Raw genomic sequence first — 115,343 nt, forward strand, 5'->3', positions numbered from 1 at the left:
CGCCAGTAGCCGTTAAGTTGCCCGTGCCATCACTACTGATGTTGTAGCCGAGGGATTGAACTGAAGCTCCCGTACCACTATTGGATACATTAATGGTATTGCCTGCAAAAATACTGTTGCTGTATTGAGCAACTGCTTCAGTAGCCCCATTTTGAGAAACGTTGACTAAGCCAATACCAAGAGGGCTGCTTCCAGCATTATTTACAATGGTTGTATTGGTTAGGCTTAAAAAACTGCTACTGCCAGAACCATCTGCAAAGTGAGCAATCCCCCCTATCTGACCTGCACTATTTCCACTAACTGTAACATTAGAAAAATTGGCATTGACATTGTAAAGAGCTCCTCCACCAAAAAAGTTAGAGTTATTATTACTTATAGTGCTATTCGTCCAGTTGACTGTAACTCCACCTTGAGTGTCAAACCCTCGAATGTAAAACCCTCCTCCAGTGGAGGCATTATTGCCAGTCACATGGACTTGATTGATATTGAAGATGTCATCGTTGTCATCGTCACCCATGTAAATTCCCGCACCAATACCTGCTGAGCCACCAGTAATGGTTAACCCCGACAGATTATAGGTATTAGCCCCCGCCGGACCTTGAAACACGAAAACACGGGAGCTACCATTTCCACTAACTGTTAATAAGTTTGCCCCAGGGCCTGTGATAGTCACACTATCCGTAATCGTTAGTTCTCCAGAGGTCAGATTAATCGTGTCGGCAATTCCATCAGTGAAGACGCTGCCAGTGAAGGTAATGATGTCGGCTACTCCAACAGTGGCATTAGCGTCGAGAATAGCTTGACGTAAACTGCCTGTACCACTGTCGTTAGTATTGGTAACGTTTATGGTTGCCGCTTCCACTTGTAAAGATTGCCCATCGACGAGGATCGTAAAATTATCATCTTGGGTTTTCAGACTTTCTATACCTAATTCGCTTAGTTGAACACCCAATACTAAGTTTGCAAATATCTCCCCTTCATCACCCGGACTATCTTGACTATTGACCAGTGCATCCACGGCATGGCCAATTTCTTCGAGGATAACGGCAACTAGTTGGACTTCGGTGGCGGTGGCTACAAATCGATCAGAGAGATAAATTTTATTGATGCTTTGGGCATAGGCCCCTACCGCAGAACCCAAAACTTCGGCACTGAGCATTTCAATGGCAGGCACATCACTAAAGTCCTCACTGGCCCAACGACTTCGCAGGGCTTCCGCGGCGACAACATCATAATTTTGTCCATAGATAATCTCGAAACTCTGCCAAAAATTTTCTAAGCCGGCAAAAGCAGATAGTTTCTCATAGACTAAGGACAAATCAGGATTGTAAGCGCTCATAGAAAATTTCTAAATAAATAAAGCGGATGTATTGTTAAAATAAAAACTTAACATTTAGATCTGTTGTAGATAGTATTCTTTTGCTATCAACCAAGCTGTAAGTATAAACAAGCACAAAAAAATCGAGCAGGATAGATTTTTTCTATGTACAGCCTCTAGTCTAAGTAAATTTACGCACAGGGGTTAATTCTAGCTGAAAAATAACAAGAGTGGCAAAGGGGCTAGTTTTAGATACTTTTCTTCATAATTCACCACAGGACATTACCCCACCAACGACGCTCACTTTAAATTTTTTTTCAATCGCCAGACAAAGCAGCATTATTTATGTAACCAGATCAAGACAAATCTAACCTCAACTAAGACAACGACCGGAGATTAGTAAACACCCAAAATGACCTTTAGACAAGCTGCCGTCACTTTTTTCTTACTTATTTTCGGTATCATGTCCTAGCCTACACGATCTTTGCCATATCTACTATGGTAATTTTATAAGAAATAACCAAGGCTAAGAAAACTGAAAATATTCTAGATGCCCAACATAGACTCCATTCTTTCCCAGCGAAGATAAAAAGATCCAAACAGGGATTGATCAACATTTAGCCAAAATTTAAGTCAAAATTTCTCCGCCCACCAGCTTTTCATACCTCTGGGATAATTCTTTTTGTAAATCAGGATGGGCTTCTAAACTAGGATACTCCGCCATCATGGTTTCCGCCGCTTCCCTCGCCAAAAGTAGAACCTCTTGATCTTCCACCAAACTAGCCAAAGCAAAATCTGGCAGTCCCGATTGTTTAGTGCCTAAAAATTCCCCTGGCCCCCGCAAACGTAAGTCCATTTCTGCAATAAAAAAACCGTCCTGGGACTGTTCCATTACTCCCAGTCTTTGCCGAGCATCGTTACTTTTACTGTTAGTCACTAACAAACAATAGGACTGGTGACTACCTCGACCGACTCGGCCTCGCAATTGATGCAGTTGGGAAAGACCAAAACGTTCTGCATTTTCAATCACCATCACTGTGGCATTGGGTACATCTACCCCCACTTCAATTACGGTAGTGGAAACAATAATTTCTGTTTCTTTTTCCCGAAAGGCTGTTAGGGCAGCCTCTTTTTCTGCACTTTTTAATCGGCCATGTAAAAGACCAATTTTAAAATTGGGAAAGATTTTTTCACTTAAATGTTTATGCTCTTCCACCGCCGCTTTAATGTCTAATTTTTCTGATTCTTTGATCGCCGGAAAAATGATGTAGACTTGACGACCCTGGGCCACTTCCCGACGGATCAGTTCGTACATTTGGGGTCGTTCCTTGGTGGTGATGACACTGGTGTGAATGGGCTGACGACCGGGGGGCAATTCATCGATTTGGCTCACTTCTAAGTCCCCATGGAGGGTTAAAGCGAGGGTACGGGGAATGGGGGTGGCGGTCATGCTTAAAACATGGGGGGCGTTACCTTTAGCCAAGAGCTTAGCCCGTTGTTGTACTCCAAAACGGTGCTGTTCATCGATGACTACCAAACCTAGGCGTTGAAAGTTGACCGGCTCTTGAATGAGAGCATGGGTTCCCACCAGTAATGGTAATTGACCTGTAGATAATTGGGCATGAATTTCTCTCCTTTTAGCAGTTTTGGTAGACCCTGTTAACAATTCCACCGGCAGATAGAGCAAATTAAACCAACTAACCAATTTTTGATAATGCTGTTCGGCCAACACTTCCGTAGGGGCCATCAATGCAGCTTGGTAACCTCCCTGGAGGGCGGCTAAAATGGCAAAGACCCCCACCACCGTTTTTCCTGATCCCACATCCCCTTGGACGAGACGATTCATGGGGCTAGATTGATTTAAATCCTGCAAAATTTCATTTACTACCCGCTGTTGCGCTTGGGTTAACCGGAAAGGTAATAAATCACTAAACTTTTCTAATAATTCACCATGGGGAGTAAAAATAGCACTCTGTCGCTGTTGTTTTTGCTCGTAACGTCTTTGCAAAAATCCTAACTGTAAATAGAAAAATTCATCAAATACTAGTCTTCTCCTCGCTAAACTTAACTTTTCCTTATTTTCAGGGAAATGAATTTGGGCAATGGCGGTTTGCAAATCAATTAACTCGTATTTTTCCCTAATCTCTTTGGGCAGAGGATCGGACAACTTGGCGATCGCCGGTTGACTGGCTAGGACTAATTTCCGCAACAGATCCGCCGTTATGCCTTCGGTGAGGGGATAAACGGGCAATACTCGACCCACTTTAAAAGAATCAATGCTGAGACTATGGCGATCTAGCACCTCAATCTCGGGATTATCCAGGGTTAAGCCGTATTTATTGGCTTTGACCAAACCGGAAGCGGCCACAATGGCCTGGGGAGGATAAAGCTTTTTGATACTTTCCTGCCAGGCTCGATGGGCAAAGCGTTTGCCGGCATAAAAACGGGATAGTTTGATGCGCCCCGTTTGATCCCGCAACTGGATTTGCAAAATATTTAAATTCTGATTTTTCGGGCTGGTAAAGCAAGTACAATTCACCACTTGCCCCACAATGGTCACCGTTTTGCCTGCTTCCAACTGAGCAATGGTTACCTGTTGGGCATAGTCCAAATAATCCCTGGGGAAATAGAACAACAAATCTTCCACCGTTGTTAAACCCAGGCCTTTGAGTAATTTAGTTTGATGTTGACTCTGGGAAACTACCCTTGCTAAAGGGGTATGGAGTTCAATTTGACCCAATTTGGGATGACGGGATTCAGAAACTTGCGGAGGACTAACCTGGGCTAGTAAATCCTGTTTTGATACAGAATCCACAGGGGGAGATTCCAAACTGCGGCGTAATTGATGCAAAAATCGACGGGCACTGGCTACTAAACTTTTTCGTTCAGCCTGCTCCAGTTGATCGTATTGGGCAAACCGTTGGGCAAATTCCCGCCATTTTTGGCGATCAACCGGGGGAGTACCAGCGGGGGGAGGACTGCCAAAACTCAAACAAAGGAAGTCTCCAAAGCGATGCTGTTTACCCTGTAAATTCTGAAAGCCCCGTTCCACTTCCACGGTCAAAGCCTTCTGTAAACGAGGCCAATCAACGGACACAGACACCTCAACCAAACAAAGTTGCGCCAGCTAAAGACGGTTTTCCCCATCCTAACCCAGGTAGCCAGGGCTAACCCATTGTCGTTAGAATGCCACTGGAAGCCCATGGTTGGCAACATTTGTCCACGCATTAACGGGGTAATCCCCAACCCTTGCCAATGTTGGCTCTCGCCGAACCAGCTAGCAAAATTAAGTAACTATTAAAACCATTAATATGCCTCCAGTCCCCATGCCCGTTGCCACCGCCGAACAAGATCGCGATGTAGTGGTGATCGACGCAGTGGTGGAAGAAATTCGTCCCCCCCGTTTACCAAAAAGCCATTTAGAAGATTTGGGACCAGTCAGCGATATGTTCCCAGAAAGTTGGGAGTATCACCCAGATTTGATTATGGAATTTTATCGTAAGCGACCGTTGCAGGTATTAGGACGTTTAATTAATATTCTTTTTCCTTTACTCTGGTTTGCGGTGGGCATTTGGTGGGAAAAATTATGGGGGAAAGATCCCACTGTTTCCAGGGCAAAAGCAATTCAACTGCGGGAGCTATTAACTAATCTCGGCCCAACCTATATTAAAGTTGGCCAAGCCCTTTCCACCCGTCCTGATTTGGTTCCGCCTACTTTTTTAGATGAATTGACTAGTTTGCAGGATCAATTACCATCTTTTCCTAATGAAGTGGCATACCGTTTTATCGAAGAAGAATTAGGTGCCCCTGCTAACGAAATTTATGCAGAATTATCTCCAGAACCCATCGCCGCCGCTTCCCTAGGCCAGGTTTATAAAGGTAAGTTAAAAACCGGCGAATCTGTAGCCGTTAAAGTTCAAAGGCCAGATTTAGTCAAGCGCATCACCCTTGATATTTACATCATGCGTTCCCTTTCCCTTTGGGCTAGGCGATCGGTAAAAAGATTACGCTCGGATCTAGTGGCTATTACCGATGAGTTGGCCAGTCGGGTATTCGAGGAAATGAACTATTTTCAAGAAGCAATTAATGCCGAGAAATTTGCTCAACTTTATGGTGCATTACCGGAAATTTATGTGCCTAGCATCTATTGGCAATATACAGGACGACGGGTTTTAACTATGGAGTGGGTGCAGGGCACCAAACTAACCAATATCAAAGCCATCCAAGCCCAAGGCATCGACGCCACCCATTTAGTGGAAGTGGGGGTACAGTGTTCCCTGCGGCAATTATTGGAGCACGGTTTTTTCCATGCCGATCCCCATCCCGGCAATTTACTAGCCATGGCCGACGGTCGTTTAGCCTACCTGGACTTCGGTATGATGAGTACCATTCAGCCCTATCAAAGATATGGTTTGATCGAAGCAGTGGTGCATTTAGTGAATCGGGATTTTGATTCCCTAGCTAAGGATTATGTCAAGCTAGATTTTCTCAAACCCGATACGGATTTAAAACCGATTATTCCCGCCCTCAGTCAAGTTTTTGGCAATGCGTTGGGGGCCAGTGTGGCGGAGTTGAATTTTAAGAGCATCACCGATCAAATGTCGGCCATGATGTATGAGTTTCCTTTCCGGGTGCCGGCTTATTACGCCTTAATTATTCGTTCTATGGTGACTTTGGAGGGCATTGCCATTGGCATTGATCCTAATTTTAAGGTGTTGAGTAAAGCCTATCCCTACATTGCGAAAAGATTGTTAACGGATCAATCAGAAGAACTACGCACTTCTCTGAAGGAATTATTGTTTAAAGATGGGAGCTTCCGTTGGAATCGTTTGGAAAATTTATTGCGTAACGCAAAGAATTCCCCTGGATTTGATTTTGATTATGTGCTTAATGAAGCGACAGATTTCCTGCTCTCGGAACGGGGCAAATTTATCCGCGATCGCCTGGTGGCGGAATTGGTGAACAACATTGATCAATTGGGGCGTAATACTTGGCAACAGGTTAGCCACAATATCCAGGAAAGGATTGGTTTTTTGAGCGACATCGGTGGTAGCAACGGCAAAACCCCAAAGCCGGCGGTGGTTAAAGTTGATCCCCAATCGGCCATGGCTCAACAGGGGGAAACCTGGCAACATTTACAGAATATTTGGCAAATTCTCAAAGATACGCCCGGTTTTGACCCGGTTAAATTTGTCCCTGTACTAAACCAAATCATCGTTAACCCCACTTCCCGACAAATGGGGCAACAGGTGGCCGAAGGATTATTGCAAAAGGCGATCGCCCGGGTGATCCGGCAATGGGCCCTCGCTTTGGAAAGTCAACCTAACCCGGCTATGAAAATCCGCAATGCGGCTTAGGCCATGGCACCCATAGAGCTAAACCAAAATTTTGCGGGGGTAGCATAAAGCCAGTGCCGGTCAATGCGACAATGGGAGGTTACGTCCCCAAATTGCCTTGGTAATGAGTCTGAATTGGATTAGTCGCGCCGATCGCCTACAAGCCTTACCCCCCTATGTTTTTGCCCGTCTGGATGAATTGAAAGCCAAGGCCAGGGAACAGGGCCTGGATTTGATTGACCTGGGCATGGGCAACCCCGATGGCAAAGCCCCCCAACCGATTATTGAAGCGGCGATCGCCGAGTTGGAAAACCCAGAATCCCACGGTTATCCTCCCTTTGAGGGCACCCAAAGTTTTCGTCAGAGCATCACTCGCTGGTACGCCCGTCAGTACGGGGTAGATTTAGACCCCGATTCCGAAGCCTTACCCTTGATTGGATCCAAAGAGGGTCTGGGTCATTTAGCCCTAGCCTACGTTAACCCAGGGGATTTGGTCTTAGTGCCTACCCCTTCCTACCCGGCCCATTTTCGGGGGCCCCTAATTGCCGGGGCAAAAATTTACCCCATTATGCTATCGGCAAAGGATAACTGGTTAATTCAACTGGATCAAATTCCCGAGGCGATCGCCCGACAAGCGAAGATACTCTACTTTAACTATCCCAATAACCCCACCACCGCCACTGCCCCCAGGGAATTTTACGAAGCCATCACCGATTGGGCCCGCCATTACCAAATCATGTTGGTCCATGACCTCTGCTATGCAGAGTTAGCCTTTGATGGTTATCAGCCCACCAGTTTATTGGAAATACCTGGAGCTAAGGACTTTAGTGTGGAATTCCATACCCTTTCTAAAACCTATAACATGGCCGGTTGGCGGGTAGGATTTGTGGTGGGTAACCAAGAAATTATCCAAGGTCTAAGAACTTTAAAAACTAACCTAGATTACGGTATTTTCCGGGTGGTACAAAAAGCGGCGGAAACAGCCCTGAGCTTGCCAGAAAGTTACATTGAAATAGTTAGAAAACGTTACCAAGAACGGCGAGATTTTGTCATCAATGGTTTAAGTAAATTGGGCTGGTCCATTACCCCGTCCCAAGCCACCATGTACCTTTGGGTTCCCTGTCCGGTGGGTATGGGTTCCACGGATTTTGCCCTAACAGTTTTGGAAAAAACCGGTGTGGTGATGACCCCCGGTAATGCCTTTGGAGAAGCAGGGGAAGGTTACGTCCGCTTAAGTTTAATTGCCGATGGCGATCGCCTGGGGCAAGCATTACAGCGCATTGAGCAGGCGGGCATTCGTTATAGTTAGTGGATTACTAGTCAATTCTCCCTGGGGAGTCAAGTAGATGGTTTTAGCCCCCCCCAAAGTGTCAACCCTTTCCTTGGAATCCTTCTTGGCCCTGCCGGAAACAAAACCCGCCCAGGAATATTGCCGGGGCATTGTTACCCAGAAACCCATGCCCAAAGGTAAACACAGCACTATCCAGTTCGAGTTAGCAGCGGCCGTCAATGCCCAAGTTAAACCCAGCAAAATTGCTTATGCTTTGCCAGAACTGCGTTGTACCTTTGGTGATCGTTCCATTGTGCCGGACATTGCCGTGATCCGTTGGCAAAATTTACCCCTAGATAGCGATGGTGAAATAGCAGACCGATTTGATCGTGCCCCGGATTGGCTCATAGAAATTCTTTCTCCGGATCAGTCGGTCACTCTGGTGATGGAAAAAATCATTTTTTCTCTCAAGGCCGGCACGGAATTAGCGTGGTTAGTGGATCCCATGGCCAAATCGATTACCGTTTTTACCGCTGGTTTGCCCCAGGTTTATCTAGCCCAGAGTGAAATTCAAGAATCACTGACGGTGTTTGCCGACCTTGAAAATTGGTCTATTACCGCCGCTGAAGTTTTTGAATGGTTAAAAATCTAACTTATTCAGTTCCAAAAGCTGTAACGATGTCGTCACTGTTTTATCCATTGTTTAAAACCTTTTTGGTTCTTATAATTACCCTTATCTCGATTATTGCCTTAGATGGAAAGGCGATCGCCGGAGAGATGGTGGTGCAATGGCAAGGGAATACCGGCTATCAGGTCCAAGCCAAAGCTACCTATCCAGATAATTTGCATGAAGAGCCAGGGACAATGGTGGAAGTCATGGGCAGGCAAAAAGCTAAAAACCTGAGCAAGCTTGAGGTGACAGTAAGCGATGCCCAAGGGAAAATCCTAGCTGCTTACAATAACATCAACCAGGATAATCAGGGTGAAAATAACTTCCTACAATTCCATTTTGATCTCGTCAATCAACGGTTAAAAGGTTGGCTTGATATCGGTGGAGTTGGGCCCAGTGATTATTTTTTAAAGGGACAGCCAGGGGCAAGTTTAGCTCTTTTCCGTCTGGACGAATATGGTAATGAATCTAAGCTTGACCATAACAGTGGTGCCATTATTGTTAGCTTGCTAGGGTCAAGTTAACCCAGGCGGCAAAGTTTCTCCGCAAATTAAATGAATCTCCTTAATACGCTCAAATAACCAGGGTACGGATTGTTGATATTCAGGTAAAAGCGCCAAGGGACTGAGCAAAGCAGCTGCCGTCAGATCAGCCACCGTTAAATGATTGCCACAAAGATATTCTTCGTCTTGCCAAATGCCAAGTACTTGGAAGGCCAGTTCTAGTCTTTGCTTAGCTAATGCAACGGTGGTCGGATTTATGTTGTACTGACGACGAACAATTTTAATCACCAGCTGACTAGTGAATGATGGATCGATGGCCTTGCCCTCCCCCGCCCGGTAATCATAGTACACAAACCGGGTAGCTGTGCCAATACTTTCATCTAACCAATCTTCCAACCACTCCGCCTTCAATCTCTGCTCAGGATCGAGGGGAAATAAACGGCGATCTGGGGAAATTTTTTCTAGAAAACGAAAAATTGCACTGGAATCGCTGATATATTCAGGCTTTCCAGGCATTTCTGGACAGAGCACCGGCACAGTAGTTGTGCCCGTTAAAGGCCGGAGTTGCAGGGCATGAAGACCAGGGGTTAAATTTTTCACCCGATAATCAATACCCTGATAACCCAAAGCCAGTCTTGCTTTGCGGCAATAGTGGGAAGTACTAAATTGAAGCAACAACATCCTAGGTGGCCAACGTCCGACGCTTCATGGTCATTTCGTAGGCTTCGATGATATCTCCCTCCTTCCACTCATTGAATTTACTACAGCCAATACCGCATTCATAGCCAGCATTGACTTCCCGTGCATCCTCCTTGATCCGCTTGAGGGAATCGATGTTGCCTTCAAAGACCACTTGATCGCCCCGGCGTACCCGTAGATTGCGGTTCCGGATAATTTTGCCCGACTGGACATAACAACCGGCAATGTTGCCCCGACCAACGGGGAATACCGCGCGCACTTCTGCTGTACCGAGGGAAGACTCAATTTCTTCGGGATCCAAGAGACCTTCCATGGCCCCCTGGATATCATCCAAGAGTTTGTAGATGATGTCGTATTCCCGAATATCTACCCCTTCCCGGTCTGCTGCTTGGCGAGCTCCCGTGGCCAAGGTCGTGTTGAAGCCGATAATAATTGCTCCACTGGCGGCGGCCAAATCCACATCGGTTTCCGTGACTTCCCCAGGGGAAGCAAGAAGTACCCGGATCTGTACCTCGCCTTGGGGTAACTGTTCCAAAGCCCCCAAAATTGCCCCCACGGAACCTTGCACATCTGCTTTGAGGATGATGTTGAGTTCCTTGAGTTCCCCTTCCTGGGCCTGGGCGGAAATACTGCTGAGGGTAACTTTACGGGAGGACATGGCCTGTTGCAGACGGGTTTGACGGTCCTCCATGGCCCGGGCTTCCGCCTGGAGACGGGCATCCTTTTCGTTGGTGAACACTTCAAATTCATCCCCGGCGGCGGGCACATCCCCTAAACCGAGAATTTCGACTGCGAAGGAAGGACTGGCTTCCTCTACCTTGTCGCCGCGGTCGTCAATCATGGCCCGGATTTTACCGTACACAGCCCCCACCACAATGGCATCCCCAACCCGTAGGGTACCGTTCTGGATTAGTAGAGTGGCCACAGGGCCCCGGGTCCGGTCTAGGTTGGCCTCAATCACGGTGCCTTTGGCCTGACGGTTGGGATTAGCAACCAGTTCTTCCACTTCCGATACGAGCAGAATCATTTCCAGCAAGCCGTCTAAGTTATCACCGTTGAGGGCACTAACGGGCACCATAATGGTGTCTCCACCCCATTCCTCGGCTAATAAACCGAGTTCTGACAACTCCTGTTTAATGCGATCGGGATTAGCTTCAGGTTTATCGACCTTGTTAATAGCTACAATTAGCGGCACCCCAGCGGCCTTAGCATGGCTGATGGCTTCCCTCGTTTGGGGTTGAACACCATCGTCGGCGGCCACAACTAAAATGGCAATATCCGTAACTTTGGCTCCCCGGGCCCGCATGGCGGTAAAGGCTTCGTGGCCAGGGGTGTCAAGGAAGACAATTTGTTCCGTTTTACCGTTGTGCTCCACTTCCACATGGTAAGCACCGATATGCTGGGTAATGCCCCCCGCTTCCCCTTGGGCGACCTTGGTTTTGCGGATGGAGTCCAGCAAAGTAGTTTTACCGTGGTCTACGTGGCCCATGATGGTGACCACAGGGGGACGACGTACTAGGTTATCTAGATCTGCTTCATCGAGCATTTCTGTGGTTTTGGCGGCCGCAGCCACTTTTTCGGGGGTTTCCACCGCCACCTCAAAGGACTCGGCCACCATACGGGCCGTTTCTTCGTCCAGGGTTTGGGTAATTTGTACCGCCACCCCTTTGAGGAAGAGCCGTTTGATAATGTCCGTTTCCGAAACTTTTAGGAGATCCGCCAGATCCCGAACAGTCAAGCTCCGGTTTAACATGATCACTTCTGGTTTTTGCACCACTTCCTTCCGGTCCCGGCGATCGCCACGGCTACGGGAATTACCACCAGGACTACTACCTGCTTCCGACTTGAGGGTGGGTTTTTTAACCTTGGCAACGGTGGGAGCGCTGGGTTTGGCCAAGGATTTTGGTTTGGGGGGACGGGCAATGGAAAGACTGACCAAGGTGGGTTTAGGACCGTTATCTCCTTCCATATCAAGGTCATCGTCATCTTCATCCATTTTAGGACGACGCTTGCCCTTATTCGCTGCCTTGGCCTTATTGGCTTTTTCGTCTTCATCGTCTTCCCATTGATCCGGTTTACCCAGCCGGGGTGGGGTGGGGCGTTTTAACTTCGGCTTGGGTTTTTCGGTGGAGAGTAAGTCACCATCGTCAGTATCACTGTCTCCATCTCCCCCTTTACCTCGACTGAGGGGCGGAAACTCTAGCAATTCAGGTAGATTCTCATCTTCCTCGGGCCTAGGGGGCTTGGGACGGCGCAATTCCACCTTGGGTTTGGGGGGCTCTGGAGCAGCGATCACCACTTTTTCCTCCCGTTCGGCGGAACGGGTTTGGCCCCGATTATCCTTGAGACTGACAATTTCCGGACGATTAGTTTTGGGTTTAGCTGGGGCCGGAGGGGCCGGCTTACTGGGAGCAGGAGTACGACTGGGGGGACCGGCCAAACGAGGGGCTGGAGCCGTTTTCTTGGCCGGCGGAGTGGGGGCCGCAACTTTACTAGGAGGAGCCTGGAGGCTAGGCACCGGGGGAGGAGCTAGAGGGGGAGCAGGGACAGCTTTGGTCGTTTCGTTCAGAGGCTCTTCCTGTTTTGAAGCTTTGGGGGCTGGTGCCTTGGCCACGACGGCTTGGGGAGGAGTGGGGGCCTTGGGAGCCTGCAGTTTGGGTCGGGGAGGAGGGGTGGGACGGGCTGGGACAGAAGCGCCGGGTTTTTCCTGCTTGTGGTGAATAGCCAAAATCTTCTGTTGCTTGGGATCGGATTTATCCTGTTTCGACTCTGACCGGTTGGCCACCCTGGGTTTTTTAGGTTGTTGTGGGGTAAACTTTTGGGCCGCGGCCTTGATCCGATCGGCATCGGATTCACTGATGGTACTGCTATGACTTTTGGCGGCCACATTGAGCCGTTCGCAGATGTCTAAAATATCTCGATTCTCCAGATTTAATTCTTTTGATAGGTCATAAATTCTAACTTTGGCGTTGTTCATCCACTGTCCCCCTGACTAATGATCCATAGATTTAATAAGTGACAAATTGGTTTAGGTGAGTGCAAAGACTAGGTGCACAGGCGGAGCACTAACTCTTTCCAGGGGGCTCGTCCCCGGGAACGCTTTGCCGAGTTGCTGATGTTAAGCCGAGATTGTAAATGGTCTTACTCCTAATGCTAACTAACGGTCATGGGTGGGGAAAAGGTTGATGGCATGGCCTCAGGGAGTGGCGAGAAGACGGGCTTCTAGTTGCTCAAAGAGATGGTCGGGCACCGGGGCTCGGAGGGCACGCCCCAAGGTGTTTTTTTGGCGGGCCTTACGCAGACAATCATGGGTCGGACATAAATAAGCCGATCGCCCCATACCGTGATCTAATTGTACAGTTCGGGATGGATAGACTCGGACAATTCGCCAAAATTGTCGGCGATCGCCTACCTTTCGACAACTGAGGCAACGACGGTATCCAGGGGCCATGGTCAAAGGTGGGGAAGAAATGGTTAGAATCAGCACAGAGCTGTCAATGGCAATCCTTCCTAGCTTAACTCTTCTTCCTCCTCCAACTCCGGTTCTGTCCCATGTTCTTCTTGATCAAGCTCATCGGGTTCTTCTTCCATCAAGGCGATCGCCTCTGGGGCTAACTCCAGATCTTCAGCTTCCTCGGTTGCTAAAGCGGCCATTTCTGCTTCTAACTTAGCCTGGGCCTGCTGTTCCGCAGCCTCCCGTTCCGCCCTAGCCTGGGCCGAAGCCGCCGCCCGTTCAAGAATGGACTGTTCGATGGCTTCCCTATCCCGGGCGTAGGTTTCCGGATCTTTGATGTCGATTTTCCAGCCGGTTAAGCGGGCGGCCAAACGAACGTTTTGACCCTCCTTACCAATGGCCAAACTGAGTTGATCCTCCGCCACAATTACCAGGGCATGGCGTTCTTCCGCATGGATGAGGTAAACCTGATCCACCCTGGCCGGACTGAGGGCCTGGGCAATGTAGGTAGCTGGATCGGGAGACCAACGGATCACATCAATTTTTTCCCCCCGCAACTCATTAACCACCGCATGGATGCGGGAACCCCGGGCCCCAATGCAGGCCCCCACCGGATCCACATCCCGCTCCAGGGTATCCACTGCAATTTTTGTCCGGGGCCCCACCGAAGGGGAAGGGGGTTTTGCTTCCCGGGCCACGGCCACAATGCGAACAATTTCCTCTTCAATTTCCGGCACTTCCACACTGAATAAATCCACCACTAAGCCCGCCGCCGCCCGGGAGACCACCAACTGGGGCCCCCGTTGGGAACCTTCCCGTACCCGTTTGAGATAAACCCGAAAGGTGGAGTTGGCCCGGTAATTATCGTTGGGGAGCTGTTCCCGCTTGGGTAATTCTGCTTCCACCTCCGGTTGGCCAAAACTACTCTGCACCGCCACAATGATGGACTGCCGTTCAAACCTTAGGGCCCGGGCATTGAGCACGGTGCCTTCTAGGTCTTGGAATTCTTCTTGGATGATTTTCCGCTGTTGATCCCGCAGTTTTTGCAGCAGCACCTGTTTAGTTTGAATGGCGGCCATGCGACCGAAGTCCTTCTGCTCTGGAGTCACATCCAGTACCACTTCGTCCCCCAGCTGAGCTTCCTGGGCCACTTCCAGCACTTCTTTGAGAGAAATCTGTTGGTCGGAATTTTCCACTTCTTCAACAATACGCTTGGTGGAAAGCACCCGAAAACCTTCCTCTTCGGTGTCTAATTCCACTTCAAAATTGTTGAAATACTCTTCGGGGAATTGGTGACCCATTAACTGCGATCGCCGAAAACGTTCATAGCCCTTTAATAAAGCTTCCCGTAGGGCTTCCTCCACCGCCGTGGTGGGGAGATTATTACGCTTACTAATTTCGGTAATCATGGCCGGGAGCCCCGGTAAACTGACAAGAGACATGGAAAATCCTCCAAAATATTTGCGATAAAGCTCTACATCATCCCCTGGGTTAGGTTGGCTTGATGTGGAGCCCCAATCCCTAGGGCAATCGCACCGTCAACCCCACGGTCACAGGAATGGTTACAGTCCTTCCCTTAATGCTCAGATAGACTGCTTCTCCATCTCGTCCCTGTAAACTTCCCTGCCACTGACTCTGACCCTGGTGGGGTTCATCACTGCTCACCACCACTTCAAACCCTTTGAAAGCAATAAAATCTCGCTCCGTCACGAGGTATGGAGAAACACCTGGGCTAGAAACTTCCAGCACATAGGCGCTGGTAATCAAGGTGCTTTGCTCCAACCGAGCGTCAAAGCTCCGACTAAAGGCTTCGCAGTCGTTTAAGCTTGTGTCCTGCCGGAGATTACGGACATCAATCCGCAACACCGGTGGACGTTTATTGGTTTGAAACACCGCATCCATCACCTCCAGCCCAAGATCCTCAGCAATGGGCTGTGCTAATGCAAGAATTTCGGGAATTACGGGATGGGTCATTGAATACAATTGGGCATAAAAAAAGCGGGGGACACCCACTTCTGGAAAAAAGTCCAAGATTGGGGCAGACCGCACCGTTGCGTATCTACTCGGATCTAGTCTAGCAAATCTTCGTGGCCATCAGAGTGAATCTCCGCAACCACTTGCTTGGCCCCCTAGTCCCTTTTGCCGGTGACGATGTAAGAAACCCTTTGGGCAATATTGGTGGCATGGTCGGCCATTCTTTCCAGATGGCGAATCACCAGGGCCATGAGCAAAATTGGTTCCACTACGCCTTTGATGTCCCGCTGAAAGGCGAGGGTTTTGTAAAGACGATCGTAGGCATCGTCCACCACGTCGTCCATTTTTTTGACAATTTCCCCGGCGTTGGGGTCTAGTTGGGTCAGGCAAACGAGGCTTTGATCGAGCATATGTTGGGCCTGCCAGGCCATGGCGGCAATTTCGTCCATACAGGGATGGGGGGGGTAACGGGTTAATTTCATCGCTATTTCCCCTAAGTCCTGGGCATAGTCGCCAATTCTCTCTAAATCCCGCACCAGTTGCATAATGGCACTGAGTAGGCGTAAATCCTGGGCTACAGGAGCCTGGAGGGTGAGAAAACTGGCACATTCCTGCTCGATATGGCGGTATAGGCGATCGATTTCCTTTTCTAGCTCAGCAATTTTGAGGGGGGTTTCTAGCCTATTCTCAAACAGGGCCTGGTGGCTCATGCGAAAAGATTCTTCCACTAAAGCGCCCATGCGGAGTACGTCTTGTTCTACCCGCTTGAGGGCTTGCTCAAAATAACTACGTTCGGGGTTGTTAATCTGTTGGGATAAGCTGGCGGCCATGGTGTTGGGGTAATGGGGAAAGGAATCGACTGAGCAGACCATTTGGGACTATTTACGGGTATGGGAAAAGACTGGAATGCCAAAATCAACCGTTAATTTCAAATTCAATTACCAAGCCATTGCTGGACTAGCTCCTCCGTTGAGAATTGGTGTGTTTATTTTACTGTTGGCCATTGCTTGGTTGCCGTTCTTGGTTTCCCTTTCTCTGGCGATCGCCGACGCCAATTTGCGTTCCATTGTGGTGATGGGGGTTTTATTTTTAATTTTCCTCATCCTGCTAATTTTTTGGAGCCACTGGTGTTATCGAACGCCATTGTCTTTAAAAGCCTATGCAGTTTACGGTCTGGTCTGGAACCGCCGTCAGGGAGTGGAGTTACTGCGAGGACTGGTGCTTGGTTTTAGTTTTACCTTCGGTTTATTCATCATCCAGGGGTTGTTGGGCTGGGCGGTGCTGGAACCCTCGGGCGATCGCCTTTGGCTAATTATTTGGCAGGGGAGCCTAACGGGGTTGGGGGTGGCCCTGGCGGAAGAACTATTTTTCCGGGGTTGGTTGCTGAAGGAGTTGGAACAGGGTTACGGCAACAAAATTTCCCTAGCCAGTAATGCCGTTATTTTTGCTGGGCTTCATTTCCTTAAGCCTCTGGGGGAAGTAATTCGTACTCTGCCCCAATTTCCGGCCCTGGTGTTGTTGGGTTTGAGTCTGGTAGTTACTAAACGCCGCCACGGCGATCGCCTGGGCCATTGCATCGGCCTCCATGGGGGCATGGTCTGGGCTTATTACATTGTCAATGTGGGGCAATTGGTCAGTTATACGGAAAAAGTGCCGGCTTGGGTAACGGGCATTGATCGCAATCCCCTTTCCGGAGTGATGGGCATAGCTGGTTTATGCCTCTTACTTTGGCTAGTAAACCAAGGGGAAAAGCCCCGGCTTAAACGGCTGGGCTTCTAACACTGGTAACAAATTGCCTTAGCTTCAGTAAGCTCAGGGTCTGGCCCAAATTTAAGGGCAATGGGGAAATGCCTTCCAAACGGGATTGTATCCAACCGTCCCCCCAGTACCACTCATGGAAGCCGTCGATAGCTCCACTGAGTAGTAAGCGCAAATGATCTTCCCCTACCCGATCCACCGTTTGGGTCAGCTTGGCATAACCAATGCCCGTGTGGAGTATAACATCGGGGGCTAAGCGTTCTGGTAAACCTTCCCCCAGGGGCAGGGGCGCCAACCATTGCCGCAGTTGGGGAATTTTGATCAAGCTATCTCGAATTATCGGTGCCGTTGCTTCCACTTCAATGCGGAGTTGGCTTTGTTGGAAATTTCCCAGCATGGCGAGTGTGAGTTCAGTGCAATGAAAGGACAAAACTGTCCCTAGCTTAACGGGAAATTCTCTTGAGGCAAGGGATCAATGCTTTCTAGCCACAATATATTCGGCGATCGCCTGGAGGGGTTGGGCCGATGTGCCAAAGGATTCAAGATTGGCAATGGCTTCGTCGATCAGACTTTGGGCTTGGGTCCGGGAAGCATCTAAACCAAGCAGGCTGGGATAGGTGGCCTTTTGAGATCTCAGATCTTTACCAGCGGTTTTGCCTAATTCCTCCTTGGTAGCGGTGATGTCGAGGATGTCATCCACCACCTGGAAAGCTAAACCGATATTTTGGGCGTAACGGGACAATTTTTGCTGTTGTTCTCCACTGGCCCTGGCCAAAATAGCTCCAGTCAGTACAGATGCTTCTAGTAATGCTCCGGTTTTATGGGTATGGATAAAAGTTAAGGTTTCCGGGGTGATGTCAGTGCGCCCTTCGGATTCTAAATCCAACACTTGCCCCCCCACTAAACCGGCGGCCCCCACGGTGCGGCCCAGACGGGCAATGACCTGCAGTAAAGCTTGGGGATCGGCTTGGGGGGTATGGGTCACCACGTATTCAAATGCATAAGCCAGTAGTCCATCTCCGGCCAAAATGGCAATATCTTCCCCATAAACTTTGTGATTGGTGGGTTTCCCCCGGCGGAAATCGTCGTTATCCATGGAGGGCAAATCATCATGGATAAGGGACATGGTGTGGATCATCTCCAGAGCACAGGCCGTGGGCAGGGCCAGGGCTTCATCCCCACCACAGAGTTCACAGGCCGCAATACATAAAATAGGGCGTAATCGTTTTCCCCCCGCTAAAAGGGAATAGCGCATGGCTTCGTAAATCTTTTCCGGTCTGGCGATCGCCAGGGAACTATCCAGGGCTGCCTCGACCACCGCTTTTTTAACTTGTAAATATTGGGCTAAATCAAAGTCGGTTCGGGTTTGTTGGGCAACCATACTGTCACTGAATACTGAATAACGGTGTTGAAAACTAGCCGGGGGTAACGGCTATGGGCCATTTTACAGGGCAGGGTGATGGAAAAACCTAGGATAGGGAACGAATCGCCTCCAAAAGGCCCCGGGCTTTATTAAGGGTTTCTTCATACTCCTTTTGAGGGTCAGAGTCCGCCACAATACCCGCTCCAGCCTGCACTGATACCCGATGGAAACCGTCCGCCTGCTCCTGCACCACCATGGTACGAATGGCGATCGCCGTATTTAACTGGCCTTCAAAATCATAGTACCCATAGACCCCAGAGTAGGGGCCCCGCCGCTCTGGTTCCAGTTCGTTGATAATTTCCATGGCCCGGATTTTGGGCGCGCCACTGACGGTGCCGGCGGGAAAACAGGCTTTAAGCAAATCCCAGGCGGTTTTATCCGGTGCCAATTCCCCAATGACGTTGCTGACTATGTGCATGACGTGGGAATAACGTTCAATCACCATCAACTCGTTCACCTTAACCGAGCCTTGGATGCAAACCCGCCCCAAATCATTGCGACCCAAATCTACCAACATGACGTGTTCGGCAATTTCTTTGGGATCGTTGAGCAATTCTTTGGCTAACTGTTCATCCTCTTGGTGGGTTTTGCCCCTGGGTCTGGTGCCGGCAATGGGGCGTACCGTGGCCATTAATTTGCCATCCGGTTGGCGATCGGCCTTGACCATCACCTCTGGGCTAGAGCCAATAATTTGCCAATGGCCAAAGTTGTAGTAGGCCATGTAGGGGGAAGGATTAATCAGTCGTAGAGAACGGTAGAGCTTGAAAGGATCATCCTGGTAAATGGTGGAAAGTCTTTGGGAGAGCACCACCTGGAAAATATCCCCCGCTGTGATGTAATCCTTGGCGATCGCCACTTCTTCTAAAAATTTTTCTTGCTCGGTATTACTGCTATAGTTCAGTTCCTTATTCTCAAGTTGGGTTTTAGTCAGCAGTTCTAGGGGGGTAGCTTCCGGGGGTAAAGGCAATTGTAGTTGCAGGACCAATTTAGTTACCTGTTGGCAAGCATTGCGATAGGCCGCCTCCAAATCCACATCTTCCCCCCGCAAATCCGCAAAGGCGATCGCCCAAATTTTGCGTTTGACCTGGTCAAAAATAAGAAGATGATCCACCTGCATCCAAATGCCATCGGGTAGATCCGGATCTTTAGGTTCATAGACTGGCACCCGATTTTCCATCCAACGGATCAACTCATAGCCCCAAACCCCAAACAAACCACCAATGCCCGGAGGTAGTTCCGGTAAATTCACCGGGCGGATCGACTCCAAGCACTGGGCCAAAGTATCGAGGGGATTACCCCGAAAGGTTTCCGTTTGCCCATTGCGTAAAACTTGAGTAGTTTCCTCACCCCTGGCTTCTAGTACCCACATGGGGTCACAACCAAGAAAACTATAGCGGCCAATACTTTCCCCCCCTTCCACCGACTCCAGGAGAAAATTGTAGGGTTGGGCAGAGCAAACCTTATACCAGGCGGACACCGGCGTTTCTAAATCCGCCACCCATTCTTGATACACCGGAATAAAATTACCGTGTTGGGCGAGTTCAGTGAAGTGAGAAAACCCAGGGGAGATCATAAAACCTTTGCCAACAGTGAAAGAGCGAACTGTCAAAGGTGTCGTGGTGCCTTCAACAAATTCGCCCGTTAGTTAAACTTCTGCCAATTGTGCAAGTTCCGCAAGCAAGTATCGCCAGGAACTAAACCTCGTAGGGGGCCTTACCGGAGAACTTGATGGTTACAGGTTCTGGGTTTTGACCAATACGGCGGGATTTCGTACCTTGGGCTTCCCGACCTTCGTTGACTTTTTCAGGGAAAACGCCATCGGCGGGGTGGAGGTATTGCACTTCACCACTGGGATAGACCCGGTAAATTTTGTAATCTTGAATTTTGGGTTTAAATTTTGTCCGTAACTGGGTCCCCAGGGCCAAACACTGTTCTTTGCGGGCTAGATAAAGGAGATTTTCCCCTTGGTTCATAATTGCCGCGCCGCCGGTGGGCATTTCAAACACTTGTTCAGAGGCGCTGGTCCAGGTGATGGCATATTTTTCTTCCCGGTCGGCTTTGGAGAGAAGACCACCAGTGCTGCCACCGAATTTAGGCGGTTGTCCAGAGAGTTCTGTCATAGGGATGAAAATGGAATTTCATAAGGTATTTTAGGGAATCCTACCACTGACCTACGGTTACCATCTGGGTTTGTCAAGAACTGTAACATTTCATCAAGCTTTATGCCGTGGCCCATCCGGTGGCAAAGTCTCGGGAAAATCTCCCAGGGGGTTGGTGCAATCAAGATAGAATCATAGGAGTTTTGGCAAGGAGATTATGGGGACTTCTGCGTCCAATCCGACAGCAATACTACAAACTCTGCAGGATTTTCTGCGTAAATTGTGGTCTGAATTTAACCTGCAAACCCGGTTGATGGCGGCGGCCACCCTGGTGGTTTCCCTGTTGATGACTGGGCTAACTTTTTGGGCGGTGAATACCATTCAAGAGGATGCCCAATTGGTGGATACTCGCTTTGGCCGGGATGTGGGTCTGCTTTTAGCGGCCAACGTTGCCCCCATGATTGCGGACAAAAATTTGACGGAGGTGGCCCGGTTTTCCAGCCGCTTTTATGAAAATACCTCCAATATCCGTTACATGATCTATGCCGACCCTTCCGGCAAGATCTTTTTTGGCATTCCCTACTCTGAAGAAACTGTCCAAAATTCCCTTACCCTAGAGCGTCGCATCGAATTACCCCAGATTGATCCCCACAATTTTGACCAGCCCTTTGTGCGGCAACACCACACCCCCAACGGTGACGTTACCGATGTGTTTATTCCCTTGCAATATCAGGGCAATTCCCTCGGTGTATTGGCGATCGGCATTAACCCTAACCCCGCCGCTGTTAATTCTTCTAACCTAACCAGGGATGTCACCATTGCCGTTTTCATTTCCATCTGGGTGATGGTAATTCTCGGAGCGGTATTCAATGCTTTGACCATCACGCAACCGATTAAAGAATTGTTATTGGGGGTAAAAAACATTGCCGCCGGTAACTTTAAGCAAAGGATTAACTTACCCTTTGGGGGGGAACTGGGGGAATTAATTGTCAACTTCAACGAAATGGCGGAGCGGTTGGAACGATACGAAGCCCAAAATATTGAGGAATTAACCGCCGAAAAAGCTAAGCTGGATACCCTCGTTTCCACGATCGCCGACGGGGCCATGCTGGTGGATACCAATTTACAGTTATTGCTGGTCAATCCCACGGCCCGGCGCCTATTTGCCTGGGAAAATAAGCCTATTATTGGGGAAAATTTACTGGAAAATTTGCCACCGGAAATCACCGCTCAACTTACCCAACCCCTACGGGAACTAGCCTCTGACCAGGGTAGTTTGCTGTTTGGCCCGCACCATCAACCCCAGGAACCAGATCAAGATAACACCTACGCTCCAGAAGAATTTCGCATTAGCCTAACCCAACCAGTTCCCCGCACCATTCGGCTAATGTTGACCCAGGTGTTGGATCAAACCAGGGAAAATTTGCGGGGCATTGTCATGACGGTGCAGGACATCACCAGGGAAGTGGAATTAAACGAGGCTAAAAGTCAGTTTATTAGTAATGTTTCCCATGAATTGAGAACACCTTTGTTCAATATTAAATCCTTCATTGAAACCCTAAGTGAGTTTGGGGAAGATTTGAGTGAAGTGGAGCGCAAAGAGTTTTTAGAAACCGCCAACCATGAGACCGATCGCCTTAGCCGTTTGGTCAATGACGTACTGGATTTGTCCAGGCTAGAGTCGTCAAAAATTTATCAATTGGATGCGGTGGATTTACATCAATTAATTGAGCAAAGTTTACGGACCTACCAACTCAATGCCAAGGATAAACAATTACAATTGGAGAAAATTTTAGATCCGGATTTGCCCCTGGCCCTGGGGAACTATGATTTACTACTCCAGGTAATGACCAATTTAATTGGCAATTCCCTTAAATTTACTAAAGCGGGAGGAAAAATCATTGTCCGGGCCTACCCCCTCCACCGCAGTAACCTCAGACCAGAGGAGGGAGCGGGGCTAGTACGGGTGGAAATTGCCGACACTGGCATTGGCATCGACCAGGAGGATCAAAGTGCTATTTTTGAGCGTTTCTTTCGCGTGGAAAACCGTGTCCACACTTTGGAGGGCACTGGCCTGGGGCTTTCCATTGTGAAAAATATTATTGCTAAGCACCAAAGCCAAATCCACTTGGTCAGCGAAGTGGGGGTGGGTACGACTTTTTGGTTTGACTTGGCGGTGTACCAATCCATGGTGATGGTGGTGGGCTAGATGCCAATGGCCTCTATGGCTAATCACTAAATTTTCCTATTTGTCTGATTCCCTCTTCCCCCATTAAATAATCCACAAATTGCCTGGCGGTGCGGCCCGATCGCCCGTTATGGCGGGTGGCCCATTGTTTTGCCCGGAAATCTAATTCCGTCGTCGATAAATTAACACCAGCCTGTGTAGCTAAATGGTGGACTATTTCTAAATAAACATCTTGGTTGGCAGGCAGAAACGTCAGGGTCAAACCAAAACGATCACTAAAAGATAATTTTTCCTGCACCGTGTCCCAAGCCTGTACTTCATCGGCATCCTGGGGCGAAGGGCGATCGCCAAAGAATTCCCGGATTAAATGGCGGCGGTTACTGGTGGCATAGATGACCACATTGGCGGGCCGGGCGACTAAATCCCCTTCCAAAACTACTTTGAGATTTTTAAAACGCTCATCTTCCTCTTCAAAGGACAAATCATCGACAAAAATAATAAATTTCTGGGGATAATGGCGTAGTTTTTCCACCAGAACAGGCAAAGATTCTAAATCCGCCAGGGAAACTTCCACCAACCGCAAACCCCGATCGCCATAGTGATTCAGTAGCGCCTTAACTAGGGAAGATTTACCACTGCCCCGACTGCCGTAGAGCAACACATTCAAGGCCGGTAGTCCCCGCAATAAACATTCCGTATTTTGGCAGAGGGCCTTCTGGGGTTCATCGTAGCCCACCAAATCGCTCAATTTAACGGCATCAGCATGGACAATACCCCGCAATTCCCCTTGCTGCCAACGGAAAGCCCGGTAATGGGCCACTGCTCCCACCCCATGGTCACGGTAATGGTCCACCACATAGCTAAGGTTTTCCCCCCAGCTTTGGCCGTTGTCCCCAGGAAAACTAATCTGGTTAGGCATTTGCCAAGCACTCAAGCCCACATGGGTTTGGGAAGCAATAATTAACCACTGTAAAATCTGCTCCGTTGGGCATTGGTAAACCATTTGGATCAAATTCAGATCATGGCGGGCCGCCTCCAGCAAACTTTCCGGCAGTTCGGTCAAATCTTCCCCCTGCACCCGCACACTAAAGGGATTCTCATCCGTTAACAGGCGATCGAGCAAAAAATCCTGCCAACTTTTGCCAGAAGCGGCCAAACGACGAAACCAATGGCCATAGGCCTGCAAACAAACCGTGGCCTCAGGCCTTTGATTGGTACCGTTATGGTGTAAATATCGCAGTAAGTCTAAAAATGCTTCCCCAATGGGATGGTGAAAAATGCCCTGGTACAGCAACAGACTAGAAACTTGATGGTATAAAGCTTTGCTGGATGTGGCGAGCACAGGAGCCGGGTAGGAATCCGTCATAGGGTTAGAGAAAACAAATCTCAACAAGTCTAGGGTAAAATCTCCTGACCCACTGCCTTGTAGCGTCCCCAGGCCAGGTGGGAACGGGGATCAGCGTAATCACGAATAATCACCCCCGATTGGGAAGCCCGCTCAAAGGCCACCAGCAGAGGAATTTCCGTTGCAAATAGGGGTAAGTTTTCCGATTCCAATAACTGCCGGGCCTCCCGGCCACTGCGGGTGCGGGCATCCACTTTGGTCAACAAAATTTTGTAATTAACCTTCAGGGAAGCCAACTGCTCCGCCGCCTTTAAGGTGGCATCCAAATCCAGATGGTTGGGGGTAGTGGGAATAATTAACAGATCGCTCCCCTCCGCCAAATCCCGAAACTCATCTAGCTCCGGCATCGCCCTGGTGTCCACCACAATGTGGGGATATTTACGGATCAAGGCAGTGGAACCGGCCTGGGAAGCCACATAAAAAGGTAGTTTTTCCTCCCTGGCCCAAATTAAGGCCGAACGGTTACGGTCTGCATCAATGAGCAAAGTTTGATCTTTTTGTTGCAGATAGGCCGCCAGGTGAACAGCGGTGGTGGTTTTCCCAACGCCCCCTTTGAGGGCAGTGATGGCAATAATCATCGGCTACGGCAAAAGAAAAGGAGAGCGGTGACACTCTCCCAACTTTAGCTAATTGCTGATATTTTTCTCAATTAGTTTTGATTTTTAGTCATTTTTCAACGAAATGAGCACTTTCCAAAACCTAGAGAGCATTACCCCGGGGAAGGACTTCCTCAGGGAAGATAAAGTTTTCATGGGGTTGATCTTGGGGAGCCATCCAAGCGCGCATCCCTTCGTTCAACAAAATGTTTTTCGTATAAAACGTTTCAAATTCCGGGTCTTCAGCGGCCCGCAGTTCCTGGGATACGAAGTCGTAGGCCCGCAGGTTCAGAGCCAAACCAACAATACCCACGGAGCTCATCCATAACCCCGTTACCGGTACAAACAGCATGAAGAAGTGCAACCACCGTTTGTTGGAGAACGCAATGCCGAAAATCTGAGACCAGAAACGGTTAGCGGTCACCATGGAGTAGGTTTCTTCCGCTTGGGTGGGTTCAAAGGCCCGGAAAGTGTTGGAATCTTCCCCATCTTCAAACAGGGTATTCTCCACCGTGGCACCGTGGATAGCACATAACAGTGCACCGCCCAAAATCCCCGCAACCCCCATCATGTGGAAGGGGTTCAACGTCCAGTTGTGGAAACCTTGCAGGAACAAAATGAACCGGAAGATTCCCGCTACCCCAAAGCTGGGGGCAAAGAACCAACTGGATTGTCCCAAGGGATACATCAAAAAGACACTGACAAACACCGCAATGGGGCCAGAAAAGGCAATGGCGTTGTAGGGACGAATACCCACCAGCCGGGAAATTTCAAACTGACGGAGCATAAAGCCAATCAGACCAAAGGCACCGTGGAGGGCAACGAAGGGCCACAAACCACCGATTTGAAACCAACGGGTCAGGTTACCCTGGGCTTCGGGACCCCAGAGGAACAGCAGGGAATGGCCGAAGGCATCGGCGGGGGAAGATACCGCCACAGTGAGGAAGTTAGCCCCTTCCAAGTAGGAACTAGCCAGACCGTGGGTGTACCAGGAAGTAACGAAGGTGGTGCCGGTTAGCCATCCCCCCAGGGCCATGAAAGCGCAGGGGAAGAGTAGCAAACCAGACCAACCAATAAATACGAAACGATCACGCTTTAACCAATCGTCGAGGACATCAAACCATCCTCTTTCGACTGGGGCGCGTCCGACTGCAATGGTCATGGCGCAAAATCTCCAGAATAATAATTACGAAGGAAAATTTTCCTTCCCGATCGCCTCTCGCCGCTCATTCCCTAGGGGATTGGGACAAAAATGAGAAAGAACCGGGAAATCTTAATTTTTCTTAATGTTCGCCATTGTAAAGCAAATTTTGGCAATCTGCCAGGGGCTAAGGGGTTGGGAACTCGTTAGAGTACAATTCACCCCATTGAAACTCCTTTTCCCCCTAAGTTTTCATTAACGCCGATACCAGGCGATCGCCAGCCATTCTTCCCCCCGCCAAGTTCCGGGCCACAGGGCCCAATTGAAGGGCGGCGGCCCCTCCCAGAATATGCAGATTGGAACCGGCCCAACTCAGGTCATGGTTTAACACGGGCAAGCCATTCACCGTCGGTATGGGCTGGGTTGATCGAATCCCCGCCAGGAGCGACCATTGGTCAACATTGATGGTACTGCCAGTACAAAGCCAAAGGCGATTAATGTCCAAATGAGCAACGCAGTCATGGATACCGGCATAGTTGCAACTCACCTGCCAGTGATTGTCCTGCCATTGGACCCCGGTAATTTGGCAATGCTCGTAAAAAATTAGTTGTCCCTCTTTTTCCAAACGGCGCAGATGGGCCAGGACAGGGGGGGTGAGGGAACCACCATTGCGGGCATTTTGAATTAATTGCCAACGTTTTTCCCAGTTGGGTTCTGCGGCAAAACCCTTTAGGTATTTCGGGCCCAGCCAACCAGGTTCCGCATCAAAAAGTTTGCTGTAGAATTTCCGTCGGGCCATCAAAATCACCTGGGCCCCCCGCTTGATGGCTCCGATCGCCAAATGGCCACTGGTTAGTCCACTGCCAACAATGAGAATTTTTTCCCCAGCGGGGTTTATGGTCCTCAAATCTATTTTTTCTGAATGCAATAGGGCATGGGATGGATAGGGGCCACGAATTTGATCAACCCAAGCAGGAATTTGGGCTTTTCCCCCGGCGATCGCCAACACCACCCGACGGGCCAGGATGGATTCTCCGGTGCTTAACCAAAGACAAAATCGTTGACGACCTCGATGGGTCAAGGGTTCTATTTCCCTCACCAGGGCAGGGTAAACCAAATTTTGCAACTGCCAACATCGGATGACATCTTGGCAAAATTCCCAAAACAGAGACGTACTCGGTAAATCATAGGGGGGAAATAATTCCTGGGGCCGCTGTTCAGCAAAAGTCCGCAGGGCATGGGGGTTGGGGTCGGGATGGTGCACCGCTGGAGATCGCAGATGGGCAATTTCCGCCGCCGCAAATTGAGAATGCCAACGTTGCAGCCAATCGCCACTGGGATCGAACACTATAAATCTTCCCCGTAAGCGCTTTCTTTTTTGCAACAAATGGGTCACTAGGGTCAACGCCTGGGGACCGGCTCCGGCGATCGCCAGATCAATGGACTTGGGCAAGGCTCTGGGCTGGGGTACCATAAATAATGATAATGATTATCGTTAGGTTCAACAAAACGACATCCTAGGGGCCAACCTGAAAGAAAATCAAGCTCATCCATGGCCCTGCCCATCTGCCAAGCTGTCCCTTCGAGCTAGCCTATTTTCCGAGCTTTTGCCCTACAACTTGAAAATGATTGTGCTCGACCTCAACCGTATTTGGTAGTTGCTAAGTTACTAGTTTTTAGAAATATTCAACTTTGGGATTTACTGCCCCATTGCTAGAACCAGAAAAACGATGGGGCCGTAGGAGTAGTTGTTGTAAAGAGCGTTGCAACCGCAGACGAGCTTGGTGCTTAGATTGTTGGGCAATGGTGAGGGACTGTTGGGGCAAAGTGGTAATTTCACTGGGAATGTTACCCGAGACAGCCAGGGCCACCGCAAAAGCAATGAATGTAGCGAAAACTCCCAATTGTTTAAACATAGCTTGCCCTCCTTTCTCACAGACTGGACTTGAGCTAATATTCTAGGAACTATCCAGAATGGCTCACTCGCAAATATGACAATATCCCAGGCTCAAAAGGATCCAGGCATTTTGCAGACAGTTTCGCTTTTGACTGCCTACTGTTTCGACCTGCGGGGACTGGCCCCAAAGCAGGTAATTAATAGTTGGCTCAAGGATTTTTCGGCCCTGTGGATTCGTCTGGCGGTGATCGAAGCCCTTTACCTAGGCCGTTATAAGGCGGTTTCGGTAGAACATTTGCTGAAATTCTGGCACAAAAAAGGGCAACCTAATCTTCACTTTTCTGCTGAGTTTGAACGCTTGGTTTCCCGAAATTTGCCCAGATCTCTGGCGATCGCCACGGACGAATCAATGGAGGAGTTGACTAAGCTGTGCGACCAGTCATGGCCGTTAAAGGTTCCTGCTTTGGCACAGGAAAAATCGCCCCCATCATCAGAGCGAAAATTTTCCTTGGCTGACCCAGAGGGTCTGCCACCCCTGCCCTGGCATCACCGTGACCCTAAAAATATCCAGCCCCAGAGTAAAGACAATTTCACAACCCCCGATATGTTTGGGGAAGCACCAACAAATCGAGTCCCGGGGCCAGCCCCTTCCATTGAACAATTCATTCCCATTACCCAGGAATCGGATCTGCTCCATCGGCTCCAGTTAGTGCTCAGTCAGGAAAGCGAAAATGTTTAAAGCAAAAATTTCCTCCGGCAAACGATGGAGTTCAATGGTCGGCTTAGCGGCAGTCTTAACTTTGTTCTCTGCTAATCCAGGCTACGGACAAAGTAACCAAAACAGTTTTTACAATCCCATCATCATCAGTCCCAATGCAACAATTAACGATCGCCTAACGGTGGAGGATATGCCCACCGGGGAAGGGGGTTTTGCAAGGGATTATCGCATCAGTCTCCGGGCGGGAGATCAAGTATCCATTGACCTGCGCTCCGATGAGTTCGACACCATGGTGATGTTGATCGGTGATGACGGCACCACCATTGTGGCCAACGATGACAGTACGGAGGGAGGAACCAATTCCCTTGCCTTTGCCCGCATTACTGAATCGGGGGATTACGTTGTCCGAGTCAAAACCTACGCCGCCACTGGGGGAGGAGCATTTTCCCTAGAAGTGACGAAATTACAGCCTGCTCCCTAGGGGATTAAGGCGATAATATTTCTGCAAAAGTTGATAGAGTTGCCCATGGTTCCGTTGTAGCTCTTGCCCTTTTTCAAAAAAAGTTTCCGTCACCACCGCAAAAAATTCACAGGGGTTGGTGGCTCCATAGGGGTCGATGACAGTGGGTAAATTATTTTCCAACTGGCTGAGCAGTTGTTGGTATTCCTCGGTAAAGACCGATCGCCAGCGTTGATAGTCATTGTTGCGAGATAATTTGGGCACTCCATTCATAGCTCCGTCCCCCATATCCAACTGGTGGGCAAACTCATGGAAAATAACATTATGACCGTCCTGCCACCGTTCCAAATCCCAGGCGATGGTACCCCAGGCAAGGATTAATTGCCCTGCCCTATCCCAGGATTCCCCGGCTCGAATGGTATCTTCTTCTTCTACCACGTAACCGTCGGGGGAGGTAATTTGCCGAACTTGAAAAGCATCGGGGTAAACAAGGATTGTATCTAGCCGGGGGTAGGGATTACTGCCTAATTCCAACGCTAGATAGCAAGCTTGGGCGGCAATGACCAACCGCACTTCATCGGTTAAAACAAAATCATTACAACCAATAAATTGTTTTTGCTGCAGAAATAACTGAATTTTCGCCTCTAGTTTCTGCCTTTGCTGGGGGGAAAATTGGGAATAAAAAGGTAGGCGATCGCCTAAAATTGCTTGCCAATGGGGGGGCAGGGGACGATGGAAAAGTTGTTTTTCTCGCCAATCGAGCCAATGGGGGTAGCCCCAAATGTAGGCAATAATGCCCAAAAGGATGGTGAGAACAATGGCAGTGGGCAACATGAAAAAAAACGGGTAAATCTCTAGGCTAAGAGCAGGTTTCAAAAGCCCCCCACCCCCCAAGTTTGGGGGAAAATTAGATGGAAGTCCCCCAGTGTTGGGAGATTTAGGGGGCACATCAAAACTTCGTAAATAAGCTCTAAGGGGTTAAACTGCCCGGTCGCCTCCAGCGATGGTTTGAATTTGTTGAACAAAAGCTTGGTGATCCACCACCGGTTTGGCAATGTAACCTTCTGCGCCACTTTCCGCCAATAAAGACTCCCGATCGCCGGCCATGGCATGGGCTGTGACCAAAATCACCGGTAGGCTGGCCGTAGCAGGGTCTTGTTTGAGCAATTGGGTAATTTGAATGCCGTTATAGGCCTTGCCTTGGTAATGACTGCGGGACAGGGATACGTCCATCAAAATCACGTCCACCGCCTTTTGACGAGCTAATGCCAATACCTCCGCCACATCCTCGCTGCCCTTGACGGTGAAGCCCCCCCGCTTGGTAAGAATTTTGGAAAAAACCCGGAAGTTCATGGGGTCGTCTTCGACGATGAGAACCGTTGTCATAAAACTGTACTCGGCAAAGTGGGCAGGAGAATCAGCCTTTCCAATGCTAACATTGGCCGCGAATTGACGAGCGCACAGGTTCCCAGCGGCATGGCCAGAAAATCTTTCCCCAGCGGTCAAATTATCCCCACCGATCTCCACGAAGAAATGGAACGTTCCTATCTGGAATACGCCATGAGTGTGATTGTGGGGCGGGCGTTACCCGATGTGCGGGATGGCTTAAAACCAGTGCATCGCCGCATTCTCTACGCCATGTACGAGTTGGGTTTAACCCCCGATCGCCCCTTTAGGAAATGTGCCCGGGTGGTGGGGGACGTGTTGGGCAAATACCATCCCCACGGTGACCAGTCCGTGTACGATGCCCTGGTGCGGATGGTGCAGGATTTTTCCAGTCGTTATCCTCTGTTGGCCGGCCATGGCAACTTCGGTTCGGTGGACAATGATCCCCCCGCTGCCATGCGTTACACCGAAACCCGCTTAGCACCCATTGCCATGGGGGCCATGTTGGACGGCATCAGCGAGGCGATCGTTGATTTTACCGGCAACTTCGACAATTCCCAGGAAGAACCCACCGTGGTTCCCGCCCAGTTACCTTTGTTGCTCTTGAATGGTTGCTCCGGCATTGCAGTGGGCATGGCCACTAGTATTCCGCCCCACAACTTAGGGGAAGTGGTGGATGGTTTGATTGGTTTAATCAATAAGCCCGACCTGTCGGATCAAGAGCTATTTAAGTTAATTCCGGGGCCTGATTTTCCCACCGGCGGCCATATCCTCGACAGTGGAGGCATTTTGCAGGCTTACCAAACGGGGCGGGGACTAATTCCGGTGCGGGGGGTTAGCCATACCGAAATAATCCGGGGGGAGAAAAAACGCAGTCATAATCGCACGGCGATCGTCATTACAGAGTTACCGTTCCAAGTCAATAAAGCGGCTTGGATTGAGAAAATTGCCAGCTTGGTCAACGACGGCAAACTGGACGGTATTTCCGATCTGAGGGATGAAAGCGATCGCACCGGTATGCGGGTGGTAATTGAGCTCAAGCGGGATGCTGACCCCAATGCCATTTTGCAAAAGCTCTACCGTATGACCCCTTTGCAGAGTAATTTTGGCGTGATTTTCCTGGCGCTGGTGGATAATCAGCCCCGGCAAATGTCCCTGCGGCAAATTCTCGAAGAATTTTTACAATTCCGAGAAGATACCCTCCTGCGACAGTACGAAAACGAGTTGGGGGAAAACCGTCGTCGGCTAGAATTATTAACTGGTTTGCTAATTGGTTTAGAGAATTTAGATACGCTGATTGAAATTCTCCGTTTTGCCCCCGATGGCACCACCGCCAAAATTCAACTCCAGGAACGGTTGGGCATTTCCCCCCAACAAGGGGACGCCATTTTGGGTATGCCCATGCGCCGTATCACTGGCCTCGAAAGGGAAAAGTTACAACAGGAACACACCGATCTAGCCCAACGCATTGAACAGTTGGAAACCCTCATTGGCGATCGCCAGGAAAGATTAAAGGCGCTCAAGAAGGAGTTGCGGGGCTTAAAGAAAAAGTTTGCCGATGAGCGACGCACCAAAATTTTGCAGGGTATGCCAGCCAAAATTGAGCCTCTACCTGTGGATGAAAACCAATCACTTGAACCGACAATCCCCTTGGTGGAAAGCCAGTTAGCCACAGAAAAGGAAAATGGGTCCCATATCCCCGGGGAATCAGAGCAAGAACAGTTGGTGTTAGAAAAATTTCCCTCCCCAACGCTAGATTCCGCTCCAGAAGTAAAACAGGATAATCTAAACCTAGCTGTAAAACCAACCCCCAAAAGCGTCAAACAAGAAGCCCAACCAAGCCCGGAAATAATAGCCGCCCATAGCAAACTCGTTTCTGTCGCTGAGAAAAGTCCCCTCACCCTCTTCACGCCCCAAACACCCCCAGCGGAGGCCTTTCTGAGTATTAATTTGCAGGGGGAAATCGCCTGGCACCCGGAAGAGCTGACCTCCGCCAACAGTTTTGAACCCTTGGATCAGCAATTCTCCATTCAAGGGCGGGAAAATCTCATTGTCATTGGCGACCATGGCAAAACTTTTCCAGTCGCCATTGCGGATATTCCCCCTTTGGCTGTTACCCGCATTCCCTTGTTACAAATTCTGCCTAAATCAGCCCAGCGGGATGCCACCGCCGTAGCTTTCCAGGGATTTTTACCGCCCCCAGAACAGCCCCAGGATTTACTCTTAGTTAGTCAGCAGGGTCGGGTCAAACTGCTAGCTGGTCAGGAGTTGCAAGAGTTGGGCCAGCGGGGTTTAAGTTTAATCAAGTTAAAAAATGGCGATCATCTTCAGTTTGCCCAATGGGTTACGCCAGTTAATTCGGACTCTGCCCAAAATCCAGGTAAAAATTTGGTTATTGCAACTAGCAATGGACGTTTACTACGGTTTGATCCAGCCCAAGTTGGTTTAACCTGTTCTAGTCCCAGCGCCCAGGGCCAGGAAGCAATGCCGCTTCGTCCAACGGAAAGTTTAGTGGGAGTACTGATGACGTCGCCGGGGGATAGGGTTTTGCTCTTGACTCAGGCAGGCTATGGCAAACGTTTAGATTTAACTGCCGTGCGCCTGGTTAATTTCGGCGAATTAGGCACAACAGTGATGCAGTTTACCAGTAAAGAAGATCGTTTGTTGACCATGGTGGCGGAACATAATGCCCCCGGTGCCCTGGATAATGGCTACGATTTTTACAGTAATCAACAACGACTCCATTCTGTCCGGGCTGATCAGTTCCGACTCTGGGGTAAGGATGGCTTTGGCGATCGCCTAGTAGACCTTAACGGAGGGGAATATTTAACTGCCCAAGTAGCTCACCTTGGTTAGCGTCGGGGAAATTTTGGGCTAGAATGGGCAACATCTTTTTTCCGTGGGTGGGGACAATGGACAAATATGAAGGATTGGGCAGATCAGCCAAACCCTGGTGGCTAAAAAATATTGACAAAATTTTCCTGGGGGGAGGCATTTTATATCTGCTTTTGGTTAGCTCTTGGCTGCTGTTTCAATCCCGCCAGTCCACTGACTCTGTGGCATCTACGACGGAAACGGTGACCGTGGATCAAGCGGATGAAGAGTTTATTGTTTATTTGCAACAATCCCTGGAAACCCTAAAGCAACCCCAAACACTCCCAGCTTCCCCCCCGGCCAATGGCGTGGTTTCTCCGGTAACTCCCCATCCACAAACGGTGGCGATCGCCCCTGCTAACCAAAGCATTCCTCTACCTCCTCCGCCCCCCGGCGCCATAGCCCAAAATGGGCAAGGTAATGGTGCCCCCATGGCAGCCCCCGGCAGCACCACTGTAGTGGAAAGGTATTATTACCCTGTTTATCCCAATGGCCAGGCAGCTCCAACCACGGCAGCTCCCCCCCAACCCGTAGCCGTGGCTCCCCCGGCAGTGCCCATGGTGCCCAGCAGCACTAAACACGATTTAGTGGGTGTATTGGAATCCGGCGAGCTTTCTTCAGCTTTGTTCCGCTGGAATGGCATGACCCAACGCATTCAAATTGGTGAGGCGATCGGTAGTAGCGGTTGGCAATTGGCGGCGGTTAATAGTCAGCAGGCAATTCTGTCCCGTCAAGGAAAAACTCGCTATCTGGAAGTGGGGCAAAGTTTTTAGGGCCTTATTTGTTTTGTAAGGTTCACGGTCATAGTCAATTTCAACTAAGAGGGTATCAGATCGCCCAATTGCTGCAAGGTTTTGGCATAACTTTCTAAGCTGTGACGTTGGCGGTAGGTTTGGCCCATGGCAGCCAACCTCCGACGGATGATGGGATCAGCTAACTTTGGGGCAACGTCTGCCCATACTTGGGAAGGTTCCTGCCAGTTCACCACTAAATTGCTAAGACCGTACTGCTCCAGTTCCCTAGCCATCCAAGTTGCTGGGGATACCAAAGGTAAGCGCTCTGCAATGATGGCCTCGGTGAAAATCCCCGAAGTTCTCTCTGCATAGGCTTCTCGGTCGTAGGGTAGCAAAATGACCTGGACTTGATTGAGCCAGGCGGCATACTCCTCCCTTGTCAGGCGATCGCCAATTAAATGAACTTCTATTCCCTTGCCATCGTTTTTTAACCCAGAAGCCTCCGCTGCAATCACCTTAAGTTTGGGCAGGTTAGGCAGATTGTCCGTGGGAAATGAAACCAAATTTCCCATCACCGACCAACCTTTTTCTTCCCTGGGGGAGCCGGGCCACCAGCAAAGGATTGGATCAGCCTTTACAGATAGAGGTACAACCTCGGCAAAATCCGTGTGGGGAATGGGCATAACCGTGAATGGTTGCCGAAAATAATCCTGGAGAGATCGCCCGAGGGATTCACTGTCCGTTAAAAATTGGCATTGGGGCGGGGGTAATAATTTCCGCAAACTTTGATGGAGCCAGTGGTAAACAGAACGGGTTTGGTCTAAATGAACATCCCGACGGTACAGTAGCCAAAAATGTAATCGTTGCCGAGCTTGGGGGGAAAGTTGCCGCAGACCCCACCAGATAGCAAAAAGTTGAAGATGGATAAAGCGCTCTAAAAAAAGAATAACTGGTCCATTTTCGCCATTGGCCAACAACGATTGTAGTTGTTGAGCTAACACATCACCACATTGCATGGCCTGGGGAAGACGGGTTATTTTTGCCACCATGCTCCCCTCCGCTTCCAAGTCTTCCGGCAGAAGAATGTTCCACTGGCGATCGCCAATTTCCTCTAGATTAGCCTCCGCATCCTGGGGCACCCAAGCTTGGTACTGCCAGCCCAAAGACTCCACCGATCTCCGTACCGCCCCGTGGTAGGGCAAAATATGGCCTTCACCGCCCATTAAATGGGGAATCAGGGAAATAAATAAAGGTTGACCGGTAGAATTGCCAGAGTTCATTGGGTTGAGGAAGAAGTCAGCAGAGTAACAGTTTGCCCCAAATTGGCAAAGACGGGAATCGGCCTAGCTAATTGCGCCGTAAATTGCTCCAACTGCTGACAGGTTTCCTTGCCCCTCCCTGTCATTACTACCACTGGCTGACAATCAGCGGCAATGGCCGCCCCAACGTCACTGGGGGCATCACCGATGAAGTAGGAGTGCTCGAGGGAAATTTGGTATTGCGCCGCCGCCCGCAAGAGCATTTCAGGGGAAGGTTTACGGCAATCACAGCCCTCCTCTGGATGGTGGGGGCAAAGGAAAAAATCAGTGAACTGCACTCCTTCCTTCCCATATTCCTCCTGAATTTTGGCGTGCACCGCCGCCACGTCGCTATGGCCGAAATAACCCCGGCCAATGCCCGCTTGGTTAGTGATCACAATTAACAAATAACCTGCTTTTTGCCACTGGATTAACGCTTGTCCCGCACCGGGCGGTAACTGCACTTGCTCCGGCCTACCAAGGTAGGGAATATAGTCAATAATTACGCCGTCACGGTCGAGGAATAGAGCTTTGCGGAGGACAGTCAAGGTTATCGTTGATGGATTTTTGTGGTGGGAAAATGTTTGCCATGAATCAGAACTGGGGAAGTCTTCTCACCCAATTGCTTAATCTCGGCTTTTTTTGACTAAACCTTAACCCCAACGGATTTTTGGGCAAAGAGACGGGATTCCACCTGTTCACAGATGTGGTGATAGGTCATCAGGTGTACTTCTTGGATGCAAGGGGTGTTTTTGTCAGCGATAAAGAGGGGATAGTCGGCAAACTCTTGGAACAAACCACCGTTATTACCGGCCATGCCGATGGTGTGTAAACCCTTATCCTTAGCACATTTCAGCGCATGGAGCACATTGGCAGATTTGCCAGAAGTGGACAAACCCCAAAGAATGTCCCCCGGTTGCCCCAATGCTTCCACCTGACGGGAAAACACAATATCGTAGGTGTAGTCGTTGCTGACGGAAGTGAGGATGGAACTGTTGGCCGTTAGGGCGATCGCCGGCAGAGCTTGGCGGTTGAAATAAAAACGTCCGACAAATTCAGCAGCCAGGTGTTGGGCGTCGGCGGCGGACCCCCCGTTGCCACAGACTAACAATTTGTTGCCCGCCTGGAATCTCTGGCAAATCAGATCAACCACGGCCTCGATGGCCCTGCAATAGGACTGGTCAAAAGCCTTCGCAAAGGACTGTAAACGCTGTTCAACCCACTCAGACATAGTAAATCCTCATTTTCAAAGCCTGAAGCAACAAGCAAGATCTAGCCTCGACTTTTAGGGACTCCCATTACCGCAAAAAAGTGGCAGGGGCAAAATTATAGTTCCTAATCTTAATCGAGGGAGGCAAAAATTGGCTAATGTTAAAAGGGTTGACGTTTGGCCACTGGCAACGGTTTTTCCCAATCTTTGGGATAGGCGGATAGTGGTTTGGGATTTTTATGTGGATTATTTATAAGGAGTTTTCCTTTGAGGCGGCCCACCAACTGCCCCACCACGAAGGAAAATGTCGACGATTACATGGCCATAGTTTTCGGGGGCGAGTTTACGTGGCCAGCGATCACCTGAAAACCAGTGGTTCAGAAACGGGCATGGTGATGGATTTTAGCGTACTCAAGGCCCACTTAGACCCCTTGATCAAAAATTACCTTGACCATTATTACCTTAACGATAGTTTGGGCTTAGAAAGTCCCACCAGTGAGGCGATCGCCGCTTGGATTTTTGCCAAATTGGCGGAGGCGGGGGTACCGGGTTTACATTCCGTGGAAGTGCTGGAAACCTGCACATCCGCCGCCCGTTACTTTTCTCCCCGTCTATCTAGCTTGTTGTAGGGAAAACTTCCAACAAGTCCGATAAGATTTGAATCAAAATAGACTAGCCTGGGTCAACCATTGTCTAAGCTAGGGAAAAGTACTAAGTCCAATGGGAGAAACTAAACCGCCAATTTGGGTATTTAGGACAATTTTGATAGGATTTCGCTCCCCTGAGGCATTCTCAAACTAGGACTAGTTTCTGCCGTTGTTGTTTGCTGAACCGTTATTTTTTCCGCCCCTGCCATGGTTTTTTCCTCCGACTCCTCCGAATTTAGCCTTTCTCCCTTTGAACAAGCTTTAATCGAAGCGGGCTACCTTTCCCTGTCCCAAATTCACCAAGCCTTAATGGAGGCTCGCCGCACTGGCACTGCTCTGCCAACTTTGGTGGAAGCTATGTTGGGGGAATCGTTACCCGAGGAACTGCACCGCCAGTACCAGGCCCAACAGCGGTTTGCCCTTTCCGTAATCCATGGGGTGAAATTCTTTGACCATAATCAGTTAATGGCCGTGGCCAACACCGAGGCGATCGCCAGTCTACTGAACCGATATTTTCCCCTACCCATCTGTCGTCAATATGGCTTTTTGCCCCTCCATTATCGCGAAGATCCGGGGGCTTTGTTGGTGGTCATGGTAGACCCCAGTGATCGGGAAGCAAGCCAATTTTTGCAGCGGCAACTGGCGCCCCATCGGCTTACCCTGCGGCGGCGGGGGGTAACCCAGGAGGATTTCGACCATTTAATTGACCAGCTTTACCAAGACCCCGGAGTTCAGGCCGCCCTCAACACCCATGGGCCAATGGAAATTAGCGACGACCCCTACGATGGCAAAGCGACGGTGGTGGAAGTCACGGAAATCATTGAGGATTTACCTCAACAAATTGCCGCTCTGCACAATGTCAGCCCTGCATCATCGACTTCTTCTGTCTCCACCAGTCCAACGACAGCCGATGTTTCCGTCACGACCCCGGAGATAAAAGCAGAAGGACCGGAAGTTAAATTGGCAAATAAAATCTTGATCCTTGGCTTACGGGAGGGGGCCAGCGAAATTCACATTGATCCCCAGGATACCAAGGTATTAGTGAGGATCCGCCAAGGGGGCAATTTACGGATGTTGTTGGAACCGTTGCCCAAGGAGTTGGGACCAAAGTTGGTTGCCCGACTAAAAACCATGACCCATTTGGACACCAGTCAGACCAAAGTGCTCCAAAAAGCCCGCATTCGCAAGAGCTATAACGGCCAATCGGTCTTTTTCTACGTCAACATTCTCCCCAGTTTTTACGGTGAAAAAGTGCTGGTGCGGGTGGTGCCTTCCCTAGAAAAGTTGCCGAATTTCACCGAACTATGCGGCGATCGCCAGGGACAGGAAAGCCTGCAAACATTGGCCCAGCAAACTAAGGGATTAGTGGTGGTCATTGGGGCGGCCTATGGGGGAAAAACCAGCACCATGGAAGCTTTTTTGGGGGAACAGTTGGGGCAAAATCGCTCCGTTGCCCTAGTGTCCGATCCCCTCGTCCATATGTACAAAGGCATTAATCAACTAGAAGTTAATCTAGAAAAAGAGTTTACCGGAGAAAGGGCAGTGCAATCCCTGGAGGAACAGAGTCTCAACGTGGTGGCGGTGGACCCCCTGGAGGACGAAGAAACAGCCCAGGCTCTCACCCAGGCCCTCAATCAAGGTCGTTTGGTATTTGTTTCCGTCATTGCCAAAGACATTCCCTCAGCGATGATGCAATTGCAGCAATGGTTTGAGCCAGCGGTGCTGGGGCAACATCTCAAGGGCATTGTTTCCCAACGGTTAGTGCGCCAGGTTTGTCCCGCCTGTCGTTTGAGGGTGGATGTCACACCGGAAGAGCAGCAGCGTTTTGGTCTACCCCAGGGTCCCATTTACCGGGCTAATAGTTTGAGCGTGGAATTAATGGCCCAACCCATGATCAAAAGTCGTCTCTGTCGCCAATGCCACGGCCTGGGTTATGCAGGTATGACAGGGGTTTTTGAGGTGGTGCCCATCACCCCGGAGTTACAACAGTTGGTCAGTGCCCCCTGTTCCCATGGGGAAATTATTAGCGGTCTCAACCAAGCTGGCATTGCTAGCCCAGCCCGCACGGCGATCGCCTTAGTGAGCCAAGGTGTCACCACCCTCGAAGAGGTGAACCGACTTTTTCCCCAATTGCCCCGGCAACTATCCCCCCAGAATGCTCCCACGGGAGCGGTTGCCCCAGCCCTAGTTCAAAGTCAGGGAGCAGAAGATTCAGCCCCCAATGACCAGTGGTGGCAACGTCTACAACAACTGGAAAACTCCGTACAGGAACTCAATCAAGCCCTGGCGGATCTTAAAAAAATGGCCGGCGATCGTCCTTCGAGAACCCGTCCAGCGCCGGCGCCCCATTTAAACCTAGATCTAATGGCGGAACTAAGGGCCCTAGAAGATTTATCAGCCCATAAAAAGCCCAAACCAAAAGAAGACCAGGATGCAACCCTATTGGGGGATTTCAATGACATTGAAGAACTATTGATTGATGAACTGAACCCTCTGCCCCCGGCCCTAGATGCCAAAGAAGCAACTTTCATCAGCGAAGAGCCATTAGATAACCCTGGGCAGGACAAATTCAATCCGTTTAAGTCGGTGATCGATCCTTGGTAACTACGAATCGTTTGTCAGGGGCGACCAATGGCTGAAAAAAAATCCTACCCATCCAAATCAAACAGACCACAAAATAACCACTGGTAATTAAGCCGTTGAGATACATTAGGCGAAAAGCGGCCAATTCACCGACCCCTTGCCCTGCCCCCCAAAGTAATAAGTACAATCCCAACCAGCCTAGGGTGAACTGTAGTGACCGACGGCTGACATGACGGCGTTGCCGAAAAACTTGACCATTGCCCTGCTCCGGCTGGCGCAACTGCCACAGGGACGGTAATATGCCCACTACGGGAAGCAGATATAAACAAAGCTGTAGGCGTATCAGTTTCGTGTCGGCAAAACGATCTTCGCTCACTTTAAATTTCCCATCCTGCTTGGCGTCCTAGCTTTGCGTTTCTCCTTTCTCCCATTCTCCCATTAACCTTGTTGAATTTTTCCATGGCTCCCACTGCAAACTCTGTAACCCTCTACACCGATGGTGCCTGCTCGAGAAACCCTGGCCCTGGAGGCTATGGGGCAGTGATTCTTTACGGTGATGGTCGCCGAGAGGAGTTGTCTGCCGGTTATAAAATGACCACCAATAACCGCATGGAAATGATGGGGGCGATCGCCGCTTTAAGTTATTTGGAAGAACCCTCCCAGGTGTTGCTCTACAGCGATTCCCGCTATGTGGTGGATGCAATGACTAAGGGCTGGGCCAAGAAATGGCAAGCGCAAGGATGGCAAAGAAACGCCAAGGAAAAGGCTAAAAATCCGGATCTCTGGGAAATAATGTTAGCCCTATGCAAAAAACACCAGGTCACCTTTCAGTGGGTCAAAGCCCATGCTGGCAATAAAGAAAATGAACGGTGCGATCGCCTAGCGGTGGCGGCCTACCAAAACAATCCCAGCTTAGTGGATAAGGGCTTTGGCAAGTTCTGAGCCGAACAAAAATAATCCCTCCCCCAATGCTAGGGAAGGGAAACTTAGCTGAGTGCTTCAAAGGGAAAGAAAAAATAGATGGTTTAATGACCTGGGGTCAAAGGATTAGTTTTAATCCTCGTCATCAAAATCATCGTCATCCATGTCGTCCATTTCAAAATCATCCTCGTCAGTGTCGTAGGTTTCGGTAAATTCCTCCTCATCCTGACCAAGCTGGTTCCCTGCGTAGGCTCGGGCCCTGGTGTCATCCAAGAGATCATCATCGGCTTCAACTTTTTTAGTTTTCACCTTAGTGGCGCTGGCCTTTTTCTTCGCCGTTGGCAATTCCATTGGCTCAATCATATAGCCCTGGATATCATCCTGGGTTTCAATTAATCCCAACACCTCCTCATGGCTACTGAAGCCAGTACCCGCAGGAATTAGACGACCAATAATGACGTTTTCCTTTAGTCCCCGTAGCCAGTCTGACTTGCCTTCGATCGCCGCTTCAGTGAGTACCCGGGTGGTTTCTTGGAAAGAAGCCGCACTGATGAAACTATCCGTGTTTAAAGAAGCCTTAGTGATACCGAGCAATACGGGGGTATAGCGGGCCGGAGCACTGCCGGTGATGCCCATGGCTTCGTTAACCTGTTCCACTTGGCGTAATTCCACCAGTTCCCCTGGGAGCATGGTAGTATCTCCCCCATCGTCGATGCGGACCTTAGCGGTCATCTGCCGCACAATTACCTCAATATGTTTGTCGGAAATATCCACCCCTTGGGATTGATAAACCGTTTGCACTTCGTTGACGAGGAATTTTTGCGCTGCTTGGAGACCTTTCAGGGCTGCTTGGTAACAACCATCCTTATCCACGTAGTAGTTGAAGAACACATCTAAAATTTCGTGGGGATTGTTGTAACCATCGGTGAGGGCATGGCCCACATCAATGCGTTGACCATCGGTGACCATGGCGTTTTGCCCCGGTAGGAGGGGATATTCGCTCACGGTGCCGTCATCTTCCAGCACTTTAATGTCCACGCTTTCATCTTCCAGGTATTCCACCTGACAGACCCCAGGGGCCCGGGCTAGAACGCAGGCTTCTTTGGGTTTACGGGCTTCCAAAAGTTCTTCAATCCGGGGTAAACCCTGAACAATATCCCCGGTCTTGGCCCGCTCAAACACCAGCAGTACAAGGTTATCGCCCCGTTGCACCAGGTCTCCGTCTTCGATGTGGAGCACTGCCCCAGGGGAAACTCGATAGGGCCGAGCCCGCCGTAGCACTAACTGATATTTGTCCCCTTTGCCATTGATTTCCAGCACTTTGCCGGACTCTTCCAGTTTGACACCGGGTAGCAATTCCTGACCTGCCACCAGTAGTTGCCCTGGTTTGACATCGGGGGCACCGGGTAAATCCATCACCAGGCGATCGGCTTCCCGCTCCAGCAGTACCCGACGAATGGATTCTTGCCCTTCTTTAATACCCCGGACAATACCGGCCTCCTTACATTGGATTTCAGTGCGGGCCACCACCGCCCCTGGGGGAATTTGATCCCCATCCTGCACCAGTAGGCGGGTTTTGGACGCTCCACCGAGGGGATCAGATTCTTGATCCCGGCGCAGTACCAAGGATTCCAAAATCACCAACTGTAGACGCTGGCAATCTTCCTCTTCATCGTCCTGGAGTTCAATGTCGGCGGAAAGGTGGGAAATACCTTCACTACCGCTACCGTAAATCTCAAGTACTAGTTGAGTGCTGAGCAGGGGGGCCCCTTCCACGGATTTCACCCGATCGCCATCTTTGTAGAACAGACGCTGAACGGAACGTAACTCAATGTGGCGACCCCCTTCTTCGTTTTGGGAACCCTGGGAGGGAGCGGCGGGTTCATCAAACACCTTGTACTCTTCCACTGGCCGGAGGAGCAAACCATTGCCTTCGGGACTTTCAATCCATTCCGCTTGGCTGAGGGTGCTAACGGTGACACCGGGAAATACATCTTGTCCTGGCTGGAGCAATTGGCCGCTTTCGATTTTCACCGAACCGGGGTCCACATCTTGGTAGAAATCCCCTGGCTTGATGATAATTTCCCGCAGAATATCATTTTTCTGTACCACTTCGACGATGCCGCTGGATTGGCAGAAAATGTCCTTGACCACCTCCGTGCCTGCTTCCACATACTGGCCGTCTTCCACAATTAACAGGGAAATGTCTTTGTTAATTTCGTGGGTTTCTTCTGGAATCCAGAGCAGGGTGCCTCCCTTGGTGACTTCGTAGCCCTGTTTGCGGCCCCCCTTGGCCACTTCCACTCCGGCGTAGCGAATCATGCCTCCGGTGGTGGTGCGGTATCGGTCATCAATCAATTCCGCCACAATGCTGTGGTTCTGCACCTTGGTACCGGGAGCGGCCTTGAGCAGGAACCGTTGCTTATCGGCAGTGTAGATGACGTATTGTTCCCGGCCACCACTGCTTTCTAGCTTGACCTGGGCCTGGTCTAGCAAGACGGAAGCGGTGATGATTTCAATTTCTCGGTTACTCACTAGGCGTACCACCCCACCATCGTTGGTGACCAGCTTGGTTTCGGCCATGATGCTACCGACTTCCACCTGCTCGTCATTTTTAACCACTGGCTCCGCCCCAGGAGGTAGGTTATACACTTCCCCGGATAGAATCCACACCAGTCCCCCCCGTTGGGCAATGCGGGTGGTATTACCCTGGCGATCGGTTTTTTCCTCCGGCACTAGGCGATCAAATAACACTTCCCCAGCCAAGTCCCCGGCCACGTCTTTGGTAGCCCGCTCCGTGGAACGTTGGGTTTTAGAAAGGGAAATTTCCGTCATTAATTGTCCCGCGGTCACTGTCTGCCCATCCTGTACAAACAGTAGGGAACCGGGGGTAAGGGAATAGGTTTGGGTGGCGGCTTTTTTACCTTCCCCTTTCCAAATTAGATCCCCAGCAATTTCCACCTGCTCCGCATCTTCACCGTGGCGGGTACGGACTTTGCGGGTGTTGAGTCCTTTACCCCATTTGACGGTGCCATTGTCCGGAGCTTTTTCCTGGCGAGCCACTTCCCCGGTGAATACCCCCCCAGTGTGGAAGGTCCGCATGGTTAACTGAGTGCCGGGCTCCCCAATGGATTGGGCGGCAATGATACCCACCGCTTCTCCTAAATCAACTTTGTGACCGTGGGCTAAGCTCCAGCCGTAGCAGTTCTGGCAAACGGACCGGGCCGCTTCACAGGTCAACGGCGATCGGACATAAACCTCATCGGTAACGGCGGCAATACGGTTAGCCAACGCTTCATCAATTTCATCATTGCGTTTGGCAATGATTTCCCCATCAGGACTCACCACATCCTTGGCCAGCAAACGACCAAACAGGCGATCGGCCAGGCTAATTTTTACCTGGTCCCCGTCGGTCATCGCTGTGACCCGCAGACTGCGTTCCGTACCACAGTCCTGTTCCCGCACAATCACATCCTGGGAAACATCTACCAAACGACGGGTAAGGTAACCGGAGTCCGCCGTCCGCAGAGCCGTATCCACCAGACCCTTACGGGCACCGTAGGAAGAAATTACGTATTCGGTAACGGTCAGCCCCTCCCGAAAATTGGTTTTAATGGGTAAGTCAATAATCTCCCCTTGGGGATCCGCCATCAACCCCCGCATCCCCACCAATTGCCTCACCTGGCTCATGTTCCCCCGGGCACCGGAGAAAGCCATCATATACACGGAGTTGAGGGGATCGGTTTTGCGGAAGTTAACCACCACCTGGTCTTTCAACTCTTCCGAAGTGCTATTCCAGGTATCAATTACCTTTTGGAATCGTTCCACCTCGGTGATTTCCCCCCGGGCATACCGCTCTTCGGTGATACGAATTTCCTTTTCCGCCGCCTCCAGCATCTGTTTCTTTTCCGGAGGGATGGTCAGGTCATCGACGCTGATGGAAACCCCTGCCTTAGTGGCAAAGCGAAAACCTAATTCCTTCAGTTCATCGGCCAACTGCGAACACCGGGCGGAACCGTAACGACGATAGGCAAGGGCAATGAGTTTTTTAAGACGGCCTTTGTCGATGGTGTAGTTATAAAACGTCATAACGCTCCAAGATTGAGATTAGGGGGCAAGGCAATTAAGAGGGCAGGAGGATTAGACCCTAGGCGATCGCCATCCTCCAGGGAAACGAAGCTAAGGCACCGGGAAAACTACACTTCCTCCTCTTCCAAATCCTCCTCAGTGTGGAGGGATTCATAGGTGGGGCGGTTAGGGGCCCGGCGCTGGCTATCAATCATCAAATCCACCTCTGCGTCGGCACTTTCCCCGTCTTCGGACAACTGCACCTTGTGAGCTGCAATGTCCAAACCAAGGGACTGGAGTTCCCGCATTAGCACCTTGAAGGATTCCGGGGTGCCGGGGCGGGGAATACTCTTACCTTTGACAATGGCATTGAGGGCTTCATTGCGGCCTTGCATATCATCGGATTTAACGGTGAGTAATTCCTGCAAAATGTACGCGGCGCCATAGGCTTCCAAGGCCCACACTTCCATTTCTCCAAACCGTTGCCCCCCCTGTTGGGCTTTACCCCCCAAAGGCTGTTGGGTAACAAGGGAATAGGGCCCAGTGGAGCGGGCATGGATCTTATCGTCCACCAAATGTACTAGTTTGAGCATGTAAGCTTGGCCCACCGTAATGGGTCGGTCAAAGGGCTCTCCAGTACGACCATCAAACACCTGGATTTTGCCGGGATGGTCTTGGTTAAATACCCAGTCTTTGTTGGGGCGTTGGGATGCTTCCTCTAGCAAGCCATGGACTGTGTCCCGAGATGCTTCTTCCCCGTACATCTCATCAAAGGGGGTAATTTTGAAGCGCACACCCAGGTTTTCCCCAGCCCAACCCAGCAAACATTCAAACACCTGGCCCACGTTCATCCGGGAAGGAACCCCCAGGGGATTGAGGGCAATGTCAATGGGGCGACCATCTGGGAGATAGGGCATATCTTCAATGGGCAAAATGCGGGAAATAATCCCTTTATTCCCGTGGCGACCGGCCATTTTGTCTCCCACTTGGATTTTGCGTTTCTGAGCAACGTAGATCCGCACAACCATATTAGCGCCGGGGGGCAGTTCATCCCCTTTCTCCCGGGTGAAGACCCGTACATCCACCACCCGACCTTTTTCACCGTTGGGCACCCGCAGGGAATTATCCCGCACATCTCGGGCTTTCTCGCCGAAAATGGCCCGCAGGAGTTTTTCCTCTGGGGGCTGGTCTGCTTCCCCTTTGGGAGTTACTTTGCCCACCAGAATGTCACCGGATTCCACCCAAGCACCGATGCGGATGATACCGTTTTCGTCCAAATTACGCAGGGCATCTTCCCCGACATTGGGAATTTCCCGGGTGATTTCTTCGGGCCCTAGTTTGGTCTGGCGAGCCTCAATTTCAAACTTTTCGATGTGGATACTAGTGTAAACGTCGTCATAGACTAGCCGTTCACTGATGAGAATGGCGTCCTCGTAGTTATAGCCTTCCCAGGGCATATAGGCCACAAGGATGTTTTGTCCCAGGGCTAACTCTCCCCCTTCCGTAGCAGAACCGTCCGCCAGCACCTGTCCTGGCACCACATCTTCCCCGGCATAGACTAGGGGACGCTGATTTAAACAGGTGTCTTGGTTAGAGCGCTGATATTTCTGGATCGGGTAAACGATTTCTTCCCCTTTTTCCTCTGGATTGTCGGGGGAGTGGGGTTGCACCCGAATTTCCGTGGCATCCACATAGGTGACAATGCCATGGGTGCGGGAAACAATCACCATACCTGAGTCGCGAGCAGCCTGGGCTTCCAAACCTGTACCCACCAACGGCCTTTCGGGGCGCAACAGGGGCACCGCTTGGCGTTGCATGTTGGATCCCATCAGGGCCCGGTTAGCATCATCGTGCTCCAGGAAGGGAATCATGGAGGTGGCAACGGAAATAATTTGCACCGGAGACACGGCAACATAGTCTACCTGTTCTGGGCTGGTAGTGGAAAATTCCTGGCGGTAGCGAATAGGTACTGATTCGCCAATGATGTTCCCCTCTTCGTCGGTGGGAATGTCCCCGGGGGCTACCCGCATGTCATCTTCTTCATCGGCGGTGAGGTAAACAGGGTCTAAATCCTTCCTGACTCGACCACTTTCCACTCGAAAATAGGGAGTTTCAATGAAACCGTAATCATTGACCCGGGCACAGGTGGCCAAGGAGCCGATTAAACCGGCGTTGGGGCCTTCTGGCGTTTCCACTGGGCAAATGCGGCCGTGGTGGGAAGGGTGAATATCCCGCACCGCAAAGCCAGCCCGCTCCCGAGTTAGACCTCCAGGGCCGAGGGCAGAAATACGACGTTTATGGGTCAACTCCGCCAGGGGATTGGTTTGGTCCATGAACTGGGAAAGTTGAGAGGAACCAAAGAACTCCTTAATAGCTGCCACCAGAGGCTTGGGGTTCACCAGGGAGGCGGGGGTAAGAGCATCGGACTCACTAACGGTCATGCGCTCCCGAATAATCCGCTCCAGGCGGTTCAAGCCTACCCGGATTTGGTTCTGCAACAGTTCCCCTACGGACCGTACCCTACGATTACCCAAGTGGTCGATGTCGTCGGTGGTACCTACATCGAATTCCAAATTGATTAGATAGTTAATGGCGGCGAGGATATCTTGGGGGGTCAGTACCCGGGTGGTATCCGCTTCGTTGAGCCGTAGTTTTTTGTTAAGTTTGTAGCGCCCGACCCGACCGAGGTCATAACGTTCGGGGTCAAAGAAACGGGATTCGAGTAACTGTTGGCCGCCACTAACAGTGGGGGGTTCACCGGGACGGAGTTTTTTGTATAGTTCCACCAAGGCTTCTTCTTCTGTGGGATTCCCTTCCTTGTCTAGGGTTTTTTGGTAAAACTCCGGATGGCTGAGGGAGTCGAGAATTTCGTTATCGCTCAGACCGATCGCCTTGAGGAGGACCTGGGCGGATAGCTTACGGGTTTTATCAATGCGGACGTAGACCAAGCCGTTTTTGTCGGTTTCAAACTTGAGCCAGGCTCCCCGGTTGGGAATGAGGGAAGCGGAGTAGGTACGACGGCCGTTTTTGTCTAATTCTTTTTTGTAGTAAACCCCCGGTGATCGCACAATTTGGTTGACGATGACCCGCTCGGCACCGTTGATAATAAAGGTTCCCCGTTCCGTCATCAGGGGGAGATCGCCGATGAAGACTTCCTGCTCCTTAATTTCTCCAGTTTCCTTGTTGATTAAACGGGTGGGCACATACATTTGCACCGAGTAGCTTGCATCCCGTCGTTTCGATTCGTCAACGTCGTACTTGGGTTGTTTGAGCTTGTAATCTTTGCCCAAAAAATGGAGTTCTAACTTGCCTGTGTAGTCAGAAATGGGGGAAAAACTATTCAATTCCTCGATTAAACCTTCCTCCAAAAACCAGTGGAAACTAGCGTGTTGGATTTCGATTAAATCGGGCAACATCGTGGTGGCAAGGTTAGTCATGGTGGCTCAGAAGTCTCCGAAAAATTGCGATGGTTGGAATCAAGGGGCCAGGGGAAGTTCACTGGAGAGGAGATGCCCTCAGCCTAGGCGGGAACCGGCAGTTTAAACAGGTTACGGGCATTGGCGGTGGTTTGCTCGGCAAGGGTTTCTAGGGATATATGGCGCAGGGCCGCGATCGCCTCGGCCACGTGGCGCACAAAGGCGGGTTCGTTGCGCTTACCCCGTTTAGGCACCGGGGCCAAAAAGGGACAATCGGTTTCCACCAATAGGCGATCAAGGGGAACCATCTGGGCACTGGCTTGGATGCCCTCGGCCTTTTTGAAGGTGACTGTGCCGCTAAAACTGATGTAAAACCCTAGGTCTAAAAACCATTGGGTTTCCTCTGGATTGCCCCCCCAGCAGTGCATCACGCCGCCCACGGGGCCCTGTTCCTGTTGAAATTCCGTTAGCACCTGGCGCATGGTGTCAGCGGCATCCCGGCAATGGATAATCACCGGTTTGGCCAATTCCCTGGCGATCGCCAATTGGGCCTGGAAAACTTCAATCTGGTGGCCACGGTTATCAGCTTTGAAAAAATCTAAGCCCATCTCACCAATGGCCACCACCCGGGGGTCAGCCTTGGCGTAGGCGAGAATTTGTTCCGCCGTATTCCCTTGCCAGTCGGCAGCATCCAGGGGATGGAGTCCCACTGCGAAAAATAGTTCCGGGAAACGATCGGCTAGGGCTTGAATTTGGCCAAACTCCTCGGGTTTAACACAGGAATGAACCAACTGCACCACCCCCGCCTGCTGCCAGCGATGTTGTAATTGGTCTAAGTCCGCCGCAAAAACGTCAAAGTTAATGTGGACGTGGGTATCAACTAGGTGCATGGTTTCTCCCAATGCCGCGGGCGATCGCGCAAATAACCAAAAGTCAAAGGTTGTCCCCAGCTAAAACCGTGGTTTGTCAATCAATTTGCTAAATGCTAAATCTATCTACCAAGTACCATCAAACTCCTCTAGGGAGAAGATGATTATGGTTTAGGCCGCGGCGGGTAGGGCCTTCTGGAGGGCTTTGGCCAGGCGAGCCTTTTTGCGGGCAGCATTGTTTTTGTGGATTACTTTACACTTCACCGCCTTATCAATTTTGCTAAAAGCGGCGGCCATGCTGGTGTTAATGGTCTCTAGACTTTCGGGATTGGGGTCCTGGGCGTAGGCCTCCACCGATTGAAAAGTTTTTTTCATCAGGGTTTTGATGGCCGACTTATAGCTTTTGTTTTGGAGTCGGTTGCGTTCAGCAATTTCGATTCGCTTTAGGGCAGACTTAATATTAGCCACGGTTGCTCTCTAGGTACGTAACTGTAAAAGAAGGTTAGATTCACAAAGATCAGAATTGTCATTCTAACAGTTTGGGGACACCGCGACAACGCTGGGTCAATCGTGCCAGAGGGGTAAATCCACCTCAAAGCAACTGCCTTGGCCTAGCTCACTGGTGATGGCGATCGCCCCACCGTGGAGTTCCACTGATTTTTTAACAATGGACAGCCCCAGACCCGTGCCGGGAATACTACCAACATTTTTTGCCCGGAAAAAACTATCAAACAAGTTAGGCATTTCTTCAGCATCAATGCCAATACCATAGTCCCGGACGGAAAAAACACCACTATTACCCCGGCGTTGGCAATGGAATTCCACCGGGGCACCATGGGGAGAATATTTGATGGCATTGCTGAGTAGGTTGGTCAGAATTCGCCTTAATAGTTTGGGGTCAAAAGCGACGATTTCCTCGGCACTAAAGCCATCATAGCTGAATTGGAGATGGTGATGTTCGGTGCTACTTTGCAGTTCATCCGTGATATTGCGACAGAATTGGATCAAATTTTGGGGGTGGGGAGCAAATTCAAGGTAGTTGGCTTCGGCCCGGTTGATGGTAAGCACGTCATCCAACAGTTGCACCATATGTTTGACACTTTCTTCGATGCGCCCTAGGTGTTCATCGAGTTTCCGGTTCTCCAGCCTTGGCCAATATTTTTTCAGAATGCCGGTGGATGAGCTGATAATGGCTAAGGGAGTGCGAAATTCATGGGAAGTCGTGGAAATAAAGCGAGAACGTAACTCTCCCAAGTCTTTTTCCGCTTCTAGGGCAGACAAAATACGTTTCTCGGCATTTTTGATATGGGTAATGTCGTGGGCAATGGCCACTAAGCTAGAGGAATGTTGGCCATCGGCGTCCTGTAGAAGAAAAACGGAAGCGGTAACGGGAATTTCTCGACCAGTTTGGCAATCTTGGAAGCTAAATTCCCCTTCCCAAGCACCGGAACGGAATACCTGGGGGATAATTTCTTCTTGCCAAAAATTGAGATATTCAGGGCTGAGATAGGTTGTCAGAAGGGTTGATGGGGCAGTCTCCAGATTTTCTAGGCCGATCAGGGATTGTCCCGCTTGGTTGAGAAAAGTAATTTTTTGCTTCAGGTCAGTGATCACGATTAGCTCAGTACTATTTTTGACCACAAAATCCAGGTTTTCCTTTTCCTGTTCGATTTGTTTTTGCCGTCGCAAATCACTGATTACCCCCACTAAACCATCTAAGTTACCTTGGTCATCCCTCAGGGCCGTAATGGAGATATGTACCGGTAGCCGATCGCCACTTTTGGTGATGTAGGTCCATTCCTTTTCATAGACGCCCCATTGGATGGCGGGAAGGGCAAACATGTCGATGGAATTGGGTTCTAGGGATTGCCCTAGCTGTTGGGAAAGTTGGGAGGCTTGCCTTGCCATTTCTTCAAAATCGTGGAAAATTAACGGGGTTTGTTTACCGATGAGCTCCGACGCTGCATAACCTAAAATTTCCTCTGCCGTGCGGTTGAAAGTGCTGATTAACCCCCTACTGTCTGTGGAAATAATCATGTAGTTGGCCACATCAAAAATTCCCTTCTGCAGTTGGTTAACTTCCAAAAGTTTTTGCTCCGCCCTTTGCCTTTCTGATAGTTCTTCCTGTAGGCGCTCGTACAGTAATGATTGTTGAATGGCGATCGCCAACTGGTTGCCGAGGCTTTGCATTAACTGGATTTCCGCTGCTTGCCAGGGGCGGGGAGCAGAGCATTGGTGCACAATTAAGAGACCCCAGAGGCGATGGTCAAAGACAATGGGAGCCACTATTCTGGACTTGGATTCCGCCACGGTGAAACAGTTGGTCGCACAGGTGGCGGCGCAGTCTGGTAAGCGCTCAGTGGAAGCGTAGATGTAACCATTGAGGTAGCGTTGGTAGCACTCCACCGGGAAACTTTCTGGGTCTAGATCCATGGCCATCACCGAAGGATGGCCGCCAGTGACGGATTCGGCGACGGTGGTACCTAGGCCATTTTCCTGGATGCGATAAATCAAAACTCGGTCAGCTCGGATGGTGCGGCGTACTTCCGTCACAGTGGTGCGGAGAATCGTCTCTAGCTTGAGAGATTCGCGGATCCTTTGGCTGATCAGGGATAAAAGTTTTTCCTGTTGGGCCTGACTACGCAGGGTTTTTTCCGCCCGTTTGAGGTCTTCAATGTCCGTACTACTAGCTAGCCAGCCACTGATGCCGCCGAAATTATCTTCGAGGGGCAAGACCTGAAATAATTGCCAACGGTATTCTCCATCATTCCTCCGCAGACGGCATTCCAGTTGAAAAAATTTTCCCCCAGCCAGCCCATCCTGCCATTGTTTTTGCGCCATCTCCCGTTGTTCCGGTGCGAGGAACTGTTGCCAAGTATTGCCCAAAATTTGTTTACCCCGCCGGCCGAAATAGGTCAGGGTCCGCTTATTGCACTCCCACACCTGACCCTCCGGAGATAGTCGCCAGACTAAATTAGGCAAAGCTTCTAGCAAGCCGCGGTATCCCCGTTCACTTTCCCGCAACTGTCTCAATACCCGTTGGCGATCGGTCACATCCCGCACCGTTACCAGGCGGCAATCTTCCCCCTGCCAGTGGATAGGCACCGCCTTAATTTCCCCTACCCCTTCCTCTTCTGGGGAAACATTAATGCCAATTTCCGCCTGACTCTGGCTAGATAAACCCAATTGGGAATGCAAAAACTCTTCCTTACTCAGACCAAACATCCGGCAGGCCATGGGATTGGCATAGATTACCTTATCATCATGGTCCAGAATAACAATGCCATCAGCAATGGTATTGACCAAGGTTTGTAGTTGTTTTTCCCTTGCCTGGAGTGCCGCTTCGGCCCTTTTGCCATGGCTGATGTCTTGGGCAATGCATAGAATCTTACTAGTTTTGCCGGTGCCATCGATTTCAAAAGCAGAAATTTCCACTGTGAAATAATGCACCGATCGCCTAGTATCGGTAAATTCAAAATGAAATTCCTTTTTCTCATGGGCCTGGAGTTCCACCAGGTTTTGCTTAGAAAAGTGGCCCACAGGCAGGAGAAAATTCTGCCATGGCTCAGAATTTAGTAGGGGATTGGGAATTAGATTGCCGTCGGAGGCCTCATCCGTTGGGGAAGCATTATCTACTAAACTTGCCGGTAGATTCAGGTAAATAATTTCATTGCGGATCAGGTCGTATAGGTAAATGAGATTAGGATTATGACTGAGTAATTTCTGGATTAAATGTTGATTGCGTTGTTGCTGTTGCTGTTGCCAAACTATGCGGGCCTCTAAATGCTGGATAATGCGGGGAATTTCCATTTCCCTCTGCAAAGCTTCCAGCAATACATCGGGTTGGAGGGTGGCAAGCCATTGCTCGGGGCCCACCCAACCGGCAAAACCACCACTGATGTAGGTGACAATCACATGGTCGTTATCTTGTTTGCGGAGTAGTTCCCTGGCATGGCAATAGGTTTGGTCAATGGTGCAGAGAGGAAAGGTGGCACTGAGATCGGGGCCAATGGCATTATCCAAGACCAGGGAGCCATAATTGTTAGCCCGGAAGTAATAGCTGAGACTGACGTTCCCCAGGGGAATTTGGAGAGCAGCGGCGGGTAATAGGGGGGAAGAATAAACAATTGGAAAGGTGGAAATTTGTTGCTCAAAGCTGTGGCGGGCAAATTCCCTGAGGGTGGTTTCCGGTGCTAAAACAAGAGGGGGCGGGGCAATGCCCTGGAGGGAAAGATTTTGCCACAGTTGACAAAGATTCACTTGGCGAATGAGATTGCCGATGCTCAGCAAACCCCAGGTTTGATGCTGACGGTCAGCGATGGGCAACACGTCCCAGCCACGGCCCCAGGTACTAAAAATCTCCACAATTTCCCCTAGGCTAGGCAAATTAGCTAGGTCTAAGCTCAGGGGACAGGGTAAACATAATTTACCCAAGGCGATCGCCGGAGAGAAATGTTCGGTCCAGAGGGCGGCTGTCAGTTGCCAATCCGGCAATAAACCCACCAATTGACCCGTATTATCCAGCACCAAGGCCCAGGGGGGAAAGGTTGTTGCGTCCCCCTGTTGTTCCCGAGGCCGTTGGACATAATGGTGCCAATGGGCCAGGGCCGCTGTGGCATCCAAATGCTCGGACAGACAAAGACAAGACCATTGAATAGCTTTGGCAATGACCTCCCTCGGGGTGATGGCAAAATTCATGGTTCTGGCACAGCTTCTAGGGTAAGTTCATAGCGGTAGAGGGCAATGGGACGATGGCGGGCGACAAAATAATCGGGGTCGGTGGGGGAAAGGTAAACAGCGGTAATTTGGCTGGCGGTAATTTTACCTGGGCCGACGTGGTGGTAAGCAGTGGTGGTTTCCACTTGGTTGAGGTATTGACTAGTGCCGGCAATGAATTGTTGATTAGTCAGTTCACTAGCAAGAAATTCTTCTGGGTCGGGGCTGGCTTGGCTGTGGCCAAGGACAGTGGAAACTAGCCGTTGGTGTTGGGGAAAAACGGTAATTAGGCGGGGACTAGGTTGTTCTTTCACCTGCACTGTAATGTTCACATCTTGCCCCAAATAAGCTTGGGTGATGGCTTCGGCATTAAAACGGCGATCGGGTACAATCACCGTGGCATTTTTGACCAAGTCAGACAGGGCCCAGTTGAATTCCGGCAAAGGGGTTTGGTCAACGAATTTGACTAGAAATTGCACCGGTTGTTGCAGATAGGTACTGTTTTTGGTGAAACCCGGGCTAACAATTTGGGGAGCCAAGGGAGCACTTTGTTCGAGCAAGGTACTGGTAACCTGCCAGGTACCTGCCAACCATGGGGGGTAATGGATTTCCCCTTTTCTTTGCTCCAAGCTGGGCAAATTAGACCATTGGGGATAGGCTTCCAAACGGTCGGGCAGTGATTCCGCCAGACTTGGGTTTTTTACTCCCCCCAGCCACAGCAAACTCAAAAAAAGCAACACCGTTAAGCGAACTAGCAATCTAGACAAAAATTTACACAAAACTGACCATAGGGCATAAGTTTGGCCCGATCGCCACCGCCGCCAATGCCCCTGAATCCGATTATAGTCTTTCCCCTAGGAACCAAAACGCTTTTGCAAAGCGAGTAGAGCTGGGCTGGGCTGTTTTGTCTGTAATTTAACCGATTTCCGCGCTTGGATTTGGTTCCAGGCAAAGGGGCCTTGCTGGCCAGCGGATAACCACAGTAGGCGTTTGGCTCTGGTCATAGCCACGTAGAGCAAACGATATTCCTCCGCTTCCTTGAGCTGACGGGCTTCCTGCCAGGCCATTGTCGTTGTTGGCAAAACCACGGCATCGGAATTTTGTTGCTGTTGATGGTGTACCACAGTGCGAATTTGGGCCCGGGCCACTTCTGCTAGGGTAAATTGTCCCAAAAATTGTCCCCCTTTGGGTACCCATAGATCCCCTGGGAGGGTGTCCTGGTGTAAAAAAGGGAGAAAAACATAGTCCCAATCCAACCCCTTGGCTTTATGCATGGTAATAATCGTTATTTGCCCTGGTTTGGTGTATTTTTCGTCACTATCGCTGGCGATCGCCTCGAATTGTTCATCATTGACAATGGTATAGAGTGCGCTAAGCAAATTTTTTAAGGACCGCTCCGGCTGAATTTGCACTTGCAACCGTTCCGATAGTTTTTGGAGAGTGGCTAAATCTGAACCATCGTAATTGAGGGTCAGACCCAAAAAGGCGGTCAGTTGATAGGCCGGTAGTTCCAGGCGGGCCTTGAGCAAACTGCGGCAGATGCCCTGGGCGGGGATGGCACTGGGGGACAGGGGAGCCATGAGTGGAGTGGGGTAAAGAAATTGTTCCGGCACCGCCGCCAAGGCGTTTAAATCCTGGGTGGGAATTAATTGCCGTTCCTGCAACACCGTCAATGCGCCCTTGAGCAGATCTGGAGAATGGGGGCGGTCAATGAATTGCAATAAGTCGAAAATTTCCCTTGGTATGCGGGAATTGCGGTCTTGATCCCCCACATCTAGAACCCTCAACGGGCTATCTTTTTCAATTTCCCTCAGATGATCAGCAACAAAACGGCCCTGACGATTTTCCCGCACCAGAATGGCCGCATTATGTTGGGGATTAGCTAACAACAGCGGCACTAATTTGCGACGAATTTGCTCCACCTCCTCATTGATATCTTTGGGAAAATGAATTTCTACCCCCTTGTCCGTGGCCGGGGGATTGGGTTGGGGATCACCAGGCTCCACCGGACGAATAGCTTGGACCCGAAAGGGCAAGAAACTATTGTTTTTAGAACTAGTGTTCGACCGAGTTTGCCAGTCTTGGTTAACCCATTCCAGCAAAAAATTGGCTGCTGCAATAACTTTTACATTACTGCGCCCCGCCTGGTCCATGGTGGCAAAACGCCCCAAATCCTGGCACCGTTGGCAAAATCGGTTGAAATACACGGGGTCAGCGGGGGTAAAGCTGGAGTTAATAGCTTGGTTGGGGTCCCCCACCCGAATCAAACGGATGGTGCCGTCTACATTTTGGGACAACTTGGTTAATAATTTTTCTTGGAGGGGGCTAGAGTCCTGGGCCTCATCTTCAAAAACGCCGAAGAATTGTTCCTGCCATTGACGACAAAGTTGGGGTTCCTCTAGTACCCGTAGGGCCGCGAGAATCATGTCGTTGTAGTCAATCCAATTTTTGGCTTCCATTAGGGCCTGGTACTGTTTAAACAATCCAGCCCCCATCAGCAACAGTTCACTGCCCGGAGCAATGCGACCCATGGCGCCCACATCCTGGGGGGAAAGGCCAGAACTTTTAGCCTCCGTAACCACAATTTTGGTTAATTCCGGCAAAACTTCCGTGCTCAGCACTGCCTGCCGCCGCAGAGTTTCGGTGGTTTCTCCGTCGAAATTGCCCACTTCCACCAAGGCTTGGTAAGTTTTACTGTTTTCCCGTCGCCACCGCTCCACCGTCTCTTTGATTAGACCGTGGCCCCGGTTAGGGGAAATTAAAGTTTGTTGCTCCGGATCTAACCCGGACACTTCCGGATGTCTCAGGGCAATGCTCAGGGCTAAACCATGGAGAGTTTGCACGGTAAAACCTAGGCTTGGTAAACCCAAAGAACGTAAACGTTGGTTAACCTTGCCCCTGATGGCCGCCGCCGCTGAGCGGGTGTAGGTAACAATTAATAATCTTTCTTGGTTATGTAAACCATGTTGGGCGATGGCGATCGCCGCCGCTACGGAAAGGCTATGGGACTTGCCGGCCCCAGGCACAGCGGAAACGGCCATTTCTCCCCCCTGCCAGTCTGCTAATGGTCGTTGACTACTGCGTAAGCTTTGGCGTAGTTGCTCTAAGTTAGGGGAAAGCTGATGCATGGCGATCGCCGTCGTTGGGGATAGTGAGTCAATGGCCGAGTATTTAGAACCCCATGGTAATTGGTCTAGCCCTTACAATGTCATTCCTGACGTGGCTAGTTAAGCTTGGATGTATTGATTGCCAATTGCTTGGATTAATAAATCCCCAAAACCGGCATCCATGCCCATTGTTGCCCAAATCGAATTCACAACAGCCATGGACGGCATAGCGGAACCTTTATATTATAATCTCTAAGGACGATGATCAAAGTAAACCAATAATTTTTTCTATGGCAATCAATTATGTCCCTATGACCATTGAGGAAGTTCAATTCTGTGTATATGTATAGCAAAAAGTGGGCTATTTAGGACATCTTTAATTTTATAGTTAATTTAATTGAAAGTAAGACACTGACCAAAGCTAAAAGCGTCTTTGGTAAAGACTTTAGTCATCTGAATCTTATTTGGATTAACTATAAACATCTTATTTGGAAAGGTTTCCAGTGACTGTTCATCCTAACCGTCCTGATCTTTGCTCTAATAGAGATTTAGTTATGAAAACTAAAATTTCTGTGAAAAATTCAAGCTTGATTACTCCATCCATTGGCGAAGCAAATTAACGTAGGTCTTATTCAGTAAATCAAACTCAAGGGTTTTACCAGATTTCCGAAAAACAGACTTTTGTACTGTGTCCAAATCAAATAATATTTCCCTCTGTTGGGCCGATCGCACCCAGCTTTCCACCCATGTCACTGCGGCCAATCTCTCACCGGCAGTAACAGTTGTGACACGATGCAAAAATGTAGCGGGGTAGGCTACCAGTGAGCCAGCCTGAAGCTTGAATGATTGTTCTCCAAAACCAGTGTCAATAACTAATTCTCCCCCTCCATAGGATTCTGGATCACTTAAAAATAACGTCAATGAAACATCAGAGCGACTACCATGGTCCCCCTGCCCCATCAAGGCATTGTCCGTATGCCAACCGTAGGCCATGCCAGGCAGATAACGGCTAAGCAAACAGGGACGCATTTTCTTCGGACGAATTGCCGCATTGAATAGGGTATTATTTTGAATCGCTGGAGTAATGATCTCGTCGATAAGAGCCGCTAAGGACAGGTCAATCACTGCTTGCTCATTGTCTTTAACCTCCTGGGCGAAAGTCCCCGCGGTCAACCGTCCCTCCTTAAAAGTTGCAGTTTGTAACTGCTGTTGAATTGTTGTGACTTGAGGTTTTGTGAGAACCCGGTCGATGCAAATAATCATCAAGAATTCAGAATCTTTCTCTGGTTATTGCTTATTAAAACCAAGCCGGGCCATCTTTGCGGAAAATTCCATCAAAAACCTACACCTGGTTTGGACTGGAAATCCCCCTTGCTTTTGGAAAATCGGCAGTACACCAGCTTGGCTTTTAATTAACCTTTTGTTTGGTTTTCATTACCACCTAAAGGTTCTAAATGTACTATAGAAATTCGGTCGGAATTGGGAACTACTCTACTTTCTCCACTTTCCCCTCCTTCTCCACCATCGTCACTGCCACAGGCGCCTAACCCAATGGTCACCCCTAAGCTTAAAAAAAGTGCAATAGTTTTGTTTTTCATTGAAAAATATTAGGTTCGAAATCCCGCCCTTCAGGACGGCTTTATAGTGGCATTCTAGCATCGATATCGGACAGAGAAAAAATTGCTCTGGTCCCTTTTCCGATCAACATTGTCGACCCCGACGGGGGGATTGTACTTGATCGGGAGGAGCTTGGGGCCATCTAGGGTGGTCCCCTGAGAATGTAATCGTTGAGGTTACCCCCAGCATTCAACCATTAATCACGATCGCCGACCAAGGTAATTATGGTAAATAGTAGACCTCTTTTGGAAATAATTAAATTTGATGTCGATAAATTATTCATGATTAAAATACCTACAAACGGTTATGGAAACTTTTTAAAGTTCAATCCGATTAGTGCATAATTGCTTAGCAATATCCTTGGCAAAATAGGTCAAAATTAGGTCTGCCCCTGCTCGTTTCATGCTGATGAGGGTTTCCTGCATCACCTTGTCCCCGTCGATCCATCCCCGGGCCGCCGCCGCCTTGACCATGGCATATTCTCCGCTGACGTTGTAGGCCACCACTGGTAATTTAGTATGAGATTTAATCCGACAAATAATATCTAGATAGGCCAGAGCAGGTTTGACCATCACCATATCCGCCCCTTCAAAAATATCGAGATCCACTTCCTTGAGGGCTTCCCGGGCATTGCCCCCGTCCATTTGGTAGGTTTTCTTGTCCCCAAACTTGGGGGCAGAATCTAACGCATCCCGAAATGGACCATAGTAAGCAGAAGCGTATTTGGCGGAGTAGGCAAGGATACCCACATTGATCCAGCCCTCTTTATCTAGGGCTTTACGAATAGCCCCAATGCGGCCATCCATCATGTCCGAGGGGGCTACAAAATCAGCCCCGGCCTCAGCCTGGACTAGGGCCTGTTTCACCAACACCGCCACTGTTTCATCGTTGAGAATTTGTCCATCTTTCACAATGCCATCATGGCCTTCACTACTGTAGGGATCCAGGGCAATATCCGTAATGACCACCAGTTGAGGAAACTTTTGTTTGATGGCCCGCACCGCCCGGGGAATTAGCCCCTGGGGATTGTAGCTTTCAGTGCCCGCATTATCTTTCTGGTCATCGGCAATGAGGGGAAAAAGGGCGATCGCCTTAATACCCAAACTGGTTATCTGCTCCAGCTCGGTTAGCAAAAGGTCTAGGGAATAGCGAAAACATCCTGGCATAGCATTTACCTGCTGTTTTCTATTCTCCCCTTCCATGACAAACATAGGATAAATCAGGTCATCGACCGTCAACACGGTTTCCCGGACCATTCTCCTCAGTCCTTCTGTTCTTCGTAACCGTCGAGGCCTAGGGACAAGTTGCATAGCCTCCCCATTGGGCAAGGGGTGTTGCGATGCAGAATCAACGATGGTTCTAGTTGGTCCGGAGGCAGAAGATAAAACCATGGCCTATGTCTTGATAATGATTATCATTTTAGTATACAGTCCTATCTTGTCTATCAACGGGAACTCTTTAGACATTTTTTTGCACTTTAATTCAATTTACCTCAAAATTTATCGTCCATGGCGCTAATTCATGGCGTTAATTTTTACCGTTGTTGCCAACTCTGACTGCACCACTGAGCCTGTTTCTTGAAAAGTTTTGACCGGGGCCACTTCCCCCTCCACTGGGCTGCAATAGGCTGGAATGGCACTGGCCACTAAAGCAATGTGGCGATCGCCAACGGCCAAACCATGGGTGGGATCATAGCCCCGCCACCCGGCCCCTGGTAAGTACACTTCTGCCCAGGCATGCAGTTCCCATTGATTAATTTCTGGATCCCCCACTTCATAGCCACTGACAAACCGAGCAGCCAAACCCATAGCCCGACAGATTTCCATAAACAACACGGTCAAATCTCGACAGGAGCCTTCCCGACTGCGCCAAGTGACCCCCGCTTCCCAAGGTTCCCCCATTGCCCGTACTGTATAGGTACAATGTTCGTATAACTTTTGGGTTAAATTTTGCAAAAAGGTAATCGGTTGCCGTTGACAATCGTGGGCAATATCTTGAGCCAGCTCCACCGCCACCGGATCAAGACGACCTTCGTAGGGCACAAGATAACCCCGCAGTTGTTGCGCCAAGGATTGGGGATAGTCGAACGGTAACTTTAACGCCCACGGTTCCAGCAAAAAGTTAAACGGATTTTCCATGGTGGTTTGGATAACAGATTCCACGGAGATCGCGAGTTTTTTCGTAGGGTCAGTGAACCAAATTTTTTGCTCCGCATTGCCGTCCAAGGTTGTAATTTCTGCTAAATCAGTGGGGAGGGGATCAACGGTCAAATTATAAGTGAGTAAATTCTGCCAACCGTTACTGCGGGGTCTTAACCGTAAGCGATGGGGACGCAAATAAACAGACTGATTGAAGTTATATTCGGTGTAATGTTCGATGCGATAAGTAGCCATAAATATTAATAATAAGAATAATAAGAATTTAACTTTAGAGTAAATTTTAAGACTGTTATGACAATATTTAGTTTGACAAAACTCGGTAAACTTCTAGGGTTTTTCTGGCTGTATTATCCCAAGAAAAAATCTTACTTCTAGCTAAACTTTTTTGTCTTAATTGATTCTGCCAATCTGGATCACTAACTATTTTTTTCAATGCTAACGCCAATGCGTGGGTGTCCTGAGGATCTACCAAAACCCCATTATCCCCTACCACTTCCGGTAATGATCCACCATTGGAAGTGATTATCGGTAGGCCAAAGTTCATGGCCTCCACCACCGGCAGACCAAAGCCTTCATAAAAAGATGGGTAAACGAAGGCTGTAGCTTGCTGATAAAACATCCCTAGCCATTGGTTGGAAACATAGGCTAAACGATGGATTTGATCACCATAGGGAGAATTGGCGATCGCCGTTAGGATTGGTTCATATTTCCAGCCCAACTGACCAATCAATACTAATTGATGGGGAGCTTTGGTAGCTTTTTTAAATAGGTTGAAGGCGGAGATGAGACCAACGATGTTTTTACGGGGTTCTAAGGTGCTGACAAACAAGAAATAGGGTAATTGGAAATTGTAGGGAATTCTAGCAGAAAGTGAATCATTACTTAGCTCAAATGCCAGCGGCGATGTTGTTGGGGATGGTGGCAAACCTTGGTAACGGCTAGCTTGGGGTGTAACAAAAATTTTTTCTGGAGGAAATTGATAATATTCAATAATTTCTCTTTTTGTATTTTCAGCAAAGGTTAGAATGCCATGGACAAAAGGTAAACAGCGTAAAATTCTTTGGTGATAGCGTTGGACAATGGGGGGGACAAATTGAGGAAACTTGAGAAAAGTTAAGTCATGGATTGTCAACAAATTAATGCTCTGCTGACTAGGGAAAATATAGTGGTCTGTGCCATGGATCAAATTAGGTTGACCTAAACATTGTTCCAACAAATTTAAAATAGGATTAGGAAAACTTGTTAGGCGATCGCTCAGGGTGACGGGCAGAGGTAAGCAAATACAGTGATCAAATTCAGATAAATAATTATTTTTCTGCCACCGTCCCCGCAACCAATCTTTGAACCCTGGTTGATAATAAATTTGTAGGGAAAACTGTCCTTGGAACTGTTGACTATACTGCAACTTATTTAAGGCCTGCAGCAGGCTGAGGTTATAAAAGCCAATGCCGCTTAATTGACCTCGTATCGCTGTGGCATCCACACAAACTTTTAGCATCACTGATTAACTTTCCTGATTATTTGGTAATTGCCAAAACTTTAAGCAGGAGAATTTGTTAGGGGTAAAGTAAAGTAAATCTCCGCTCCTTGATCAACAGCAGTATTTAAGCCGATCTGGCCACCATGGGCCGTAATAATTAACTTACAAACATATAATCCCAAACCCAATCCCAAAGGATTATTGTCCCGATCACCCCGTTGATAACGCTCAAAAATTCGCTGGGCCATGGCCGGATCAATACCAACTCCATTGTCCTTCACCCGACAAATTAAAACGTCCCCTGGAGCAGTAACGGTGATGGTAATTTCCAATGGCTCCGTTCGGGGTGGGGGGTTATATTTAAGGCTATTGGCCAATAAGTTTTCCAACACCCGCCAGATAAAGTTAGTATCCCCAGGAATTGGAGGTAAATTTTCCGCCAGGTTTAGGTTGAGCCTCACTTCTTGCTCCCTTAATCCCAGGGACCATTCTGCGGCAAAATCCTTCACCAGTGTGGCTAGATTCAGTTGTCGCAACACCAAGGGAACCCCCTGCTGTTCCCAATGTTGACTTTCCACCAAGGAGTTAATCAGAGCCAACTGCCGTTCACAACTACGGACCATTTGCTCCAAGGTTTGGCGGGGCAAACAAAGTTCTGTTTCCTCGGGATCGGCTCGTTTGAGACAATTGTTCAACACCATGGAAAGTCCCAACACTGGATTCCGCAGATCGTGGGACACCACCCGCAGGGAAATCTCCAGAGATTGTTCTGCCCGCCTCCGCTCTTGAATTTCTGCTTGGAGTTGATGCTTTTGTTGTTGCAGTAGCAATTGATGCTCAATGCGGGCCAATACTTCCTCCATCTGAAATGGCTTAGTGATGTAATCAGCTCCCCCCAGGTTAAAAGCTTTAACTTTATCCAACACATTATCCAAAGCGCTGATAAAAATAATGGGAATGTCCTGGGTACTGGGATTGGATTTTAACCGGGCACACATTTCATAGCCGTTCATCCTGGGCATATTCACGTCCAGCAAGATCAGGTCCGGTGGGCATTGTTCAATGCTTTTTAGGGCAAAACTAGCGTCTAATGCCTTGCGAATAAGATAACCATGGCCCGATAGAAGATTGGCCAATAGGCGCACATTATCGGGGGTGTCATCAACGATAAAAAGGGTTTTACGGACCTGGCCCATGGCGATCGCCTTCTGAAATTGACAGTGGAGAAAGGGTAAGGGTAAGCCTAGCCGGACGGCAAACACGGTTTTCAGCCAAGCTTCCCCAGTCCCATCAACTAGGCTGGGTCAAAGGGATGGGATACCCAAGGCTGGATTCAAGGGCCAGGAAAATTTGCTCAAATCGGTATTCCCGGGCCCAGGTGGCCAAAAGTTGGGCTAGGGACGGCGGCAGGGTCGGCAGGGAGCCAATTAAGGTGATGAGGGCATCCTCATTGCATTCTAGGGCGATCTTGGCCATCTGTTGTCGCCAGGGGCTGGGGGTCTCGGCCAATTGTTCCGCCAAAGAAGGAGCGGTGATGGCGGGAAAAGGCTTGGGAGGGGAGGCGATCGGTTTAGCCTGGGGAGGCAGGGCTATGGCTAGATGCTTGGCCAAGAGAGCAATTAATTTTTCTTGTCGAAAGGGTTTACTCAAAAAGTCATCACAGCCAGCGGCTAGAATCTCGGCTCTTTCTTCTTCAAAGGCACTGGCGGTAAGGGCAATGATAATGGTGTGATGTCCCTGGGGGGTAGCCTTAATTTTCCGGGTGGCACTGCGACCATCTAGTACTGGCATTTGCATATCCATTAAAATTATCTGGGGTTGCCAGCTTTCCCAAAGGGCGATCGCCATAGCCCCGTTTTCCGCCTCTTGGACAATGAAACCCTGGGCTGTGAGCAATTGTCGCAGAAGTAAGCGACTTTCCTGGCGATCATCTACCACAAGAACTTTTTGATTATGTTGATTGAGGGGAGGCAGAATTAAGGTCGATGGCTCCAGATTAGTCTCGGGAGCGGGCACCATTTGTACCGGAATGGCAAAAAAGAAGGCACTGCCCTGATCAACTTTGCTCCGCACCTGAATTTCGCCCCCCATTAACTGAACAAACTTTTGGCTAATGGGTAACCCCAAGCCGTTACCTTGGGAAGACTTTAGTCCCGTTTCTGTCTGGGCGAAGGGCACAAAGAGCTTATCCATTTCCTGGGGCGCAATGCCCGGGCCAGTGTCCGCCACCAAAAAATGCAGCCAAACAGACATGCCTTCTTCCTTGTCGGGATGGGGAGTAGCACCGGTGAGACATTTAACTTTGAGGGTGACACCACCTTGGGCCGTAAATTTAATTGCGTTGGCCAATAGGTTAATCAACACCTGGCGCAACTTCCCCCCATCTGCCTTAATCCATTGGGGCACTTCTGGCGCTCTTTCCACCTGGATTAGCAGTTCTTTTTCCTGGGCCCGCAGTTGAAAAAGGGCTTGCAAGTTATCCAACAGACGGTGGCAATCAATGGCCTTCTCGTTCAAAGTGGTGCGCCCCGCCTCGATTTTGGACATTTCCAAAATATCGTTAATTAGTTCTAGTAAATGCTCACCACTACGGTTAATGATGTCTAGGGTGGGACGATGGGGGGCCAGATTAGGATCTCGGTACAATAGTTGACTAAAACCGATGATGGCATTGAGGGGAGTCCGCAGTTCATGGCTAATGCTGGCTAAAAACTCCGTTTTGGCCCGGTTGGCCGCATCCGCCGCATCCTTGGCTTTAGTTAATGTGGTCTCCGCTTGATGGCGGGCCTGGGCGATCGCCAAAAATTGTCCCACCAGCTTAGCTAGATTTAGTTCCTCAGCGTTCCAGGGATAATTATTGTGGATATGAACCAAGCTAATGTAGCCCAACACCTGGGCATCTTTGACCATGGGCACCACCAGAATGGTTTTAACCAGATCAAATTGGAGGGAAGCCCGATCCACTTTGGCTTCCGGTGGCATCTGCTCCACATCCTCCACCAAAACCCCGTCACTGTTCTGTAAATTAGCCCAGATCCAAGGGTAGGTGGAAACCGGTACCCTTTGAAAAGTTGACAACCGGGGGGCAATGCCCACCTCGCACCATTCTTCCGCCATACGCAAACAGTCCTGGGCGGGGTCGTGGTAAATCAAATGGGTCCTTTGACAACCGAATAATAGCCCCAACTGCTCTAGGGCAAACCCCACCGCAGTGGACCAGTCTTTTTCCAATAACGTTCTGGCAATAGACCGCAGACAATCTTCCCGTTCCAACCGTTGCTCCAAAACTCCCCCCTGGCGATCGCCCCGTATCCTAGGATTTGACCCTTCCTGCCCGTTGGGGACAGCCCCAAAGTGATACCCTTAAAGATGGCAAATTTGACCAAAACTAAACAGTAATCCTGTAGTCTAACTATAAACAAATTCCTAGACAATCAGCATGGTAGCCGTAAAAGAAGCAACTAACGTTGGCAAAATCACCCAGGTCATCGGGCCTGTAATTGACGCTCGATTCCCCAGTGGTAAATTGCCCCGTATTTATAATGCCCTTAAAGTCCAAGGCAGAAATTCTGCTGGTAACGAAGTAGCTGTTACCTGTGAAGTGCAACAGCTTCTCGGCGACAACCAAGTCCGCGCCGTAGCCATGAGTTCCACCGATGGCCTCGTGCGGGGTATGGACGTGGTGGATACCGGTGCCCCCATTAGTGTTCCCGTCGGCACTGGCACCCTCGGTCGTATTTTTAACGTTCTCGGTGAGCCTGTTGACAACAAAGGCCCCGTGCCCGCTGGTGAAACTTTCCCCATTCACCGCCCCGCTCCCAAATTGGTGGATTTGGAAACCAAGCCCCAAGTATTTGAAACCGGTATTAAAGTAATTGATCTGCTTACTCCCTACCGTCAGGGTGGCAAAATTGGTCTCTTCGGTGGCGCCGGCGTAGGCAAAACCGTGATTATGATGGAATTGATCAACAACATCGCCATCCAGCACGGTGGTGTATCCGTATTTGGTGGAGTAGGAGAACGGACCCGGGAAGGGAATGACCTCTACAACGAAATGATCGAATCCAACGTAATCAACGCCGAAAAACCAGAAGAGTCAAAAATCGCCCTGGTGTACGGTCAGATGAACGAACCCCCCGGGGCTCGGATGCGGGTGGGCTTAACCGCTTTGACCATGGCGGAATATTTCCGGGACGTCAATAAGCAAGATGTGTTGCTCTTCATTGACAACATTTTCCGTTTCGTCCAAGCTGGTTCAGAAGTGTCTGCGCTGTTGGGCCGGATGCCCTCTGCGGTAGGTTACCAGCCCACTCTAGGTACGGACGTTGGGGATTTGCAAGAGCGGATTACCTCCACCAAGGAGGGTTCCATCACCTCTATCCAAGCGGTGTATGTACCGGCGGACGATTTGACTGACCCCGCCCCCGCCACCACCTTTGCCCACTTGGACGGTACCACTGTGCTTTCCCGTGGTTTGGCTGCTAAAGGTATTTATCCGGCGGTAGACCCCTTGGATTCCACCAGTACCATGCTCCAGCCCTCCATCGTTGGGGAAGAGCACTACAACACTGCCCGGGAAGTGCAATCCACCCTGCAACGCTACAAAGAATTGCAAGATATCATTGCTATTCTCGGCTTGGATGAATTGTCTGAGGAAGACCGTTTGACCGTAGATCGGGCCCGGAAAATTGAGCGTTTCCTTTCCCAACCCTTCTTCGTTGCTGAAGTATTTACCGGTGCCCCCGGCAAGTACGTTTCTTTAGCTGACACCATCAAAGGTTTCAAAGCTATTTTGGCTGGTGAATTGGATGATTTACCGGAGCAAGCTTTCTACCTGGTGGGAGACATCGAGGAAGCTAAGGCCAAAGGTGCCAAGCTCAAAGAAGGCTAAGTTAATGGCCTGGGGTCTAAGTTAGGGAATAGTTAGGGGGAATAACAGTGGTTCTCTAGGATGACCATCGTTTAGTGTCCCCCCTTTCCCTCACAGGCGATCGCCAGTTGTTTGCATAGAAACGCTATCAAAGGGAAATTCCTAAAAATGACGTTAACAGTACGGGTAATCACACCGGATAAAGTGGTTTGGGACGAAGAAGTGCAGGAACTCATTCTCCCCAGCACCACCGGTCAACTGGGTATCCTCAGTAACCACGCTCCCCTGCTCACCGCTTTGGAAATTGGGGTGATGCGGGTGCGCCCCGGTAAAGACTGGCAGAATATTGCTGTCATGGGGGGCTTTGCCGAGATAGAAAATAATGAAGTCAAGGTATTGGTCAACGGAGCTGAATTGGGCACCAACATTGATGCTGAATCAGCCCGCCAAGCCTATGCCGAAGCCCAAGGGGCCTTGGAAGAAGCCAACCGGGGGGAAGATAAACCTAGTCAACTCAAGGCTTCCAATAACTATAAAAAGGCCCGGGCCCGGCTCCAGGCAGCCGGCGGTGCAGTCTAGCCATTGCCGTTGTCGGTTAATCATTGGTGAAACCAACTTTTTGAACCAAGGTCTTCCCCGTGTTGAGTCATTGTTAACATAGGGAGGGCTTTTGTTTTGGCCACAAATTTTTGCTTCCCCCAGTTTTACCCCACGTCCTATCACTGGGGACTGTAAAAACCCGATCGCCGTCAATATTTCATGAAAAATTTGTCTAGAATCCCTAAAGCCCTATTTTCTGGCCCCAATGCCCGGCAACGGTTTGCTCTGCTGGCGGCCCTGGTGATGGCGATCGCCGTTTTTAGCAATGTTTATCTCAATCCTGCCATTGCTAGGGATCTGGGAGGCCAACCCAAAACCCATGACCAATTAACTTTTCCACCTTTACCGGAAATCACCCTGCCGGACTACGAACGCTATACCTTGCCCAATGGTTTGGTGGTTTATCTGATGCCTGACCGGAGACTGCCCCTGGTGTCTGGCTCCGTGGTGATGCGGGTAGGCTCCCGTTGGGAACCGGCGGATCAGGTGGGCTTAGCCCAGTTAACTGGGACAACCATGCGCCTGGGAGGGACAGAAAAATATCCCCCAGGGGAACTTAACACTCTGTTGGAGCAAAAGGCCGCCGCCATCGAAACCAGTATTGGCACCGCTTCCGGTTCCGCCAGCTTTTCTGCCCTGAGTAAGGATTTTGACCAGGTATTTGATCTGTTTGCCCAGGTAGTTCAAAACCCAGCCTTTGATGAAGCCCAAATTAGCTTGGCTAAGAACCAAATTCGAGGCGGCATTGCCCGTCGTAACGATGATCCAGGGGATATTGCCAGTCGGGAATTTATCAAAATGCTCTACGGCCCCACCAGTCCCTACGCCCGGACAGTGGAGTACCAAACTTTAGCCAATATTGACCGCCAGGATATTGTCGATTTTCATCGGCGCTACATCCGTCCTGACCAAATGATTTTGGGCATTGTCGGAGACTTTAACGGCGAAACCATTAAGCAGACCATTGCGGAAAGGTTTGGTAATTGGCAGGTGTCGGGCACTGCGCCCCAATTAACGCCGCCGGACGCTAGCCAAGTTAATGACAGTGAAGTTTTTTTGGTGGATTTACCCCACGTTACCCAGAGCAACGTTCTACTGGGACAAATTGGCGGCATGGTGGACAGCCCTGACTATGCTTCTCTATCGGTGATGAATGGGGTTTTAGGGGGCTTTGCCGGACGGTTATTTAACAATATCCGTTCCCAACAGGGCTTAGCCTATAGCGTTTCCGGTAGTTGGCAGGCCCGCTATGACTACCCGGGTTATTTTCTGGCCGGCGGCCCCACCCGTACGGAAACCACAGTGCAATTTCTCCAATCTTTACTAGAGGAATTTGAGCAGCTACGGACTACAGAAGTGACTCCGACGGAATTAGCCTATGCCAAGGACTCGATTTTGAATTCCTTTGTGTTTAACTTTGAACAACCAGGGCAAACCCTTTCCCGTCTGATGACCTATGAGTATTATGGGTATCCGGAGGATTTTATTTTCACCTACCAACAGGCTGTTATGGATACTACGGTGGAGGATGTGCAACGGGTGGCGGCTAAGTATCTTCGCCCGGAACAGATGATTGCGGTCATTGTGGGGCAAGGTGATGGCCTTAGGCCAAAACTAGAGGCCCTAAATCGCCGAGTGGAAGTTTTGGACATTGCTATTCCTGAAGCCAATAGTTAATAGGGCTATGGCTGGCGTTGGCAAAAAAACAGGGGTGGTGGTCACAGGCATTGGTTTACGTACTGGCCTAGGCGATCGCCAAGAAACCTGGCAGCAATTATTACAGGGCCAAACGGCCATCAAGCTGGAACAACCTTTTCTTAATTTGCCACTGTTACCCCTTGCTCTACTGGGGAATTGCCCTTGGGACCTGGAGCAATTGATGCCGGATTTAGTCCGGGCAGCCCTTAACGATGCCCAGCTTAATTGCAGCACCAAAACCTGGGGAGTGGCGATTGGTTCTAGTCGGGCGAGCCAAGGCCATTGGGAAGATTGGGTAAGCAGTAATGCCCACCCTTCAGCACCGCCCAATTTTTCCCCCGTTGATTGGTGGCAAACTCTTCCGGATCAAGCCGCCCGTTTAGCGGCCCAACTTTTGCCAGAAGTGGAGGTGATGCAGTCTCCCATGGCCGCCTGTGCTACGGGGCTGTGGGCGATCGCCAAAGGGGTGGATCTCATCAGGGAAGGTTATTGTCAAAGGGTTTTAGCTGGAGCTGTGGAGGCCCCCATTACGCCCTTGACCCTAGCGGGTTTTAGTAGAATGGCCACGTTGGCCCGGGATGGTTGTTATCCCTTTGATCGCCAACGGCAAGGTTTAGTGTTGGGGGAAGGGGGAGCCCTGTTGGTGCTGGAAACCCAGGAATTAGCCCAAAGCAGAAAGGCGAGAATTTACGGCGAAATTTTGGGTTGGGGTTTTAGTTGTGATGCTCTCCACCGCAGTACCCCCGCCTTTGATAACCGTAGTGCCCAAAAAGCTGTGGAGCATTGCCTTGCCCGCAGTGGTTTAACCCCAGAGCACATTGACTTAATCCATCCCCACGGCACCGGCACCTCCTTTAATGACCGACGGGAAGCCGCTTTAATCCAAACTCTTTTTCCTCAAAATCCCTCCATTACTTCCAGCAAAGGTGCCACTGGCCATACCCTAGGGGCCTCAGGGGCGATCGCCGTAGCTTTAACTTTATTAAGCCTTCATCAGCAAAAATTGCCTCCCTGTGTTGGTTTGACAGAACCGGAATTTCCTCTAAACTTTGTCGGCGTTGAATCAGCTCAGCAAGCAACTAACCCTTTAAGCTATGGTCTCTGTCTCAGTTTTGGCTTTGGCGGTCAGAATGGGGCGATCGCCGTGGGCAATGGCATCGAATGAATAAAATGAGCCAGGAGTCAAGCCTCGTTGACAAAAATTAACATTATGTTTACTATGAAGTGGATAAGGTTATAGAAACCCAACAGACTTCCTTTGCAAGAACTATTAAGGGCGCAAGTTTTAGGGGTTTCGGTACCTTCCATTGACATTGAGTTCTCCTAGATATGCCCTCGGTTATGCCGGGGTATTTTTTTGTCCATCTGACTATTGTTGTTTAATCCCGCTGGATGGACTTAATTACTTCCCCCTGGGTATTCACTAAATCGATCAGCAATGGCATTTGTCCCGCCGCATGGGTGGAGCAACTGAGACAGGGATCGTAACAACGAATGCCCGCTTCTACCCGGTTTAAAAAGCCTTCCTGCACATTGTTATTACGGATGTAATATTTAGCAATCTGGGCCACGGTTTTATTCATGGCTAGGTTATTGTTGCCAGTGGCAATGATCAGGTTAACTTTTTCAATTAAGCCATCTTTATCTACTTTGTAATGGTGGAATAAGGTGCCCCGGGGTGCTTCACTCACCCCCACCGCTTCAGTACAATTGATTTCCGCCCTGGCCCGGCAATTTTTCGAGAGAATATCCCCATCATCCATCAATAATTCAATGGCTTCTAAGCAGGCCAAAATTTCCACTAAGCGGGCGTAATGGTAGAAGAAGGAAGATGTAGCCACACCGCCAGCCCGTTGTCGATACTCGTCCAATTCTCGATCTGCTTCGGCGGTGCCAATGTAATGGCAAACATTGAGACGAGCTAAGGGCCCCACCCGATAAATGCCATCGGGATAGCCCAGGGGTTTGTAGTAGGGAAATTTTAAATAGGACCATTTTTCCACCGATTCCCCAATAAAATCAGCGTAATTATCTTCACTGAGATTATCGGCCACAATATTGCCTTCACTGTCCGTAAACCGCAAATGGCCACCATAATGTTCCCATTCATTGTTTTTGCCCACTAAGCCCATAAATAGAGAAGGAAATTTACCAAATTCTGCCACTTCTGTTTCAAAACGATCCAACAGATCTTTAAACAAATTTAAAGCTAGATAAATGGTTTGTTTTGCCTCTGGTAAACGATCCACAATCCACTGTCTTCCCTCTTCTGACAACGGCGATCGGACTCCCCCCGGCACTGACCAAGCAGAGTGAATTTTCTTAGCGCCTAAAAGTTCAATTACCGTTTGGCCAAATTGCCGTAAACGGATACCAGCCCTAGCTAAATCAGGGTCGGAGGCGATTAGTCCAAAAACATTGCGGGTGGCGGGGTCACTATCCCAACCCAACAAAAAGTCAGGACTACTGAGATGGAAAAAACTCAGGGCATGGGATTGGGTGATTTGTCCTAAATTCATCAAGCGCCGTAGTTTTTCGCCGGCCGGAGGGATTTGCACTGCTAACAATTTATCTCCGGTTTTAGCAGCACAGAGAAGATGACTGACGGGACAAATGCCACAAATACGGGCGGTAATACCGGCCATTTCCCACATGGGGCGGCCTTCACAGAATTTTTCAAAACCCCGATACTCCACCACATGGAAGCGGACGTCGTCCACATTTCCCTGATCGTTGAGAAAAATAGAAATTTTGGCGTGGCCTTCAATGCGGGTGACGGGATCAATAACAATGGTTTTAGACATGATAGCAAGCCAAATAATGTAATAATTTTTCTGACAAAATAATTGAATAAAATCAACTGCTATTGGTGACAACTAATTTTATTCCAGGGAAATTTTGTTGTACGAAATTAAAAAATTTTTTATCGCAGGTATGGAAGTCTATATCTAATCTTTCTGATAAAGCTAAATAATGGGCATCATAGGTGGTAGGTAATTGGAATTTTTCGGCGATCGCCAAAGCATCTTGATGTAGTTCTGAGTTTGGATAAAGTTCAATGCCAAGATTAAAAGTTTCTGTAAGAGCAATTTGAGCTTGACTGTAGGTAATCTGTTTAGTCCTGTTTAAATGCCATAAAACATTAGTTACTTCGTAGTTGATTAGATCAGTAGCAATAATCTTAATATTTGCATTACACCATTCATTCCACATCTCAAGGTAGATAGTTTCCTCATAGTATCCAACAAGAAGTCGGAGGATGAAGTTTGAATCAATACAAGTCATTGAGTAACTTTGATTGATCATATCAGGAATTATTCTCCAAAACAGGTTTGCAGAACATCTTGGGTTCTTTCCTTCCGCATCTCTTCAATGATTTCATTTATGGGAATATCAAAAGGTTTTCCCTGACGAGAGGCATAAATTTACTGACGATTGACTTCAATTTTTTCCATAACCTCTCCTCTGGGGAGAGACTCTGAATTATCTGGAGCAAGGATTCTACTAATTGAATATTCACCGTTAGATCTCCTGAATAGCAATTCTACAAACCGTCGGGAAAACTTAATTTTAACCAAACTTAATCATGGCCCGCCCTTCCATCAGGGGATGTTCCCCATTTAATAATGGTTCTAACGTTGCTCGAATGCGGTGGGCATCGGGGGGACAACCAGGCATAAAAATATCCACAGGAATAACTTCATGTAGGGGAAGAACTTTGTCTAATAGGGGCGGTACAATACCAGGTTCATTAGGCAGTTGAGGCGTGCCATCTCCTAGTTCAATATAGGCTCGTCGTAAAACGGGATCGCTACCTTTGAGCATATTACGCATACCCGGGACATTGGCAGTTACCGCACAATCCCCAAAGGAAATAACTACTTTAGTTTTTTTCCTTAACTCTAGGGCCAGCTCTAAATTTTCCTCATTGGCGATCGCCCCTTCCACTAAGCAAATATCAACATTGTCGGGATATTCTTTGAGGTCGGAACCAACGGGACTAAAAACCACATCTACCTTTTGAGCTAAATCGATTAACCATTCGTCCATATCAAGGAAGGACATATGACAACCGGAACAGCCGGCAAGCCAAACGGTAGCAAAACGAATTTTAGACATATTTTTAGGGTTTATTAATGTTGCCTATAGCAAAATCAAGTTGTTGAAAATTAACGAATCCATTCCTTTTCTTTGCGGGCGGTGGCTAAAAATTCCACTTTACGGCGATCGCCAATTTTTTCAGCGGTGGTTTCACCTTTATGGAAGATAGAACCGGTGGGACAGGCATCCACGCATTTGCCACAGGAAGTACAGGCATCAACAGTGCCCCAAGGCTGGTTTAAACCGGAAATAATTTTGCATTCTGCGCCCCGGTAAGCCACATCCCAAACGTGGGCCCCCTCGATTTCATCACAGACCCGCACACAACGGGTACAGAGAATACAACGGTTATGGTCAATACCAAATAAGGGATGGGATAAATCCACTTCCCGCTTGGGAAATTGATATTTAAATCGGCTGTGGTCCATGCCCACAGTGATGGCCATATCTTGCAATTCACAGTTGCCGTTAGCCACACAAATGGCACAGACATGGTTACCTTCGGAAAAGAGTAATTCCACTGTCATACGCCGGTAATCTTGCAACTTTTCTGTGTTGGTGCGAACCACCATTTCTTCACTCACAGCGGTAACACAGGCAGGCATCAGTTTATTCGTGCCTTCTACCTCCACCATGCACAAACGACAGGCCGCCGCTTCGGAAACCCCCTCTAAATGGCAAAGGGTGGGAATGGGAACCTCAGCTTCCTTGGCAGCCTGGAGCACCGTAGCCCCTTCTTCAATGGCGATCGCCTTGTTATCAATGGTTAAGGTAACAACAGACATTGGACAAAACTCCTCTGAAAAATAAATTAACTAAATTGTTCCAGTAGCCAGCGCATTACTTCCCCATGGTTGGTTTGGCGTGTCTTGAGCAAGGCTTCTTCCAAAATAGTTAGTTTTAATCCCGGCAAAACCAGGGATTCTCGAATTTGGTAGCTCCCTTGATTTTCCATTTTAAATCCCAGGATTTTAGTGGTCTTCACATCCACAATCCAATATTCCTTAACGCCTAATTCTTCATAAAGTAGCCGTTTTTGTCCTTGATCATCAGCTAAGGAAGTATTAGCAATTTCGATCACTAAATCAGGGGGAGGATAGTCATTTAAGTTGACGATACCTGTTCCATAGGGAATAGCCATAGCATTGTCCCCCACATGGCAGGAAATATCAGGTTGTACTTCCCATTGACTAGGTTTACGGTAACTACAGGTATCTCTAATCGTTACCGAAATGTTTTTTAAGGCGACATAGAGACCGAGAGCATTATTCACAAGGCCATAGTCTCCAGCATGATCGCTACTAATAGGAGACATTTCTATTCTCAATTGATTTTGATAGTAGTAAAATTTTCCTTTTTGGTAATTAGAATCGTCCGTGGCTTGAATAAATTCTTCCCAGGTAGCCTTAGTCCAAGTATCACTTTTGATGGGGATGGTTAAAACAGTCATAACTTTTCAGGAGAGTCAATTTGGTCTGCAAATTACCTAACTAGACTTTAAGCAAAGCTTCATATTCATGGCGAAAATAACGCAGGGTACTAATGACAGGATTAGGGGCACTCATCCCTAACCCACACAGGCTAGTCTCTTTGACCATGTAACAAAGATTTTCCAATTTAGCTAAATCCGTCTGGGTCGCTTCTCCTTCCAGAAAACGGGTTAAAAGGTCATAAAGCTGCACCGTACCTGCTCGACAGGGAATACATTTGCCACAGGACTCCGATTTGCAAAAGTCCATATAAAACTGGGCTACGTCCACCATATTGGTGCTTTCGTCCATGACAATCATGCCCCCGGAACCCATCATGGTGCCTAGGGCCAGTAGGGTGTCGTATTCGATGGGGGTATCTAATTTATCGCCGGGAATACAGCCCCCGGAGGGCCCACCGGTTTGCACTGCTTTTACTTTGCCGCCATCGGGCACCCCGCCCCCCATTTCTTCCACCACCTGCCGCACCGTTGTCCCCATGGGCACTTCGATCAGTCCAGCATTTTCCACTTTTCCCGTCAGGGCAAAAACCTTGGTCCCCTTACTTTTTTCGGTGCCAATGCTGGCATACCAATCTCCCCCTTCCCGAATAATTGGCACAACGTTGGCGTAAGTTTCCACGTTATTAATCAAGGTGGGACTTGCCCATAAACCGGATTGGGCCGGATAGGGAGGCCGCGGCCGGGGGTTGCCCCGTTTCCCTTCCACGGAAGCAATGAGAGCGGTTTCTTCCCCGCAGACAAAGGCACCGGCCCCCACCCGAATGTCCACCTTAAAATCGATGGGGGAGTCAAAAATTTGCGTGCCCATCAGGCCATAGCGCCTAGCCTGTTGTATGGCTTTTTGCAATCGTTTGATGGCTAAGGGATATTCCGCTCGGACGTAGATATAACCATGGTTGGCCCCCACAGCATAGCCGGCGATCGCCATGCCTTCAAGGATGCGATGGGGATCACTTTCCAACACACTGCGGTCCATGAAAGCGCCGGGATCTCCTTCATCGGCATTGCAGATGACATATTTTTGCTGACCGGGCATTTTCGCCACAGTGGCCCATTTCAAACCCGTGGGATAACCTCCTCCACCCCGTCCCCGCAGACCGCTTTTATCTATTTCCGTAATTACCTCCCCTGGGGTCATTTCGTGGATGACCTTATACATTTGTTCGTATCCTCCTAGGGCAATGTATTCATCGATGGATTCAGGATCAATGTTCCCGGAATTTTCCAGGGCAATATTCCTTTGGAGAGCGTAGAAAGGATGGTGGGGATCACCACTGATTAAGCCTGTTTCGGCAACTGCATCGGATTCCTGCAATTTTTTGACAATGTCCCCCACCTGATCCGGCGTGACAAATTCATACAGTTGGTCATGGTCATCCACCGCCACCAGGGGACCCCGGCCACAAAACTTCATACAACCCACCCCACAGACTTCGACTTTTTCCCCCAATCCCGCCTCGGCGATCGCCGTTTCCAGATTTTTTTTGACCGCTTCCCCCTCAGAAGAAAGACAACCAGCGGCACTGCAACAACGAATACGAGTTTTAGTTTGTTTTTGCCGTGTGGTGGAGGCAATTTCCCTTAATTCTTTAATGTCCATGGGGTTTCAACTCAATAACAATAAATCAAATAACAAAAATCAGGCAATTGCCTATCAGTAATACTTGTCAACTATTGCCCAGCCAAGGTTGTACCGCCATTAACACCGAATCTTCCGTTTGCTTACCCAAAACTTTGCCGTCATAGACCACCGCGGGGGCAATGCCACAGGCCCCAATGCAACGGGCCGTCACCAAAGACATTTGCCCATCTTCTGTCGTTTCTCCTGGTTTCAGATGAACTTCCTGATCCAGCATTTTCAACAAATCCCCCGCCCCTTTGACATAACAAGCAGTGCCTAGACAAACCACACAGGTGTGTTTCCCACTGGGTTTAAGGGAAAAAAGATGGTAAAAAGTCGCCACCCCAAACACCCGGCTCAGGGGAAGTTTCAACCCCCGGGCCACGTAGAGGAGAACATCTTCCTCCAGGTAACCAAAAATTTCCTGGGCTTTATGGAGAATTTCAATCAAGGCATCCTGACTAAATTGGTTCCGCTTCATGGTGGCATCCAACACCTTAAAACGCTTATCTCCACTGGGATGATCGGCGGATGGGGGAGTGGTTTGGCGATCAGTGGCAACGGTCATGGAAAAAGCCTCAAAAATGATCAACAGGACAGATAGAAGATGATTGGCAAAATCCCCGCTAGTAAATTAAATCGCCCAAATTACCCTTGCTGTGGCCTCCGGCCAAGGAAAAAATTCACAATCTTCCCTATCTTTCCCGCAATGGCAAACTGAATTTTTATCCAGTTGCCTTCATTGTTACATCAACTTTTTAAAAAGCGGACAAATTTTTAATTTTTTTCAACATTAATGCTTAAACATAGACAAATTTAGACAACAACAAAGTTGTTTTAGGCAACAAAATATAGCGCAAATAAACCATCTATATCTTTTCCGATCTTTGTTAATATTTCGCAATAAAAATAATAGCAACTACTCTAATTAGGTGAATAAACTTAAATGTTACTTGCCATTTCTGAGTAGATTTTGTAGATTGAATACATGGAGCCGAAGGGCTTCACTGGCAGATAAAAACAGCCACTTCCGTCCAATAAACCTAGTTTAACAAGAGAGGTAAGACCGAGCTGTTTCTTTATAAATCTGTCTCGTTTGTTTCTCAGTTCGTCGCTCAGATAGCGGACAACACCCAAGCCGAAAACAGCCACGGCCCCGATTGATAGCCATGGGAGATAGGCATTCTTGATCTTTGTGTTAAGAATTCGCAGCTCCAACCATGCTCGAGGAAAGGGGGGTCATTGGACTGGTTACTAGGTTCTGGGTGTTGTTTGGTGTTGGGATAATTTCGCTGAATAGTATTTCTTCAAGTAATATTGATTAGATAATTAGTACATAAAATTAAGCCATTTTCCTAACGCAGTCAGTTAAGCCTGGTTCAGATCTAAAACTCGCTATGGAACGGCATCAGTTCTGCCCCTGGGCAAGATGATGGTAGATGATTTTATGGGTAATCTGGCTATGATTATAAAAGGGCTTTGCCGCTTGCAGGATTTCTGTGACCCAATTGAGATCCATGATGGCATCTAAATAATCTCGTCTACTATTTTTGGCCGCGGGATGGTCGAGGAAACTGGTGGCTAGTTCCTGCATTAACGATCTGGCGGTGCCACTGCCATAGGAGCTCTCTTCGTAGGTTTGTTTGTGGAAATCCCAGTCGATGATCCAGGTAAGAATTTTTGCTTTGGCTTGGTTGACTCTGTAACTTTTAATACGATGGGTGTATTTAGCTGTGTCAACATTGCGCTTTTGACGAATGTATCGATCTGCTTTGCGGAGGTGACCTTTGCTAGCTTCCTGCAGAATTTCTTGGTCTAACATTTTATTAAATTCCCGCAGATTGTCTAGGGTGATTAAAATCGAACCAACGGAATTTTGGTGGCGCACCTGGTAAGCAGCAATGGTAAATTTATGGCTGGGAGGCAGTCGATATAATTCTCCTTTTAGATCCAGGGATTTTTTAATCAGACTAACTTCTTCCGTTGATTTTGCTTCGCTTTTAGACTGGCGATTAAGAATGGTATCCAGCCCCTGCTGTACCAAAGATTCAACTTTGATGTTACCTAGTTTTGAAAGATCTAAATTCATTTTAATTATTTGACTATACTAGCTAATAAATGGGCAGGATTATGGGCAGGGTAAAGGGAAACTTTGGAGTGCTATCTTTCCCGTCGTAAAAATTTATTAAAGAATTAGCTAGGGAGCTGTTGAAAGTTTACTTTCCCCTCCTTCTACTTTAGCAATGGAGTCTTCCTCTTGGGGCAATGGATAATAAGGTTGAATGAGCTGGAACTATGGCGGGGAATTTTCGCTAACCTTAGAGTCAGTTCCCCCAGCTATAGCTATGAAATACGTTGACGAATATCGCAATGCTCCGGCGGTGGCCCATTATCGTCAGGCGATCGCCGGGGAGATAACCCAACCTTGGACGCTGATGGAGATTTGTGGCGGCCAGACCCATAGCATTGTCAAATACGGCTTGGATACGCTGTTACCCAGGAAATTAACCCTGATCCACGGTCCCGGTTGTCCCGTGTGTGTCACCCCTATGGAGTTGATTGACCAGGCTTTGTGGTTGGCTCGGCAACCCGAAATTATTTTTTGTTCCTTTGGGGATATGTTGCGGGTACCCGGCAGTGGGGAGGACTTATTGACCGTCAAGGCCCGGGGGGGAGATGTCCGCATCGTTTATTCCCCTTTGGATTGTCTGGCGATCGCCAAGGATAACCCTAACCGAGAGGTGGTATTTTTTGCTGTGGGCTTTGAAACTACGGCCCCCGCCACTGCTCTCACTCTTTACCAAGCTAGGGCCCAACGGATTAGCAATTTCAGTGTACTTGCCGCCCACGTGTTAGTTCCCCCCGCCATGGAGGCTCTGTTGGCCAATTCTAATTCCCTAGTCCAGGGCTTTTTAGCGGCGGGCCATGTCTGCACGGTGATGGGGACAGAGATTTATCAGTTTATTGCCCAACGGTACCAAATACCTATTGTGATTACTGGCTTTGAGCCGGTGGACATTATGCAAGGCATTTTGGCCTGTGTCCACCAACTGGAGTCGGGGCAGTTTAGCTGTGAAAATCAATATCGGCGATCGGTTCAAGCCCAGGGTAATCCCCACGCTCAGAAAATTATCGAGCAAGTGTTTGAGCCAGTCGATCGCCATTGGCGGGGATTAGGCTTAATTCCAGCTAGTGGTCTGGGTCTTAAATGGGAATTCACCCCCTGGGATAGCGCGGTTAAATTTGCGCCCCTGCTGAAAACCATGGCCCCTGGGACACAGGAAACGGTATGCATAAGCGGGGAAATTTTACAGGGTCAACGGAAACCCTCTGATTGTCCAGCCTTTGGCACCACCTGCACTCCGGAACGGCCCTTGGGGGCGCCCATGGTCTCCTCAGAAGGGGCCTGTGCGGCCTACCATCGCTACCGGCAAAAATTACCGGAGCAGAGGGAAATCAGTATAGTTTAAGCTTTTGTCACTCGTTTTGTTTTTTGCCACGGCCCATCAATAGATTAAAAATACCCCAAAAGATAAAAATATTTTATTGAAATTGCTTAATATTTTATTTACAATTAAGGGCTAAACTAGCCAACAATAGTCGAACTATTGTCAGGATGAAAATAATCGTAAATTGCCTGGGCTAACTGGGGGCCAATGCCCGGTACTTCCTGTAATTGTTTAATATTCGCCTCCCGAATATAGTCCAAAGAATGGAAATGGGCTAACAATTGTTTTTGGCGGTTAAAACCTAAACCAGGAATTTCATCCAAGCGTGATCGCCGACTTTTACTCATTCTTTGTTGACGGTGAAAACCAACGGCAAATCGATGGGCTTCATCCCGCAAACGCCGTAACAACTGTACCCCAGGCTGTTCTGGGTAGGTGGGCAAAGGTTGAGATTCCCCTGGTAGAAAAATTTCTTCCCTTTGTTTCGCTAAACTAACCACTGTGAGTTTATCCAGCAAGTCCATTTCTGTCAGCACTTTAACTACTGCTGATAGTTGTCCTTTGCCGCCATCAATCATAATTAAATCAGGCCAATCCTGTTGATTATTTTTGCCTCTTGCAGAAGGCTGAAAACGACGACCAATGACTTCCGCTAAACTGGCAAAATCATCGGAATGACCAACCTTAATGGACGGATTTTTAATTTTGTAATGGCGATAATATTGTTGGGCTGGCACACCATCAATAAACACAACTTGCGAAGCCACAGCATTAGAACCTTGAATATGGGAAATATCGTAGCCTTCAATGCGTTTTGGCAAAGTTTCTAAATCAAGAATTTCCGCTAAATCTTCCAAGGCTGTAACGTTCTTAGCAGTCTGCTTTTGTAACCTTTCCAACTCATACTGGGCATTGCGCTCCACCATTTCTAGCAGTTCGGCTTTGGTTTGTCTTTGGGGCAGGTTAAAAGTTACCTTTCTTCCCCGTTGGCTAGTTAACCAATCGTTGAGCAATTCCCCATCGGGCAAAACACAGGGCAGAATAATTTCACTGGGAATTTCCACCGCTTCCACCTGTTGATAATGCTGTTCTAAAACCCTCTGTAACACTTCCCCCTTTTCTTCCACTGATTCCACTCCATCAGCGAAGAATCCCAGTCGCCCCACCAATTTTCCCGCTCGAATTTGAAACAATTGAATGGCACTAATTTGCCCGTCACTGGCCACGGCGATCGCATCTCTGGAAATTGTATCCTGGGGCAAAGAAACTTTTTGATCAGCGTTAAGTTTCCCGAGGGAATTAATTTGATCTCGAATCAGGGCTGCTTGTTCAAATTTTAAGTCCGCCGCCGCTTGTTCCATCTGCTCTGTCAATAATTGATGTAACTCCTGGGTGCGCCCCTGGAAAACCATAGCCACTTTTTGCAAAGTTTGACGGTAATCTTCCGGGGTAATTAACGCTTGACAAACCCCGGGACAACGGCCAATATCGTAATTTAAACAAGGGCGATGCTTAAATAAGGGCTGACGACGTTGCCGCAGGGGAAAAATCCGCTGTATTAACCGTAATGTTTGCCGTAAACTAAAACTATCTACATAGGGACCGTAGTAACGATCCTTTGCCTGGTTTAAACGGCGTTTTCTCGTAATAAAAATACGAGGGTAAGTCTCTGACCAAGTAATGCAAACATAAGGATATTTCTTGTCGTCTTTGAGTAGAACATTAAAGTGGGGTTGATGCTGTTTAATTAAATTGGCTTCTAGGGCTAAAGCTTCCGTTTCCGTGTCGGTAACAATGAACTCAATTTCTGCTATTTGTTGCACCATCAAAGCAATGCGGGCTGTATGGGGTTGGGAATCCCGAAAATAGGATCTAACCCTGGTTCTCAATTTTTTTGCTTTACCAATGTAGAGAATTGTTCCCTGGCGATCGCCCATGAGGTAAACCCCTGGATCCTGGGGAATTTCCTTGAGACGTTGTTCTAATAAATCGGGCTGTTGTATGAGAGGAAGAAGGGTAACAGTAGCAACCATTGATTAGTTATATGGGAAATTTTAAAGGCTGAATATCATTTCTAATCCAGATAGATGGATTGAGCGATAGTTTATCAATTATCCTTGTAGACATTGGAACGATGCCCTATTTTAACCACCGCAATAACAAGTTCTGCATCCCTAATTTCATAAATAATTCGGTACACTCCCTGTCGCACTCTGTATTTATCTTCTCCTGCTAGTTTGACACAGCCGTCTCCCCTGGGATCAGTCGCTAAAATATCAATTCTTGTCAGTATTTTCTTAACATCGTTGTTAGGAATCCCCCTAAGATCTTTGCTAACTGACTGCTTAAAAGTAATTTTATATTTTGCCATGAACTTTTAGATCATTAATTAAATCTTCATAGCTCAATTCTTGCTCATTCTTTCGTTCAGCTAAAGCTGCCAAATCTTCCTGGTCTTCAGACATTAGTAATCGCACTGCTTCATCGATTATTTCTGATATGGAAACATGGGAAGAAGCCGCTTTAATCTTCAAAGCCTGATGAATGGATGGATCAAAATAAACAGTCGATCTTTTTGATAAAATTCCCATAGTACGATGTCAAAGTTCAGCAACCAATTGACATTGTAGCGTTAAAACGTCACAGCGTTACGACGCCCTGGTGGTATATTTATCAACGAATGAACTGGGCTCTGGAAAGTTATCGCATCGAGGAGATTGTTGAGCATGGCAATGGAATCTTGGTTGGGAGCAATGGTTGGTGTTAGTGTGGTGATCGTTACTGCCACGCCGTTGATAGCCCAAACCCAGCCCTTATTTTTGGCCTATCCTCCCCAAAATCACCAGACCAGTAGCCCGACGATTTTCTTCATTGGTTCCGCCGCTCCCAGTGTGACGGTTACCTTGAATGGTCAGCCCATTGAACGCAGTGCCCAAGGCAATTTCGCCCCTGTAATTCCCCTCACAATGGGGAAAAATGAATTTGTTTTTCAAGCGGGTTCCCAACGGATTGAGCGTACCATTACTCGCATTGCCACTGGCCCCACGTTACCAGCCCAGGGCGGTTTTGCCCCCGGTTCCCTCACCCCCGCTGTACCCATCAGTCGTCCTGCCCATGAGTCGATCTGCTTTACGGCGATCGCCCCGACGGATGCGGTAGCTACGGTGACATTGGCGGGACAGACCATTCCCCTCACCCCCCAGGGCAATGTAGTCCAGTTACCGGCAAACAACACTATTTTGCACGGAGAAAATCAGCCTAAAGTCACAGCAGCAGATCAGTACAAGGGCTGTCAAACATTTACCTCAGGGCAATTGCCGACTGTGTTGGGAACGCCGCAATTTAATCTGCAATGGCGGGGACAAAGTTTTTCCACCCCCGGCCCCGGTAGCGTTACATTACTCAATGGCGATCGCCCCCAGGTGGTTGCGGTGACTAGTCAGGCTGGAGTGGCTCGCACAGGCCCCGGCACCGATTATTCCCGGTTAACCCCTTTGCCCCAGGGTAGTCAGGCTAGCGTCACTGGCCAGGATGGAGACTGGTTGCGGTTGGACTATGGTGGCTGGATCAAAGCGGACGAGACCCGTACTTTGCCTAGTCAAGCTCCGCCTCGTTCCCTAATCCGCAGTGTAAGTTATCAGGCTTTTGGCGACCATACAGAAATACGTTTTCCCCTGCAATTGCCGGTGCCAGTGACAATACATCAAACTGAAACAGGATTTACTTTAAGTCTTTACAATACCACTGCCCAAACTGATACTATTCGCCTGGATAATGACCCCATTATTCGCAATTTAACCTGGCAACAAATTAGCCCAGATCGGATTGATTATTACTTCACATTCAAAACCGATCAACAGTGGGGCTATGATTTACGTTATGAAGGCACTACCTTAATTTTGTCTTTGCGTCATCCTCCCCGTATTTCTTCCCAACCGGGTAACCTACAGGGAGTAAAAATTCTGCTGGATCCGGGCCATGGGGGTAGTGAATCGGGAGCAGTGGGGCCCACTGGCTATGCAGAAAAAGACATTAACTTACTGATTTCCCAACGGTTGGCCGATCGCCTGCGAGCCCAGGGGGCTAATATTCATCTGACCCGCACCGGGGACGAATTTGTTTCCTTGGTTGACCGCCAAACCCAAATTTCTCAAGTGCAACCGGCGATCGCCCTCTCCATCCATTACAATGCCCTGCCCGACAGCGGTAATCCGAACGAAACCGACGGTATTAGTACGTTTTGGTACAATGCCCAAGCGGCGGATTTAGCCAATTTTTTGCAAGGATATTTGGTGGAAAATTTAGGTAGGAATTCCCATGGGGTTTATTGGAATAATTTGGCCTTAACCCGTCCCACCATCTCCCCGGCGGTGCTACTGGAATTGGGATTTATGATCAGCCCCCAAGAATTTGAGTGGATTACCAATGCCCAAGCTCAAGAGCAATTGGTGCAGACATTAGCGGCGGGCATTACCACCTGGTTACAGCAACAGCGTTGAGTCTACTTCAACAAAATTTTTGCTTTCGCTTAAGTACCAACTTCTACTGGTGTTAAATTTTCCATTTTCCCCAGAGACAATCAGGTAAACATACTCCGGCCAGGCAATGGCCCGGTCAAATTCCGATGGTATGGGCTGGCCATGGGGATGGGAATGGAAAATGCCGATAATGCTCAAACTCCTTTGGCGACAATCTTTTTGAGCAGTGAGCAAAACTTTGGGATCAATGGCAAAGTAATGTAATTTGCCCAAATTACTGTCTTGGTTTTGGTTATAGTCTTGCTCGAACTCTTCCACCTGGCCCCAGCAATTTTCCGTCGGTTGCACTTCCTCTACTTGCCAATACAGGTCGCCGTTTTCCTCGGTAACTAATTGCCCCAACAGTAGACCACAGCATTCCTCTGGGTAAAGCAGTTCAGCATGGCGATAGATCTGACTCTGCTGACTTAGACTTAGACTGATTCGGGTAGCCATAATATTTAAGATCTAAATAACCAACGCCAGAGGGGATGGCGGGGGCCAATTTTGCGAATTCTGGCGGTACCCCGGATGAGATTATTTCTTTCTTTAATGGATAAGCCCCAAAGAATATGGCAACTTTGTCTTATCAGCACAGCCCCGGTAAAACCAATGCTGGCAAAGAGGGTAAAAGCAGGTATCAACTGAAAGGCAAAGCCATAACGGATGGCTACCCAGGTGAAATGATCCTGCAACAGCGCAATATCTTGACGAAACTGCCAGACAGACCAGGGAACAAGGGTTAACCACAGCAATGCCACCACTGTCCAACGACCATAGACCCCCGCTTGGTAAAGGCGATAGGCGGGCTTACTCAAACACTGGTCGGGCATTAAGCGATGGGGCATGGATGTTGAAATTTTCACTATTTGAGTCCATTAACCACCAATGCCTAACCTCAGAGCCCAGTTGGGGCTAAAGGGAATCAGGGTCAGCAACATTAACAGTAGGGCTAGTAAACCCAGGCCTGCCCTGGTATCGTCCGGTTCCGTTAGCTCGTTTAAGCTGGGGCGTTCCAATTGCCGTTGTAAAAATAAAACTACGATCGCCCAATAGAGGGGAATGGGATTGGCGGGGTTAAACAGAGAAACGGCACCCAAAATAACTAGGGTGGCAATGGTGGTGCGGCGGGCTACTTTACGGCCGTAGATGGCTTGGACAATGCGGCCCCCATCGAGTTGCCCAGCGGGTAATAAATTTAAAGCATTAATCACCAAACCGAGCCAACCTAATACCGTCAGGGGATGGATGGAAATAACACTACTTTTCAGAGCACTGCCCAAAATTAATTTGGCTAACGTGCCCACCAACAGCGAACCTTGCAAAAATTGCACCGGCAGTTGAAATAAATTATTGCCCCCGGATAAACTCAGTCCCACGATCAAAAATAGTAGGGAAACTAATCCCCCCATGGCCGGGCCGGCGATCGCCACGTCAAAGAGAGCATTGCGGCTGGGTAAAAGGGACTCAAAACGGGTGATGGCCCCAAAGGAACCGATTTGCCAGTTGGGCAGAAAGAAGGGCCAACTCAGGCGCACTCCCCATTTTTTTGCCTGCCAGAGGTGACCCAATTCATGGGCCAGCAAAATAATGCCCACGGCGATCGCCAAAGGTACGGTTTCCCCCACCCGTTGCCAATTGTCCACCAGGTCAAAACCCAACAGGGCCGCACTGGCTTCCAACGTAGTCACAATGGTGGCCACCAGTAACACCACTGCCAAATTTTTCTGGGCTAGGGTGCTGGGCTGGGGGTCATTAGTGCTAGGTAAAATCACCACCACCGGGCGGTCTTCGCTCCCTTCCACTAGGAAAAGGCGATATTTTTCCCCCATTAATTGCTTCAGTTTGCCGGACAGTTTAGCGAAAGCATCCTCCGCTTCCGTCCGCAAATTACCTTTAAAAATTGCCCCTTCTTGGTAGGCAATGGTTTCCGTGGTGAAAAAGCTATCAATGCTAAAAATGCCTTTAATAATGGCCAAATCCTCCGGGGGAATGGGGGAAGTTTCTTCTAAGTTTGTGTTGGCCGTGCTGTCACCGAGCCCTGTGGTTTGATCCGCCTCATTAGCTAAATTTTGCAGACGTTGGGCTGCCTTTTGGCGCAAAAGTTCCGCTTGTCCTTCTTCCCGCATTTGCCGACCCAGATAGATGTAAATGCCCCCCGACACCAAAAGCAAAACCAACACTGCGGGCAAACTGATGGATAAACCAAAACTAAAAAGGACAAAATACAATAGCCAGGGGGCCATCAGCACCACAGACTGGAGCCAAGCCAGTTTTCCCAATTTGCCAAAGGGTTTAGCCCGCCGGTAGCCCCAGACTAAAACACCGATCGCCAGGGCAAAAATGGCGAAGATAATGGGGAATAAAAACTGGTCTAAGGTAGTGGCCATAGGTAAGCAAGTTTGGAAATTAGAACTATTTCTCGGCTAGGGTTGATTAATACGATGGATATTTACGAAGCAGCATCCATGGCCCGGCGTAAATTTCCCCCATGGCGATCAAGCTGGGCTTGGGCAGATTCTGCCCTTAAACCAGACCAGTGCATTAACAAAGCTAACTTAACCCGTTGGCCGCTCGCGATGAGTAACTCAGCCGCTTCCTCTCGGCTTAAATCCGTTAAATCCCGCAAAATTCTGATGGCTCGGTCTTCTAGTTTGCGATTGGTTACGGCCACGTCCACCATGCGATTGCCGTAAACTTTGCCCAGCTTGACCATGGCCCCAGTGGAAAGAATGTTTAAAGCCATTTTGGTCACTGTGCCTGCCTTTAAACGGGTGGAACCGGCCAAAATTTCTGGCCCAGTTAAAAGTCTAATATTCACATCGGCCTGCCTAGGGGCTTGGTTTTCCGGCACACAGGCAATAAAAATGGTTTTAGCCCCCCGGGCCCGGGCAGCGTCCAATGCCCCATGGACATAGGGAGTAGTTCCCCCGGCCGTAATGCCCACCACCACGTCCAGTTGGGTAATACGATGGTCGGCGATCGCCTGGGCTCCATCTTCGGCAATATCTTCCAAACCTTCTGAACTCCGGAGCAGAGCACTGGCTCCCCCAGCTAAAATTCCCTGTACTAACTCCGGCGGCGTACAAAAAGTGGGGGGACATTCCACCGCATCCAATACCCCCAACCGGCCACTGGTACCTGCGCCAATGTAAAAAAGCCGACCCCCTTTCCCCAAAGCCTGACTAATAATTTCTATGGCCTGGGCTAAATCTTCCCGCGCCTTGGCGATCGCCGTTACGGTGAGTTGATCCTGCTGGTTAAATAAATCCACCAACTCCAGGCTAGATAACTGATCTAAATTTTGGCTTTGGGGATTGGCCTGTTCCGTTAATAAATGGCCCCGTTCTTCTACGTTCTCCAAATTAGCCATGCCTACAATAATCCTTCCAAACGACGGCGAATATTTTCTAGTTCAGCATCGGAAAATTCCGTTTCCGGTTTTTCTTCAGTGGGGCCAGCATCGGAAGCTTGGGCTTCCCGGGCCGCTTGCAAAACGCCATCGGGGTCCCATTCCGGTTCCGCCACATTTTTTTCCGGGGGAATGGCCAGCATCCCTTCTGCCACCGTCTCGTAGTCGTAGCCAGCTTCCTGACAAAATTCCTCAATGTCCCTAGAATCCATTGCTTCAATGGTAGGCGGGGGAAAATCCTGGGCCTCCAACAGTAGAGCATAGCGGGTGGCATCGTCCTCGGAAGCGAACATCAAAATCTTATTGCGTCCCCCCATTTGTACGGTGTGGATGCCTTCGTTATCCGTACCTGCGTTAAATAAAAGAACGTAAACACGCATAGAGTCAGCAAAGTCTAAAAGTTTTCTATTTCTACCAGCATATCGAGCTAGGGCGGTTCTGGAAAAATCAATGGGGCCACCGACGACATAACTCAAACTGAGCATTCTTCGATGACCCCCAGGGGAGAACCATAGCTCCGCCCCCACGTCGGCATAATTCAGTGGAGAATTAGCTTAGAAATTAAGTTCAGCGGCTTGAACTTTTTCGATTTGTTTTTTCTTCAACACCAGCAGAATTTGAGAAAGCATAATGCCCGCCAGGAAGAGAACGAGGAACTTAATCCGGGTGGGGTTTTGCAACACCACTTCCGTATCCTTTTGGCCAAAGCCACCCACGTTGGGGTTGTTAGTTAAAAATTCCCCAGCTTCCACCGTCTGACCAGCACTGACAATCAACTCTGGCCCAGCGGGAATATCTACAGTTTCACTGCCATCGGCGGTGGCCAGAACCACTTGATAACCGCCGGCTTCCAGGGCGTTAACTTCCGCAACGGTTCCAGCCTGGGGCGCTTTAAAGGCGTTGTTATTGCTCAGTAAACCAGTGGGGTAAATTTGTCCCCGGCCTCGGTTAGCTCCCAGGTGGACAGCAAACTTACCGTAGTTAATACTTTTATCCTTAGCAGGATCGGGGGAAAGGACAGGGAAAACGATTTCCTGATACTGCTCACCGGGCAAGGGGCCAACGATAACCACATTTTCCATATCTTCCCGGTAGGGCTGGAAGTAGGTGCCGCCTACTTTTTCTTTCAACTCATCGGAGAGGCGATCGGGGGGAGCAATTTTGAAACCTTCGGGTAACATCAATACTGCGCCGACGTTCAAGCCCCCTTTGGAACCATCCCCCAGCACCTGTTGACTATCCAGGTCGTAGGGAATTTTCACCACCGCTTCAAATACTGTGTCGGGCAAAACCGCTTGGGGAATTTCCACTTCCGCCGGTTTCTGGGCCAGGTGGCAGTTGGCGCAAACAATGCGCCCGGTGGCTTCCCGGGGAGTCAAAGGGGCAGTTTCCTGGGCCCAAAAGGGATAGGCAGAGGCGGACTGGGGCAGACCAAGGTCGGTGATTAAAAAGATGCTGACTGTGGCGATCGCCAACACCGTAAAGCGGCGCAGGGCAACCATGGTTTTTGTCCACAGCCCCAAAGTATCAGGGTTTCTCATCGTTATTGAACGGATTAGGTTTGGATAAACAGTAGGGGAAAAGGAAGCGGTATCAGACAATGGCGGGGGTTGACAACAGTGTTACTCAACGTTGCTCAAAAGTTAGCAAAGTTAAACCTAAGCCCACCAGGGATCTTCGTTGGTGCGGAAATCGGTTTCGGTCCAGGGACTCAGCACTAATTTATCGTCGTCGGTAACGGTGGCATGGGCCAAAGCCAAAGATAGGGGCGCCGGGCCACGGACCACTTTTCCTTCCGCGTTATATTGGGAACCGTGGCAGGGACACATAAACTTATTTTCGCTGGCATTCCAGGGCACCACACAGCCCAAATGGGTACACACAGCATTGATACCGTAGTTGGCAATCGTTTCATCACCCTGTACTACGATGTAGGTGGGGTCACCTTTCAGACCCTGGGCCAACACCCGATCGCCAGAGTTGTGGGAAGCTAAAAATTCCGTAACTTTAACATCATTACCAAGGGCATCTTTGGCCGTTACTCCACCCCCGGCCCCACCACTGGAAGGGGGAATCAAATATTTTACTGCTGGATAGAGGGCTCCGGCCGCCACCCCAGTAATCGTACCAAAGGTCAATAAGTTCATAAACTGACGTCGGCCCAAATCGGGGACATCAGGGGAGCCAGAAATCTGTGTCATAATGAACCGTCTAAATTTAAGGATTTTTACTAACATTCACCGGAGTAGCCCCGGCAACATCTTCACAGAGAAGCAGATTGGCCAAGCCATCCCTCCCCAGGGATTTGCAATAAAAAATGTAACAAGTCCTGTCCGATTATGACAGAAAACGCACCAGCCTATCCAGACAAGGCTTTGGGCTATATTTACCCCCGATCGCCCAGTGGGATTCAGGCATCAGCAGAGGATTTCTAGTCCCGGTGTCCGGTGGATGGGGTAAACAATAAAAAAATCCCGGCGGAGCGGGATCCCAAACAAATTGAACAAAAGCAGAAGGGCCAAAAATTGGTAGATAAACAACCCGCGAATTAACCAGCCCAATCCACAGTAAAGCCTTCGAGAATCAGAGAAGAATTATAAATTTGTAAAATAATCAGTAAGAAAACCAGAAAAAGAGCCATGAATACTCCCATTACAGGAGTGGTGCCCCAGCCCGGCACGACCTTACCATATTCAGAGTTCAGGGGTCTGAGGATATCTCCTAACCGAGTGCGCTGTGCCATAGATTTCCCGTAAAAATGACTAAATGAGTTTTCGTAATGTTCTGTAATAATATAAGACAACAGAAACAACTATCAATCTTACCCTATGGAATCCGCAACAGTTCTTAGCATTACCTTTGCTGTTATTCTCATCGCCATCACTGGTTTGGCTGTATATACCTCCTTTGGCCCCCCTTCCGCTGAGTTGGGTGACCCCTTTGACGATCACGAAGACTAAGCAGACCAATCTGTCAGCGTCTTGATTGGTTAAACAATCACCTAAACACTAGTTTGCCCTTAAAAGGCTTGAATCCACTCTTTAACTTCATACCTGGTCCAAATGCCGTTTTGCCAATAGGGGTCTCCCTGAACCAGCTGTTCCACTGTGGCCTTGTCTGGAGCTTCGTAAATGGCAAAAACATTTTGCAGATCCTTGGTGGGACCAATGGTCACCAGTACCCCACTTTCCTTTTGGACTTTGAGTCCGTCTAGGTGGGCTTGGCGATGGGGCGCCCTTTTTTCCTCTACGTTGTCGCAATAGGTTCCCCAAAGAACATATTTAGCCATTGGTTTAGATCACTCCTCTTTATCTTTTACTATTTTCGCAATTAGTTTTCCAGCAATGGATAACCCCGGGCAAAGTATAGCCCATTGCAGGGTCAGATGCGTTACCAGTCCGCTAAAATTTGTACTGTTCTTTTTCCCTTTACCGATGCTGAGACTAATTACCGATTGTGACGGCCCGATTATGGATGTTTCTGAGCGGTATTATCGGGTTTATCAATATTGTCTTGAGCAAGTGGGATTACCTGGACAGGCCCTAAATGTACTCAGCAAAACTGAATTTTGGCAAAGGAAACGAAGTAAAGTCCCCAAACTGCAAATTGGTCTTGATTCCGGCTTAACCATGGAGCAGGCCGAGAAATTTGTCGCCATTCGTAATCGGACAGTCCACAGCCAGCCCTATTTGCCCTACGATTTACCCTTGCCCGGGGTGGTAAAAGTTTTGCAGAGCATCAAAGACCGGGGTATCGATCTAGTGTTGATGACCATGCGGAGGCAAAGTGAATTGCAAGAAGCCCTAGACCGCAATCAGCTCAATCATTTTTTCCCAGTTGATCGCCGTTATTATCTAGCTGACGACTATGTTAAAACCGGTGACACCAACGACAAACCCCTATTGATGGAGCGGGCCCTGGATGAATTACCTCCAGCGGATAGTGTGTGGATGGTGGGGGACACGGAAGCAGACATCTTGGCAGCCCAGCGGGGCAAAATGCCGGCGATCGCCGTTTTGTCTGGCATTCGCAATCGGGAGCAATTGGAACGTTATCAACCGGACTTTATTGTTGGTAATTTAGCCGAAGCAGTAGACTTGTTTTGTCAGAACCATCAAATTTAATAAGTTTTGTGGCAACTGGTGGAAATCCACTCCGCAAACCGTCCATACTAAATTCTAGGGACTTAACCAAAAGCCCTGGTGGGGAGTAGCAATTTATAACGCCAACAACGCTCAGCTGCAAGTTTAGGAGTGCAATATGACTAGCATTGGACAAAAAGTTATCACTGGTTTAGGGTTAATGGCGATCGCTGTAGTGGTCAATGTTCCGGTTCAAGGCCAAATGATGACTGAGGAAAATCTCACTCCTTTACCCCAATCGGACGGCAATGCGGAAGATTTAGCCGGTATTTTGCCCAGAGATAGTGCTCTCTGGTTGGGGGGCGTGGGAGGCGACGGCGACATTGATGCAGAGCTGGATTACAGTCCCTATGAAATTCGTTCGGAGCAATTTAATAAACAACTAATGGAACTAGAACAACAGCAATTAACGGAAAGATCCCAACTGCGCCTTGGAATAGGACAGTTCTAGCTCCTACTGTTTATGGTCCACAAGCCCAATTACTCAATTAATGGTAGGGTCAGGAACGGGGCAAAGCCCATAAACAAATGGCGAATAAACATAAGAAATCCCCGTTAAAAACATAGCGGGGATTTTTACAACAATGGGCGAATCTATCTGACCCTACAACTTGACTTCAATGTCGACCCCGGCGGGGAGATCCAACTTCATTAGAGCGTCAATAGTTTTGGAAGAAGGCTGATAAATATCGATGATGCGGCGGTGGGTGCGGGTTTCAAAATGCTCCCGGGAATCCTTGTCCACGTGGGGCGATCGCAAAACACAATAGATTTTCCGTTTCGTCGGCAAAGGAATCGGTCCCACAGCGGCGGCATTAGTACGATTAGCAGTTTCCACAATTTTGTCGCAGGATGTATCGAGCAGGCGACGGTCAAAAGCTTTCAAGCGGATACGGATTTTTTGTTGTTGCAATGTTGCCATGGAAATTTAACTCAGAATTAGCAGACTGTTTAATTGTCAAGGTTCAGATTGAGAAAGCAAGGTAGTCAGTGGGGTCAGTTCACCGGGGAAAACTTACCGTAACCAACCCAACACTCACTACCTCATCAATGTTGTTCTAGGGACTACTTCAAAATCTTAGAAACAACACCAGCACCGATGGTACGACCACCTTCTCGGATGGCAAAACGCATCCCTTGCTCAATGGCGATCGGGTTGATCAGCTCAACGGTCATTTTGATACGATCGCCAGGCATAACCATTTCCACAGCACTGCCATCATCGGCGGTGTAGCTCTTAATGGTGCCGGTTACGTCCGTTGTCCGTACATAGAACTGAGGGCGGTAGTTAGCAAAGAAAGGAGTGTGACGACCACCTTCTTCTTTTTTGAGCACATATACTTCCCCCTCAAATTCGGTGTGGGGAGTGATGGAACCGGGCTTGGCCAAAACCATACCCCGCTCAATGTCTTCTTTTTGGATACCCCGGAGGAGCAGACCAACGTTGTCCCCAGCCATACCTTCGTCTAGGGTCTTTTGGAACATTTCCACACCGGTAACAGTGGTGTTGCGGGTATCTTTAATACCAACGATTTCCACAGTTTCACCGACTTTGACTTTACCCCGTTCAATCCGACCGGTGGCTACGGTACCCCGACCAGTGATGGAGAACACGTCTTCCACGGCCATCAAGAAAGGTTTGTCCACTTCCCGCTCGGGGGTATCGATGTAATCGTCAACGGCCTTCATTAGTTCAAGAATAGCATCTTTGTATTCTTTTTCCCCTTCGATCGCCTTGAGGGCAGAACCAGCCACAATGGGAATATCATCACCGGGGAAATCGTAGTCACTGAGTAATTCCCGAACTTCCAATTCCACCAGTTCGAGTAATTCTTCGTCGTCCACCATGTCTTTTTTGTTCAAAAAGACCACCAGTTTGGGCACCCCTACCTGTTTGGCCAGAAGGATGTGCTCCCGGGTTTGGGGCATGGGGCCGTCAGCGGCGGAAACCACCAGAATTGCACCGTCCATCTGGGCGGCACCGGTGATCATGTTTTTCACATAGTCAGCGTGGCCAGGGCAATCCACGTGTGCGTAGTGGCGGCTATCGGTCTCATACTCCACGTGGGCCGTGTTGATGGTAATCCCCCGGGCTTTTTCCTCAGGAGCCGCATCAATATCTTCATACTTCCGAGCTTTGGCACCACCCAACTCCGCCAAGGTCATGGTGATCGCCGCCGTTAGGGTGGTTTTACCGTGGTCAACGTGACCAATGGTGCCAATGTTTACGTGGTCTTTCGTCCGTTCAAATTTTGCGCGTGCCATGAATTAAAAATTCCTTTGATTGTTTCTATAGAGATTGCAGTTCTAGGAGAACTACTGGCTTAGGCATAGCCTCTGCTTTTGGCGACGATCGCCTCAGCAACATTACGGGGTACTTCTGCATAATGGCTAAATTCCATCGAAAAAATACCCCGGCCCTGGGTTTTTGACCGGATATCGGTCGCATAACCAAACATTTCCGCCAATGGAACACTAGCGGCCACTTTGGCTATGCCCTGCTCCGTTTCCTGGCCCTCAATGTGGCCCCGACGGGCATTGAGGTCACCGATCACGTTGCCCATGAAGTCATCAGGGACTTCAATTTCGACTTTCATGACCGGCTCCAAGAGCACGGGATCAGCTTGGCTAACAGCCTCTCGGATTGCCATGGAACCAGCAATCTTGAAGGCCATCTCCGACGAGTCCACATCATGGAAAGACCCATCCACCAAGGTGGCTTTGAGGTCAATGACGGGATAGCCCGCTAACACCCCCGAAGCACAGGCTTCCTTCATCCCCTGTTCCGACGGAGCAATATATTCCTTGGGAATAATCCCCCCGACGATTTTAGAGACAAATTCAAAGCCCGTCCCCGGTTCCGTGGGCTCCACCTCAATGACCACGTGGCCATACTGACCCTTGCCCCCACTCTGGCGGATGAATTTACCTTCTGCCTGCACCGCTTTGCGAATGGTTTCCCGATAGGCCACCTGGGGGGCCCCGACGTTGGCTTCCACTTTAAATTCCCGCAACATCCGGTCAACGAGAATCTCTAGATGTAATTCTCCCATACCGGCGATTACCGTTTGGTTAGTTTCCGGATCAACACTGACACGAAAGGTGGGATCTTCTTCAGATAAGGATTGTAAGGCCTTAGCAAGTTTATCCATATCCTGTTTTGTTTTTGGTTCCACCGCCACGGAAATAACCGGCTGGGGGATAAACAGGGATTCTAGAATAATCGGCTCTTGGTCATCGCAAAGGGTATCCCCGGTGAGGGTATCTTTCAGCCCCAACACAGCTCCCAGATCCCCAGCGTTAAGTTGATCCACTTCAATCCGCTCATCGGCTTTAAGCACAATCAAGCGGGAAATACGTTCTTTTTTGCCTTTCGTGGAATTGAGGGCATAGCTTCCTTTTTCCAGCACGCCGGAGTAAACCCGCACAAAGGTGAGGCGGCCAAAGGGGTCAGCCATAACCTTAAACGCCAATGCAGAGAGGGGGGCTTGATCATCCGCTGGTCTTGCGGCTATTTCCCCATCCGGTAAATGACCTTCGATCGCCGGCACTTCCAGGGGCGAGGGCAGGTAATCTACCACCGCATCCAGTAACAATTGCACGCCCTTATTTTTGAAAGCAGAGCCACAGAGTACCGGCACCACAGTTCCGGCGACGGTTCCCCGGCGCAGACCGGCTACCAATTCATCGGCAGTTAACTCTTCCCCTTCCAAATATTTTTCCATCAGGGCATCGTCCATTTCCGCCACCGATTCCACTAAGCGCAGGCGATATTCTTCCGCTTTATCCTGCACTGAATCGGGAATAGGTACTTCTTGGATATCTGTGCCCAAGTCATTTTTATACAAATAGGCCTTCATCTGCACCAAATCTACAATGCCGACAAATTCCGCTTCACTGCCAATGGGAATCTGAATTGGTACTGGATTAGCCCGCAGGCGATCGCCGATCTGTTGACAGACTTTAAAAAAGTTGGCCCCGGTGCGGTCCATTTTGTTGATGAAAGCAATGCGGGGTACATGGTAGCGATCCGCCTGCCGCCATACCGTTTCTGATTGAGGCTGGACACCGCCCACGGAACAAAAAACCGCAATTACTCCGTCGAGCACCCGCATGGAGCGTTCCACTTCAATGGTGAAATCTACGTGGCCGGGAGTGTCGATAATATTAATATGATGGCCCAACCAATCGGTGCTGATGGCCGCCGCTGTGATGGTAATGCCCCTTTCCCTTTCCTGGGCCATCCAGTCGGTAACTGCCGTACCCTCGTGAACCTCGCCGATTTTGTGCACCACGCCAGAGTAAAACAGAATCCGTTCCGTCGTGGTGGTTTTCCCCGCATCAATGTGAGCGGCGATACCAATGTTACGTATTCGTTCTAGGGGCACTGGACGGGCCATGAAATTACTCCTAACCGGGGGTTCGACCAAAAACAAGCTCTCTCTTCACCCAAGGGCAAACGGGAGGCCATTTACAATTCTATACGTTTTCCCCGACCTTTCTAGATCTGCAACTAAATCTAGGGGGAAAGTTTCACAAAAGCCGCTGAAATGAGGCATGGGGGCAACTCAACCCCAAACCTGTGACAAAGCTTCGAAGCTTTGCTGATCCACCCTAGTAGCGGTAATGGGCAAAGGCTTTGTTGGCTTCGGCCATGCGGTGGGTTTCTTCTCGCTTTTTGATGGCGGCGCCGGTTTCATTGGCGGCATCCATAATTTCATTGGCCAATTTACTTTCCATAGTACGACCACCACGGGAGCGGGAAAAATGCACCAACCAGCGCAAAGCCAAAGCGGTACCCCGAGCAGGACGAACTTCCATGGGCACTTGGTAGGTGGCACCACCAACCCGACGGGCTTTAACCTCCACCAAAGGAGTCAAATTTTTGATGGCTTTTTCAAACACTTCCAACGGATCTTCGCCGGTTTTTTCCCCGACGGAGGCGAGGGCATTGTAAACGATGCTGGAAGCTAGGGATTTTTTACCGGAGCGCATTACCCGACGAATAGTCATGCTCAGCAGGGTACTGTTGTAGACGGGGTCCGGGGGAACAGGACGCTTTTTGACGTTGCCGCGACGAGACATAGTTCTTTACTCTTTATTACTCTAGATAATGATTAAAAATTGCCGTAACTCCAGGACTTTGCGATTTATGTCACCGGAAGCAGGGGAAAGCTGTAAAACTGGCCACAACTTTACCGGACAGGGGAGACTAGGCTAATGGAAAGTTGGGAAAATTATTTCTTCGCTTTTTCCCGTTTGGTGCCGTATTTGGAGCGACCCTGTTTACGGTCTTTAACCCCGGTGGCATCCAGCGTACCCCGCACGATGTGGTAGCGAACCCCAGGTAAGTCCTTAACCCGACCGCCCCGAATTAGTACGACGGAGTGCTCCTGCAGGTTATGGCCAATGCCGGGAATGTAGGCGGTTACTTCAAAGCCTGAGGTGAGGCGTACCCGGGCCACTTTCCGGAGGGCAGAGTTAGGCTTCTTAGGAGTGGTAGTGTAAACCCTGGTGCAAACTCCCCGACGTTGGGGACATTGCTTGAGAGCGGGGGATTTTGTTTTCTTCTGAACCTTCGAGCGTTCGCTACGAATCAGCTGCTGGATAGTTGGCATGTGTTAAATATAGTGGGAATTAGGATCTTGCTCCTAATAAATAAGAAAATCATCGACAAATTTTCATCATACCGTTGCCTATTTAGCACTGTCAACCTAACTTCCCGTCGTCTTGGCGAAAGTTTCCGGTAAGTGTTTCAAGTCTGAGGGGAGGTCGATATCCGCTAGGGTCGGTAGGTTGTAGATGACATTTGCCAATAAGACTCCATCGGATGAGAAGTTTTGCTGGATTTTAGCCAAGGTTTGTTCGTATACCTTATCTGTGCCCCAGTCAATGCCTTGGAAGTAAGCGGGATTAAATTCAGTTAGGCCGATTAAATAATAACCCCCATCCAGGGCCGGCCCCAATACCACTAGGTACTGTTCCAACCTAGTGAAGGCGGTTTGTAAAGATGCGGAGGTGATGCCGGGACAGTCAATGCCAATAATAATGACCTTCTCACCACCCTGTGCAAAGGCCCATTGACAGGCTTGTTGGAGGCGATCACCTAAATCTCCGGTTCCTTGGGCTTGGTAGGAAAAATCGCTTCCTAACCATTGCTGCATTTGCTGTTCCGTTGCACCAGTATAGAAAATATTTACCTGGCAAGGGGTAGTGGTTTGAGCGCAAAAATGTTGGGCAGTCTGGACAGTGTGCTCCGTTAGCCTTTGTTGTAGCCTGGCCGCCCCTTCAGACCCTAACGCTGCGATCAAGCGAGTTTTAGTTTTTCCTGGTTCGGGCCAACGGGTAAAAATGAGCAAATGCTGTTTAGTTATAGGCAGTTTTTCAGACATGGAGAAATAACTCTAATCAAATCCGGCGATTCTGTTAATCTTAAAAACGGCTAATTGGTCATATTTTTCCAGCATTTGCAAGAGGTTAGACCCCATGAAGGTGGCAGTTATTGGTAGCGGTGGACGGGAGCATACTTTGGCTTGGTCGTTGGTTCGATCGCCGGAGGTTAGCCATTGCTATTGCTTGCCGGGGAATGGAGGTACTGCTGGTTTACCAAAAACGGAAAATGTGGCGATCGCCGTGGACCAGTTGACGGAAATTTGCCAATTTTGCCAAACGGAAAACATCGATTTGGTGGTAGTGGGACCAGAATTACCCCTCACTCTAGGTTTAGCGGATCAACTGCAAGACCTAAGCATAAAAGTTTTTGGCCCCACTAAAGCCGGAGCGGAGTTAGAAGCCAGTAAATCTTGGACAAAACAATTGTTGTTAGAAGCGGGCGTGCCCACCGCCTTTGGGGAAACCTTTACTACCCCAGAACCAGCCCAAGCCTACGCCGACAAAATGGGTGCTCCCATCGTGGTTAAAGCCGATGGTTTAGCTGCCGGTAAAGGGGTGATTGTGGCCCAAACTTTAGCAGAAGCCAAAGCGGCGATCGCCGAATTATTTGACCAGGGCTTTGAAAAAATTGTCGTAGAGGAGTTTTTACCGGGGCAAGAGGTTTCCGTGCTAGCCCTTTGTGACGGCAAAACGGTCATTCCCCTGCTACCGGCCCAAGACCATAAACGCATTGGCGAAGGCGACCAAGGTCTAAATACCGGCGGCATGGGAGCCTATTGTCCTGCCCCCATCGCTCCCTCAGCAGTAATAGAACGGGTACAAAAGCAGATTTTGGAACCCACTGCTGAAGCTTTAGGAAAACGGGGCATTGATTACCGTGGGGTATTGTACGCAGGCTTGATGGTCAGTCCCGATGGAGACATCAAGGTGTTGGAATATAACTGCCGTTTTGGTGATCCTGAAACCCAAGCAGTATTACCCCTGCTAGCTACTCCCCTAGAAAAGGTATTAATGGCCTGTGTGGAACAAACCTTAGATGAATTGGGACCTCTGCGATGGCATCCCGGTAGCGCAGTCTGCGTGGTGGTGGCCGCTGGAGGTTATCCCGGCAGTTACCGTAAAGGAGACGAAATCAGCGGTTTATCCCAGGCCGAAGCCCGGGGAGTGACAGTGTTCCATGCCGGCACTGAATTTAAAGAAGGCAAAATTCTTAGCAATGGCGGCCGGGTGTTGGGGGTTACCGCCCTAGGAGAAGATTTGCCCACGGCGATCGCCACTGTTTATCAAGGAGTGGGGCAGATTGAGTTTGAGGGTATGTATTATCGGCGGGACATTGGCCATAAAGCCCTGTCATAGGAGTGAGGGCAAACAAGTTAGACCCAAAAAACTTTTTCACCGCTGCAGCCAGAAAAAAGTCAGTTTGACGATGGCCAAAGGAACCCATTAGTGCATCAACGGGATCAACCGAGAATGTTAATATACGTTGCAGTTTGCCTTGAACTGCCGTCTTATCATTTGCCCTTCCCCAACTTGATTATGTTTCAACGTCTTGTGCACACATTGGCTTTAACTGTCTGCGGCCTTGCCGTTGCCTCCAGTTTGATTCCGTCAGCCCAGGGACAGGGAGTCACGGAAATAGAGGAAGTGATCATTGAAGGTGCTGGCCCAGAAAACTCTAGGGAGTTTCGTCCCCTCAACCAAGAGGGTAGTATCTTGAGCGTGGCCGCCGGCCGTAGATTGATGAATGAAGCCAATGAAGCCATTAACTTAAACCAGTACGCCGCAGCGTTGGGCAAACTCCAAGAAGCCCGCAAGATTTTTAACCAATTGTCTAATTTTCATCTTCAATTGGCTAATAGTTTCTCCGGCATTAACACAGTTATTTTTGAAGAACAAAGAATTGCCGCTTTGGAAACTGGTCAACTGCGGGACGAAGCCACCTACCGTTTAGCTTTGGTACATCGGGCTAACAATGAAGCGGCTTTAGCGGTGCCCCTACTGTTACAAATTATCCGTTCCCAGAACCCCACTACAGATTTGGGTAAAAAGTCTTACCAACAATTGTATGAGTTGGGCTTTGTTGCCTCACCATTTGAAGGCACCACCCCTACTGGTTCCAATGCAGCCCCCACAACTCCGGTGGTTAATTAATTTTTTTGTTTCGTTGGGGGCAATCCTAACCAGGCTAGGGAATTGTCCTCCTCGGTTAGGTTTGGCCAGAGTATTTTTGCTCGATCGCCGTCACCAATTGAATACACTCGAGTTCATCCGGTTTAACCCGTTCCGCAAACCAGGCTACTAAAATCTCCTTGGCGATCGCCGGAGAGGTGGCCCTTAAACTCATCACTAAAACATTGGCATCATTCCACCAGCGGGCTCCCTGGGCAGTTTCTGCATCCCGCACTAGGGCGGCCCTAACGCCGGGTACTTTGTTGGCAGCAATGGAAGCCCCAGTTCCTGTCCAACAAAACAATATTCCTTCCTCTACGGTTTGATCGGCCACTGCTTCCGCTAATTGTTGGGCGACCAAAGGCCAAGGCATGGTTTCCCCTGCCAAGGGACCAAAGAGCATCAACCCATGGCCCAATTCCTGTAGATGCTCTATGACCACATCGGTGAGGTGACATTTCTCATCACTGCCAACGGCAATTTTCATTGGGGGTTACGGATTAATGAGGAAAAGTAAACTTGCATCGATTTGCTGGAACCCTACACTTCCCCCAATTCTTTAACTTCAATTTCGATGCGGGGCGGGGCCGGCAGACTGACTAAATCCGGGTGTCCAGTTAGTAAAACAGCCGTTTGGGGTTCGCTCCACTGGGTCAGCCAATGGGGTTGAATACCTAGAGCAATGATAACCACCGCCAAGGCGATCGCCGGAATTTGTTCCTGCCACAGCACCCGGGGCAAATGGGATAACTCCATGGTCAAACGGCCAAAGAAAACTCGATTGATCATCAAGAGGAAATAAACCGCCGTTAAGCCGCTACCAATTAAACACAGCAGAGTTTGCACGGGAAAAATCGGGAAACTACCCCGGAAAACCAGAAATTCAGCAATAAAACCCACCATGCCTGGAATACCCGCACTGGCCATTACCCCCAAAATCATCAAACTGCCGGTGATAGGTAAGCCCCGTTCTGGAGCCAACAGACCTTGCAATTTATCCACATCCCGACTGCCAGTCTTTTTATAAACCACCCCCACCAACAAGAAAAGCAAAGCAGAAATAATACCGTGGCTGATCATCTGGGCTGAAGCGGCGGTCACACTCAAACGGGTAGTGGCGGCGGCGGCCAAGAGAATATAGCCCATGTGGGCAATGGAAGAATAGGCCACCACCTTTTTCATATCTTTTTGGGCGATGGCACAGGAGGCGCCGTACAGAGCGCTGATGGCCGCCAGGGTCGCTAAATAGGGGGCAAACTCTACCCAGGCTTCTAGATATAGCCCCAACCCAAAACGCAGTAAACCATAGGTGCCTAGCTTTAGCAAAACCCCCGCCAACAGCACTGACACGGGGGTGGAAGCTTCCACGTGGGCATCGGGCAGCCAAGTGTGGAAAGGAAAAATGGGAATTTTAATTGCCAAACCGAGCAGTAAAGGCAACAGCAAGAACATTTGGGTTTTCACCGGTAAGGCATCGGCCAAGGTGGGATCATAGTCAAAACTGGGGGCTTTGGTCAGCCAAAACCAACCCAGGAAAGACACCAAAACTAAAAATCCGGACAGGGCAGTGTAGAGCAAAAATTTCATGGCCGCATAGCCCCGCCGTTGTCCCCCCCAAATGGCAATGAGAAAATAGAGGGGAATAATTTCCAACTCAAAAAAGAGGAAAAATAAGAGCAAATCTTGGGCTAAAAATGCCCCTGCTACCCCACCACTAAGCAGCAACAATAAGGCGTAATAAAATCTCGGTCTTTCTATCTGGGTGTTGGTGCTAAAAATGGCAATTAACACCAAGGCACTGTTCAGTAACAACAAAGGTAGAGATAATCCATCCACCCCTAGGTGATAATTCAAACCTAAACTTGGCAACCAACGATAATATTCCACAAACTGCATCTGGGGATCACTGATATCAAATTGGCAGGCTAATAAAGTGCTCAGTCCAGCCATGGCCCCCATGATACCCAAGGCAATTTTGCGAGAGTAACAATCATGGTCAGGGTTGGGAATAATAGCAATGAGAATAGCTCCAAAAATGGGGCCCCAGATGAGAGCACTGAGCATGGGAATTACGGTTTAATAAAGTTAGTTGAAAAGTCAATTGAATTGAAACTGACTTGGTAAAATTTTGATTTATTCAATCAAATGTTATCAAAGCAAAGGAAACTGATAAAGGGTAAATTAAGAAGGATAAAATTAGTCAATAAAAGTGTTTGGTTAACTTTAATCTTTAGTTAACTAAGGGACAATTAGCGATAGCCAACTGGCCCAAAACTGCCCGATCGCCGTCCACTGGCCACTGAGGGAAAACCAGATTAACAGAGCCACACCGACTAAAATGGTGAGCAGATAAAATTGGGATTGCCCGGTGACATTATATTTGAGGGCACTGCCGCTGAAAATAGTCACTAAACTGACCAGGTTTACTATGCCGTCGATGACGTAGCGGTCAAACCAAGTGCTAGTTTTCGCGATCGCCGCCACCGCTGCCACCACCGTAGCCCCATAAATTTTGTCTAGGTAAACATCGTAGGCGAACAAATCCTGCAAAAATCGCACCGGCAACTGACTCGAACGGGATAGGTTCCGCCGCAGAGGCAAAAGACTTCCCAACAAAATTCCCATAATTCCTGCCCCAATCAGCACAGGCATGGCCCACTGGGTAAGGGAGGAACTCAAACTAAGGGGAGAAGTAGCAGATAACCAGAAAGACCATTGTATAGGGGCAATGGGTACTAACATGGTCATGATGATCAAGCTCACCATGGGCACCGCCATGGGCCAGGGCACTTCGGGAGCCCGCCGAGTTTTGGGTTGGGGTTTGCCGAGGAAGACTAGACGGAAAACCCTGGTTAAATTGAGGGCAGAAAATAAGTTAACAAAGGTCAGTAGACCTAACAAAGACCAAGTTACCGGCCAATCACCACTAAACCACTTTTGCCAAGTCCAAAACATCCCCAGGGGAAAGACTGCCAATAGCCCCGCAGATCCCACCAAAAAGGATGTGGTGGTCACGGGCATACGGTTCCATAACCCCCCCATTTCGGTAATATTCTGACCGCTAGTGGTGAAAATAATTGACCCGATACTCATAAATAGCAATGCTTTGGAGATTGCATGGGCGAATAGCAACAGAAAGGCAATGTCCACCTGCCCTAGGCCCACCGCAATGAATACCAATCCCAGATAAACGCTGGTGGAATGGGAAAGGGTACGTTTAATGTCAATTTGGGCAATGGCGATCAGAGAAGTCATCACCACCGTCAATGTTCCCAGCACAATCAATGTCTTGGAGGCGATCGGGGAGAGGGTAAACACCGGCTGCAATTTGATCAGCACATAAGCTCCGGCGGATACTACCACCGAATTTCGCATAATGCCCGCTGGGTTAGGGCCCTCCATGGCTTCGTCTAACCAGAGATTGAGGGGAAACTGGGCACATTTACCCGTAGGCCCGGCAATTAGAGATAATCCCAACAAGGTTGCAGTGATGCCCGTCACCGGCACTGCGCTAGCCCAATTGTCTAGCTGGGAAAAAGTTAAACCCTGACCGTAGCTGGAAAGGGCCACTACCCCCATTAGCAAAATAATGTCTCCCACCCGCTTGGTTAAAAAGGCATCCCGAGCTGCCGTTACCACCAGGGGTTGGGCATACCAAAAACCCACCAGGAGATAGGTGGAAAGGGTCAACATTTCCAACAGGCCGTAGCTCAAAAATAGAGAATCACTCAGGGCAATGCCCCCCAACGCTGCCTCAAAAAAGCCCAATAGTCCGTAAAATCTAGCCAAAGACCAGTCCTTTTCCATGTAGCCCAGACCGAAAATTTGCACCAAAAAACTGATGCCAGTCACCACCGACAGGGCTCCCAAACTCACCGGCGAAATTTCGATCGCCAGAATAAGGTCTAAATCCGCCACCTGGAGCCAATGGAAAATAATTTGTTCACTGGGTCTTTGCCAAATGGCCGACAGGGCCACCATACCGTGGAGGGCAGACACCAAGGTCATGAAAACGTTAAAATATGCTGCTGGCCGAGGCCCTGTTTGTTTAATTAACCGAAATGACCAGGGCAGAGTCAGAATTGACCCAATCAGACTATAAAAAGGAATAAACCAACTACTTTGTAAAAGAAAATCGGACATTGAGCTTGGGATTGCGAGGAGTTTTAGCCTAGGGTTCGCAAAAAATAGGCGATTTGTGATCAGATTTTACGCTATCGCCGCCTCAATTCTCATTTTGGCGATCGCCGTTGTTGTCCCAGCAATGTTTTAAATTTTCCCTTCTAACCGTAGATGGCCGCATTCCTCCCAATTATCAAGATTGGAAAAATTCTGGACCCCATCAACTGCCATGGGCCTCTTAAATTGCAGAAGTATAGTTGATTTAATTGAAAGTAAGACACTGACCGGAGCTAAAAGTCTCTTTGATAAAGACCTTAGCCGTCTCAACCTTACTTTGATTGACTGTAATTCAAAATCAAGCCTCTGGAGGAGTGTTTTTTTTCCCGGCTTTGGACTTAGCGGTTTTATTTGTCTTGGGGGCTTTCGTCGTTTTTGCTTTAGTGGCCCTGGTCGTTTTTTTAACTTCCGGCTCTGCAAGGATATCTGAATCCTGTGGCGATTCAGTAACTGCGGGTTCCGTTGATACTTCCATTAATTCAGGCACTCCAGGAACCACAGATAGATCCACCTCCTCTGGAGGACTAACTTTCTCCAACCCTTGCTCCGGAGATTTTGCTTCCGCCTGTCTAGTTTTGCTAGCTTTAAATTCAGTACTTTCTGCTGAGTTTGGGGAAACTTCTTCCCCGGGAACGGCCACAGATTTCAATTGGTTGTTATTGTTGTCTGGGCTAGATTGACTGACCGTACCATCAGCTTGATCTTTTGTTTCAGAGCCGTCTAAGGAATCGGGTTTTTTCTCCCTTTTCTCCGCCCTTTGGCCCTGTTCAGGTTTTTTGTCAGAGCCCTCGGCATTGAAAGGAGTCTTTTTCACTCTCCTCGGAGTTTGTTCCACTGGATCGGCAATTTGTTCCACAAAGCCAAAACAATTTCTTTGGGGAATCAACCGGGCCAAAATTTGGTAAAACTTGGGTCGATCTTCCGAATCTTTACGGAAACGGTAGGGGGGTTGATCACTCCAAATTAAAGGCAAATGCTGATTGTTGGGGCGATTTTCGTAACTCTTCAGCTCGTTGCGATAAACACTAAAAACCGGCCGACGACATTGGGGAATAAATTGCCACACCCCCCGCAAAACAAAAATTCCAGGGTCGCTTTTTTCGTGTTGCTCCGTGCCCATCCAGACCACCTTGAAGCTCAGCCCCTCCCCTTTGGATTGGGGATAGCATTTAATCCAAGCTAATTTCCCTTCCAATGCGGCCGCTATGGCGATCGCCCGACGGGGTAAATAGAGGGTAAAGTCAGCATCCCGAATTTGTACGTAATAACGTTCTTCCCCTTTGCGTACTATGCCCCGCAACCAACCGATGGCCTGGTAATAGTTTTTCGCCGTAGTATCAAGGGTGGTATTAACTGGGGCTTCAGGTACAAGGCCTTCCACCGAGGCCGCGTTGACTTCTAAATTTTCAGTCTCTAAAGTTTTCTGGGGAGGCTTAGGGGGAGTGGGTTGCATAGTGTTAACAATCTTGGACGCTCGGTGAACACTGAATCTAGTGTCTGAATTAGTAGTATGAGTGACAATTCGTCCCAAAGCAAGGGCCCGCAAAAATAGCAGGAGCCCACACAAACCTTACTTAAAACCTAAAAAATGAAGGGTTCCGGCCACATAGCAAGAACCCCCTGGGTCAGATTATTTAAATACAATCAAGCCGTTAATTCTGGCCGACCTCGCCGGTCTAATCTCCCCTGGCTAGAAAGTTTTTCAGACTAGCGAGGAGGGGCGGCGATGGAAAAGTCAGTGTTTAGTAGCGGCTACCGCCGTAACTCTTGCGGCCACCACCGTAGGAACCAGCACCACTGCGAGTTTCCCGGGGCTTAGCTTTATTAACTTTTAGGTCACGACCCATCCATTCCGCACCGTCAAGGGCTTCAATGGCGGCCGTTTCTTCAGCATCAGCTTCCAATTCGACGAAGCCAAAGCCACGCATGCGGCCAGTCTCCCGATCAGTGGGGAGTTGAACACGTTTAACAGAACCGTACTCGGCAAAAACCGCAGTTAAGTCGGCTTCTGAAACGTCATAGGACAAGTTGCCTACATAGATTGACATGGATTTTCTCCAAAAAACTTAGGAATATGTAGAGGGGGATTTCGGAGAAATGCCTGTCAATGGAAAAACGCGAAAAGCCGTTAATACTAGAAACAAATGCTACCAACCGAATAATTACTCTATGGGGATATCCTAGCATGCTGTTCCCCTGGGAGGTAATTTTAGGTCTTGAATTCTTGACAAGAAGGGGAGAAAAGTCCTGCCCCGGAGTAGCCAGGAAAGGATGGTACCATGGCTTAGACGGCTCATGCCCTTAGCTTTCGTTCACCTAAACATTTAACTAAATTTTCGAGCTCAGCTTTCCATGACCAACGCCGCCCTAGACGATAAGACTATCGTTCGTGACTATTTCAATTCCACTGGTTTTGACCGTTGGCGCCGCATCTATGGCGACGGACAGGTTAACTTCGTCCAAAAAGACATCCGGGTGGGGCATCAACAAACCGTTGACACGGTGGTGGACTGGTTAGTAGCGGACGGTGATTTACCAGGCCTGTTGGTGTGTGATGCCGGTTGTGGGGTGGGAAGTTTGAGCATTCCCCTGGCCCAGGCCGGAGCATTGGTCTATGGCAGTGATATTTCTGAAAAAATGGTGGGGGAAGCCCAGCAAAAGGCCCAAGCCCTATTGCCCTATGGCAATCAGCCCACGTTTATGACCCAAGATTTAGCCCAGTTGGGAGGGAAATATGACACGGTTATTTGCTTGGATGTCTTAATTCACTATCCGACGCGGGAGGCGGCAGCGATGATTAGCCATCTAGCATCCCTAACTGATCGCCGTTTAATTCTTAGTTTTGCCCCCAAGACGTTGGGTTTGACGGTGTTGAAAAAAATCGGTGGACTGTTCCCCGGCCCCAGTAAAACCACCAGGGCTTATCAGCATAAAGAGGAGGATATCCGCAAAATTTTGGGGGATAACGGTTTCTCCATTGCCCGCACTGGTATGACCAGCACTCGCTTTTACTATTCCCGTATTTTAGAGGCGGTTCGTTCCTAGTTCCCATGGCCATTACCCCTGCCCAATTATTGGATTGGAAACGTCAACAACGGCCCATTGTGGCCCTCACTGCCTGGGATACGGCGATCGCCTCGGTGTTGGATGGAGCGGGGGTAGAAATTATTTTGGTAGGGGATTCCCTGGGTATGGTGGCTTTGGGTTACGACACTACCCTGCCGGTGAGCTTGGATACCATGATTCACCATGCGGGAGCGGTAAAGCGGGGAGTACAGCGGGCTTTAGTGGTCTGTGATTTGCCCTTTTTGACCTATCAGGAGAGTCCGACCCAGGCAATTCGTTCTGCGGGGCGCATTTTGCAAGAAGCCGGTGCCCAGGCGGTGAAATTAGAAGGGGGCCATCCCCGTTTAGTGGAAACGGTAGGTCGGCTAACAGAAATAGGTATTCCCGTGATGGGCCACGTGGGTCTTACCCCCCAATCAGTGCACCAGTTGGGCTACCGTCGTCAGGGGCAAGATGCTCTCGGGGCGGACAGAATTCGTCAACAGGCGATCGCCTTGGCTGAAGCGGGAGTATTTGCGGTGGTGCTAGAGCACATTCCTGGGGAGCTGGCGGCTAGTATTACTGAGCAGTTAGCCATTCCTACCATTGGTATCGGTGCTGGCCCCCACTGTGATGGCCAGGTTCTAGTAACGGCGGATTTATTGGGGCTAACGGTCAAACAACCTCCCTTTGCGCCCGCCTATGTGGACCTACGGCGCACCATTACGGAAACAGTACGTAAATTTAGTGGCGAAGTAAGACAAAGGCAATTCCCCCGTCAAGATTAACCATTGCCCTCGGGTAAAATACCGGTCTGTGAATCCCATGATCTTTCCCTTAGTCAGCAATAAACTAGCCAACTATGATCGATCTGATCAAATAGAAACGATTGCTCAGGAATTATAGTCGTTTCTAGTAAGACTAAGGTAGTCAAATTCACCGAAAAGCTTGTCAATAAAGACTTATGCAGTCTCAAAATTATTTGAAATGACTATACCTCTCCAACTCTCCGGTGTGGGATGACTTTCTGGCCCAAGGCGGATTTATACCGGGGGAAGTTGTGACGATTACTCCTTTTAAAGCTGGTACCCCCTGGCTCCAAGGCATTGTTCAACAGCTTTTATGCAATGGAGCGGACCCGAATACAGCCCTAAGCGAAGCTTCTCCTTAGTTAGATTCAAGCTGGGGCAATCATTAATCATTGTTCCTTCAACCATATGAAAAATCGGGCAGATAGATAAGAGAGTGTACTTTAGGGCTCAAACATAAGTAATGCCGAGAAATTTTTTCCAAAAGGTCCCGAGAGTGATTATGAAAGGGATTTGACCCCTGAACAAATTGCTCGTTTTGATAGTTTGGCAGTGCAGATCCTTGGCCCCAAATGTACCCATTGGTTGGAAACGGGTTTACGATTGTGACTTTCACTAATAATAAATATCTACCCCATGGCCTCTGAGGGTTACTGGCACTGGTTCCGGAGTCAGGCCAAGGCGATCGAGCTGGTTCCGCTCTACACCACTACCATTGTTAGTCTGTCTTGCCTATTATTTTGGAACTATGGGCTACTCGAAAACTTCTGCTTTTTCTAAAGGAATGCCCTGTTGGTCTTTGCTAGATAAAATCGGTGTTTCCTTTAACTGCCAATCAATATTTAAATATGGATCGTTCCAAAGCAACGTTCGTTCATGGTTGGGAGCATAGTAATCGGTGGCTTTATACAAAACCTCAGCTTGAGGGGAAAGTACAGAAAAACCATGGGCAAATCCAGGGGGAATCCAGAGTTGTCGTTTATTTTCAGCACTGAGAATACAGCCAACCCAATGACCAAAACTGGGAGAACTACGGCGTAGATCCACCGCTACATCGAAAATTTCTCCCCGGGCCGCCCGCACCAATTTGCCCTGGGGGTACTGGATTTGGTAGTGCAAACCCCGTAAAACACCCTGGCGGGAAAAGGAATGGTTATCTTGGACAAAATTGGGAATGAAACCAACCTTTTCCTCAAATACTTTAGCGTTATAGCTTTCAAAGAAAAAACCCCGCTCGTCTCGGAAAACCTTTGGCTCTAGAATAAAAACATCAACACACCAAGTAGCAGAGCTCTGGACGATCGCCGTGGGGATTCCGTTCATGGGGTTAACTCCTGATAAATAGAATTAATCAATACTTTCACCAAAAACCTACCATTAGATTGGTGAAGAAGATCTTGTAAAGTCATAATTCAGTCAATTCAGAGTTTTTCTGTATGCTCATTTTCTGAACATACAAATTTAAAATCTATAAATTCTGAATAAATATTTGCCAATGATTGAAAAATCATTAATTATCCTTGGAGTTTGCCTGAAAATATTCCCTATTCTGCAGTTTTTTTCGGGGAAAAATAAATAAAAATTCCCTGGCATTGGAGAACTTAAAGATAACAGCAAAACTTTGTAAATAAGTTTTTATTTCCTTGTCCTTGTTGGGTTTGTTATCCTGTAATCAGGATAGCCGAAAGGAAGTAGTTGCTTACGTCTCCGTTGATCGAATTTATGCAGAACCTATTTTAGAAAGCTTTTCCCAGGCAACCGGCATCAAGGTGTTCCTGACCTATGACGTAGAAGCAACCAAAACCGCGGGCCTAGCCAATCGTTTATTGCTGGAAAAAGACGGAAGCTGAATTAATTCACCTTGGGGGCAGTCAGTTACCCCTCCATCCTCGTTCCCCAGTCTCTACCTGCTTGGAAAATCTAGTGGTCAAACCAATGGAAGTCAGTCCTAGTCCTGCCCAGGTATTTGAGCAATTGGAGGCTTCTAAGCGCGATTTACAAACCATTTTTGTCCGCTGATGTAATCACCAACTAGCTTTGTGGAGCGGTGGGAAAAATTGGGGTTAATGGTTTTGGCCCTGGTCATTGGGGCTTTAATAGACATAATGGCAGGTCACCTGGATTGGCTGGCCCTGGCTTACCCTGGGGACGACGGGGACATCTGCTTGGGCAAAGCATCAAGTTGGCCGGAGTCGTGGCGATCGCCGCCTTGGGAAAACCTGCATAGCATAGATCAAAATGGACAGGACCAACACCGAACCACCACCCCCAAAAGCCCCAAAATTAGGGCAATGCAAACGGCTAAAAAATAGCCCACCATTTGGAGTGGCATGGCTATTATTCCTTGATTTGGTTGTAGGGTAATTTGCCTAAAAGATTCGCCATCATGCAAGTACCAGAAAGTCCGGCAAATAATAATCCCGCGCCGACAAAACCACTAAGAAAATAAAATCCAGGGGCGACAAAAGTGCCCAGCAAAACCCCCGTTAACACCAAACTACCGGCAACAATTTGTACCTGGCGCATAATACTGATGGGGGCATTTTTTATTTTTATCGTCGGTAACCCGGCCTGTTTCCAAGCTAATAATCCCCCTTCCAAATGAATGATTCCTTCCACTCCAGCAGCCCTCAATTTTTGCAGGGCGTTGCCGGAACGGTTACTACTTTGGCAATAGAGCACTGTCGTTTTTCCTTCGGCCTGGGGTAATTGACTGGGATTGAGTCGGGATAAAGGCAAAGAATAGGCATCGGCAATGTGTTCCCCAACAAATTCCAGTGGCTCCCGCACATCAACCAGAATTACCGCATCCTGTTGGCGCAGTTGTTGCAATGTTTTGGGGGCAATGGTGACATTGGTTTGGGTAGGGCTAGTCATGGGTTAATCTCCGCTTAAGTTTATTCCTAATAGTTCTAAATTTAGTTAGCAAAGTGTTGCCAATTAATCTGGTGTGTTGGCCAACAAGCCTTGCCATTCTTGGAGGACAAAGTAGGGAACTTTAATTTGTTGATCTTGTCCCTCCAACGGTAAATCCAATTCCCAAATGCCATTAATTTCTAAATTGGTAAAGTCTACCGTAACTAAAAATTGACCAACATTTGCACCGGGGCTTTCCTCTACTAAAAGGTCAGTTAAGTTAATGGTGTTACCGCTATTGTCCCGAACTACCAAAGGGGCTGGATGGCGAAAGGATGTGACTCCAGGAAAACCCACCAAGCGCAAATTAGTTTCCGTTTTGCCATTGGCTTTCACCCGCTTAAACAGAACCACTTGCCAAGTTTTTCCCGTTTGATCCCGCAGAGATTGACGGGATTGGGAAAGGGTTTGCCCCGGCTGTTCCGTAATCTCCCGCACTAGGGCTGGAGCTGCCCCCGGCCAAAGGGTGAAACAGGAGCAGCAAAAACCAAAGCTAACTACTGCTAGGGTTAAAACTTTGCCCCAGCGACGGAAAAGGGAATGACACCAACTGGCCATAATCGTGAGCGGATTTTCCGGAAAATGGGTCTTGATTGGTCTTGAAGCAAGTCTTTAAACGGCAACAGCCCTTTGGCCGCAGGGTTGTTTGGCGGGCACCACTCCCATAATTTTCTTTGGACCAGGCAGGTTTACACTATCCATAAATTCGATCAAGCCCTGGCGATCGTGCCCTAATAAGCGGGGGTTAAAGCATTTTCCTGTTCCAATGGTGGAAATGGCGTGGCCCCGATAGTTATGGCTGGGATAAACAAAAACTTCCTCCGGCAGAGTGAATAATTTGCCGTGGATAGAGTCATACAACATACCCGCATCACGGTTTCGGAAATCCGTGTCAAACAATTGACGGAATAACATGGTTTTTATCGACTCTACTCTTTACATTCTGTTATGCCATTAAGTTGGGGTCAATCGTCCACTGGGGGTATTGTTTTTGATTTGGGGAGGCGTTCCGTAATTTTTGAGCTGAAATTGTCTTTCAAGGCTGGGGTAGGGTTGTGGCCAATGGCAAGCGAAATAGCGGGGCAGAATAAATCCAAAGCTGGGGGGAGAGGTGTATAGAAAATGAACCTTAACTTTAGAAACCCTTCCATGAAAACCACCCACAATTTTTTGACCTCCGGTTTGGCGATCGCCACTGTGGGCACAACTCTTTTAGGCACAACCTTGGCCATTGCTTCCGTGGTGTTTGCTCCGCCCCAAGCAACGGTGGCCCAAATGATGCAGAACACCGGCACAAGACCCCTCTCCCCTACTCTTCAAGGTAAACCTGTAGTGGTGGATATTTATGCCACTTGGTGCCCCGGCTGTAAAACCATTGCCCCCACCCTTTCCCAATTAAAAAAACAGTACCAAGGCAAAGTGAACTTTGTGGTTTTGGATGTTTCCGACAAAAACACCACTAAACAAGCAGAAGCCAAAGCCAAGGAATTGGGGCTGACCAATTTCTTTGAAATGAATAAAACCCAAACTGCCACTGTGGCCATCATTGATCCCGCCACGGGCATGGTTGTTCAGCAGTTCCGCAAAAATGCCAATGCGGGGGATTATACCAAGGTAATTAATGGAGAAATCTCCAGAATGGCAAAAAAATAGTTGATCCCAAGGGGTTTGGAGTTCAGACCCCTTTGTTTGCTATTGAATAAACCATTTTGGCATTGCTATGTTTAACCGTGCCGGTCGTCGCTTTTCCCTGTCAAATTCCCAGGGCTTGTACCTAGCCTTAGCCCTTGGAGCTTTTTCATTGGTTTTGATTGCTAGTCAATGGTCGAGGTTGACGGAGGGCCTAGATCATTCCATTGCCCTGGTGGAAAATTATTACCAGCAATGGTTTGACCAACAAAATACTGAAAACCCTCTTATACTCTTGCCCCTAGCTTTTTTTGGGGGGCTATTGGCTAGTTTTTCTCCCTGTATCCTGGCATTATTGCCGGTCAATTTAAGCTATATCGGTACACTCAAGGTTACCTCCCGTCGTCAGGCTCTGGTTAAAGCCAGCCTATTTGTTTTAGGTACGGTGATTGTCCTTAGTTTATTTGGTTTAGCTTCCGGTTTTGCCACAGCCATTATTGTTGATTTCAAGGGGTACGTCCATCTGGCGATCGGTGTCATTATCCTGCTCATGGGACTAAGTTTTGCCGGGCTAATCCATTTACCCCTACCCCAAACCCAAATTAACTTGCCAGTGGCCGGGCCTCTGGGGGTGGGTATGACCTTTGCCTTAGTGAGTTCCCCCTGTGCCAGTCCCGTACTATTTGCTGTTTTGGCCGCCGCTGCCACCACTGGTTCCCAGAGCCTAAGTGTATTGACTATGGTTTTCTATGCTTTGGGCTATACTGCCGTAATTTTCCTGGCTAGCTTGTTCACTGGCATTGTTAAACAAAGTCGAGTTTTGTTGGAACACTCCGATTGGGTAATGCGGATTGGCAGTGTCCTCTTGATTTTGGCGGGGGGATATTATGTTCTGACGGGGCTGGGCTGGTTTTTCTAGTATGCAAGGTGCTGGACAGGATGACGGAGAAATTATGGAAGCAGTACAAAAGGGAGACTCCCTGGCCCTGGGCATTCTCTACAGTCGTTACGGTGCCGTGGTTTATCGTTTAGCTCTGAGGGTATTGCAAAGGCCCCAGGATGCGGAGGATTTAACCCAAGAGATTTTCCTTGGCCTGGAAAAATCCACCCAATATAACCAAAAGCGGGGAAGTTTACTCAATTTTTTACTGACCTTAACCCGGTCCCGGGCCCTAAATAGGATTCGCCAAGGCCAATCCCAAGATCGTCTTCTTCAACGTTGTCAACATCACCATTCCCTAGATGTGCCTGATTTACCAATGGAAAATGCCACTTTAGCTGAATTATCCCAACGGGTGGCCTCTGCCCTGGAAACATTGCCCCCTAACCAGCGGCAAGTGCTAGAGCTTGCTTACTATCAGGGACTGAGCCAGTCGGAAATCACCCAGCAGCTTCAAATTCCCCTCGGGACAGTGAAAACCCGTTCCCGTCAAGGGTTATTAAAGCTAAAAAATTTATTACAAGACCTTGTGGAGTAACACTATGCAATCCCCAGACCCCATTGCCTTGGAGGAATTATTGGCGGGCTATGTACTCGAAGATTTAACTTTGGAGGAAAAAATCCAGGTGGAAGAGTTATTGGCCCAAAATCCGGACTTAATCAAGGAAGTCCAGCAATTGAGGAGCATTTTTAACCTTTTACCCTTAGGACTTTCCCCAGCGGATGTGCCGCCGCCCCTGTTATTGTCCCGTTCTCCGGCTAACCAGTCTTCAACATCGATTATTCAAACTACTAGAAAGTTTCCCTGGAGAAAAGTCGCTCTGGGCAGTTTACTCACCATGGCGATCGCCGCTTTGGGATGGCAAAACCATCAACTGCATGAACAATTAGCCCACCGTGAGCAGGAAAATCAGCAATTACAACAGCTATTCAGTTCCCAAACAGATTTAGCAAACTATCAATATCCGGCCCAAAAATTTTTGAAATATCGCCAGGTGGTGAATCTTCTGCAAGAACCGAACAAAAACTTTCTAACCCTAAGGGCAATTAAGGGGAAATCCCAAGCCACAGGAAGTTTGATTGTGGGAGCGGAAAGTGCATCGGCCTTATTAGTCCTTAAAGATGTACCATCTCCCTCCGACGGAAAAGTATATCAACTGTGGGCTGTGATTAACGGGAAAAAAATAGCCTGCCGTTCCTTTCAACCCAATGACCAGGGAGAAGTTCTGTTGGAAATTCCCGTTGAAAAATGGTTTTCTGCTTCCGAAGTTATGATCACTGAAGAAAATAGAGGGCAAATGCTCAAACCCCAAGGAGAAATGGTTATTGAAGGCTATCAAGTTCCTTTCCAGTCCTAATAGAAAAAT

At 49.0% G+C, this 115,343-nt stretch carries 105 protein-coding genes (1 of these 105 only partly in view); 33 read left to right on the forward strand and 72 right to left on the reverse strand.

Translation table 11 applies throughout. The features are described 5' to 3' along the window. Positions 1-1,339, reverse strand: partial view of an S-layer family protein gene (locus D082_RS17410; protein ID WP_051738831.1) — the start only. Its footprint begins 6,587 nt before the window's first position; 1,339 of the gene's 7,926 nt are visible here — the first part of the coding sequence; it begins with the start codon at positions 1,337-1,339; its stop codon lies beyond the left edge, outside the window. A 607-nt stretch (positions 1,340-1,946) separates the two neighbouring features. Beyond that, on the reverse strand, positions 1,947-4,445 hold the full coding sequence (gene recG / locus D082_RS11630) for an ATP-dependent DNA helicase RecG (protein WP_369796147.1): 2,499 nt from the start codon (positions 4,443-4,445) through the stop codon (positions 1,947-1,949). Between the two features lie 184 nt (positions 4,446-4,629). On the opposite strand from recG, the gene D082_RS11635 reads away from it, so the two are divergent. The 4 genes from D082_RS11635 (at position 4,630) to D082_RS11650 (ending at position 9,118) form a co-directional block, all read left to right on the forward strand. Beyond that, the gene (locus D082_RS11635; RefSeq protein WP_028947482.1) at positions 4,630-6,675 is read left to right on the forward strand and encodes an AarF/ABC1/UbiB kinase family protein; all 2,046 of its coding nucleotides are present in this window, start codon (positions 4,630-4,632) and stop codon (positions 6,673-6,675) included. Positions 6,676-6,778: 103 nt separating this feature from the next. Beyond that, positions 6,779-7,963: an aspartate aminotransferase gene (locus D082_RS11640; RefSeq protein ID WP_028947481.1), complete on the forward strand. Its 1,185-nt coding sequence runs from the start codon at positions 6,779-6,781 to the stop codon at positions 7,961-7,963. 37 nt (positions 7,964-8,000) lie between these two features. Continuing rightward, positions 8,001-8,576: a Uma2 family endonuclease gene (locus D082_RS11645; protein WP_028947480.1), complete on the forward strand. Its 576-nt coding sequence runs from the start codon at positions 8,001-8,003 to the stop codon at positions 8,574-8,576. Beyond that, a complete protein-coding gene (locus tag D082_RS11650; protein WP_051738833.1) occupies positions 8,561-9,118 on the forward strand; it encodes a hypothetical protein in 558 nt (185 codons plus the stop codon). The genes D082_RS11645 and D082_RS11650 overlap by 16 nt, the downstream gene beginning before the upstream one ends. On the opposite strand, the gene D082_RS11655 is transcribed toward D082_RS11650, so the two are convergent. The 6 genes from D082_RS11655 to phoU form a co-directional block, all read right to left on the reverse strand. Then, positions 9,110-9,778 carry a glutathione S-transferase family protein gene (locus D082_RS11655; RefSeq protein ID WP_028947478.1) on the reverse strand — a complete coding sequence of 223 codons (669 nt, stop codon included), beginning with the start codon at positions 9,776-9,778 and terminating at the stop codon, positions 9,110-9,112. The two genes, D082_RS11650 and D082_RS11655, sit on opposite strands and share 9 nt — an antisense overlap. Position 9,779: 1 nt before the next feature. Continuing rightward, entirely contained in the window at positions 9,780-12,773 is a 2,994-nt protein-coding gene (infB, locus tag D082_RS11660) for a translation initiation factor IF-2 (RefSeq protein WP_028947477.1), read from the reverse strand. Between the two features lie 219 nt (positions 12,774-12,992). Beyond that, entirely contained in the window at positions 12,993-13,247 is a 255-nt protein-coding gene (locus D082_RS11665) for a YlxR family protein (RefSeq protein WP_028947476.1), read from the reverse strand. 59 nt (positions 13,248-13,306) lie between these two features. Then, positions 13,307-14,692: a transcription termination factor NusA gene (gene nusA, locus D082_RS11670; protein ID WP_028947475.1), complete on the reverse strand. Its 1,386-nt coding sequence runs from the start codon at positions 14,690-14,692 to the stop codon at positions 13,307-13,309. Positions 14,693-14,771: 79 nt separating this feature from the next. After that, positions 14,772-15,224, reverse strand: a complete 453-nt coding sequence (rimP, locus tag D082_RS11675) for a ribosome maturation factor RimP (protein ID WP_028947474.1) — start codon at positions 15,222-15,224, stop codon at positions 14,772-14,774. 155 nt (positions 15,225-15,379) lie between these two features. Further along, positions 15,380-16,054 carry a phosphate signaling complex protein PhoU gene (gene phoU / locus D082_RS11680; RefSeq protein ID WP_028947473.1) on the reverse strand — a complete coding sequence of 225 codons (675 nt, stop codon included), beginning with the start codon at positions 16,052-16,054 and terminating at the stop codon, positions 15,380-15,382. Positions 16,055-16,130: 76 nt separating this feature from the next. Here phoU and D082_RS11685 point away from each other — a divergent pair, with 76 nt between their 5' ends. Further along, positions 16,131-17,003, forward strand: a complete 873-nt coding sequence (locus D082_RS11685; protein ID WP_028947472.1) for a CPBP family intramembrane glutamic endopeptidase — start codon at positions 16,131-16,133, stop codon at positions 17,001-17,003. Here D082_RS11685 and D082_RS11690 read toward each other — a convergent pair. The 4 genes from D082_RS11690 to D082_RS11705 form a co-directional block, all read right to left on the reverse strand. Continuing rightward, a complete protein-coding gene (locus tag D082_RS11690) occupies positions 16,984-17,379 on the reverse strand; it encodes a hypothetical protein (RefSeq protein WP_028947471.1) in 396 nt (131 codons plus the stop codon). The two genes, D082_RS11685 and D082_RS11690, sit on opposite strands and share 20 nt — an antisense overlap. Before the next feature lie 75 nt (positions 17,380-17,454). Next, the gene (gene crtE / locus D082_RS11695; RefSeq protein ID WP_028947470.1) at positions 17,455-18,363 is read right to left on the reverse strand and encodes a geranylgeranyl diphosphate synthase CrtE; all 909 of its coding nucleotides are present in this window, start codon (positions 18,361-18,363) and stop codon (positions 17,455-17,457) included. 88 nt (positions 18,364-18,451) lie between these two features. Further along, positions 18,452-19,978: an anthranilate synthase component I gene (trpE, locus tag D082_RS11700; RefSeq protein ID WP_028947469.1), complete on the reverse strand. Its 1,527-nt coding sequence runs from the start codon at positions 19,976-19,978 to the stop codon at positions 18,452-18,454. Between the two features lie 121 nt (positions 19,979-20,099). After that, positions 20,100-20,525, reverse strand: a complete 426-nt coding sequence (locus D082_RS11705; RefSeq protein WP_028947468.1) for a photosystem I reaction center subunit II PsaD — start codon at positions 20,523-20,525, stop codon at positions 20,100-20,102. 196 nt (positions 20,526-20,721) lie between these two features. Here D082_RS11705 and nblS point away from each other — a divergent pair, with 196 nt between their 5' ends. Continuing rightward, entirely contained in the window at positions 20,722-22,713 is a 1,992-nt protein-coding gene (nblS, locus tag D082_RS11710) for a two-component system sensor histidine kinase NblS (RefSeq protein ID WP_028947467.1), read from the forward strand. A 19-nt stretch (positions 22,714-22,732) separates the two neighbouring features. Here nblS and D082_RS11715 read toward each other — a convergent pair whose 3' ends face one another. The 5 genes from D082_RS11715 to D082_RS11735 form a co-directional block, all read right to left on the reverse strand. Next, positions 22,733-24,058, reverse strand: a complete 1,326-nt coding sequence (locus D082_RS11715; RefSeq protein ID WP_028947466.1) for an ATP-binding protein — start codon at positions 24,056-24,058, stop codon at positions 22,733-22,735. Between the two features lie 29 nt (positions 24,059-24,087). Next, a complete protein-coding gene (locus tag D082_RS11720) occupies positions 24,088-24,675 on the reverse strand; it encodes a ParA family protein (protein ID WP_028947465.1) in 588 nt (195 codons plus the stop codon). 121 nt (positions 24,676-24,796) lie between these two features. Then, positions 24,797-25,855 (reverse strand): photosystem II D2 protein (photosystem q(a) protein), encoded by a 1,059-nt coding sequence (gene psbD, locus D082_RS11725; protein WP_010872429.1) that lies wholly within the window; start codon positions 25,853-25,855, stop codon positions 24,797-24,799. A gap of 223 nt (positions 25,856-26,078) precedes the next feature. Then, complete coding sequence (locus D082_RS11730) at positions 26,079-27,308, reverse strand: FAD/NAD(P)-binding protein (protein ID WP_028947464.1); 1,230 nt, start codon at positions 27,306-27,308, stop codon at positions 26,079-26,081. 202 nt (positions 27,309-27,510) lie between these two features. Beyond that, entirely contained in the window at positions 27,511-27,750 is a 240-nt protein-coding gene (locus tag D082_RS11735; protein ID WP_028947463.1) for a hypothetical protein, read from the reverse strand. A 75-nt stretch (positions 27,751-27,825) separates the two neighbouring features. Between D082_RS11735 and D082_RS11740 the strand changes: the two genes are divergently transcribed. Continuing rightward, positions 27,826-28,470, forward strand: a complete 645-nt coding sequence (locus D082_RS11740; RefSeq protein WP_028947462.1) for a hypothetical protein — start codon at positions 27,826-27,828, stop codon at positions 28,468-28,470. Next, positions 28,463-28,930: a PPC domain-containing protein gene (locus D082_RS11745; protein ID WP_028947461.1), complete on the forward strand. Its 468-nt coding sequence runs from the start codon at positions 28,463-28,465 to the stop codon at positions 28,928-28,930. Before D082_RS11740 ends, D082_RS11745 begins: the two co-directional genes overlap by 8 nt. On the opposite strand, the gene D082_RS11750 is transcribed toward D082_RS11745, so the two are convergent. Both D082_RS11750 and D082_RS11755 read right to left on the reverse strand, forming a co-directional pair. Continuing rightward, positions 28,913-29,743 carry a zinc-dependent peptidase gene (locus D082_RS11750; RefSeq protein ID WP_028947460.1) on the reverse strand — a complete coding sequence of 277 codons (831 nt, stop codon included), beginning with the start codon at positions 29,741-29,743 and terminating at the stop codon, positions 28,913-28,915. The genes D082_RS11745 and D082_RS11750 overlap by 18 nt on opposite strands. Before the next feature lie 144 nt (positions 29,744-29,887). Next, positions 29,888-30,295, reverse strand: coding sequence for a response regulator (locus D082_RS11755; protein ID WP_028947459.1), 408 nt, complete (start codon positions 30,293-30,295; stop codon positions 29,888-29,890). A gap of 90 nt (positions 30,296-30,385) precedes the next feature. On the opposite strand from D082_RS11755, the gene D082_RS11760 reads away from it, so the two are divergent. Together D082_RS11760 and D082_RS11765 are read left to right on the forward strand one after the other, a co-directional pair. Further along, a complete protein-coding gene (locus D082_RS11760; RefSeq protein ID WP_028947458.1) occupies positions 30,386-33,151 on the forward strand; it encodes a DNA topoisomerase (ATP-hydrolyzing) subunit A in 2,766 nt (921 codons plus the stop codon). A gap of 23 nt (positions 33,152-33,174) precedes the next feature. Then, entirely contained in the window at positions 33,175-33,942 is a 768-nt protein-coding gene (locus tag D082_RS11765) for a hypothetical protein (protein WP_028947457.1), read from the forward strand. 44 nt (positions 33,943-33,986) lie between these two features. Here D082_RS11765 and D082_RS11770 read toward each other — a convergent pair whose 3' ends face one another. From D082_RS11770 to gmhA, 3 genes are all read right to left on the reverse strand, one after another. Further along, positions 33,987-35,183, reverse strand: a complete 1,197-nt coding sequence (locus D082_RS11770; RefSeq protein WP_028947456.1) for a hypothetical protein — start codon at positions 35,181-35,183, stop codon at positions 33,987-33,989. Further along, the gene (locus tag D082_RS11775; protein ID WP_081857650.1) at positions 35,180-35,749 is read right to left on the reverse strand and encodes an HAD-IIIA family hydrolase; all 570 of its coding nucleotides are present in this window, start codon (positions 35,747-35,749) and stop codon (positions 35,180-35,182) included. The genes D082_RS11770 and D082_RS11775 overlap by 4 nt, the downstream gene beginning before the upstream one ends. Positions 35,750-35,847: 98 nt before the next feature. After that, positions 35,848-36,432, reverse strand: coding sequence for a D-sedoheptulose 7-phosphate isomerase (gmhA, locus tag D082_RS11780; RefSeq protein ID WP_028947454.1), 585 nt, complete (start codon positions 36,430-36,432; stop codon positions 35,848-35,850). Positions 36,433-36,650: 218 nt separating this feature from the next. Here gmhA and queD point away from each other — a divergent pair, with 218 nt between their 5' ends. Together queD and D082_RS11790 are read left to right on the forward strand one after the other, a co-directional pair. Continuing rightward, on the forward strand, positions 36,651-37,040 hold the full coding sequence (queD, locus tag D082_RS11785) for a 6-carboxytetrahydropterin synthase QueD (protein ID WP_028947453.1): 390 nt from the start codon (positions 36,651-36,653) through the stop codon (positions 37,038-37,040). Between the two features lie 225 nt (positions 37,041-37,265). Next, positions 37,266-39,662 carry a GspE/PulE family protein gene (locus D082_RS11790; RefSeq protein WP_028947452.1) on the forward strand — a complete coding sequence of 799 codons (2,397 nt, stop codon included), beginning with the start codon at positions 37,266-37,268 and terminating at the stop codon, positions 39,660-39,662. Here D082_RS11790 and D082_RS11795 read toward each other — a convergent pair. After that, positions 39,637-40,017 (reverse strand): hypothetical protein, encoded by a 381-nt coding sequence (locus D082_RS11795; RefSeq protein ID WP_051738835.1) that lies wholly within the window; start codon positions 40,015-40,017, stop codon positions 39,637-39,639. The two genes, D082_RS11790 and D082_RS11795, sit on opposite strands and share 26 nt — an antisense overlap. 83 nt (positions 40,018-40,100) lie before the next feature. On the opposite strand from D082_RS11795, the gene rnhA reads away from it, so the two are divergent. After that, on the forward strand, positions 40,101-40,583 hold the full coding sequence (gene rnhA / locus D082_RS11800) for a ribonuclease HI (protein WP_028947451.1): 483 nt from the start codon (positions 40,101-40,103) through the stop codon (positions 40,581-40,583). A 111-nt stretch (positions 40,584-40,694) separates the two neighbouring features. On the opposite strand, the gene D082_RS11805 is transcribed toward rnhA, so the two are convergent. The 14 genes from D082_RS11805 to D082_RS11870 form a co-directional block, all read right to left on the reverse strand. After that, the gene (locus D082_RS11805) at positions 40,695-44,651 is read right to left on the reverse strand and encodes a DNA-directed RNA polymerase subunit beta'' (RefSeq protein ID WP_028947450.1); all 3,957 of its coding nucleotides are present in this window, start codon (positions 44,649-44,651) and stop codon (positions 40,695-40,697) included. A 107-nt stretch (positions 44,652-44,758) separates the two neighbouring features. Further along, positions 44,759-48,067: a DNA-directed RNA polymerase subunit beta gene (rpoB, locus tag D082_RS11810; protein ID WP_028947449.1), complete on the reverse strand. Its 3,309-nt coding sequence runs from the start codon at positions 48,065-48,067 to the stop codon at positions 44,759-44,761. Positions 48,068-48,150: 83 nt separating this feature from the next. Continuing rightward, the gene (locus D082_RS11815) at positions 48,151-48,936 is read right to left on the reverse strand and encodes a TatD family hydrolase (RefSeq protein ID WP_028947448.1); all 786 of its coding nucleotides are present in this window, start codon (positions 48,934-48,936) and stop codon (positions 48,151-48,153) included. Between the two features lie 150 nt (positions 48,937-49,086). Next, on the reverse strand, positions 49,087-49,383 hold the full coding sequence (gene rpsT / locus D082_RS11820) for a 30S ribosomal protein S20 (protein WP_028947447.1): 297 nt from the start codon (positions 49,381-49,383) through the stop codon (positions 49,087-49,089). A 96-nt stretch (positions 49,384-49,479) separates the two neighbouring features. Further along, complete coding sequence (locus D082_RS11825) at positions 49,480-53,613, reverse strand: PAS domain S-box protein (protein ID WP_028947446.1); 4,134 nt, start codon at positions 53,611-53,613, stop codon at positions 49,480-49,482. Beyond that, the gene (locus tag D082_RS11830; RefSeq protein ID WP_238546713.1) at positions 53,610-54,398 is read right to left on the reverse strand and encodes a curli production assembly/transport protein CsgE; all 789 of its coding nucleotides are present in this window, start codon (positions 54,396-54,398) and stop codon (positions 53,610-53,612) included. The genes D082_RS11825 and D082_RS11830 overlap by 4 nt, the downstream gene beginning before the upstream one ends. 87 nt (positions 54,399-54,485) lie before the next feature. Next, positions 54,486-56,759 (reverse strand): ATP-dependent helicase, encoded by a 2,274-nt coding sequence (locus D082_RS11835; protein ID WP_028947444.1) that lies wholly within the window; start codon positions 56,757-56,759, stop codon positions 54,486-54,488. A gap of 570 nt (positions 56,760-57,329) precedes the next feature. Further along, positions 57,330-58,001 (reverse strand): Fe2+-dependent dioxygenase, encoded by a 672-nt coding sequence (locus D082_RS11840; protein WP_028947443.1) that lies wholly within the window; start codon positions 57,999-58,001, stop codon positions 57,330-57,332. Between the two features lie 149 nt (positions 58,002-58,150). Beyond that, complete coding sequence (locus D082_RS11845) at positions 58,151-58,336, reverse strand: hypothetical protein (RefSeq protein WP_038530838.1); 186 nt, start codon at positions 58,334-58,336, stop codon at positions 58,151-58,153. 336 nt (positions 58,337-58,672) lie between these two features. After that, complete coding sequence (hemB, locus tag D082_RS11850; RefSeq protein WP_038531641.1) at positions 58,673-59,665, reverse strand: porphobilinogen synthase; 993 nt, start codon at positions 59,663-59,665, stop codon at positions 58,673-58,675. A gap of 204 nt (positions 59,666-59,869) precedes the next feature. Next, a complete protein-coding gene (locus tag D082_RS11855; RefSeq protein ID WP_028947441.1) occupies positions 59,870-60,748 on the reverse strand; it encodes a transglutaminase family protein in 879 nt (292 codons plus the stop codon). Positions 60,749-60,815: 67 nt separating this feature from the next. Continuing rightward, positions 60,816-62,012 (reverse strand): glycosyltransferase family 1 protein, encoded by a 1,197-nt coding sequence (locus D082_RS11860; RefSeq protein WP_028947440.1) that lies wholly within the window; start codon positions 62,010-62,012, stop codon positions 60,816-60,818. 41 nt (positions 62,013-62,053) lie between these two features. Next, a complete protein-coding gene (locus D082_RS11865; RefSeq protein WP_238546714.1) occupies positions 62,054-63,256 on the reverse strand; it encodes a hybrid sensor histidine kinase/response regulator in 1,203 nt (400 codons plus the stop codon). A gap of 28 nt (positions 63,257-63,284) precedes the next feature. Next, positions 63,285-65,279, reverse strand: coding sequence for a response regulator (locus D082_RS11870; RefSeq protein ID WP_238546715.1), 1,995 nt, complete (start codon positions 65,277-65,279; stop codon positions 63,285-63,287). A 154-nt stretch (positions 65,280-65,433) separates the two neighbouring features. Between D082_RS11870 and atpD the strand changes: the two genes are divergently transcribed. The 4 genes from atpD (at position 65,434) to D082_RS11890 (ending at position 70,327) form a co-directional block, all read left to right on the forward strand. Further along, the gene (gene atpD / locus D082_RS11875; RefSeq protein ID WP_028947437.1) at positions 65,434-66,885 is read left to right on the forward strand and encodes a F0F1 ATP synthase subunit beta; all 1,452 of its coding nucleotides are present in this window, start codon (positions 65,434-65,436) and stop codon (positions 66,883-66,885) included. Positions 66,886-67,032: 147 nt separating this feature from the next. Then, complete coding sequence (gene atpC / locus D082_RS11880; RefSeq protein ID WP_028947436.1) at positions 67,033-67,443, forward strand: ATP synthase F1 subunit epsilon; 411 nt, start codon at positions 67,033-67,035, stop codon at positions 67,441-67,443. Between the two features lie 264 nt (positions 67,444-67,707). Further along, on the forward strand, positions 67,708-69,141 hold the full coding sequence (locus tag D082_RS11885; protein WP_369796148.1) for a M16 family metallopeptidase: 1,434 nt from the start codon (positions 67,708-67,710) through the stop codon (positions 69,139-69,141). A 7-nt stretch (positions 69,142-69,148) separates the two neighbouring features. After that, entirely contained in the window at positions 69,149-70,327 is a 1,179-nt protein-coding gene (locus D082_RS11890) for a beta-ketoacyl-ACP synthase (RefSeq protein ID WP_028947434.1), read from the forward strand. A gap of 214 nt (positions 70,328-70,541) precedes the next feature. Here the strand turns inward: D082_RS11890 and D082_RS11895 are convergent, their stop codons facing one another. From D082_RS11895 to D082_RS11935, 8 genes are all read right to left on the reverse strand, one after another. Then, on the reverse strand, positions 70,542-71,966 hold the full coding sequence (locus D082_RS11895; protein WP_028947433.1) for a Ni/Fe hydrogenase subunit alpha: 1,425 nt from the start codon (positions 71,964-71,966) through the stop codon (positions 70,542-70,544). A 52-nt stretch (positions 71,967-72,018) separates the two neighbouring features. Beyond that, the gene (locus D082_RS11900) at positions 72,019-72,468 is read right to left on the reverse strand and encodes a type II toxin-antitoxin system VapC family toxin (protein ID WP_028947432.1); all 450 of its coding nucleotides are present in this window, start codon (positions 72,466-72,468) and stop codon (positions 72,019-72,021) included. A gap of 264 nt (positions 72,469-72,732) precedes the next feature. Continuing rightward, positions 72,733-73,281, reverse strand: a complete 549-nt coding sequence (locus D082_RS11905; RefSeq protein WP_028947431.1) for an oxidoreductase — start codon at positions 73,279-73,281, stop codon at positions 72,733-72,735. Positions 73,282-73,331: 50 nt separating this feature from the next. Beyond that, positions 73,332-74,048 carry a bidirectional hydrogenase complex protein HoxU gene (gene hoxU, locus D082_RS11910; RefSeq protein ID WP_028947430.1) on the reverse strand — a complete coding sequence of 239 codons (717 nt, stop codon included), beginning with the start codon at positions 74,046-74,048 and terminating at the stop codon, positions 73,332-73,334. A 26-nt stretch (positions 74,049-74,074) separates the two neighbouring features. Continuing rightward, positions 74,075-74,713, reverse strand: coding sequence for a Uma2 family endonuclease (locus D082_RS11915; protein WP_028947429.1), 639 nt, complete (start codon positions 74,711-74,713; stop codon positions 74,075-74,077). A gap of 40 nt (positions 74,714-74,753) precedes the next feature. Continuing rightward, complete coding sequence (locus tag D082_RS11920; protein WP_028947428.1) at positions 74,754-76,355, reverse strand: NuoF family protein; 1,602 nt, start codon at positions 76,353-76,355, stop codon at positions 74,754-74,756. A gap of 67 nt (positions 76,356-76,422) precedes the next feature. Then, positions 76,423-76,944: a bidirectional hydrogenase complex protein HoxE gene (hoxE, locus tag D082_RS11925; RefSeq protein WP_028947427.1), complete on the reverse strand. Its 522-nt coding sequence runs from the start codon at positions 76,942-76,944 to the stop codon at positions 76,423-76,425. 840 nt (positions 76,945-77,784) lie between these two features. After that, positions 77,785-78,465, reverse strand: a complete 681-nt coding sequence (locus D082_RS11935; RefSeq protein ID WP_028947425.1) for a hypothetical protein — start codon at positions 78,463-78,465, stop codon at positions 77,785-77,787. 256 nt (positions 78,466-78,721) lie between these two features. On the opposite strand from D082_RS11935, the gene hypD reads away from it, so the two are divergent. Further along, on the forward strand, positions 78,722-79,846 hold the full coding sequence (hypD, locus tag D082_RS11940; RefSeq protein WP_028947424.1) for a hydrogenase formation protein HypD: 1,125 nt from the start codon (positions 78,722-78,724) through the stop codon (positions 79,844-79,846). Positions 79,847-79,962: 116 nt separating this feature from the next. Here the strand turns inward: hypD and uvrC are convergent, their stop codons facing one another. The 3 genes from uvrC to D082_RS11955 all read right to left on the reverse strand — a co-directional run bounded on the left by uvrC (position 79,963) and on the right by D082_RS11955 (position 82,416). Then, positions 79,963-81,858, reverse strand: coding sequence for an excinuclease ABC subunit UvrC (uvrC, locus tag D082_RS11945; RefSeq protein ID WP_028947423.1), 1,896 nt, complete (start codon positions 81,856-81,858; stop codon positions 79,963-79,965). Between the two features lie 74 nt (positions 81,859-81,932). Then, positions 81,933-82,196 carry a type II toxin-antitoxin system RelE/ParE family toxin gene (locus tag D082_RS11950; RefSeq protein ID WP_028947422.1) on the reverse strand — a complete coding sequence of 88 codons (264 nt, stop codon included), beginning with the start codon at positions 82,194-82,196 and terminating at the stop codon, positions 81,933-81,935. Then, a complete protein-coding gene (locus tag D082_RS11955) occupies positions 82,183-82,416 on the reverse strand; it encodes a CopG family transcriptional regulator (protein WP_028947421.1) in 234 nt (77 codons plus the stop codon). Before D082_RS11955 ends, D082_RS11950 begins: the two co-directional genes overlap by 14 nt. A gap of 135 nt (positions 82,417-82,551) precedes the next feature. On the opposite strand from D082_RS11955, the gene D082_RS11960 reads away from it, so the two are divergent. Beyond that, positions 82,552-84,324 carry an N-acetylmuramoyl-L-alanine amidase gene (locus tag D082_RS11960; protein WP_081857652.1) on the forward strand — a complete coding sequence of 591 codons (1,773 nt, stop codon included), beginning with the start codon at positions 82,552-82,554 and terminating at the stop codon, positions 84,322-84,324. Here D082_RS11960 and D082_RS11965 read toward each other — a convergent pair. The 8 genes from D082_RS11965 to psbH all read right to left on the reverse strand — a co-directional run bounded on the left by D082_RS11965 (position 84,307) and on the right by psbH (position 90,497). Next, positions 84,307-84,798, reverse strand: coding sequence for a M67 family metallopeptidase (locus tag D082_RS11965; RefSeq protein ID WP_038530847.1), 492 nt, complete (start codon positions 84,796-84,798; stop codon positions 84,307-84,309). The two genes, D082_RS11960 and D082_RS11965, sit on opposite strands and share 18 nt — an antisense overlap. 5 nt (positions 84,799-84,803) lie before the next feature. Continuing rightward, positions 84,804-85,190 (reverse strand): hypothetical protein, encoded by a 387-nt coding sequence (locus tag D082_RS11970; protein WP_238546716.1) that lies wholly within the window; start codon positions 85,188-85,190, stop codon positions 84,804-84,806. Positions 85,191-85,220: 30 nt separating this feature from the next. Then, a complete protein-coding gene (locus D082_RS11975; RefSeq protein WP_028947417.1) occupies positions 85,221-86,732 on the reverse strand; it encodes a site-2 protease family protein in 1,512 nt (503 codons plus the stop codon). A 62-nt stretch (positions 86,733-86,794) separates the two neighbouring features. Further along, positions 86,795-87,715, reverse strand: a complete 921-nt coding sequence (murQ, locus tag D082_RS11980) for an N-acetylmuramic acid 6-phosphate etherase (RefSeq protein ID WP_081857653.1) — start codon at positions 87,713-87,715, stop codon at positions 86,795-86,797. A gap of 2 nt (positions 87,716-87,717) precedes the next feature. Beyond that, positions 87,718-88,239 (reverse strand): DUF3110 domain-containing protein, encoded by a 522-nt coding sequence (locus D082_RS11985; protein ID WP_081857654.1) that lies wholly within the window; start codon positions 88,237-88,239, stop codon positions 87,718-87,720. A gap of 69 nt (positions 88,240-88,308) precedes the next feature. Then, on the reverse strand, positions 88,309-89,295 hold the full coding sequence (gene petA, locus D082_RS11990) for a cytochrome f (RefSeq protein WP_028947414.1): 987 nt from the start codon (positions 89,293-89,295) through the stop codon (positions 88,309-88,311). 117 nt (positions 89,296-89,412) lie between these two features. Continuing rightward, complete coding sequence (gene petC, locus D082_RS11995) at positions 89,413-89,955, reverse strand: cytochrome b6-f complex iron-sulfur subunit (RefSeq protein ID WP_028947413.1); 543 nt, start codon at positions 89,953-89,955, stop codon at positions 89,413-89,415. 347 nt (positions 89,956-90,302) lie between these two features. Continuing rightward, positions 90,303-90,497 (reverse strand): photosystem II reaction center phosphoprotein PsbH, encoded by a 195-nt coding sequence (psbH, locus tag D082_RS12000; RefSeq protein WP_028947412.1) that lies wholly within the window; start codon positions 90,495-90,497, stop codon positions 90,303-90,305. A gap of 85 nt (positions 90,498-90,582) precedes the next feature. Here psbH and psbN point away from each other — a divergent pair, with 85 nt between their 5' ends. Beyond that, a complete protein-coding gene (gene psbN, locus D082_RS17785; protein WP_010872260.1) occupies positions 90,583-90,714 on the forward strand; it encodes a photosystem II reaction center protein PsbN in 132 nt (43 codons plus the stop codon). A gap of 59 nt (positions 90,715-90,773) precedes the next feature. Here the strand turns inward: psbN and D082_RS12005 are convergent, their stop codons facing one another. After that, positions 90,774-91,043, reverse strand: a complete 270-nt coding sequence (locus D082_RS12005) for a YciI family protein (RefSeq protein ID WP_028947411.1) — start codon at positions 91,041-91,043, stop codon at positions 90,774-90,776. A 145-nt stretch (positions 91,044-91,188) separates the two neighbouring features. Here D082_RS12005 and D082_RS12010 point away from each other — a divergent pair, with 145 nt between their 5' ends. Together D082_RS12010 and D082_RS12015 are read left to right on the forward strand one after the other, a co-directional pair. Further along, positions 91,189-91,878 (forward strand): HAD family hydrolase, encoded by a 690-nt coding sequence (locus D082_RS12010; protein WP_038530852.1) that lies wholly within the window; start codon positions 91,189-91,191, stop codon positions 91,876-91,878. A gap of 136 nt (positions 91,879-92,014) precedes the next feature. Then, the gene (locus D082_RS12015; RefSeq protein WP_028947409.1) at positions 92,015-92,347 is read left to right on the forward strand and encodes a hypothetical protein; all 333 of its coding nucleotides are present in this window, start codon (positions 92,015-92,017) and stop codon (positions 92,345-92,347) included. Positions 92,348-92,500: 153 nt separating this feature from the next. Here D082_RS12015 and rpsJ read toward each other — a convergent pair whose 3' ends face one another. From rpsJ to D082_RS12045, 6 genes are all read right to left on the reverse strand, one after another. Beyond that, a complete protein-coding gene (gene rpsJ, locus D082_RS12020) occupies positions 92,501-92,818 on the reverse strand; it encodes a 30S ribosomal protein S10 (protein ID WP_028947408.1) in 318 nt (105 codons plus the stop codon). Positions 92,819-92,961: 143 nt separating this feature from the next. Next, on the reverse strand, positions 92,962-94,161 hold the full coding sequence (gene tuf, locus D082_RS12025) for an elongation factor Tu (RefSeq protein ID WP_028947407.1): 1,200 nt from the start codon (positions 94,159-94,161) through the stop codon (positions 92,962-92,964). Positions 94,162-94,220: 59 nt separating this feature from the next. Beyond that, positions 94,221-96,296: an elongation factor G gene (fusA, locus tag D082_RS12030; RefSeq protein WP_028947406.1), complete on the reverse strand. Its 2,076-nt coding sequence runs from the start codon at positions 96,294-96,296 to the stop codon at positions 94,221-94,223. Positions 96,297-96,510: 214 nt separating this feature from the next. Further along, complete coding sequence (gene rpsG, locus D082_RS12035) at positions 96,511-96,981, reverse strand: 30S ribosomal protein S7 (RefSeq protein WP_028947405.1); 471 nt, start codon at positions 96,979-96,981, stop codon at positions 96,511-96,513. 152 nt (positions 96,982-97,133) lie between these two features. Beyond that, the gene (gene rpsL / locus D082_RS12040) at positions 97,134-97,514 is read right to left on the reverse strand and encodes a 30S ribosomal protein S12 (protein WP_010872944.1); all 381 of its coding nucleotides are present in this window, start codon (positions 97,512-97,514) and stop codon (positions 97,134-97,136) included. Positions 97,515-97,610: 96 nt separating this feature from the next. Further along, the gene (locus D082_RS12045) at positions 97,611-98,288 is read right to left on the reverse strand and encodes a TIGR04282 family arsenosugar biosynthesis glycosyltransferase (RefSeq protein WP_038530857.1); all 678 of its coding nucleotides are present in this window, start codon (positions 98,286-98,288) and stop codon (positions 97,611-97,613) included. Between the two features lie 94 nt (positions 98,289-98,382). Between D082_RS12045 and purD the strand changes: the two genes are divergently transcribed. Together purD and D082_RS12055 are read left to right on the forward strand one after the other, a co-directional pair. Beyond that, complete coding sequence (gene purD, locus D082_RS12050; protein WP_028947403.1) at positions 98,383-99,645, forward strand: phosphoribosylamine--glycine ligase; 1,263 nt, start codon at positions 98,383-98,385, stop codon at positions 99,643-99,645. Positions 99,646-99,825: 180 nt separating this feature from the next. Continuing rightward, positions 99,826-100,440 (forward strand): hypothetical protein, encoded by a 615-nt coding sequence (locus D082_RS12055; protein WP_028947402.1) that lies wholly within the window; start codon positions 99,826-99,828, stop codon positions 100,438-100,440. Positions 100,441-100,495: 55 nt separating this feature from the next. On the opposite strand, the gene D082_RS12060 is transcribed toward D082_RS12055, so the two are convergent. From D082_RS12060 to D082_RS12080, 5 genes are all read right to left on the reverse strand, one after another. Beyond that, on the reverse strand, positions 100,496-100,945 hold the full coding sequence (locus D082_RS12060) for an RpiB/LacA/LacB family sugar-phosphate isomerase (RefSeq protein ID WP_028947401.1): 450 nt from the start codon (positions 100,943-100,945) through the stop codon (positions 100,496-100,498). Positions 100,946-100,998: 53 nt separating this feature from the next. Further along, complete coding sequence (locus tag D082_RS12065; protein WP_028947400.1) at positions 100,999-102,522, reverse strand: NADH-quinone oxidoreductase subunit M; 1,524 nt, start codon at positions 102,520-102,522, stop codon at positions 100,999-101,001. A 174-nt stretch (positions 102,523-102,696) separates the two neighbouring features. Continuing rightward, entirely contained in the window at positions 102,697-104,601 is a 1,905-nt protein-coding gene (locus D082_RS12070) for an NAD(P)H-quinone oxidoreductase subunit F (protein WP_028947399.1), read from the reverse strand. Positions 104,602-104,935: 334 nt separating this feature from the next. Further along, positions 104,936-106,090 carry a hypothetical protein gene (locus tag D082_RS19065; RefSeq protein WP_238546717.1) on the reverse strand — a complete coding sequence of 385 codons (1,155 nt, stop codon included), beginning with the start codon at positions 106,088-106,090 and terminating at the stop codon, positions 104,936-104,938. Between the two features lie 289 nt (positions 106,091-106,379). After that, positions 106,380-106,685 carry an RNA-binding protein RbpA gene (locus tag D082_RS12080; protein ID WP_028947397.1) on the reverse strand — a complete coding sequence of 102 codons (306 nt, stop codon included), beginning with the start codon at positions 106,683-106,685 and terminating at the stop codon, positions 106,380-106,382. Between the two features lie 304 nt (positions 106,686-106,989). Here D082_RS12080 and bchM point away from each other — a divergent pair, with 304 nt between their 5' ends. The 3 genes from bchM to D082_RS18810 all read left to right on the forward strand — a co-directional run bounded on the left by bchM (position 106,990) and on the right by D082_RS18810 (position 108,853). Continuing rightward, entirely contained in the window at positions 106,990-107,682 is a 693-nt protein-coding gene (gene bchM / locus D082_RS12085; RefSeq protein ID WP_028947396.1) for a magnesium protoporphyrin IX methyltransferase, read from the forward strand. A gap of 5 nt (positions 107,683-107,687) precedes the next feature. Next, the gene (gene panB, locus D082_RS12090) at positions 107,688-108,470 is read left to right on the forward strand and encodes a 3-methyl-2-oxobutanoate hydroxymethyltransferase (protein ID WP_028947395.1); all 783 of its coding nucleotides are present in this window, start codon (positions 107,688-107,690) and stop codon (positions 108,468-108,470) included. Between the two features lie 224 nt (positions 108,471-108,694). After that, positions 108,695-108,853, forward strand: a complete 159-nt coding sequence (locus D082_RS18810) for a hypothetical protein (RefSeq protein WP_202963080.1) — start codon at positions 108,695-108,697, stop codon at positions 108,851-108,853. Between the two features lie 391 nt (positions 108,854-109,244). On the opposite strand, the gene rfbC is transcribed toward D082_RS18810, so the two are convergent. Continuing rightward, positions 109,245-109,814 carry a dTDP-4-dehydrorhamnose 3,5-epimerase gene (rfbC, locus tag D082_RS12095; protein ID WP_028947394.1) on the reverse strand — a complete coding sequence of 190 codons (570 nt, stop codon included), beginning with the start codon at positions 109,812-109,814 and terminating at the stop codon, positions 109,245-109,247. A 335-nt stretch (positions 109,815-110,149) separates the two neighbouring features. Here rfbC and D082_RS19070 point away from each other — a divergent pair, with 335 nt between their 5' ends. After that, complete coding sequence (locus tag D082_RS19070; RefSeq protein WP_238546718.1) at positions 110,150-110,341, forward strand: hypothetical protein; 192 nt, start codon at positions 110,150-110,152, stop codon at positions 110,339-110,341. A gap of 255 nt (positions 110,342-110,596) precedes the next feature. Beyond that, positions 110,597-110,803, forward strand: a complete 207-nt coding sequence (locus D082_RS19075) for a hypothetical protein (RefSeq protein ID WP_162472468.1) — start codon at positions 110,597-110,599, stop codon at positions 110,801-110,803. A 25-nt stretch (positions 110,804-110,828) separates the two neighbouring features. Here D082_RS19075 and D082_RS12110 read toward each other — a convergent pair whose 3' ends face one another. The 3 genes from D082_RS12110 to D082_RS12120 form a co-directional block, all read right to left on the reverse strand. Beyond that, positions 110,829-111,368, reverse strand: coding sequence for a rhodanese-like domain-containing protein (locus D082_RS12110; protein ID WP_028947391.1), 540 nt, complete (start codon positions 111,366-111,368; stop codon positions 110,829-110,831). A gap of 63 nt (positions 111,369-111,431) precedes the next feature. Next, positions 111,432-111,965 carry a DUF3122 domain-containing protein gene (locus D082_RS12115; RefSeq protein ID WP_028947390.1) on the reverse strand — a complete coding sequence of 178 codons (534 nt, stop codon included), beginning with the start codon at positions 111,963-111,965 and terminating at the stop codon, positions 111,432-111,434. A 54-nt stretch (positions 111,966-112,019) separates the two neighbouring features. Continuing rightward, positions 112,020-112,322: a hypothetical protein gene (locus D082_RS12120; RefSeq protein WP_238546719.1), complete on the reverse strand. Its 303-nt coding sequence runs from the start codon at positions 112,320-112,322 to the stop codon at positions 112,020-112,022. Positions 112,323-112,556: 234 nt separating this feature from the next. On the opposite strand from D082_RS12120, the gene D082_RS12130 reads away from it, so the two are divergent. From D082_RS12130 to D082_RS12145, 4 genes are all read left to right on the forward strand, one after another. After that, positions 112,557-113,060 (forward strand): thioredoxin domain-containing protein, encoded by a 504-nt coding sequence (locus D082_RS12130; protein ID WP_028947388.1) that lies wholly within the window; start codon positions 112,557-112,559, stop codon positions 113,058-113,060. Between the two features lie 67 nt (positions 113,061-113,127). Continuing rightward, the gene (locus D082_RS12135; RefSeq protein WP_028947387.1) at positions 113,128-113,955 is read left to right on the forward strand and encodes a cytochrome c biogenesis protein CcdA; all 828 of its coding nucleotides are present in this window, start codon (positions 113,128-113,130) and stop codon (positions 113,953-113,955) included. A 1-nt stretch (position 113,956) separates the two neighbouring features. Further along, positions 113,957-114,514 (forward strand): sigma-70 family RNA polymerase sigma factor, encoded by a 558-nt coding sequence (locus D082_RS12140; RefSeq protein WP_028947386.1) that lies wholly within the window; start codon positions 113,957-113,959, stop codon positions 114,512-114,514. Positions 114,515-114,518: 4 nt separating this feature from the next. Then, positions 114,519-115,334 (forward strand): anti-sigma factor domain-containing protein, encoded by an 816-nt coding sequence (locus D082_RS12145; RefSeq protein ID WP_028947385.1) that lies wholly within the window; start codon positions 114,519-114,521, stop codon positions 115,332-115,334. Positions 115,335-115,343 lie beyond the last annotated feature (9 nt).

It is taken from the genome of Synechocystis sp. PCC 6714, assembly GCF_000478825.2.
GTDB lineage: Bacteria > Cyanobacteriota > Cyanobacteriia > Cyanobacteriales > Microcystaceae > Synechocystis.

Bases quoted from the DNA above. Each gene is read 5' to 3' on its own strand.
- D082_RS11965 (WP_038530847.1), bottom strand. From the start codon at position 84,798: ATGGCTACCCGAATCAGTCTAAGTCTAAGTCAGCAGAGTCAGATCTAT.
- bchM (WP_028947396.1), top strand. From the start codon at position 106,990: ATGACCAACGCCGCCCTAGACGATAAGACTATCGTTCGTGACTATTTC.
- D082_RS12140 (WP_028947386.1), top strand. From the start codon at position 113,957: ATGCAAGGTGCTGGACAGGATGACGGAGAAATTATGGAAGCAGTACAA.
- D082_RS11890 (WP_028947434.1), top strand. From the start codon at position 69,149: ATGGCTGGCGTTGGCAAAAAAACAGGGGTGGTGGTCACAGGCATTGGT.
- D082_RS12015 (WP_028947409.1), top strand. From the start codon at position 92,015: ATGACTAGCATTGGACAAAAAGTTATCACTGGTTTAGGGTTAATGGCG.
- murQ (WP_081857653.1), bottom strand. From the start codon at position 87,715: ATGGCTAATTTGGAGAACGTAGAAGAACGGGGCCATTTATTAACGGAA.
- D082_RS11900 (WP_028947432.1), bottom strand. From the start codon at position 72,468: ATGATCAATCAAAGTTACTCAATGACTTGTATTGATTCAAACTTCATC.
- D082_RS11740 (WP_028947462.1), top strand. From the start codon at position 27,826: ATGACAATATCCCAGGCTCAAAAGGATCCAGGCATTTTGCAGACAGTT.
- D082_RS11825 (WP_028947446.1), bottom strand. From the start codon at position 53,613: ATGAATTTTGCCATCACCCCGAGGGAGGTCATTGCCAAAGCTATTCAA.
- psbN (WP_010872260.1), top strand. From the start codon at position 90,583: ATGGAATCCGCAACAGTTCTTAGCATTACCTTTGCTGTTATTCTCATC.
- atpD (WP_028947437.1), top strand. From the start codon at position 65,434: ATGGTAGCCGTAAAAGAAGCAACTAACGTTGGCAAAATCACCCAGGTC.
- D082_RS12120 (WP_238546719.1), bottom strand. From the start codon at position 112,322: ATGTTATTCCGTCAATTGTTTGACACGGATTTCCGAAACCGTGATGCG.
- D082_RS11905 (WP_028947431.1), bottom strand. From the start codon at position 73,281: ATGTCTAAAATTCGTTTTGCTACCGTTTGGCTTGCCGGCTGTTCCGGT.
- D082_RS11955 (WP_028947421.1), bottom strand. From the start codon at position 82,416: ATGGGAATTTTATCAAAAAGATCGACTGTTTATTTTGATCCATCCATT.
- D082_RS11745 (WP_028947461.1), top strand. From the start codon at position 28,463: ATGTTTAAAGCAAAAATTTCCTCCGGCAAACGATGGAGTTCAATGGTC.
- rpoB (WP_028947449.1), bottom strand. From the start codon at position 48,067: ATGACTAACCTTGCCACCACGATGTTGCCCGATTTAATCGAAATCCAA.
- D082_RS11760 (WP_028947458.1), top strand. From the start codon at position 30,386: ATGGCCAGAAAATCTTTCCCCAGCGGTCAAATTATCCCCACCGATCTC.
- hoxU (WP_028947430.1), bottom strand. From the start codon at position 74,048: ATGTCTGTTGTTACCTTAACCATTGATAACAAGGCGATCGCCATTGAA.
- D082_RS11705 (WP_028947468.1), bottom strand. From the start codon at position 20,525: ATGACAGAACTCTCTGGACAACCGCCTAAATTCGGTGGCAGCACTGGT.
- D082_RS12130 (WP_028947388.1), top strand. From the start codon at position 112,557: ATGAAAACCACCCACAATTTTTTGACCTCCGGTTTGGCGATCGCCACT.
- D082_RS11815 (WP_028947448.1), bottom strand. From the start codon at position 48,936: ATGCACCTAGTTGATACCCACGTCCACATTAACTTTGACGTTTTTGCG.
- phoU (WP_028947473.1), bottom strand. From the start codon at position 16,054: ATGGCCGCCAGCTTATCCCAACAGATTAACAACCCCGAACGTAGTTAT.
- D082_RS19065 (WP_238546717.1), bottom strand. From the start codon at position 106,090: ATGCAACCCACTCCCCCTAAGCCTCCCCAGAAAACTTTAGAGACTGAA.
- rpsG (WP_028947405.1), bottom strand. From the start codon at position 96,981: ATGTCTCGTCGCGGCAACGTCAAAAAGCGTCCTGTTCCCCCGGACCCC.
- D082_RS12005 (WP_028947411.1), bottom strand. From the start codon at position 91,043: ATGGCTAAATATGTTCTTTGGGGAACCTATTGCGACAACGTAGAGGAA.
- infB (WP_028947477.1), bottom strand. From the start codon at position 12,773: ATGAACAACGCCAAAGTTAGAATTTATGACCTATCAAAAGAATTAAAT.
- psbH (WP_028947412.1), bottom strand. From the start codon at position 90,497: ATGGCACAGCGCACTCGGTTAGGAGATATCCTCAGACCCCTGAACTCT.
- D082_RS11895 (WP_028947433.1), bottom strand. From the start codon at position 71,966: ATGTCTAAAACCATTGTTATTGATCCCGTCACCCGCATTGAAGGCCAC.
- D082_RS11765 (WP_028947457.1), top strand. From the start codon at position 33,175: ATGGGCAACATCTTTTTTCCGTGGGTGGGGACAATGGACAAATATGAA.
- gmhA (WP_028947454.1), bottom strand. From the start codon at position 36,432: ATGTCTGAGTGGGTTGAACAGCGTTTACAGTCCTTTGCGAAGGCTTTT.
- rpsL (WP_010872944.1), bottom strand. From the start codon at position 97,514: ATGCCAACTATCCAGCAGCTGATTCGTAGCGAACGCTCGAAGGTTCAG.
- D082_RS11730 (WP_028947464.1), bottom strand. From the start codon at position 27,308: ATGGTACCCCAGCCCAGAGCCTTGCCCAAGTCCATTGATCTGGCGATC.
- D082_RS11690 (WP_028947471.1), bottom strand. From the start codon at position 17,379: ATGCTGGGAAATTTCCAACAAAGCCAACTCCGCATTGAAGTGGAAGCA.
- rnhA (WP_028947451.1), top strand. From the start codon at position 40,101: ATGGCTCCCACTGCAAACTCTGTAACCCTCTACACCGATGGTGCCTGC.
- queD (WP_028947453.1), top strand. From the start codon at position 36,651: ATGTGGATTATTTATAAGGAGTTTTCCTTTGAGGCGGCCCACCAACTG.
- D082_RS11975 (WP_028947417.1), bottom strand. From the start codon at position 86,732: ATGGCCACTACCTTAGACCAGTTTTTATTCCCCATTATCTTCGCCATT.
- petC (WP_028947413.1), bottom strand. From the start codon at position 89,955: ATGACACAGATTTCTGGCTCCCCTGATGTCCCCGATTTGGGCCGACGT.
- D082_RS11805 (WP_028947450.1), bottom strand. From the start codon at position 44,651: ATGACGTTTTATAACTACACCATCGACAAAGGCCGTCTTAAAAAACTC.
- petA (WP_028947414.1), bottom strand. From the start codon at position 89,295: ATGAGAAACCCTGATACTTTGGGGCTGTGGACAAAAACCATGGTTGCC.
- hemB (WP_038531641.1), bottom strand. From the start codon at position 59,665: ATGCAACTTGTCCCTAGGCCTCGACGGTTACGAAGAACAGAAGGACTG.
- D082_RS11840 (WP_028947443.1), bottom strand. From the start codon at position 58,001: ATGATTATTTGCATCGACCGGGTTCTCACAAAACCTCAAGTCACAACA.
- D082_RS11685 (WP_028947472.1), top strand. From the start codon at position 16,131: ATGCCAAAATCAACCGTTAATTTCAAATTCAATTACCAAGCCATTGCT.
- D082_RS12060 (WP_028947401.1), bottom strand. From the start codon at position 100,945: ATGAAAATTGCCGTTGGCAGTGATGAGAAATGTCACCTCACCGATGTG.
- rimP (WP_028947474.1), bottom strand. From the start codon at position 15,224: ATGACCCATCCCGTAATTCCCGAAATTCTTGCATTAGCACAGCCCATT.
- fusA (WP_028947406.1), bottom strand. From the start codon at position 96,296: ATGGCCCGTCCAGTGCCCCTAGAACGAATACGTAACATTGGTATCGCC.
- D082_RS11845 (WP_038530838.1), bottom strand. From the start codon at position 58,336: ATGAAAAACAAAACTATTGCACTTTTTTTAAGCTTAGGGGTGACCATT.
- D082_RS11755 (WP_028947459.1), bottom strand. From the start codon at position 30,295: ATGACAACGGTTCTCATCGTCGAAGACGACCCCATGAACTTCCGGGTT.
- D082_RS11835 (WP_028947444.1), bottom strand. From the start codon at position 56,759: ATGCATCAGCTTTCCCCTAACTTAGAGCAACTACGCCAAAGCTTACGC.
- D082_RS12145 (WP_028947385.1), top strand. From the start codon at position 114,519: ATGCAATCCCCAGACCCCATTGCCTTGGAGGAATTATTGGCGGGCTAT.
- D082_RS11635 (WP_028947482.1), top strand. From the start codon at position 4,630: ATGCCTCCAGTCCCCATGCCCGTTGCCACCGCCGAACAAGATCGCGAT.
- D082_RS11935 (WP_028947425.1), bottom strand. From the start codon at position 78,465: ATGAATTTAGATCTTTCAAAACTAGGTAACATCAAAGTTGAATCTTTG.
- psbD (WP_010872429.1), bottom strand. From the start codon at position 25,855: ATGACCATTGCAGTCGGACGCGCCCCAGTCGAAAGAGGATGGTTTGAT.
- D082_RS11665 (WP_028947476.1), bottom strand. From the start codon at position 13,247: ATGGCCCCTGGATACCGTCGTTGCCTCAGTTGTCGAAAGGTAGGCGAT.
- nusA (WP_028947475.1), bottom strand. From the start codon at position 14,692: ATGTCTCTTGTCAGTTTACCGGGGCTCCCGGCCATGATTACCGAAATT.
- D082_RS11970 (WP_238546716.1), bottom strand. From the start codon at position 85,190: ATGCCCCATCGCTTAATGCCCGACCAGTGTTTGAGTAAGCCCGCCTAT.
- D082_RS11750 (WP_028947460.1), bottom strand. From the start codon at position 29,743: ATGTTGCCCACTGCCATTGTTCTCACCATCCTTTTGGGCATTATTGCC.
- D082_RS12115 (WP_028947390.1), bottom strand. From the start codon at position 111,965: ATGGCCAGTTGGTGTCATTCCCTTTTCCGTCGCTGGGGCAAAGTTTTA.
- D082_RS12010 (WP_038530852.1), top strand. From the start codon at position 91,189: ATGCTGAGACTAATTACCGATTGTGACGGCCCGATTATGGATGTTTCT.
- trpE (WP_028947469.1), bottom strand. From the start codon at position 19,978: ATGATCTCCCCTGGGTTTTCTCACTTCACTGAACTCGCCCAACACGGT.
- D082_RS19075 (WP_162472468.1), top strand. From the start codon at position 110,597: ATGGCAGGTCACCTGGATTGGCTGGCCCTGGCTTACCCTGGGGACGAC.
- D082_RS11770 (WP_028947456.1), bottom strand. From the start codon at position 35,183: ATGAACTCTGGCAATTCTACCGGTCAACCTTTATTTATTTCCCTGATT.
- rpsJ (WP_028947408.1), bottom strand. From the start codon at position 92,818: ATGGCAACATTGCAACAACAAAAAATCCGTATCCGCTTGAAAGCTTTT.
- hoxE (WP_028947427.1), bottom strand. From the start codon at position 76,944: ATGACCGTTGCCACTGATCGCCAAACCACTCCCCCATCCGCCGATCAT.
- D082_RS11920 (WP_028947428.1), bottom strand. From the start codon at position 76,355: ATGGACATTAAAGAATTAAGGGAAATTGCCTCCACCACACGGCAAAAA.
- D082_RS11650 (WP_051738833.1), top strand. From the start codon at position 8,561: ATGGTTAAAAATCTAACTTATTCAGTTCCAAAAGCTGTAACGATGTCG.
- D082_RS11640 (WP_028947481.1), top strand. From the start codon at position 6,779: ATGAGTCTGAATTGGATTAGTCGCGCCGATCGCCTACAAGCCTTACCC.
- D082_RS12055 (WP_028947402.1), top strand. From the start codon at position 99,826: ATGTTTCAACGTCTTGTGCACACATTGGCTTTAACTGTCTGCGGCCTT.
- D082_RS11855 (WP_028947441.1), bottom strand. From the start codon at position 60,748: ATGGCTACTTATCGCATCGAACATTACACCGAATATAACTTCAATCAG.
- D082_RS11735 (WP_028947463.1), bottom strand. From the start codon at position 27,750: ATGTTTAAACAATTGGGAGTTTTCGCTACATTCATTGCTTTTGCGGTG.
- D082_RS11720 (WP_028947465.1), bottom strand. From the start codon at position 24,675: ATGATTATTGCCATCACTGCCCTCAAAGGGGGCGTTGGGAAAACCACC.
- D082_RS11985 (WP_081857654.1), bottom strand. From the start codon at position 88,239: ATGCTCAGTTTGAGTTATGTCGTCGGTGGCCCCATTGATTTTTCCAGA.
- uvrC (WP_028947423.1), bottom strand. From the start codon at position 81,858: ATGGTTGCTACTGTTACCCTTCTTCCTCTCATACAACAGCCCGATTTA.
- D082_RS11715 (WP_028947466.1), bottom strand. From the start codon at position 24,058: ATGACGGATTCCTACCCGGCTCCTGTGCTCGCCACATCCAGCAAAGCT.
- D082_RS11960 (WP_081857652.1), top strand. From the start codon at position 82,552: ATGGCAATGGAATCTTGGTTGGGAGCAATGGTTGGTGTTAGTGTGGTG.
- D082_RS11950 (WP_028947422.1), bottom strand. From the start codon at position 82,196: ATGGCAAAATATAAAATTACTTTTAAGCAGTCAGTTAGCAAAGATCTT.
- atpC (WP_028947436.1), top strand. From the start codon at position 67,033: ATGACGTTAACAGTACGGGTAATCACACCGGATAAAGTGGTTTGGGAC.
- D082_RS11885 (WP_369796148.1), top strand. From the start codon at position 67,708: ATGGCGATCGCCGTTTTTAGCAATGTTTATCTCAATCCTGCCATTGCT.
- D082_RS11655 (WP_028947478.1), bottom strand. From the start codon at position 9,778: ATGTTGTTGCTTCAATTTAGTACTTCCCACTATTGCCGCAAAGCAAGA.
- D082_RS12080 (WP_028947397.1), bottom strand. From the start codon at position 106,685: ATGTCAATCTATGTAGGCAACTTGTCCTATGACGTTTCAGAAGCCGAC.
- D082_RS11860 (WP_028947440.1), bottom strand. From the start codon at position 62,012: ATGCTAAAAGTTTGTGTGGATGCCACAGCGATACGAGGTCAATTAAGC.
- rfbC (WP_028947394.1), bottom strand. From the start codon at position 109,814: ATGAACGGAATCCCCACGGCGATCGTCCAGAGCTCTGCTACTTGGTGT.
- D082_RS11915 (WP_028947429.1), bottom strand. From the start codon at position 74,713: ATGACTGTTTTAACCATCCCCATCAAAAGTGATACTTGGACTAAGGCT.
- nblS (WP_028947467.1), top strand. From the start codon at position 20,722: ATGGGGACTTCTGCGTCCAATCCGACAGCAATACTACAAACTCTGCAG.
- D082_RS12110 (WP_028947391.1), bottom strand. From the start codon at position 111,368: ATGACTAGCCCTACCCAAACCAATGTCACCATTGCCCCCAAAACATTG.
- D082_RS12135 (WP_028947387.1), top strand. From the start codon at position 113,128: ATGTTTAACCGTGCCGGTCGTCGCTTTTCCCTGTCAAATTCCCAGGGC.
- D082_RS12070 (WP_028947399.1), bottom strand. From the start codon at position 104,601: ATGTCCGATTTTCTTTTACAAAGTAGTTGGTTTATTCCTTTTTATAGT.
- D082_RS11645 (WP_028947480.1), top strand. From the start codon at position 8,001: ATGGTTTTAGCCCCCCCCAAAGTGTCAACCCTTTCCTTGGAATCCTTC.
- crtE (WP_028947470.1), bottom strand. From the start codon at position 18,363: ATGGTTGCCCAACAAACCCGAACCGACTTTGATTTAGCCCAATATTTA.
- purD (WP_028947403.1), top strand. From the start codon at position 98,383: ATGAAGGTGGCAGTTATTGGTAGCGGTGGACGGGAGCATACTTTGGCT.
- hypD (WP_028947424.1), top strand. From the start codon at position 78,722: ATGAAATACGTTGACGAATATCGCAATGCTCCGGCGGTGGCCCATTAT.
- D082_RS12065 (WP_028947400.1), bottom strand. From the start codon at position 102,522: ATGCTCAGTGCTCTCATCTGGGGCCCCATTTTTGGAGCTATTCTCATT.
- panB (WP_028947395.1), top strand. From the start codon at position 107,688: ATGGCCATTACCCCTGCCCAATTATTGGATTGGAAACGTCAACAACGG.
- D082_RS11790 (WP_028947452.1), top strand. From the start codon at position 37,266: ATGGTTTTTTCCTCCGACTCCTCCGAATTTAGCCTTTCTCCCTTTGAA.
- tuf (WP_028947407.1), bottom strand. From the start codon at position 94,161: ATGGCACGCGCAAAATTTGAACGGACGAAAGACCACGTAAACATTGGC.
- D082_RS12045 (WP_038530857.1), bottom strand. From the start codon at position 98,288: ATGTCTGAAAAACTGCCTATAACTAAACAGCATTTGCTCATTTTTACC.